The organism is Micromonospora sp. NPDC000442 (genome assembly GCF_042898635.1).
Taxonomy (GTDB): domain Bacteria; phylum Actinomycetota; class Actinomycetes; order Mycobacteriales; family Micromonosporaceae; genus Micromonospora.
Genome location: NZ_JBIAYZ010000018.1, coordinates 1 through 105,692, shown reverse-complemented (window position 1 = coordinate 105,692; position 105,692 = coordinate 1). Strand labels below are relative to the sequence as shown.

Annotated in this window: 83 protein-coding genes, 1 tRNA gene, 1 rRNA gene and 1 pseudogene; 37 read left to right on the top strand and 49 right to left on the bottom strand. The window is 71.3% G+C overall.

Going from position 1 to position 105,692, the window contains the following annotated elements:
• The 3 genes and pseudogenes from ACFY2A_RS24520 to ACFY2A_RS24510 all read right to left on the bottom strand — a co-directional run.
• A pseudogene (locus ACFY2A_RS24520) lies at positions 1 to 3,088 on the bottom strand (hypothetical protein); the annotation flags it as partial.
• Positions 3,089 to 3,333: 245 nt separating this feature from the next.
• A complete protein-coding gene (locus ACFY2A_RS24515; protein ID WP_387174875.1) occupies positions 3,334 to 6,933 on the bottom strand; it encodes a LamG-like jellyroll fold domain-containing protein in 3,600 nt (1,199 codons plus the stop codon).
• A 1,117-nt stretch (positions 6,934 to 8,050) separates the two neighbouring features.
• On the bottom strand, positions 8,051 to 8,650 hold the full coding sequence (locus ACFY2A_RS24510; protein WP_387174873.1) for a TetR/AcrR family transcriptional regulator: 600 nt from the start codon (positions 8,648 to 8,650) through the stop codon (positions 8,051 to 8,053).
• Positions 8,651 to 8,755: 105 nt separating this feature from the next.
• On the opposite strand from ACFY2A_RS24510, the gene ACFY2A_RS24505 reads away from it, so the two are divergent.
• Positions 8,756 to 8,920, top strand: coding sequence for a hypothetical protein (locus ACFY2A_RS24505; RefSeq protein WP_387174871.1), 165 nt, complete (start codon positions 8,756 to 8,758; stop codon positions 8,918 to 8,920).
• Between the two features lie 38 nt (positions 8,921 to 8,958).
• Positions 8,959 to 9,489 (top strand): DUF2269 domain-containing protein, encoded by a 531-nt coding sequence (locus tag ACFY2A_RS24500; RefSeq protein ID WP_387174869.1) that lies wholly within the window; start codon positions 8,959 to 8,961, stop codon positions 9,487 to 9,489.
• A gap of 21 nt (positions 9,490 to 9,510) precedes the next feature.
• On the opposite strand, the gene ACFY2A_RS24495 is transcribed toward ACFY2A_RS24500, so the two are convergent.
• The 4 genes from ACFY2A_RS24495 to ACFY2A_RS24480 all read right to left on the bottom strand — a co-directional run bounded on the left by ACFY2A_RS24495 (position 9,511) and on the right by ACFY2A_RS24480 (position 13,639).
• Positions 9,511 to 9,912 carry a four-helix bundle copper-binding protein gene (locus ACFY2A_RS24495; RefSeq protein ID WP_387174867.1) on the bottom strand — a complete coding sequence of 134 codons (402 nt, stop codon included), beginning with the start codon at positions 9,910 to 9,912 and terminating at the stop codon, positions 9,511 to 9,513.
• 229 nt (positions 9,913 to 10,141) lie between these two features.
• Complete coding sequence (locus ACFY2A_RS24490; protein ID WP_387174865.1) at positions 10,142 to 12,397, bottom strand: heavy metal translocating P-type ATPase; 2,256 nt, start codon at positions 12,395 to 12,397, stop codon at positions 10,142 to 10,144.
• 12 nt (positions 12,398 to 12,409) lie between these two features.
• The gene (locus ACFY2A_RS24485; RefSeq protein ID WP_387174863.1) at positions 12,410 to 13,390 is read right to left on the bottom strand and encodes a hypothetical protein; all 981 of its coding nucleotides are present in this window, start codon (positions 13,388 to 13,390) and stop codon (positions 12,410 to 12,412) included.
• 39 nt (positions 13,391 to 13,429) lie between these two features.
• On the bottom strand, positions 13,430 to 13,639 hold the full coding sequence (locus ACFY2A_RS24480; RefSeq protein ID WP_387174861.1) for a heavy-metal-associated domain-containing protein: 210 nt from the start codon (positions 13,637 to 13,639) through the stop codon (positions 13,430 to 13,432).
• A gap of 115 nt (positions 13,640 to 13,754) precedes the next feature.
• Here ACFY2A_RS24480 and ACFY2A_RS24475 point away from each other — a divergent pair, with 115 nt between their 5' ends.
• Complete coding sequence (locus ACFY2A_RS24475) at positions 13,755 to 14,051, top strand: metal-sensitive transcriptional regulator (protein ID WP_139583992.1); 297 nt, start codon at positions 13,755 to 13,757, stop codon at positions 14,049 to 14,051.
• Between the two features lie 98 nt (positions 14,052 to 14,149).
• Here ACFY2A_RS24475 and ACFY2A_RS24470 read toward each other — a convergent pair whose 3' ends face one another.
• The 3 genes from ACFY2A_RS24470 to ACFY2A_RS24460 all read right to left on the bottom strand — a co-directional run bounded on the left by ACFY2A_RS24470 (position 14,150) and on the right by ACFY2A_RS24460 (position 19,215).
• A complete protein-coding gene (locus ACFY2A_RS24470; RefSeq protein WP_387174894.1) occupies positions 14,150 to 16,291 on the bottom strand; it encodes a heavy metal translocating P-type ATPase in 2,142 nt (713 codons plus the stop codon).
• Positions 16,292 to 16,660: 369 nt separating this feature from the next.
• On the bottom strand, positions 16,661 to 17,251 hold the full coding sequence (locus ACFY2A_RS24465; protein WP_387174859.1) for a DUF305 domain-containing protein: 591 nt from the start codon (positions 17,249 to 17,251) through the stop codon (positions 16,661 to 16,663).
• 437 nt (positions 17,252 to 17,688) lie between these two features.
• Positions 17,689 to 19,215 (bottom strand): multicopper oxidase family protein, encoded by a 1,527-nt coding sequence (locus tag ACFY2A_RS24460; RefSeq protein WP_387174857.1) that lies wholly within the window; start codon positions 19,213 to 19,215, stop codon positions 17,689 to 17,691.
• A gap of 211 nt (positions 19,216 to 19,426) precedes the next feature.
• On the opposite strand from ACFY2A_RS24460, the gene ACFY2A_RS24455 reads away from it, so the two are divergent.
• From ACFY2A_RS24455 to ACFY2A_RS24445, 3 genes are read left to right on the top strand one after another with little or no spacing between them, the layout of a single operon-like run.
• Positions 19,427 to 20,368, top strand: a complete 942-nt coding sequence (locus ACFY2A_RS24455) for a F510_1955 family glycosylhydrolase (RefSeq protein ID WP_387174855.1) — start codon at positions 19,427 to 19,429, stop codon at positions 20,366 to 20,368.
• Between the two features lie 26 nt (positions 20,369 to 20,394).
• Entirely contained in the window at positions 20,395 to 21,087 is a 693-nt protein-coding gene (locus tag ACFY2A_RS24450; protein WP_363925187.1) for a response regulator transcription factor, read from the top strand.
• Positions 21,084 to 22,193: a HAMP domain-containing sensor histidine kinase gene (locus ACFY2A_RS24445; RefSeq protein WP_363925186.1), complete on the top strand. Its 1,110-nt coding sequence runs from the start codon at positions 21,084 to 21,086 to the stop codon at positions 22,191 to 22,193. The genes ACFY2A_RS24450 and ACFY2A_RS24445 overlap by 4 nt, the downstream gene beginning before the upstream one ends.
• Before the next feature lie 9 nt (positions 22,194 to 22,202).
• Here ACFY2A_RS24445 and ACFY2A_RS24440 read toward each other — a convergent pair whose 3' ends face one another.
• On the bottom strand, positions 22,203 to 22,889 hold the full coding sequence (locus tag ACFY2A_RS24440; RefSeq protein ID WP_387174853.1) for a C39 family peptidase: 687 nt from the start codon (positions 22,887 to 22,889) through the stop codon (positions 22,203 to 22,205).
• Positions 22,890 to 23,295: 406 nt separating this feature from the next.
• Between ACFY2A_RS24440 and ACFY2A_RS24435 the strand changes: the two genes are divergently transcribed.
• Positions 23,296 to 23,517 carry an SHOCT domain-containing protein gene (locus tag ACFY2A_RS24435; RefSeq protein WP_387174851.1) on the top strand — a complete coding sequence of 74 codons (222 nt, stop codon included), beginning with the start codon at positions 23,296 to 23,298 and terminating at the stop codon, positions 23,515 to 23,517.
• 137 nt (positions 23,518 to 23,654) lie between these two features.
• On the opposite strand, the gene ACFY2A_RS24430 is transcribed toward ACFY2A_RS24435, so the two are convergent.
• From ACFY2A_RS24430 to ACFY2A_RS24420, 3 genes are read right to left on the bottom strand one after another with little or no spacing between them, the layout of a single operon-like run.
• Positions 23,655 to 23,864: a hypothetical protein gene (locus ACFY2A_RS24430; protein WP_387174849.1), complete on the bottom strand. Its 210-nt coding sequence runs from the start codon at positions 23,862 to 23,864 to the stop codon at positions 23,655 to 23,657.
• Positions 23,797 to 25,227, bottom strand: coding sequence for a hypothetical protein (locus tag ACFY2A_RS24425; protein ID WP_387174847.1), 1,431 nt, complete (start codon positions 25,225 to 25,227; stop codon positions 23,797 to 23,799). Before ACFY2A_RS24425 ends, ACFY2A_RS24430 begins: the two co-directional genes overlap by 68 nt.
• On the bottom strand, positions 25,217 to 25,453 hold the full coding sequence (locus tag ACFY2A_RS24420; protein WP_387174845.1) for a hypothetical protein: 237 nt from the start codon (positions 25,451 to 25,453) through the stop codon (positions 25,217 to 25,219). The genes ACFY2A_RS24425 and ACFY2A_RS24420 overlap by 11 nt, the downstream gene beginning before the upstream one ends.
• 125 nt (positions 25,454 to 25,578) lie before the next feature.
• On the opposite strand from ACFY2A_RS24420, the gene ACFY2A_RS24415 reads away from it, so the two are divergent.
• The 3 genes from ACFY2A_RS24415 (at position 25,579) to ACFY2A_RS24405 (ending at position 30,988) form a co-directional block, all read left to right on the top strand.
• Positions 25,579 to 27,651: a copper-translocating P-type ATPase gene (locus tag ACFY2A_RS24415; protein ID WP_387174843.1), complete on the top strand. Its 2,073-nt coding sequence runs from the start codon at positions 25,579 to 25,581 to the stop codon at positions 27,649 to 27,651.
• A 755-nt stretch (positions 27,652 to 28,406) separates the two neighbouring features.
• Positions 28,407 to 29,666, top strand: coding sequence for a PLP-dependent cysteine synthase family protein (locus ACFY2A_RS24410; protein ID WP_387174841.1), 1,260 nt, complete (start codon positions 28,407 to 28,409; stop codon positions 29,664 to 29,666).
• Complete coding sequence (locus ACFY2A_RS24405) at positions 29,663 to 30,988, top strand: MDR family MFS transporter (RefSeq protein ID WP_387174839.1); 1,326 nt, start codon at positions 29,663 to 29,665, stop codon at positions 30,986 to 30,988. The genes ACFY2A_RS24410 and ACFY2A_RS24405 overlap by 4 nt, the downstream gene beginning before the upstream one ends.
• Before the next feature lie 931 nt (positions 30,989 to 31,919).
• Here ACFY2A_RS24405 and ACFY2A_RS24400 read toward each other — a convergent pair.
• Positions 31,920 to 33,203, bottom strand: a complete 1,284-nt coding sequence (locus tag ACFY2A_RS24400; RefSeq protein ID WP_387174837.1) for a hypothetical protein — start codon at positions 33,201 to 33,203, stop codon at positions 31,920 to 31,922.
• A 216-nt stretch (positions 33,204 to 33,419) separates the two neighbouring features.
• Here ACFY2A_RS24400 and ACFY2A_RS24395 point away from each other — a divergent pair, with 216 nt between their 5' ends.
• From ACFY2A_RS24395 to ACFY2A_RS24370, 6 genes are all read left to right on the top strand, one after another.
• Positions 33,420 to 34,028, top strand: a complete 609-nt coding sequence (locus ACFY2A_RS24395) for a LuxR C-terminal-related transcriptional regulator (RefSeq protein ID WP_387174835.1) — start codon at positions 33,420 to 33,422, stop codon at positions 34,026 to 34,028.
• 198 nt (positions 34,029 to 34,226) lie between these two features.
• Positions 34,227 to 37,211 carry a hypothetical protein gene (locus ACFY2A_RS24390; RefSeq protein WP_387174833.1) on the top strand — a complete coding sequence of 995 codons (2,985 nt, stop codon included), beginning with the start codon at positions 34,227 to 34,229 and terminating at the stop codon, positions 37,209 to 37,211.
• A 19-nt stretch (positions 37,212 to 37,230) separates the two neighbouring features.
• On the top strand, positions 37,231 to 37,932 hold the full coding sequence (locus ACFY2A_RS24385) for a DUF4255 domain-containing protein (protein WP_387174831.1): 702 nt from the start codon (positions 37,231 to 37,233) through the stop codon (positions 37,930 to 37,932).
• Positions 37,929 to 40,070, top strand: coding sequence for an ATP-binding protein (locus tag ACFY2A_RS24380; RefSeq protein WP_387174829.1), 2,142 nt, complete (start codon positions 37,929 to 37,931; stop codon positions 40,068 to 40,070). Before ACFY2A_RS24385 ends, ACFY2A_RS24380 begins: the two co-directional genes overlap by 4 nt.
• Before the next feature lie 16 nt (positions 40,071 to 40,086).
• A complete protein-coding gene (locus ACFY2A_RS24375; protein WP_387174827.1) occupies positions 40,087 to 41,472 on the top strand; it encodes a hypothetical protein in 1,386 nt (461 codons plus the stop codon).
• 23 nt (positions 41,473 to 41,495) lie between these two features.
• Positions 41,496 to 43,370, top strand: a complete 1,875-nt coding sequence (locus ACFY2A_RS24370; protein ID WP_387174825.1) for a DUF4157 domain-containing protein — start codon at positions 41,496 to 41,498, stop codon at positions 43,368 to 43,370.
• 55 nt (positions 43,371 to 43,425) lie between these two features.
• Here the strand turns inward: ACFY2A_RS24370 and ACFY2A_RS24365 are convergent, their stop codons facing one another.
• Complete coding sequence (locus ACFY2A_RS24365; protein WP_387174823.1) at positions 43,426 to 44,394, bottom strand: alpha/beta hydrolase; 969 nt, start codon at positions 44,392 to 44,394, stop codon at positions 43,426 to 43,428.
• A gap of 244 nt (positions 44,395 to 44,638) precedes the next feature.
• Here ACFY2A_RS24365 and ACFY2A_RS24360 point away from each other — a divergent pair, with 244 nt between their 5' ends.
• The 13 genes from ACFY2A_RS24360 (at position 44,639) to ACFY2A_RS24300 (ending at position 57,545) form a co-directional block, all read left to right on the top strand.
• Positions 44,639 to 46,186, top strand: coding sequence for a phage tail sheath family protein (locus ACFY2A_RS24360; protein WP_387174821.1), 1,548 nt, complete (start codon positions 44,639 to 44,641; stop codon positions 46,184 to 46,186).
• A 62-nt stretch (positions 46,187 to 46,248) separates the two neighbouring features.
• Positions 46,249 to 46,692, top strand: a complete 444-nt coding sequence (locus ACFY2A_RS24355; protein WP_155218860.1) for a phage tail protein — start codon at positions 46,249 to 46,251, stop codon at positions 46,690 to 46,692.
• 48 nt (positions 46,693 to 46,740) lie between these two features.
• The gene (locus tag ACFY2A_RS24350) at positions 46,741 to 47,220 is read left to right on the top strand and encodes a hypothetical protein (protein WP_387174818.1); all 480 of its coding nucleotides are present in this window, start codon (positions 46,741 to 46,743) and stop codon (positions 47,218 to 47,220) included.
• Positions 47,217 to 47,375 (top strand): DUF6760 family protein, encoded by a 159-nt coding sequence (locus ACFY2A_RS24345; RefSeq protein ID WP_230462654.1) that lies wholly within the window; start codon positions 47,217 to 47,219, stop codon positions 47,373 to 47,375. Before ACFY2A_RS24350 ends, ACFY2A_RS24345 begins: the two co-directional genes overlap by 4 nt.
• A 129-nt stretch (positions 47,376 to 47,504) precedes the next feature.
• Positions 47,505 to 50,093 carry a hypothetical protein gene (locus ACFY2A_RS24340; RefSeq protein WP_387174816.1) on the top strand — a complete coding sequence of 863 codons (2,589 nt, stop codon included), beginning with the start codon at positions 47,505 to 47,507 and terminating at the stop codon, positions 50,091 to 50,093.
• Positions 50,072 to 50,518 (top strand): phage tail protein, encoded by a 447-nt coding sequence (locus ACFY2A_RS24335; protein ID WP_230462653.1) that lies wholly within the window; start codon positions 50,072 to 50,074, stop codon positions 50,516 to 50,518. The genes ACFY2A_RS24340 and ACFY2A_RS24335 overlap by 22 nt, the downstream gene beginning before the upstream one ends.
• Positions 50,519 to 51,283 carry a peptidase M23 gene (locus ACFY2A_RS24330; RefSeq protein WP_387174813.1) on the top strand — a complete coding sequence of 255 codons (765 nt, stop codon included), beginning with the start codon at positions 50,519 to 50,521 and terminating at the stop codon, positions 51,281 to 51,283.
• A 5-nt stretch (positions 51,284 to 51,288) separates the two neighbouring features.
• On the top strand, positions 51,289 to 53,103 hold the full coding sequence (locus ACFY2A_RS24325) for a VgrG-related protein (protein WP_387174811.1): 1,815 nt from the start codon (positions 51,289 to 51,291) through the stop codon (positions 53,101 to 53,103).
• Positions 53,104 to 53,121: 18 nt separating this feature from the next.
• Positions 53,122 to 53,466, top strand: coding sequence for a PAAR domain-containing protein (locus tag ACFY2A_RS24320; RefSeq protein ID WP_387174809.1), 345 nt, complete (start codon positions 53,122 to 53,124; stop codon positions 53,464 to 53,466).
• 5 nt (positions 53,467 to 53,471) lie between these two features.
• Positions 53,472 to 53,891 carry a GPW/gp25 family protein gene (locus ACFY2A_RS24315; protein WP_387174807.1) on the top strand — a complete coding sequence of 140 codons (420 nt, stop codon included), beginning with the start codon at positions 53,472 to 53,474 and terminating at the stop codon, positions 53,889 to 53,891.
• Complete coding sequence (locus tag ACFY2A_RS24310) at positions 53,891 to 55,840, top strand: putative baseplate assembly protein (RefSeq protein ID WP_387174805.1); 1,950 nt, start codon at positions 53,891 to 53,893, stop codon at positions 55,838 to 55,840. The genes ACFY2A_RS24315 and ACFY2A_RS24310 overlap by 1 nt, the downstream gene beginning before the upstream one ends.
• Before the next feature lie 30 nt (positions 55,841 to 55,870).
• Positions 55,871 to 56,449, top strand: a complete 579-nt coding sequence (locus ACFY2A_RS24305) for a phage tail protein (RefSeq protein WP_387174803.1) — start codon at positions 55,871 to 55,873, stop codon at positions 56,447 to 56,449.
• A 151-nt stretch (positions 56,450 to 56,600) separates the two neighbouring features.
• On the top strand, positions 56,601 to 57,545 hold the full coding sequence (locus tag ACFY2A_RS24300; RefSeq protein ID WP_387174802.1) for an NADase-type glycan-binding domain-containing protein: 945 nt from the start codon (positions 56,601 to 56,603) through the stop codon (positions 57,543 to 57,545).
• Between the two features lie 6 nt (positions 57,546 to 57,551).
• Here ACFY2A_RS24300 and ACFY2A_RS24295 read toward each other — a convergent pair whose 3' ends face one another.
• The 3 genes from ACFY2A_RS24295 to ACFY2A_RS24285 form a co-directional block, all read right to left on the bottom strand.
• Positions 57,552 to 58,370, bottom strand: a complete 819-nt coding sequence (locus ACFY2A_RS24295; protein ID WP_387174892.1) for a BTAD domain-containing putative transcriptional regulator — start codon at positions 58,368 to 58,370, stop codon at positions 57,552 to 57,554.
• Between the two features lie 303 nt (positions 58,371 to 58,673).
• On the bottom strand, positions 58,674 to 61,589 hold the full coding sequence (locus ACFY2A_RS24290) for an ATP-binding protein (protein ID WP_387174800.1): 2,916 nt from the start codon (positions 61,587 to 61,589) through the stop codon (positions 58,674 to 58,676).
• Positions 61,590 to 62,060: 471 nt separating this feature from the next.
• Entirely contained in the window at positions 62,061 to 62,441 is a 381-nt protein-coding gene (locus ACFY2A_RS24285) for a hypothetical protein (protein ID WP_387174890.1), read from the bottom strand.
• A 1,234-nt stretch (positions 62,442 to 63,675) separates the two neighbouring features.
• Between ACFY2A_RS24285 and ACFY2A_RS24280 the strand changes: the two genes are divergently transcribed.
• Positions 63,676 to 65,472: a carbohydrate binding domain-containing protein gene (locus ACFY2A_RS24280; RefSeq protein WP_387174798.1), complete on the top strand. Its 1,797-nt coding sequence runs from the start codon at positions 63,676 to 63,678 to the stop codon at positions 65,470 to 65,472.
• A 63-nt stretch (positions 65,473 to 65,535) separates the two neighbouring features.
• Here ACFY2A_RS24280 and ACFY2A_RS24275 read toward each other — a convergent pair whose 3' ends face one another.
• Positions 65,536 to 66,165 (bottom strand): helix-turn-helix domain-containing protein, encoded by a 630-nt coding sequence (locus ACFY2A_RS24275; RefSeq protein WP_387174796.1) that lies wholly within the window; start codon positions 66,163 to 66,165, stop codon positions 65,536 to 65,538.
• Between the two features lie 245 nt (positions 66,166 to 66,410).
• Between ACFY2A_RS24275 and ACFY2A_RS24270 the strand changes: the two genes are divergently transcribed.
• Positions 66,411 to 67,415 (top strand): helix-turn-helix domain-containing protein, encoded by a 1,005-nt coding sequence (locus tag ACFY2A_RS24270; RefSeq protein ID WP_387174794.1) that lies wholly within the window; start codon positions 66,411 to 66,413, stop codon positions 67,413 to 67,415.
• A 29-nt stretch (positions 67,416 to 67,444) separates the two neighbouring features.
• On the opposite strand, the gene ACFY2A_RS24265 is transcribed toward ACFY2A_RS24270, so the two are convergent.
• The gene (locus tag ACFY2A_RS24265; RefSeq protein WP_387174792.1) at positions 67,445 to 67,588 is read right to left on the bottom strand and encodes a hypothetical protein; all 144 of its coding nucleotides are present in this window, start codon (positions 67,586 to 67,588) and stop codon (positions 67,445 to 67,447) included.
• Between the two features lie 700 nt (positions 67,589 to 68,288).
• Here ACFY2A_RS24265 and ACFY2A_RS24260 point away from each other — a divergent pair.
• Positions 68,289 to 68,573, top strand: a complete 285-nt coding sequence (locus tag ACFY2A_RS24260; protein ID WP_387174790.1) for an integrase core domain-containing protein — start codon at positions 68,289 to 68,291, stop codon at positions 68,571 to 68,573.
• 321 nt (positions 68,574 to 68,894) lie between these two features.
• Positions 68,895 to 70,124: an NB-ARC domain-containing protein gene (locus ACFY2A_RS24255; protein ID WP_387174888.1), complete on the top strand. Its 1,230-nt coding sequence runs from the start codon at positions 68,895 to 68,897 to the stop codon at positions 70,122 to 70,124.
• A gap of 52 nt (positions 70,125 to 70,176) precedes the next feature.
• Here the strand turns inward: ACFY2A_RS24255 and ACFY2A_RS24250 are convergent, their stop codons facing one another.
• From ACFY2A_RS24250 to ald, 11 genes are all read right to left on the bottom strand, one after another.
• A complete protein-coding gene (locus tag ACFY2A_RS24250) occupies positions 70,177 to 70,377 on the bottom strand; it encodes a hypothetical protein (protein WP_387174788.1) in 201 nt (66 codons plus the stop codon).
• Positions 70,301 to 71,143, bottom strand: coding sequence for a tyrosine-type recombinase/integrase (locus ACFY2A_RS24245; protein WP_387174786.1), 843 nt, complete (start codon positions 71,141 to 71,143; stop codon positions 70,301 to 70,303). The genes ACFY2A_RS24250 and ACFY2A_RS24245 overlap by 77 nt, the downstream gene beginning before the upstream one ends.
• A 113-nt stretch (positions 71,144 to 71,256) precedes the next feature.
• A tRNA-Pro gene (locus ACFY2A_RS24240) sits at positions 71,257 to 71,330 on the bottom strand.
• A gap of 201 nt (positions 71,331 to 71,531) precedes the next feature.
• On the bottom strand, positions 71,532 to 72,932 hold the full coding sequence (der, locus tag ACFY2A_RS24235; RefSeq protein WP_387174784.1) for a ribosome biogenesis GTPase Der: 1,401 nt from the start codon (positions 72,930 to 72,932) through the stop codon (positions 71,532 to 71,534).
• On the bottom strand, positions 72,929 to 73,609 hold the full coding sequence (gene cmk, locus ACFY2A_RS24230; protein WP_363925174.1) for a (d)CMP kinase: 681 nt from the start codon (positions 73,607 to 73,609) through the stop codon (positions 72,929 to 72,931). The genes der and cmk overlap by 4 nt, the downstream gene beginning before the upstream one ends.
• Positions 73,610 to 73,756: 147 nt before the next feature.
• A complete protein-coding gene (locus ACFY2A_RS24225; protein ID WP_387174782.1) occupies positions 73,757 to 74,527 on the bottom strand; it encodes a pseudouridine synthase in 771 nt (256 codons plus the stop codon).
• Positions 74,514 to 75,551 carry an SMC-Scp complex subunit ScpB gene (gene scpB / locus ACFY2A_RS24220; protein ID WP_387174780.1) on the bottom strand — a complete coding sequence of 346 codons (1,038 nt, stop codon included), beginning with the start codon at positions 75,549 to 75,551 and terminating at the stop codon, positions 74,514 to 74,516. Before scpB ends, ACFY2A_RS24225 begins: the two co-directional genes overlap by 14 nt.
• On the bottom strand, positions 75,548 to 76,600 hold the full coding sequence (locus ACFY2A_RS24215) for a segregation and condensation protein A (RefSeq protein WP_387174886.1): 1,053 nt from the start codon (positions 76,598 to 76,600) through the stop codon (positions 75,548 to 75,550). Before ACFY2A_RS24215 ends, scpB begins: the two co-directional genes overlap by 4 nt.
• 139 nt (positions 76,601 to 76,739) lie before the next feature.
• Entirely contained in the window at positions 76,740 to 77,663 is a 924-nt protein-coding gene (locus ACFY2A_RS24210) for a ParA family protein (protein WP_164450082.1), read from the bottom strand.
• Positions 77,664 to 77,938: 275 nt separating this feature from the next.
• A complete protein-coding gene (locus tag ACFY2A_RS24205; RefSeq protein ID WP_387174884.1) occupies positions 77,939 to 78,940 on the bottom strand; it encodes a site-specific tyrosine recombinase XerD in 1,002 nt (333 codons plus the stop codon).
• On the bottom strand, positions 78,937 to 80,052 hold the full coding sequence (ald, locus tag ACFY2A_RS24200) for an alanine dehydrogenase (protein WP_363925172.1): 1,116 nt from the start codon (positions 80,050 to 80,052) through the stop codon (positions 78,937 to 78,939). Before ald ends, ACFY2A_RS24205 begins: the two co-directional genes overlap by 4 nt.
• A gap of 228 nt (positions 80,053 to 80,280) precedes the next feature.
• Here ald and ACFY2A_RS24195 point away from each other — a divergent pair, with 228 nt between their 5' ends.
• Positions 80,281 to 80,601: a TM2 domain-containing protein gene (locus ACFY2A_RS24195; protein WP_387174882.1), complete on the top strand. Its 321-nt coding sequence runs from the start codon at positions 80,281 to 80,283 to the stop codon at positions 80,599 to 80,601.
• A gap of 104 nt (positions 80,602 to 80,705) precedes the next feature.
• Here the strand turns inward: ACFY2A_RS24195 and ACFY2A_RS24190 are convergent, their stop codons facing one another.
• The 9 genes from ACFY2A_RS24190 to recN form a co-directional block, all read right to left on the bottom strand.
• Entirely contained in the window at positions 80,706 to 81,335 is a 630-nt protein-coding gene (locus ACFY2A_RS24190; RefSeq protein WP_387174879.1) for an NUDIX domain-containing protein, read from the bottom strand.
• A gap of 20 nt (positions 81,336 to 81,355) precedes the next feature.
• On the bottom strand, positions 81,356 to 83,095 hold the full coding sequence (locus ACFY2A_RS24185) for a CTP synthase (protein WP_387174777.1): 1,740 nt from the start codon (positions 83,093 to 83,095) through the stop codon (positions 81,356 to 81,358).
• 135 nt (positions 83,096 to 83,230) lie between these two features.
• Positions 83,231 to 85,486, bottom strand: coding sequence for a hypothetical protein (locus ACFY2A_RS24180; protein WP_387174775.1), 2,256 nt, complete (start codon positions 85,484 to 85,486; stop codon positions 83,231 to 83,233).
• A complete protein-coding gene (locus tag ACFY2A_RS24175) occupies positions 85,486 to 86,661 on the bottom strand; it encodes a glycosyltransferase family 4 protein (RefSeq protein WP_387174773.1) in 1,176 nt (391 codons plus the stop codon). The genes ACFY2A_RS24180 and ACFY2A_RS24175 overlap by 1 nt, the downstream gene beginning before the upstream one ends.
• Before the next feature lie 108 nt (positions 86,662 to 86,769).
• Entirely contained in the window at positions 86,770 to 88,404 is a 1,635-nt protein-coding gene (gene murJ / locus ACFY2A_RS24170; protein WP_387174771.1) for a murein biosynthesis integral membrane protein MurJ, read from the bottom strand.
• 1 nt (position 88,405) lies between these two features.
• Positions 88,406 to 89,272, bottom strand: a complete 867-nt coding sequence (locus ACFY2A_RS24165) for a hypothetical protein (protein WP_387174877.1) — start codon at positions 89,270 to 89,272, stop codon at positions 88,406 to 88,408.
• Positions 89,273 to 89,446: 174 nt separating this feature from the next.
• Entirely contained in the window at positions 89,447 to 90,388 is a 942-nt protein-coding gene (locus ACFY2A_RS24160) for a copper transporter (protein ID WP_387174769.1), read from the bottom strand.
• 27 nt (positions 90,389 to 90,415) lie between these two features.
• Positions 90,416 to 91,594 carry a putative cytokinetic ring protein SteA gene (gene steA / locus ACFY2A_RS24155; RefSeq protein WP_363925164.1) on the bottom strand — a complete coding sequence of 393 codons (1,179 nt, stop codon included), beginning with the start codon at positions 91,592 to 91,594 and terminating at the stop codon, positions 90,416 to 90,418.
• Positions 91,595 to 91,712: 118 nt separating this feature from the next.
• Positions 91,713 to 93,470: a DNA repair protein RecN gene (recN, locus tag ACFY2A_RS24150; RefSeq protein ID WP_387174767.1), complete on the bottom strand. Its 1,758-nt coding sequence runs from the start codon at positions 93,468 to 93,470 to the stop codon at positions 91,713 to 91,715.
• A 91-nt stretch (positions 93,471 to 93,561) separates the two neighbouring features.
• On the opposite strand from recN, the gene ACFY2A_RS24145 reads away from it, so the two are divergent.
• Positions 93,562 to 94,554, top strand: coding sequence for a helix-turn-helix domain-containing protein (locus tag ACFY2A_RS24145; RefSeq protein WP_387174765.1), 993 nt, complete (start codon positions 93,562 to 93,564; stop codon positions 94,552 to 94,554).
• 50 nt (positions 94,555 to 94,604) lie between these two features.
• On the opposite strand, the gene ACFY2A_RS24140 is transcribed toward ACFY2A_RS24145, so the two are convergent.
• From ACFY2A_RS24140 to ACFY2A_RS24120, 5 genes are all read right to left on the bottom strand, one after another.
• A complete protein-coding gene (locus tag ACFY2A_RS24140; RefSeq protein WP_387174763.1) occupies positions 94,605 to 98,330 on the bottom strand; it encodes a S8 family serine peptidase in 3,726 nt (1,241 codons plus the stop codon).
• A 192-nt stretch (positions 98,331 to 98,522) separates the two neighbouring features.
• Positions 98,523 to 99,407: an NAD kinase gene (locus tag ACFY2A_RS24135; protein WP_363925160.1), complete on the bottom strand. Its 885-nt coding sequence runs from the start codon at positions 99,405 to 99,407 to the stop codon at positions 98,523 to 98,525.
• A gap of 91 nt (positions 99,408 to 99,498) precedes the next feature.
• A complete protein-coding gene (locus tag ACFY2A_RS24130) occupies positions 99,499 to 100,359 on the bottom strand; it encodes a TlyA family RNA methyltransferase (RefSeq protein ID WP_387174761.1) in 861 nt (286 codons plus the stop codon).
• A 16-nt stretch (positions 100,360 to 100,375) separates the two neighbouring features.
• Positions 100,376 to 100,597, bottom strand: coding sequence for a hypothetical protein (locus tag ACFY2A_RS24125; protein ID WP_387174759.1), 222 nt, complete (start codon positions 100,595 to 100,597; stop codon positions 100,376 to 100,378).
• 79 nt (positions 100,598 to 100,676) lie between these two features.
• The gene (locus tag ACFY2A_RS24120) at positions 100,677 to 101,333 is read right to left on the bottom strand and encodes a phasin family protein (protein WP_387174757.1); all 657 of its coding nucleotides are present in this window, start codon (positions 101,331 to 101,333) and stop codon (positions 100,677 to 100,679) included.
• 111 nt (positions 101,334 to 101,444) lie between these two features.
• Between ACFY2A_RS24120 and ACFY2A_RS24115 the strand changes: the two genes are divergently transcribed.
• Positions 101,445 to 101,783, top strand: a complete 339-nt coding sequence (locus ACFY2A_RS24115) for an SCP2 sterol-binding domain-containing protein (RefSeq protein WP_093409767.1) — start codon at positions 101,445 to 101,447, stop codon at positions 101,781 to 101,783.
• Positions 101,784 to 101,788: 5 nt separating this feature from the next.
• On the opposite strand, the gene ACFY2A_RS24110 is transcribed toward ACFY2A_RS24115, so the two are convergent.
• A complete protein-coding gene (locus ACFY2A_RS24110) occupies positions 101,789 to 102,802 on the bottom strand; it encodes an HAD-IIA family hydrolase (protein WP_387174755.1) in 1,014 nt (337 codons plus the stop codon).
• Positions 102,799 to 103,836, bottom strand: coding sequence for a tetratricopeptide repeat protein (locus ACFY2A_RS24105; protein ID WP_387174753.1), 1,038 nt, complete (start codon positions 103,834 to 103,836; stop codon positions 102,799 to 102,801). The genes ACFY2A_RS24110 and ACFY2A_RS24105 overlap by 4 nt, the downstream gene beginning before the upstream one ends.
• Here ACFY2A_RS24105 and ACFY2A_RS24100 point away from each other — a divergent pair.
• A complete protein-coding gene (locus ACFY2A_RS24100; RefSeq protein WP_387174751.1) occupies positions 103,786 to 105,504 on the top strand; it encodes a hypothetical protein in 1,719 nt (572 codons plus the stop codon). The genes ACFY2A_RS24105 and ACFY2A_RS24100 overlap by 51 nt on opposite strands.
• A gap of 94 nt (positions 105,505 to 105,598) precedes the next feature.
• Here the strand turns inward: ACFY2A_RS24100 and rrf are convergent.
• Positions 105,599 to 105,692: ribosomal RNA gene (rrf, locus tag ACFY2A_RS24095) — 5S ribosomal RNA — on the bottom strand; the annotation flags it as partial.

Here is a 105,692-nt window from a genome sequence, read left to right as displayed (position 1 = left end):
CAGTCGTGGTGACATTGCCCTTGATGTCGGTCGCACTCACCGGCCGGCCCGCGGAGTCATAGCCGCCCTGCGACACGACCTGCCACACAGTGCCGGTGCCGGTCGACCAGTCCTTGATCTGCTCGGTCTTCGTCACCGATCCGTACTTCGGGGCGGTGTCGACGCTGCTGGCTTCGTCGTAGTAGGTCCGCGCGTCGGAGATCACGTCATCGACGGTGGACGGGGTCGTGCCGCAGGCCAGCGCGGTGGTGGTCGTCTGCTTGACCGTGGTGGTGAGGTTCTTGCCGGTGTTGCGGTTGTAGCGGTAGGTGATGCATTTCTCGTCGCCGGTGACGGCGATGTCGCCGTCGTCCTGTGACCAGTTGACCGTGCCGTACGTGTGATCCAGGTTCTTGGTGCCCCGGGAGGTGCGCCAGCCCTGGCTCCCGTCGACGCCCAGGGCGGTGGCCGTGTAGGTGGTCTGTGTGTCGACGAACCGGGCCTCGACGGTGTCGCCGTTGATCGTCCGGCTCGCGGTCGGGTTGGACCGCCACGGCACGTTCACCGTCTTCGACACCGGCTTGGTCTCGACGCCGTTGTAGACGACCTGCTCGCGCACCTGGCCGGCGAACTGGTCCTCGTCGTAGACGGTTTCGGTGCCCAGTGAGGCCGGGACCGTCACGTTGCGGGTGCCGCCGCTCGGGCTGGCCTTGTCGCCGTGCATACCCCGCATGAAGGTTGTCACGGCGAGTGTCTGGGTCGCCGAGTCGTCACCGACGCGGGTCTTGACCTGCGCGTAGCCACGCCACTGCGACCATGTCTTACGTTCCGGTCTGGTCAGACCGTCGTCGTCGGCGTAGTGCCAGGCCGGCGATCCCACGTACTGATACCAGGTGTGCTTCGACGGCGCCTGGTGCCCGTCGGCGAGTTGGATGTCGTCTTCGGCGACGTGCTCGACCCGATGTTTGTGCCACCATTCGGTGATGAGCCGCTCACCGGTGGGGTCGGCCGGGTCCGGCACCCGCACGGGGTAGCACCGTTTGGTGTTCGTGTGCGGGTTCAACGTCTCGACGATCGCCTCGGTGCACTCCGGCTGCGCGTAGTCGACCTTGATCCGGGATCCGGTCTCCGTCACGATGCTGGAGATCCGTAGCCAGTTGTCGGTCGTACCGTGCTCGGTCAGTACCCGGTTCGGCAACGACTCCGGCTCGAAGGTGACCGGCGGCAGGCTGACGGTGCCGCCTACGTGCCCCGCGTGGTCGATGCGGTTCAGCCACAGTCCGGTGTGTGTGGAGTCCGCCGTCGCGGCGAAGGTGTGCGACAGGGTCCATGACTCGACGTCCTGCCAGGCCGGGGTGGTCTTGGTGGTGTCCCACACCCTCGTGGTGATTTTCTTCAGCCGCTTCGTCGTCCAGAACGTCGGTGAGTACTGCTGCGCGCACGACGTCGCCGACGCCTTGCACTCCTGATCCCAGGGGGTGTCCTTCCACGACGCCTTCACCGGGCTCGACTCGGTGCCGCAGTTGTCGAAACACCGCATGTCCGTCTCGAACACCACCCGCGCGTACGGACTGGTGCTGCGTTCCGTCACCCCGTGGATGTCCGCGGTTCGGTCGTAGGTGCCGTAGTCGATTCGCTCCAGATACCCTGCCCGGTCGTAGGACACGTCGTCGGAGTCGGTGTCGTTGCGGGCGTACTTGTTGGTCTCCTTGCCGTACCACAACGACATCGTGTTGCCGCGCACATCGACGACGTAGTCCACATTCCACCGCCAGGCCTGCTGGCAGTCGGAGCTGGCGAAGGCCGCGGCGTGGCACGGCTCCCCCGTGTGGTTGCCGAACACCGGCACTGCTAGGGCCGAGTTGGTCTTCGCCGTGTGGCCCGGCAGCGCGTGCAGGCCGAAGAAATACTGGGTGCCGTCGGTGGTGGTGACCTTCCAGTGCTCGCCGTTGTTGTCGCCGTTGCCCGATGCGCCGGTCAACTTCTCGATCTTCGATCCGTCTTCCGAGCGGGTATGCCAACCCTTGCCGGTCTCGAACACGAGCTCGGTGCTGCGGCCGTTCAGGTTCATCGTCGCGTTGTCCGAGCGCCAGCACAGGTCACCGGTGTCGGTGGTGTTGTTCGCGCCGCTTGTCTTCCGGTCCTCCGCGCAGGGCACGTACCGCCGCTCGATGAACCCGGGCGAATAGTCGAAACCCTCACCGATCCACGACGGCTGGTTGTTCGTCACCTCGGAGCGGCCATCCACCGAGGCCGACGAGTAGGCCAGGGCGACCGACGGCTCCGGGCCGGTCGCCGGCGGCGTACGCAGCGGATAGTTCCACGAGAAGTCACCGGACGAGCCGCCCGCCGACCAGGTCGACGAGGGCGCGAGGCCGGTGGCGGTGAAGTCGCCGTCCGCGCCCGACCCGGCCGCCGCCAAGACGATGAACGAGCCAGCCGCCGGGGTCGTCTCCCCCGACAGCCGGCTCAGCTCCCTCGGCATGGTCGAGGTGGGGGCGGTCACCTCCGCGGTCGCCACTCCCGTACCGAGGTCGTTCCTCGTGGGCAGCGGCACGGACCGGCAACCCGGCGCGTCCGGTGTCGACAGGGCACAGGTCGGGACCTGCCACAGCCGCAGCCGCGACGCCCAAGACCCGCCCACCGCGTGCCGGAACGAGTTGTAGTCCACCGACACCTTTGCCGTTCCGGCCGCAGCCCCGGCCGGCGCCGTCACCTTGAGCACCAGGCCGTCACGCCAGCTGCCCGGTAGTGACTCCCGATCCACCACCTGCACGTCGACGCTGGTGACCCGCGCACCGGCCGGACCGCTGCCGCGAGCGACCCACACCGGAAGGGCACCCGCTCTGACGCCCCGACCTGACGTGCTCGGCGAATCGAGCGTGATCCGGGCGGTGCTGGCTGTCGGCCACACCGGCTTTGGGAGCGGCGTGTCCTGCATCAGCTTCTGCGTCCACGCCCGCCCCGACACAGAAGCGCCGTGCGTGTCGAGCTTTTCTGCCGGTGGCCGCGTCGGCTCGGCCTTCGGGGCGACCGCCTCGGCCGGCACACCGACCAGCAGCGACGCCGCCACGGGAACGGCCGTCAGGCCGGCGATCCACCGGCGCAGGCGGCCGGCTGCACGCAAGCTCCGTCGTGGCTGCCGCGAATCGTGGGCAGGTAGTGCAGAGAACATGCTTTCTCCCCGGTCAGGAAAGCCGCTTGGAGCAGGGGTGCAGATGGGTCATATCGGCAATTGCGCGAGCTGGACGTCGGACGTGTTCGGTCCGGCCCGCGGGTCAGCAGGTGAGCGGCCTACGTTGGTCGGCGGCGCCCCGAGCACCGGAGCGTGCTGCCACCCGGCCTGGCCGCGGGCTACGAGTCGTACAGCATGTACACCGCCGTGTCCGTCAGTGCGCCCTGGAACACGGCGACGTTGTCGATGCCGCCGATCCACGGGTCCTTCAACTGGCCCTGCCACTGGACCCGGCCCACCAACAGCGGTCCGGTCGACACCATCGGAGTGAAGGAGATGTTCTGCGTGACCCCTTCGAGCTCACCGTTGACGTAGAGGCGGATCTGCTTCCGCCCAGCGTCGTACACGCCGACAAGGTGCGTCCACACGCCCTCCTCGGCGGTTGACGTCGACGTGATGCTGGCCGTCGGTGTGGTGCTGGTGTCCTCGTCGCTGATGGCGAACTGCCACTTGCTCAGAGTGGAGTTGAACTTGAGCCAGCCGCCGCTGGCATGCTGCCCACGTTGGGACACCGCCGTCCGCATGCCGTCGAGCCGGTCGAGCATCACCCAGGCCGACATCGTGAACGACTGATCGGTACGCAGGACCGGCTTGTCCTGCCACTGGGTGAACTCCAGACCGTCGGCGTCCGGCGGCGTGGTCCCCGCCTTCACCGCGCTTCGCCCGTACTCCGCGGTGCTCTCGGTGTACCCCTCCTCCGGGAAGTACTCGTCGTCGAGCCACAGCCCCGAGCCGTCGGTGGCATAGCCGGCTCCCACGGCGGAACCGCGCGTCAGTGCCAGCCACCGATCCCAGCTCGTCACTATGTCGCGCACCTGGCAGGTGTCCCGCAGATCGGCCAGGTAGCAAGGCGTCGCGAACTCGAAGTCCCAGTCGCCCACCCGCACCGGAGTCAGCATCCCCGGCTCGTGGAACCCGCCGGAGGCCGGATCCTGTGCCAGCTGGCCAACGAAATCATGCGGCACCAGCACCCGGTCGTACGCCTGAACGTCGGCGACGGTGCCGTGGAACCAGTTGCTCGCTACGCCGGAGCTCCACCCCCGACCCACCGCGAACGTGCCGGTGGCGTTCCACGGCGTGCCGCTGCGGTCGACCTCGGAGACAAGCTCGCCGTCGACATAGAGCCGGACCTTGCCAGCGGCCTTGTCATACACGCCCGCGATGTGCGTCCAACGCCCGACATCGGCAGAGGTCAAGGCCGTGGCGCTGTACGCCGCACGGGTGGTACTTGACTGGTCGTCGCTGTCCTTCATCAGGAACGACCACCGTGGCGTCAACGGAGACCCGACCAACCGTGTGCCCAGATGAAACCCGGCGGCGCTCGCCCCCGCCTGGGATGCGATGACGACATCGCCGGTCGTCGGCAGCGAGGTGAGCCGGACCCATGTGGCGATGCTGAAGGAGTTGGCCGTGTTGACGACACTGCCCGGCGTGGTCAACACCGACGAGCTGCCGTTGAGGCCAGCGGTCTTGCCACCGTTCAGGCGAACATCGTCGACCCAGCTGACGTTGGACGCGCTCAGGTCGGTTAGACCGCCCAGCGTGGGCTGCTGATCGGCGAGCGCGGACGTCTGGTCGACGCCGGGGTACTGCTCCAGACCCCACTGGGCGATAGCCGGTGAGGGTCGGGGTGCGGTGAAGGTGGCGGAACCGATGTTGCCGAGATTGCCGGTGGCGTCAATGCCACGAACCCAGAGGGTGTTCTGCCCGAAGCTGGGCACGGTGACGGTGACCGTGGCCGTCTTCGGGTTGGTGCCGCTGGCGGCGACCTCGGTCGTGGGCGGGTTGGACCAGCCGAAGCGGAACTTGGTCACGTCCGTGGTAGTGGTGCTGATCGAGAAGGTCATCGTCTTGCCCGGGCCACCGGCGGTGCCCGGGGTGATCGTGGGCACCGGCGGCACCGTGGTATCCGGGGTGAACTGGCACCACGACGACCACGAGCCGGTGATCGAGTACGGGGCCTTGTCGGTGCCCCTGGCGCGGAACGCGTAGGTAGGTCCCTTGGCGACCGTCACCGCGGAACTCGTCGCCCGACTGTTCGGGGTGATTCCCGTCCTCGCCGGCGGCGGACTCTTACGGGCCGGGAAGGTGGACGTCACGGTGCTTATGCCGCCCGCCGGCACCTCGATCCATTCGAAGGTGCCGGTCAGTGAGTCGCTGCTGTCTGCGTCGGGGAAGACCGCCGAGAACGTCGGGGCCAATGTGCCGATCGTCAGCACACCGGAGCCGCAGGTCACGCCAGCGGCCTGGAGGGTGTGCGGGGCACCGGGCTTGGTGTCGTAGTCGACGATCAGCTTCGCATCATTGGGAAAGAACTTCTTCCAACGATCCTCCGTCGACTCCCCCGACCCATCCGCCGCGCGGGCGGTGAACGCCACGGTGATCGAACTCCAGTTCCCGGTCGCCGCGGCCTGCACCTGGTTGGTGGTGTTCGAGCCCTTGAAGTTCATGATCATGTCGGGTTGGATCGACGAACAACCGCCGGCCTCATTCGCGTTCCCCTTCGCCGAGTTCAGGAACGCTCTCATCTTCATCGTCGACCACGTCGCCTTCGGCGTCGCGTTGATCGCCGAGGTCAGATACATCGCCGACACCGTCGGCTCGCACGACCACGAGTGGTCCAGCTTCATCTGCACGTACGCCGACTCGATGTGCTTGCCCTTGAGCGACACTCCGTTGGCCGTCGTCGAGAACGCGAAGTACGACCGGTAAAGGGCGCCGGTATCCGGGTTCAGCCCCACTCGCGCGCGACTCGTGTCCGAGTTCGACGACCCGTTGTTCGTCCCGTACGCCCACTTGCTCTTGAACACCGACCACGCCGGGTCCACGAACAGCGGGAACACCACATCCGGATGGTCCAGCAACGTCTCATCCGGACGCAGCACCAGGTGGTCGCCAGACACCTCGACATCAACCTTGCCGGTCCGTGCCGCATCCCCCGCCACCGTCGCGGTCGACGGCGAACTCTCGGTCGACGACCCCCGCGCCGAGACGCCGTCCACCGCCCCCACCCGGGAATCCCACATCACCGCCGGCTCTGCCGAAGCGACCACAGCACCACCTGCCATCGCCCGCAGGCCGCCATCCGGGCCCGCCACGACCTCGACGTCCCCACCAATGCGGAACCGCGGCTCACGGACGTCAGGATGCGTCGCCGCCGCCCGCGTCTTGACCACCAGCACGTGCGTGAAGCCCGTCCGCGTCGCCCGCACCACCAGATCCACATCGGCAAGCACGTCCGCGTAGGTCAACGCATCCCCCGACACCGTCGGCGCCGGCAACGTCCCCGGCCACGAGAGGGTGACCGTCCGCCCGCCACGCGTCAGCGTTACCATCGCCCCGTCCCCACCACCCGAGAACGCCACGTCCGCGACCGAGACCCCGGGGCGCCACAACCCGTCTCCACCCCGGGCCAGGTTGAGATCGATATCCCGCCAACTGCCGGCCTTACGGGTGCGCTGCGGCACCACCGCGGACGCGAACTGCAGCCGCCCGTCCGGCAACGCGGTCACCTCGGCGAACTCCGTCCGCGACCCGTCCACCACCACCGGCTGCCCGCAGGAGGCAGCCAGCGCCCTTGCCTCAACCTCGGAGCCGGCCACGTCCACGCACTGTCGTCCCGCCGCAACGACCCGCTCCGGCGCCGGAACACCGATCACCCCGACAGCCACCACCGCCGCCACCGCCGCGGACAACCCACGCCGCCACCGAACGCCCAACACACACCCCCGCTGAGAGCAAGCAGTGGCAGCGACAGTAGGGCCTCAACCTCCCCCCGACCGCCCCGCTACGCCATGAAAAAACCGTCACCCACCACGCAATATCGATCACAAGCAATGCATCGATGGGCGCAACATCGCTTGATCACTTAGGGCGACGGGAAACCGTTCGATGAAAATCAATATGTGATCAGGAGCACACCTTGTGCGCCGCCCTGCCGACCACTAACCTGCCCTGCCGCCGAGGCACTGGCGCACTGCGGCGGAGATCGCGACCCGCCGCCACCAGCACGCTCGACGCCGATCGTGGCCGCCTCCACCCCACCGCCCACCGACGTGAAAACGCAGCCGGATGATGCAGGGCCCTCCAGTGCCGGCGTAGATCGACGAGGGCACCTCAGGCGAGGCGTAACTGGACGAAGGCGGCCCACACCAACCACGTCCACCAGTCGACGTCGGATAGGTCGACCGCGCCCGTTTTACCCAAGAATCGTCCACTGCCAAGCGGTCCAACAACCCCTCAGCGAGGCTGACTCTGCACGCCCACCAGGCGATTCTCAGCCACGACGGCGAAGATCGACTCGCAAGACCACCCGAGTCAGGGGTTCCAGCAACGGCTTACCCGCCGCCACGTCGATCTTGGATAATGAAGTGAGGGTCCCCGCAGGTCTTTGACCTGCGAAAACCCTCGTAATGTCGGGACGGCCGGATTCGAACCGACGACCCCTTGACCCCCAGTGAACCAGCCGACCTACTGAGGTCCGCCAGGCAGTGCCGAATCGTGCCGGACGTGCGGGTCAGCGGCAAGGTCAGAGTGTGGGTCGCACCGACATTCACCGAGGCTTGCCAGACCGTCCGTGAGACGGTTGTGAGATGTCCGGCCCGACAGGGGCGCTGGAGATCAACGACCGGCGCCCCTCACTCCTTCGAGATACAGAACAAGGCTTCTCCCGATCGAACATCTGCCCGCGAAGCCGCCTCTCGGCCTCCACGCCATAGCAACATCGAGCGGCGAACCGCTTGTCTTACTGTCACCAGCGACCTCTGCAGCCCGAGATCCCGAAGATCTTCCGTATGCCACGTTGGCCAAGGCTGTCAGGCCCTCGACTGACCGGCGTCAGCGTGGGGCTTGCTGGGAGGTTGGGCGGTCGGCAGCGGGGTGGATCGCGGTGAGGGTGAGCCTGACGAGGCGGTGGAGCCCGTCATCGGATGTCACGGTTGCCGAGGCGGTCAGCGCGTGCTGGCAGAAGGCAGCAAGCTCATCGGCGGGGATGTCGTCGCGGGCCTGTCCGGCCTCGGCGGCGTCCGTGATCAGTTCCCGGAGCAGGGCATGCAAGCGTGCGTGTGCCTCGGTGGCGTGGTCGCCTCGATGCAGGGCGGCGGCGAGGTCACCGCCATGGCGGTGCCGCGACAGCCGCGCGTAGGCCGCCAGGACGGCGTGCAGCCGCTCCGATGGGCCGTCGGCGTTGTCCCGGATGGCACGGAGGTGATCGAGGTGGTGAGTGACCTGCCGTTCGTGCCATGCGAGCAGGATCGCTTCGACGTCGGGGAAGTACTTGTAGAGGGTGGCGCGGCCGATGCCGGTGAGTTCGGCGATGCCCGACATGGTCACGCCGGTCAGGCCGTGGTCGGCGACCAGGGTTGCGGCGGCGTCGAGGACCGCGTGGCGCACCGCCGTCCGGTGCGCCTCGATCGTGTCGTTCCACAACCTCGGCACCCTTGCACGATACACCCCGCCGCCTGTGTAGACACCACGACCGCAGTAAGACACACTGTTTCGATAAAGCTGGAGTCAGGTGGCGCGACATCGGTAGGGAGTGTCATGGCGGATCAGGCAGAGGGGCAGGGGTCGTCGACGGGTACGCCGCGGTGGGTCAAGGTCGTGGGCTTGGTGGTGGCGCTGCTGCTGGTGACGTTCGTCGTCTTCCAGGTGACCGGTCTGGCCGGTGAGCATGGTCCGGGCCGGCATCTGCCGGGCGGGCGGTAGCACGCGTGCGGTGGCACCTCCGCAAGGCGGCGTTGTTCGTGCACGCGGTGACGTCGCTCGGGTGGCTCGGCGCGGTCGTCGTGTTCCTCGTCCTGGCCCTGGCAGCGCTACGCGGCGACGACCCGCTCGTGATGCGCGCTGCCTGCCTGGCGATGGATCTGGCCGTACGGTTCGCGATCGTTCCCCTCGCGGTCGCCTCGCTGCTCAGCGGTGTGGTGTCGTCGCTCGTCTCACCGTGGGGCCTGGTGCGTCACTGGTGGGTGCTGATCAAGCTGGCCATCGTCGTGGTGGCCACGGCAGTCCTGATCATGCAAGTGGAACCGGTTGCCGCGCTCGCCGACGCGACGGTGGCGTCACCGCCCACGGCGGATGGGATGCAGTGGCGTGAGGCGGTGGTGTCGCTGGTCGTCCATGCCGTCGGCGGCCTGGTGATCCTTCTGACGGCCACGGTACTGGCCATCTACAAACCGAGGGGGGCGACCGGGTTCGCCGCCCGCGGCTCGGCCCGGCGGCATCGCACGGGTGGGGCGGCCGCAACGAATGGGCGCAAGGGGCTCAAGATTCGGTGACGGCCGCCCGTTCGGCTGCTGTCAGCTGATCGTGGCGAGCAGGTCCCGGCACGCTTGCTCGCAGGCACGGCACGCCTCTGCGCAGACGCGGCAGTGTTCGTGCATGTCGGCGTGCGCGGCGCACTCGTCGCCGCATGCCTTGCAGGCGGTGGCGCACGCTTCGAGCATGGTGCGGGTGATGTTGGCGTCGTAGCCGGTGTGCCGTGACAGGACACGCGCGGTGGTGGTGCAGATGTCAGCGCAGTCCAGGTTCGAGCGGATGCACTTGGTCAGTTCGGCAACCATGTTGTCGCTGAGGCAGGCGTCCGCACACGCGGTGCACGCCTGGCTACACGCGTGGAGAGTGTCGATCACCGCCGCCAACTTCGTGCGATCCAGGTTCATGGACTGCGGGTACGTGTCAAGCATCGCCATGGTTGTCATCGTCGGCTCCTTTGTCGTGGGTCATCTGTTCAGCTACCCGTCAGCTCGTCCGTCATGCCCTCCGCGCCCATGGGTCTGCCTCTCGAATGAGGCCAGAGGTCGACGAGCGTCCTGACGACAGGCCTTCAGCGGGCGCGAGCGAGCGCTGGCTGGTCGACGCCCAGCAGACTTCGAAGGCGATGCGAGGCGCCCATCCGGACGAGGAATGGGCGCCTGAACGTGCGGGGCCTTATCCGATGGGGTAGAAACGGCGCAGGCGGAGGCTGTTGGCGACCACGAAGACCGAGGAGAAGGCCATCGCGGCACCGGCGATCATCGGGTTGAGCAGCCCTGCCGCCGCCAGGGGCAGGGCGGCGACGTTGTAGGCGAACGCCCAGAACAGGTTGCTCTTGATGATCCGCAGGGTACGCCGGGCCAGCCGGATGGCATCCACGGCGGCGGTCAGGTCGCCCCGGACCAGCGTCAGGTCGGATGCCTCGATCGCCACGTCGGTGCCGGTGCCCATGGCCAGACCCAGATCGGCCTGGGTGAGCGCGGCAGCGTCGTTGACGCCGTCGCCGACCATGGCCACCACCTTCCCGTCGGCTTGGAGACGCTTGACCACGTCGACCTTGTCGGCGGGCAGCACCTCGGCGATCACCTCGTCGATACCGACCTCGGCGGCCACCGCGTTCGCGACAGTGGTGTTGTCGCCGGTGAGCAGGATCGGTTTCAGGCCGAGCGCCCGCAGCTGGCCGACCGCCGCCCGGCTGGTCGGCTTGACCACGTCGGCGACGGCGAGGACACCGCGGGCGCGTCCCTCCCAGCCGGCCAGCACGGCGGTACGCCCGGCGGATTCCGCCTGGCCGGCGGCCCGTTCCACCTCGGCGGAAATGTGCAGGCCGCGCTCACGCAGCAGCCGGGCACGGCCCACCACCAGCTCACAGCCCTCGATGACGCCGGTCACGCCGAGGCCTTCGACGTTGGCGAACCCGGTCACGGGCGGCAGCGGCCCCGCATCGGCGGCGCCGGCGGCGATCGCCTGAGCGATCGGGTGTTCGCTGGCCGTCTCGATCGCCCCGGCGCGCCGGAGCAGCTCGTCGGCGTCCTGGCCCTCGATCGGGCGCACGTCCACCAAGGTCATCTTTCCGGTGGTCACGGTGCCGGTCTTGTCGAGCACCACCGTGTCGATCCGCCGGGTCGATTCCAGCACCTCCGGCCCCTTGATCAAAATGCCGAGCTGGGCGCCACGACCGGTGCCGACCAGTAGCGCGGTCGGGGTGGCCAGCCCGAGCGCGCACGGGCAGGCGATGATCAGTACGGCCACGGTGGCGGTGAACGCTGCTGCCAGACCAGCGCCGTTGCCGATCCAGAATCCGAGGGTGCCCGCCGCGAGGGCGATCACGATGGGAACGAACACCCCCGAGATCCGGTCGGCCAGTCGCTGCACCGCGGCCTTGCCGGTTTGCGCCTGCTCGACGAGCTTCGCCATCTGGGCGAGCTGGGTGTCCGCGCCGACGCGAGTGGCGGTGACGACGAGCCGGCCGCCGGCGTTGACGGTGGCACCGACCACGGTGTCGCCGGGACCGACTTCGATCGGAACGGATTCGCCGGTCAGCATGCTGGCGTCGACCGCCGAGGTCCCCTCGTGCACCGTCCCGTCGGTGGCGATCTTCTCGCCCGGGCGCACCACGAACCGGTCCCCCACCACGAGTTGATCGACAGGGATGCGGATCTCGGCGCCGTCGCGGAGCACGGCGACGTCCTTCGCACCGAGTTCCAGCAGGGCGCGCAGTGCCGCCCCGGCGGTCCGCTTCGATCGGGCCTCGAAGTAGCGGCCCGCGAGGATGAACGTCGTGACGCCGGCCGCTGCTTCCAGGTAGATGTGCCCGGCACCACCGTCTCGGCTGACGTCGAAGCTGAAGGGGTGGGTCAGCCCGGGCGTCCCCGCGTCGCCGAGGAACAGCGCCCAGACCGACCAGCCCAAGGCGGCGAGGGTGCCCATCGAGACCAGCGTGTCCATGGTGGCGGCGCCGTGGCGCAGGTTGACCAGCGCCGCGCGGTGGAACGGCAGGCCGCCCCAGACGACCACCGGGGCGGCCAGGGTCAGCGACAGCCACTGCCAGTAGGTGAACTGCCAGGCCGGCACCATGGCCAGGGCGATCACCGGGACGCTCAGCGCCACGGAGACCCACAGGCGGGTCCGTACGCTGCCCAGTTCGTCGACCGGTTCGGCCGGCTGGGAGGTGCTGGCGGGACCTGGCGGGGGTGGCAGGGCGGCGCGGTAGCCGGTCTTCTCCACGGTGGCGATCAAGTCGTCCGGGGTGATGGCGCCGGTGTACTGGACGGTCGCCTTCTCCGTGGCGTAGTTGACCGTGGCCGACACACCGTCCAGCCGGTTCAGCTTCTTCTCGATCCGCGCCGCGCAGGAGGCGCAGGTCATCCCGCCGATGGCCAGCTCGATCTGATTCGCGGCGAGCTGCAAGGGCTTCGCACTGGATGTCATCGCCAGCTCCGATCAGTCGTGGCCGTGGCCGGGGTCGCCGTGCCCGTCAGTGGTGGTCGCGGCCGGGCTGGAGGGCCCGTGCGGCGTTGCCGGGCTGCCCGGTGCGCGGTCCCCGATACCGACGGCGGTCAGGGTGAACTCGGCTGTCCGCACCGTGCCGGCGTGCTGGAAGTCCAGGTACAGGCGGTAGGTGCCGGCCGAGGGAACTTCGGTGTGGAAGGTGACCTGTGGGCCTGATACGGTGCGCCCGTCACCTGGTTCCCCGTCGGGGTGCACGTGCAGGTAGGCCAGGTCACCCGAGCGCAGGGCCACCAGGTGGCCGTAGGCGCCGAGGTAGGGCTGCAGGTCGGTGACCGGCACCCCGTCCCGGCTGATGGTCAGGGTCAGTTTGGCGGTCGCCCCCGGCCGTAGGTCACCGTCGAGGGCAACCGTGTAGCCGTCCACGCTGGCGGTGCGTGCTGGCGCAGGCACCTGTCGCGGAGTGAAGGCGCCCGGCAGGTCGACATCCACGCCGAGCGTGAGTGCCTCACCGCCGGTGGGAATGAAGTCGGCGAAGGCGCGCCAGGTTCCCGGATCCCCGAACGGTGCGGCCACCCGCCAGGTGCCATCGGCGGCCATCTCGGGGTGTACATGCCGGAAGCCGGACAGGTCCCTGCGGGTGACGATCAGGTGCATCCGCTTGTCGTGGGCCTCGTCGAAGGCGGTGACGGTCTGCCCGTCCGGACCGGTGATCCGGAAGGCGAACTCGCCGGGTGGGGCGGAAACCGGGGCCAGGGTGTAGCCGCGGTCGGAAACCAGCAGCCCGCCGGGAATCTGGGAGGCCGCTTCGCTTCCGGTTCCGTCATGGGGGGCGCTGCCGTGAGCGGCGGTCGTGTCGTGGCGGGTCCCGGTGGCTGGCGCGACGGGGTCGGCCAGCTGGCCGACCCCGTACGCCGCACCGAACACCGCCGCGAGGCCGAGCGCGAAACCGCTCAGCTTCGTCGCCGTGTTCATGACTGGATACCTCAGTTCTTGTCAGCTTCGAAAGAACGGTCAGGCGTTGACGAGCTCATAGCCGGCCTCGTCGACCGCGGCCCGAACCGCTGCGGGATCCAGCGGCGCCTCGCTGTTGATGGTGACCTGCCCGGAGGCGAGGTCGACCTGGACATCGCGTACGCCGGCGATCCCGCTGATCTCGGTGCTCACCGAACTCACGCAGTGCCCGCAGGTCATACCCTTCACCTGATAGGTGGCGGTGGTCATCAGGTCGCTCCTCCCAAACAATCGCCACGGGCGGCTCGCCGCCCGAAGATACCCCCCAGAGGTATCTCTCATCGCACGTTAGCATACCCCCCCGGGGTAGGCTATTCTGGGTTTCATGACCACACCCACGCCGATCCGCGGATACACCGCCAGCAAGGATCAACTGCTCGCCCGGCTCCGCCGCGTCGAGGGCCAGGTCCGCGGCATCGAGAAGATGGTCGACGACGACCGCTACTGCATCGACGTGCTCACCCAGATCTCCGCCATCCAGGCCGCCCTGGACAAGGTCGCCCTCGGCCTGCTCGACGGACACGCCCGACACTGCATGCACGAAGGTGCCGCCGAGGGCCGCGCCGACGAAATGGCCACCGAGATGATGGCCGCCGTCGGCCGCCTCATGAAGCGCGGCTGATCTCCCCGCGCCGGGGCCGGCAGCGATTCAGACGGCGCGTGCCCAGGCGTGCCGCGGCCCGGCCGGATCGCCCCGACCGGGCCGTTGTACGCACCGTGTCAGTGTCGTCCGGGAGTGAGCTTGACCCGGCGCAGGAGCTGGGCGTTCAGGGCAACCACGATGGTGGAGGCGGACATCAGCACCGCACCGACAGCCGGGCTGAGCGTGACCCCGGCCCAGGCCAGCACGCCGGCAGCGAGTGGGATCGCCACCACGTTGTACCCGGCGGCCCAGGCCAGATTCTGGACCATCTTCCGGTACGACGTCCGGGACAGCCGGATGACGCCAGTGACGCCGCGCGGGTCCGACGAGGCCAGGATGACCCCGGCCGACTCGATCGCCACGTCGGTACCCGCACCGATGGCCAGGCCGACGTCGGCGCGGGCCAGGGCGGGCGCGTCGTTGACGCCGTCGCCGACCATCGCCACGGTCAACCCCCGGGCCTGCAGGTCGGCCACTGCCCGGTCCTTGTCCGCCGGCAGCACCTCGGCGAACACCTCGTCGACCCCGGGCCGGAACCCCAGGTCCGCGGCGACCGCCTCGGCGACCGGGCGTGCGTCACCTGTGATCATCACGATTTTCCCGATGCCCTGCTCGCGCAGCTCCGCGATCGCTTCACGGGCCTCGGCGCGGACCTCGTCCTCGAGTGCGAACGCGCCGACCGCGACCGATTGGCCCGTCTGCGACAGCCGGATCAGGTGCAGTACCGCCGCGCCGCGGGCCGACCACATCTGCGTGGTGGTAGCCAGGTCCTCGGGAACCCGTGCACCAACTTCCCGCAGCAGGGCGGGCCCGCCCACCGCCCAGGTGGTGCCGTCGACGGTCGCCTGGACCCCGCGACCGGTCAGCGATCGGAAATTCGCGGCGACCGCCCGCAGTCCTCGGTCCTGTGCCACCTTGACCAGGGCTTTGGCGAGCGGATGCTCGCTGTCGGCCTCGACCGCGCCGGCGATACGCAGTACCTCGTCCTCGCTGACGCCGCTGGCGGCGGCCGTGGCGGTGACCGTGTGCGCGCCCTTGGTCAAGGTGCCGGTCTTGTCGAACAGCACGGCGTCGACGGTGCGCATCCGCTCCAGGGCGAGGCGGTCCTTGACCAGGATGCCGGCCTTCGCCGACACCGCCGTGGACAGCGCGATCACCAGCGGGATGGCCAGCCCGAGCGCGTGCGGGCAGGCGATCACCAGGACCGTCACCGTTCGGACGACGGACTGGTCGAGGTCGCCCAGTGCCCACCAGGCGGCGAAGGTGACAAGCGCGGCGGCGGTGGCGACGTAGAACAGCATCGCCGCGAACCGGTCAGCCAACACCTGAGCCCGGCCGCTGGATGCCTGCGCCTGCGCCACGAGCCGGCCGATGCCCGCCAACGCGGTGTCCTCCCCGACCGCGTCAACCCGGATCCGCAGCGCGGAGTCGGTCGCCACCGTGCCGGCCACGACCCGGTCCCCGACGCCGCGGGAAACCGGCCGGGACTCCCCCGTGATCATCGACTCGTCCAGTTCGGCCGACCCGTCGATGATCCGGCCGTCGGCAGGCACCCGGCCACCCGAGCGGACCAGAACCACGTCCGCCACCCGCAGGTCGGCCACCGGCACGCGGCGCACCGCGCCGTCGGCGTCGATCTGTTCGGCGTCGTCGGGCAGGAGCGCCGCCAGCGCGGCGAGCGCACCCTGCGCCTGACCGATCGCCTTCATCTCCTGCCAGTGACCCAGCAGCATGATCGAGACGAGCGCGGCCAACTCCCACCAGAAGTCCAGGTCGAACGCGCCGAGACTGGTCGCCATCGAGGCGACGTAGGCCACCGTGATCGCCATCGAGATCAGCAGCATCATCCCGGGCGCCCGGTCGCGGACCTCGCGGACACCGCCGATCAGGAACGGCCAGCCGCCGTAGAAGAAGACCACCGAGCCGAGAACCGGACCCACCCAGCTCATGCCCGGGAAGTCGATCGTGTAGCCGAACCAGCCCATCACCATGTGGCTGGTCACCACGATCGGAATCGTCAGCGCCAGGCTAAGCCAGAACTTGCGCCGGAACTGCTCCGGATCGTGGCCCGCGTGCTTGTCATGGGAACCGTGCCCGCCGGCGGATCCGTGCCCAGCGTGGTGGTGGCCACCGCTCGGCCCGGCACCGCCGTGATGCCCGCCGTCAGCGTGCTCACCCACCTGATGCCGGTGATGCTCGTCGTCGTTGGTGACCACCATGGCATCGGCGTGCGTCGCGTGTTGGTCTCTCATGCCCTCCACCTCCACACGGCACGCTATACCCCGTAGGGGTATATGGCAACCAGTCTACGTGGCCGACCACTGGCCCCCCTGGCATGAATATCTGCCACAACCTCGCGTCATGCCAGATACCTGTACCCCCCTCCGGTAACTGGCACCACAGGCGAGCTGCGACTTCCTGAGGCGGGATCGGTGGCAAATCCGTCCGAGATCACAGGCTGTCTGCCGCGCACCGACTCCTGCTGCGCCCCCTTCCCGAGGAACCACCCACCGGGCCGCGGCATCACTGGAGCCCTTCAGCCATCCTCAAACCGCTGATGGGGTGTCGTGCCGAGCACTCGTTCATGCTCAACCGGCGGGGCATCGGCGGCTGGCGGACTCGTCGTACTCGGGGACGGGCCGGGCCTGCGCCTCCTCGGGGGTCTCGGCCACGCCATTGCGCCGGATGTCCTCGATGAGCCACTCCATCTCGGAGATCTCTCGCCGCTGCGCCTCGCTGATCTCCACAGCGAGCCGGCAGACCCGTACGTCGTTGAGGTTGGCGCGCTCGGACCGGGTGATGGCCATCGAATGGTGCGGGATCATCGAGTTCATCCAGCCGCTGTCGTCCACCGTGGCCTGGCTGCGGTCGAGGACCACACCCGTGCCGAGCAGAAGGACGCTCGCCGCGACGATGCCCAGGTTCGCCTTGGTGTTGCGGTACATGTTCCGCATCCAGCCGAGCATGACCATGCCCATCGTGCCACCCATGGCGAACGCCATGAACATGCGGCTCTCGCTGAAGCGGATGTCGCTCCACCGCCAGGTACTCAGATACATCACGCCGTACATGACGACCATGGCGGTCAGGATCATCGCCGCGAAACGCAGGTACATCTTCATCTCGTGCGACAGTCCCTTGCCGCGAACAACTCCGCCTGATTTCCGCTCGTCCATCATCCTTGGGCCTCCACTTCTTCGTCGTGACCTCTCGCCACTTCCGACTGCGGTGCGGCCCGCGATCTCCCCACGGTGCCGCCGCTACTCGATCGCCCGTACCCACGCGCTGACCGGACGAACCGAGCATCCTGGCTCACCGGCGCGCACTTCAGGGAATCTTCATACTCGCGAGCTGGCACCGCGCCGTGGGCGTAGGAGGTGAGGTAGAGCCGACCGGCGTCGAGTACGAGACCTGATCTACGACCCGCGGCTGCTGCGGCCCGACACCATGTTTTCGTGGCCGCCGACGGCCAGCGGTAGATGACCGCCAACCAACTGCACCGCCAGGCGACGTACCCGCGCGGCCAGTATCGGTTCCGCACCCGCATCGACCCGGGTCGGTCCCGCTGCGCTGAGCCGATGTTCGCTCTGACCGGCCGGTCACGTGTACGGGCGGCTCACGGCTGGTACGCGAGGTTGATCATCATGCCGGTCTCGGCATGGTAGATGTTGTGGCAGTGGATCATCCACTGTCCAGGGTTGCCGGCGTCGAGCTCGACGGTGACGTTCTGGTGCGGGGTGACGATGACGGTGTCCTTGCGTAGGCCGCCGTCGCGGAGGGCGAAGGTGTGTCCGTGCACGTGCATCGGGTGGAACATCATCGTCTGGTTGACCATCCGCAGCCGTACCCGTTCGCCCTCCCGCACCAGGAGCGGCTCGGCGTTGGTGAAGGTCTTGCCGTTGATGGTCCAGCGGTAGGGCATCATGCTGCCGCCGAGGACCAGCTCGTGGGTCCGGCCCGGTGCGCGATGTGGCAGCCGTACGCTGTCGGCGGCCCGCAGCTGGTTGGTGAGGATGACGCGGCGGTCGAGTTCGGCCGGACGTACCTGGGCTGACGGTGGCTGTCCGCCTCCGGTCCGCACCACCGCGAGTGCCTGCCCCGTCTTGCCCTCGGCGACCGAGACCAGGGGGAACACCCCGTCTGCGACGACGACCTCGACGTCGACCCGTTCCCCCATGCCGACGACCACTGCGTCGGTGACGTCCGGGACGACCGGAAACCCGTCGGTGTGGGTCACGGTGAGCCGGTGTCCGCCCAGCGCCACCCGGAAAGCGGTGTCGGAGGCGGCGTTGACCAGTCGAATCCGTACCCGCTGCCGGGGCCGGGCGGTGAGCGTGACGGGGGCGGCCGGCACCCGACCGTTGATCAGGTAGTGCGGGTAGTCGACGTCGCCCGCGCCGCCGAGCAGCGGCGACATCATGGTCTCCATTCCACCGTCTCCCATCGGCATCCCACCTCCGTGGTTCATGCCGGGCATGCCGTGCCCGCCGTGCATGCCGCCCATATCCCCGCCGAGGGCGGCCAGGACGTCGTCCGGGGTGCGCCCGGTGCCGTCGACCCAGTCGTCCAGGACGACGATCCACTCCTGGTCGTAGCGGCCCGCGTCGTTCGGGTCGTCCACGATCAGGACGCCGTAGAGCGCCCGGTCGAGCTGCACCCCCGAGTGCGGGTGGTAAAAGTAGGTTCCCGGGTCGGGCACGGTGAACTCGTAGGTGAAACGCCCGCCCGCGCCGATCGGATCCTGGGTGACCCCGGGAACGCCGTCCATGTCGTTGCGCAGCGCGATGCCGTGCCAGTGCACGCTGGTGTCCGCAGGCAGGTCGTTGACCACGTCGACGTGGAGCAGGTCACCGGCCGTCGCCCTGATCAGCGGGCCGGGCGCGGCCTCGGCGTACCCCCAGGTGTCGACCGTCACTCCGCCCAGGTCCAGGGTCACCGGGCGGGGGTTGAGGGTGGCGCGGACGGTGGCGGCACCGGGGCGGTGCCGGGCCAGTTCGGCGCGGCGGACGGCCTCGGCGTGAGGGTCGACCAGTTTCGGGGTGTTGCGGTCGGCTACGGCGGCGACGACCCCGGCGGTGCCGGCGAGACCGGCGGCCCCGGCGATCCCGGCGATCAGGTGCCGGCGGGTGAGCGGCGGTGACATGGCGACTCCTTCGGTCTGCGTCTCCAGCGTGATCAACCGCCGGCCCGGCGAGTAGGGGCCGGGCCTCTTCTTCAGAGAATCTTCATGGCCCTCGAAGGGGCGTTCCGGCGGCTTCGAGTCATGGTTGGTAGGGACGAGAGGTCACCCTGAACCCGCACCGGGGACTCCTCACCGGGCAGGTCGATCGACGACGAGGAAGTGGACGTAGCCGATGAGCAGGACGTCGCAGCCGACGCGACCGCGCAGCAGGTCCGGATCGGGGCGCAAGACGCAGGGCCGCGGTGCGCCGGCCCCACCGACGCGGAAGGGCGTCATCGCGGCGCTGGCCGCGCTGGCCCTCATCGCCGCCGTGGTGGTGGTGTTCGCCCTGCGCGCTCAGGGATCTTCGGACGACCACACCACGGCTGGTGCCGGGCACGCGGGATTCGGGCACGTCCACGGGATCGCGGTCGACCCCGGCAGCGGCGCCCTGCACGTCGCCACGCACGTCGGGCTGTTCCGCATCGACGACCCGCACACCGCCGTACGCGTCTCGACGGACGACCTGGACCTGATGGGCTTCACCGTGGTCGGCCCCGGGCACTTCCTGGCCTCCGGCCACTCCGCGCACGGCCCGGCCAACGTGGGCCTGATCGAGTCGACCGACGGTGGGGCGACCTGGCGGGAGAAGTCGCTCTCCGGTGCGGCGGACTTCCACGGACTCCAGGTCGCCCACGGCTCGGTCTACGGCCACAATTCGACCGACGGCGCGTTCATGGTCAGCTCCGACCAGCGGACCTGGGAGCAACGTTCCCGGACTGCGATCGGCGGGTTCGCGGTCAGCCCGACCGACGGCGAGACCGTTCTCGCCGTCGGACGCGACGGCCTGCAGCGCTCCACCGACGGCGGCCGCAGCTGGCAGCCGGTGCCCGGCGCCCCCGCCGTCGGCCTGCTGACCTGGGACCGCACCGGCGTGTGGGCGGTCGCCCCGGACGGCGCGGTCTGGTCGTCGACTGACGGCGGGCAACAGTGGCAGCGGCGCGCAGCGGTACCGGGTGAGCCGCAGAGCATCGCCGTGCAGGACGGCACCCTCTTCGCCGCGCTCGCCGGTGACCGGGTCGTCGCCAGCACCGACGGCGGTGCCACCTGGACCGACCGGTATGCGCCGGAGTGAGGAGCACGTCCGGTAGGAATCAGGACATGAGTGCACGGGTGCTGGTCGTCGATGACGAACGGAGCCTCGCCAAGGTCGTGGCGAGCTACCTCGAGCGCGACGGCTACCAGGTGCGCTGCGTCTTCGACGGCCCGACGGCGCTGGACGCCGCTCGGGAGGACGAGCCCGACGTCGTCGTACTGGACCTGATGCTGCCCGGCCTCGACGGCGTGGAGGTGTGCCGGCGGCTGCGGACGTTCAGCGACTGCTACGTCATCATGTTGACCGCCCGGACCGAGGAGGCTGACAAGCTGACCGGACTCGGAGTCGGGGCGGACGACTACCTCACGAAGCCGTTCAGCCCCCGCGAACTCGTCGCCCGCGTCGCAGCGATGCAGCGTCGCCCGCGGGAGCGGCACACCCGGCCGGAGACCCCGCCGCGCCGGTTCGGTCCGCTGGAAGTCGACGTACCCGCCCGGGAGGCTCGCCTGGACGGTGCGGCGGTGCCACTCACCCGCACCGAGTTCGACCTGCTGGCGGTCCTGTCCGCCCGACCGAACGTCGCGCTGAGCCGCGCCCAGCTGATCACCGCGGTGTGGGGTGACGGGTGGGTGGGCGACGAGCACCTGGTCGACGTGCACATCGGGCATCTGCGCCGCAAACTCGACGACGACCCCGCTCACCCCCGGTTCATCCGCACGGTGAGGGGCATCGGCTACCGAATGGGACCGCAGTCGTGAACCTCCGGCGCGTCAACCTCGCGGTGCGGCTCTTCATCGCGCAGGTGCTCGTGCTCGCCGTGGGCGGGCTGACCCTGGCGCTGGTCGCCGGCGCGGTGGGCCCGCGGATCTTCCACGAGCACCTCGGGCGGGTCGGCGGGGAGGTCAGCGCCGAGGCCCGCTGGCACGTCGAGCAGGCGTACGCCTCGGCGAACGCGCTCGCGCTCGGTGTCGGCCTGCTCGCCGCGCTGGTCGCGGCGCTGGCGGCCAGCGTGTACGCGACGCGCCGGATCGCCAGCCCGGTCACTCACTTCGCGCACGCGTCGGCCAGCCTCGCCGACGGGCACTACGACGTCCGCATGGCCGACCCCGGCCTCGGCAACGAGCTCAAGACCCTCACCGACTCCTTCAACACCCTGGCCGGACGCCTGGAGACCGTCGAGGCGACCCGGCGACGGCTGCTCGCCGACCTCGGCCACGAACTGCGGACGCCGCTCGCCACCATCGAGGCTTACCTGGAGGCCGCTGAGGACGGCGTCGCCGTCGATGACGAGGACCTCCAGTCGGTGCTGCGGACGCAGACCGCGCGGCTGCACCGCCTCGCCGACGACATCGCCGCGGTCTCCCGCGCCGAGACGCACCAGTTCGACCTGCACCCGGTACGGACCGCCCCGACGGACCTGGTCCGGGACGCCCTGGCTGCGGCACGGCCCCGCTACGCCGGCAAGGGTGTGCTGCTGCGCAGCGACGTCCGCCCGGCGGCACACGTCGACGTCGACCCGCAGCGGATGGGGCAGGTGCTCGGCAACCTGCTGGACAACGCGCTACGGCACACGCCCACGGGCGGGACCGTCACGGTACGCGTTACGGGCGGTGCCAATAACGTGGAGCTGGCGGTGGTCGACACCGGTCCCGGCATCCCGGCGGAGCATCTCCCGCACGTCTTCGAACGTTTCTACCGGGTTGACACCGCCCGGGACCGGGACAACGGCGGGTCCGGAATCGGGCTCGCCATTGTGCGCGCCGTGGTCAGCGCCCATGGCGGACGAGTACGGGCGGAGAACGTCCCGGGCGGTGGTGCGATGTTCAGGGTGATGCTGCCACCGGTGGGACAGGCGCAGGTCTGACCAGTCGGGTCAGGCGGAGTAACCGCGCGAAGCGGCCCAGTTCGCCAACGCCTCGACGTCCATCCAGTAGGTACCGTCACCCACCGGCTGCCACGGGTCAGCGATCTTCACCTTCTCACCGTCACCCTCGTAGGCGACCACGGTTAGGTAGTGACCCGGGAACGACCGCTCGACACCGTCGAGGTCCGTGCCGGCGCCGATGACGTTGACCACCGCGACCCGCCCGTTGTCGACGGCGGCCTTCAGGTCGGCCTTCATCCGCTGCACCTGATCCGGCGTGACCGAATCGGCCGACAGCTCACCGGCCTGGTAGACCTCGGACCCGAGCTCCTCGTTCAGCACACGGGTGATGTCGAAGACCGACGACGTACCGGCCTCGGTGGTGCCCAGCTTCTCGGCCAGCTCGTCCTGGCTCCGGACGTCACCCTGCACACTCAGCGCGATCCGCGTCGACGCCGGCCCGCAGTAGTAGAAGTTCGGCTGAGCTTCGAACGCGTAGTCGCCCACGCGCTTGTCCGCGCCGTCCCTGGCCCTGTCGGCCTGGGCAGCACTCGCCTGCGGCGCCGCCGCTTCTGCCGCGACGGCCGGACCGGCGGCGAGACCACCGGCGAACGCCAGACCGGCGACGCCGAGAGCACTCTTGCGAACAATCCCGGCGGTCAGATTCTCAGGAAGCCAACGATTGAACGTAGTCATGGGAATTCGCCTCTCGTCCGGGGGTGAGCGGCACGCGACATACAAGAGGGCGCACCACTGATGCGATTTCACCCGGGGATAGCTTCTGCCAGGAAAACGCCGGAGTCGCACTCACCTGAGGTACTGGAGATGTAACGACGTCCGTACGACCGCATTCCGCCGGCCGCCTGTCCATTGGGCGAACACGGGAGCCCTGCCAGGTCCCTGTTTCAACCTCCCCGGTCAACAGGGCATTCCGGCCGGGTGTTCGACGTGTCGGATGATTCCCTACAAAAGCACCACCGGGGAGGGTCTCGCCCAATCCACCTGCCCTCACCGCGCCTTTCGTAACGGTCGGGTGGCAGGCGCGAAATTCTCGTAACGTCGCGAGTGTGACGGACAAGCCGCGAGGTCATGGAGGCGTCCGATGATGTGGGACGGCACGATGGCTGGCTGGATGATCATCTGGCCAATTCTGATCCTGGCCGGTTTGGTGGCGCTCATCGTGCTCGCCGTACGAACGTTCTCGCGCGGGCCGGGAGGAGACACCGGTGGACCCGCCTCCGCCCGCCGGATCCTCGATGAGCGCTACGCACGTGGCGACATCAACGACGAGGAATACCGCCAACGCCGACAGTCGCTGGAGTAGGCGCACCCGTCGGCAGATAACCGAGGACGGCATGCCCTGGAACGACGATTACATGGGCGGCTGGGGATACGCCACATGATTGTCGGCATGCGGCTGGCCGGCATCGGGCGTGGTACCGCGAGATGAGCTGAGCACCATCAGGCCCGCGGATCTCGGCTGTGCGGTGCCGGCTTCAAGGAGACCGTGATCGTCTGCCCACTGCTGACGGTGGTCGGGGGACGATCCGCGACGCGTACGACGATCGGCTGGACGTTGCAGGGTGATGCGGCCAGCGTGAGGTCATGCTGGGTGACGGTGAGATGCAGCTGGTGGCCGCGGTAGGTGAGCAGCGTGTGGAGGCTGACCATCTCCTGCGGCAGCCGCGGGCAGCCACACGGTCATCACGTTGGTGTAGGCGTTGTTGGCGAGCCCCGGCGTGTCGGTGTCCGGGTAAGCGTCGTGGAACTCGTCCGGGCCCATCACCCCGGTGATCTCGTACCGTCCGGTGGCGGGGTTCTCCTGGGCCAGGTCGGCGAAGAAGCGGGCGATCTCCATCATCAGTTCCGCGCCGTAGGAACGCAGGAAGTCCAGATCACCGGTGGCCTGGTAGTACTGCCACACGGAGTAGGCGATCGCCAGGCCGATGTGCCGCTGAAGCGCCGAATGGTCCGGCATCCACTGGTTGTTGCGCGTGTTGAACAGCTCAGTCGGGGTTTCGTGCGCGTCGGGCACCAGCACCCGGGTACGCGCCGCCACCGCGACGTCGATCCCGGACTGGCTGGTCCGCACGCGCAACCACAACCCGACCGGGTCGTCGTGTCCCTGCCCCTCGGGGTGCAGGTGCCGGCCGGCCAGGGGCGCGTACTCGGCGACCTGACGGTTGGCGACCTGACCGTCGATGGCCGAACACACGTGCAGCGTGCCGGACCAGTTTTCCGGGACGAAGGTCGCGTGCACGGCGGCGAGGTGCGGCGCGGCCATCGACACCAGGATCGTCGACACGACGGTCGTTGCCCGGCCGTCGCCGTCGACGTACCGGTAGCGGCGGTGGAGTACGCCGGCGCGCAGGTCCAGGGTCTGCCGGTATTCGCTGACCCCGGCCTCGTCGGGGTCCACCCACCGGCCCTGATCGGTGCCCCATCGCAGCACCAGCCAGTTGGGCAGGTTGACCAGGCTCTCATCGTCGTGAAGGTGGCCGTGGACGCGGGTGCGCAGCCGGTTGAACACGCCGGCGGCGTAGGTGCCCGGGTAGTGCACCGGCCCGGCGTCGACCTCCGGGGCGGCTCCCCGGGCAGCCAGGTAACCGTTACCGACCGTGCACAGGGCCTCCCGGATCCCCTCGCCGTACGGATCCACCCCGGCGTAGTCGAGCAACCATCCAGCGTGCCCCACACTCGCCTCGGTTGTCTGACGGGTCTGCCACCACCGGTGCTGCGCCGCGTCCTCGTCGATGCCAACGGCCCTCAAGCTCGTGAAAACCAGGTCGGCGCCGTGCCGACCCAGCTCGGTCGTGACCCCACCGTCCCGGTCAAGGCCGATGACCAGCCCGAACCCGGCCGCACGGGCGGCCAGCACACCCGCCGCCGTGGCATCGACGACCGCGGCCCGCGCAGGATGCACCCCCAGCGTCCCGGCTGCGAGCAGAAGCCTGGCCGCCTCCGGGCAGGCCCCCTCCGTCTGTTCCGTGGCATCGGCGTCAACGACGGCGGTGAACAATTCCTCAAACTCCACCGGCCCTCAGTGCCTCCCGGCAGCATCGGTGAGCGACCACCACGGCCGTGGACAACCCGAGCTCACACAGGCGTTCGACCAACTCGACCGTGCCCGGGAAGGCGGTCACATCCGGAGCCACGTCCCGCAGCACCACGTCAAGCTCGAACAGCACCGCGTCGAGCCGTTCGAGCGGCAGACGGACCGCAGTCGGCAGGGCCTGCCGGGGCTCTCTGCCGCTGCTCACCTCACTGCCCGCGAAGCGCAACCGAACACCCGGTGCGGATACCCCGAAACCGGGCAACGATGCCCCTGCTGCCAATGGCCTTCGCGCCGCCGTCAGTTCGGTGACACTGAGCCGGGGGAGGTGCCATGAGCCACGACAACGAACACCGGCCGCCGCCGGAGCAGCCCGGCGACGGTCACGCTGGACCGCACCGGGGTCACGACAAGCACGCCGGGCATGACCCGGAGGCGTTCCGCCGAAAGTTCTGGCTCTCCCTGGCGCTGACCATCCCGGTCATCCTCACCAGCCACCTGGTGATGCAGTGGCTGAACTACTCGCTGGACTTCCCCGGGATCAGCCTGATCGGCCCCGTGCTCGGCTCGATCGTGTTCTTCTACGGCGGGTGGCCGTTCCTGGTCGGCGCCGTGCGGGAGGTCCGCGACCGGGCACCCGGGATGATGCTGCTGATCGGTCTGGCGATCACCGTTGGCTACCTTGCCTCGCTCGCCACCAGTCTGGGCACCTTCAACCTGGATTTCTGGTGGGAGATGTCCGCGCTTGTGACCATCATGCTGCTCGGGCACTGGCAGGAGATGAAGGCCATCGGCCAGGCCCGGGGCGCGTTGGCCGCGTTGGCCGAGCTGCTGCCCGACGACGCCGAGCGGGTCGACCCCGACGGCAGCGTGCAACGGGTGAAGGTACGCGACCTGCGGGTCAAGGACCTGGTGCTGGTTCGCCCGGGTGCCCGAGTGCCCGCCGACGGGCATGTCATCGACGGCAGCGCCGACATCGACGAGTCGATGATCACCGGCGAGTCGCGGCCGGTGCCGCGCGGCGTCGGCGCCCGCGTGGTGGCCGGCTCGGTGGCCACCGACTCCGCGATCCGCGTGCAGATCGACGCGGTCGGCAAGGACACCGCTCTGGCCGGCATCCAGCGCCTGGTCGCGGAGGCACAGGCGGCCGGCGGGCGTGCTCAGGACCTCGCCGACCGGTTCGCCGCGGTGTTGTTCTACGTCGCCACGGCCGTGGCCGTGCTCAGTCTTGTCGTGTGGACGATCATCGGAAACCTCGGTGAGGCGGTCGTCCGCACCATCACCGTCCTGGTGATCTCCTGCCCCCACGCCCTCGGTCTGGCGATCCCCCTCGTCATCGCGCTGTCCACCGGCCTGGCCGCCAGCAACGGCATCCTGGTCAAGCACCGGCTCGCCCTGGAGCGAATGCGCCAGGTCGACGTCGTCCTGTTCGACAAGACCGGCACGCTCACCAAGGGCGAGCACACCGTCACCGCGGTCGCCGCCGCCGACGGGACCAGCGAGGACGATGTGCTGCGCCTGGCCGCCGCCGTCGAAGCCGAGAGCGAGCACCCGCTCGCCCGCGCCATCGTCAAAGCGGCAAAGGGAAACGGACAGCCGGCGACCGCCACCCAGTTCCAGGCGCTGCCCGGCCGCGGCGTGCAGGCCAGCATCGACGGCTCCCGGTACGCGGTGGGTGGGCCCGCCCTGCTTCGCGAACAACAGATCCAGGTGCCCGACAGTCTCGCCCGGACGGCCGAAGATTGGTCCGGGCGGGGCGCCCCGGTGCTGCACCTGGTCACGCTGGACGGGACACCGCGAGCGCTCGGGGCGATCGCCCTGGAGGACGAGGCACGCCCCGAGGCCCGGGATGCCATCGAACAGCTACGCCGGCTCGGCGTACCGAAGATCGCCATGATCACCGGCGACGCCCGGCCGGTCGCCGAGGCAGTCGCCGCCGACCTGGGATTCCGGCACGGCGTCGACGAGGTCTTCGCCGAGGTCTTACCGGCTGACAAGGACGACAAGGTCAGTGAACTACAGGCTCGGGGCCTCACCGTGGCGATGGTCGGCGACGGCGTCAACGACGCCCCCGCACTGGCCCGCGCCGACGTCGGCATCGCCATCGGCGCCGGCACCGACGTGGCGATCGAAACCGCCAGCGTCATCCTTGCCTCCTCCGACCCACGCGGCGTCGCCAGCAGCGTCCGACTGTCCAAAGCGTCGTACCGCAAAATGATCCAGAATTTGGCCTGGGCCGCCGGCTACAACGTCATCGCCATCCCAGCCGCCGCCGGAGTATTCGCCGGGGCCGGCCTCGTCCTCAGCCCCGCCGCCGCCGCCGTACTCATGTCCGCCTCCACCATCGTGGTCGCCCTCAACGCCCAGACACTGCGCCGGGTACAACTGGCCCCCGAACCGCAGTGACGCGAGGACGACCTTGCAGGTGAGGTTCCCGGTAGCTCGGAGGCGTACTCGACACCGGAGGCGCGGTACCAGCTACCCCAAAGCCCGCATCCCATGGTGAAGCATCCGACAACGAACTATGTAAACAAATAGCGTTTCCCGTAACAAATCTTCCCACTGCAGTAGCGCACCGATACAGTCAGCTCGGTCTGTCCGGCTAGGTACTGCTGACCGAAAGGTCCATGGTGCACCGACCCGTCATGCGAGCCCTCATGCTGCTGGCTTTGCTGATCTGCGTCGCCACGGTGCACCATGACGGCACCCATGATCATGCAGGCCACGCCGCTGCGACGACGACATCGACCAGCACTGACGAGCCGTCGCCTGGCGAGGTGCCTGACGGCAGCCTGACGGCCTCTGTAGACGGCCACGCCGGGGGTGTTGGTCACAGTGCTCACGGAAGCTCCTGTGACACTGCGTTCTCCGTCGGTTGGCGCACCGGCACGCCCGCCTCGCCGGGCGTTGTCTCCATGCCACCAGCCACTGACGCTGAAAGCGACCTCGCCGGCACAGCCGTACATCCGATGGCCCGTCCCGGACGGATCCTTCTGCTGCACGTGTGCGTCAGTCGAACGTGACATCACCGGCAACCTGACATCAGCGCAGAGCTCGCGCCTTGGTTCTGAAACCCGTCTGCCCTTCAGGCGTACCCGAGCCGCGGTAACGCTGTCCGCCCCCGCACACCGTCGGACGCGCCATCCGACATGCCGCGCCTCATGCTGCCCGCTCCACATCAATGCCGCTACGTCACGCCGCTGAAAGGACCCATCGTGGTCAACCTTGCTTCTATCTGTCCTGCTGACCTGCCGACACTGAGTCAGCTGATCGCCAGTTCGCCATGCCACCTGCTCGACCAACTCGTCGGTAACACCCCGGTGCTGTGGACCCCCGACATTGGCGGCTCGACGCGCGGGTTCTGGGCCAAACTCGAAGGGCACAATCCCGGCGGCCTCAAGGACCGACCCGGGCTGCACTTGGTCAAGCGCGCTCGTGAACGCGGCGACCTGCCTCCAGGCGCCCCGGTCGTCGAGTCCACGTCGGGTACGTTGGGGCTGGGGCTCGCGCTGGCAGGGATGGTGTACGGACATCCCGTCACCCTGGTCACGGACCCAGGCATGGAACCGCCGATGCGTAACCTGCTGTCCGCCTACGGCGCCCGCGTCGATGTTGTGGACGAGCCGCACCCGACGGGCGGCTGGCAGCAGGCCCGCCGCGACCGTGTTGCGGAGCTCATCAACGAACACCCGGGTGCGTGGTGCCCGGACCAGTACAACAACCCCGACAACGTCGACGCTTACCAGGGCCTCGCCCTGGAGCTCGCCGCCCAGCTCGGACGCATCGACGTCCTCGTGTGCAGCGTCGGTACCGGCGGGCACAGCGCCGGCGTCACCCGGGTGCTGCGCCAGTTCTTCCCGGGCCTGCGTCTGGTCGGCGTCGACACGACCGGTTCCACCATCTTTGGTCAGCCGGCCCGCCCCCGGCGGATGCGTGGACTGGGCAGTAGTATCTACCCGCGCAACGTCGACTACGGCGCCTTCAACGAGGTCCACTGGGTCACCGCCCATGAAGCGGTCTGGGCCTGCCGGCGGATGGCCGCCGGCAGGTACGTCACCGGAGGCTGGAGTGTCGGCGCGGTGGCCCTGGTGGCCTCGTGGCTGTCGCGCACACTGGCGGACGAGATCCGCATCGCCGCGATCTTCCCGGACGGGCCGCAACGCTACGCCGAAACGATCTACAACGACGCCTACTGCCGGCAGCACAACCTGTTGGACCGGCCCCCGGCATCAGCACCGGAGTACCTCAGCCACCCCCGCGACCGCGAGGTCATCCGGTGGACCCGGTGCAGCGCCGTGCTGGACCCCATCGCGATGGACAATGACACGGACAAGGGCGCAGCCCAGGCGGCGGTGCCACCGCCCGGGTCCGGCCGGCGGACCTCTACCACACTGGTGGATCCCGTCGGGGAGCCGGCGTGAGGGCCGCTCTGTCGCAGGTCGGCTCGTTCAACCGGCCCATCCAACTGCTTCTGATCAACCAGCTGACCATCAACGTCGGCTTCTACATGCTCATGCCGTACCTGGCCGGTTACCTGTCCAACAACCTGGCCATGGCCACCTGGATGGTGGGCCTCATCCTCGGCATGCGCAACCTCAGCCAGCAAGGCATGTTCCTCATCGGCGGCAGTCTCGCCGACCGCATCGGGTACAAGCCGATGATCCTGGCCGGGCTCGGACTACGGGTCGCGGGCTTCGCCATGCTCGGTTTCACCCAGTCGGTGCCGACCCTGCTAGTGGCCTCCGCGTTGACCGGCCTGGCCGGCGCCCTGTTCAACCCCGCCGTACGCGCATACCTGGCTGCCGAAGCCGGCGAGCGGAAGGTGGAGGCGTTCGCCCTGTTCAACGTCTTCTACCAGGCGGGCATCCTCGTCGGCCCCCTCATCGGGCTGGCGCTGCTCGGGGTCGCGTTCCGGTGGGTGTGCGTCGTGGCTGCCGCCCTGTTTCTCGTCCTGCTCGTCTTGCAGGCCCGCGCCTTGCCCTCTCGCCGTGGAACCGGCGACAAACCGCAGCAGAGCATGCTGGCGGACTGGCGGCAGGTCGTGCGGCACCGGCCCTTCCTGCTGTTCTCCCTAGCCATGATCGGCTCGTACGTGCTCAACTTTCAGGTCTACCTGGGCCTGCCGATCGAGGTCCGGCGAGTCACCGGCGGTGAGGCCGGCGTGGCGGCGCTGTTCGCCATCTCCGGGATACTCACCGTTGTCGGGCAGGTCCGACTCACCAATAAAATAAAGGCACGGTGGACACCTGCCCACGCCATCACCCGAGGGCTGCTGCTCATGGGGGCATCGTTCGTGCCGTTGGCGCTGGCTGCCGGGCTACCATCGGCCAGCACGAGCCGACCGCTCGGCTGGTTCGACTATCTGCTTGCATTGGCTCCGGTCCTGATCAGCACAGTTCTTCTGACGTTCGCCACCATGATCGTGTACCCGTTCGAGATGGCCACCATCGTCAACCTCGCCGGCGAACGAACCGTCGCCACCTACTACGGCTTCTACAACACCCTGTCCGGTATCGGCATCGCCGCCGGTAACCTGCTCACCGGATTGGCCCTGGACGCCGGCCGCAGCAGCGGCTTCCCCGCTCTGCCGTGGATAGCACTCACCGCGACCGGGATCGTCTGCGCGACCGCGATCACGGCACTTGGCAAGCGCGGCAACTTCAACTCGCAGGCAACGATTGCACCTACGGAAGCAACATCGGCCGCCGCACCGACCCGTCCCGTTACGGCAAACAGCCGCTGACCGCTGCCCAGCACTTACGGATGGGGTCGGCCTCCGCTACCGGTCGGCCCCATCCATGGCATCGCCGATGCCACACTCGCGACAGTGGTGCTTCGCGTCCGAATCGAGCGCATGGCAGCCACTCTGCCCAGCACGGTGATAGCCGGGAAGCCCGACATCTCCATCATCGAGCGACGGTTGTACCTCAGCATGGGCGAGCCCGGCTTGTCACCGGAGGACCAGACACGGCGGATGCGGGTGATCGCCGGTGCGCTCGAGGCGTACGTCGCCATCTGCGAGATCCTGCCCGGCCGAAATCCGGATCCGGCGCCTCCTCTCTGGAGGACGTGGCCTCGTGAACCGTCGCTGTTGACGCGCTTGAGGAGGACCTTTACGGACTTGGGTGGCTTGTCGCGGACTCGGCTGGCCGGGTCTTCGACGACGCGTTGCCGGCGGACGGTGAGGGTGGCCAGGTCCGGTTCCAGGTCGCGCCACTGCAGGCCGCACAGTTCGCCGCGTCGTAGGCCGGTGACCAGCAGCAGCCGCCACAGCGGGTAGAGCCGGTCATGGTGGACGTGGTCGAGGAAGCGGCGCGCTTCGGTGAGGGTCCAGACAGGCCGCAGGGCGTCGCTTTCGCGTGGACGTACTTCTTGACGATCTTGGCTACTCGTTCCCCGGAGGGGGTGGTGTCGACGTAGGCACGGTCGCCAGTCTCCTCACCGTTTTCGGTGTGGTACCCGCCGGCGGGTTCGGCGTTGTCGATGGGGTTGTTGCCGCATCCGGTGGATCCACGTAACGAGTGTCGGACGCTGCGGCCCGCGCCGGATCGGCCGGTCAATCGGTCGGTCGTGCTCGGGATAGCGCGACCGGTGCACACGGGCACTCACGTCGCCGGCGATCGCACGGAATCACACGACATCGATCACCGCGAGCCGACCACCGCCGGGGGTGATCAACCGGTGACCCGCGTCAGGGTGCCGTTGATGTAGAGCCCTTCCTGGCAGGTGCGCGGCGCGGACGCGCCGACCGGGTTGCCCGGTTGCCGGCAGGAAACGCTCAGAGTCACCCGGGCACCCGCCGGCACCCGGATCGGGGTGACCGAATGGTAGTCCTGGTGACGGAAGTTCTCCAGCGCGTAGGTGACCACCCGCACGTCGTCGGCGGTGACGGTCAGGATTCCGGTGTCCCCCTGCGGGTTGTCGACGAGGAAGTCCGTGATCAGGAGCACCCGGTTACGGGGCACGGTGTAGCTGCTCGACGCCGTGCTCCCGGGGTTGGTCCGCACCGACAGCGCGGTGGCGAACTGCCCGCCCCGGCCGCTGCCCGCGCTACCGCCGGTGGCCGTCGGTGACGGCGACGGGGGTGGAAGGGCTGCGGCGCGTTCCTGTTCGACGGCGTCCCGGGCCGCCTCATCGGCGGCCACGCCCGCGACCTCCCTCGCCTCCGTCGCCACCTGCTCGGCCCGCTCGTCGGCCGCCTCCCGGGCCGCCGACTGCACCGCGGGACGCAGCAGACCGAACCAGACGGCGAGCAGGAGCAGCAGCAACGCCAGCAGCAACGCCAACAACCTGAGCAGCCGGGCGGAGAACACCGGCTGCTGCACCAGCGTTCCGTCCAGGGTGACGGCGCCACCCGCGGATTCGGTCAGCAGGGCCCGGAACGGCAGGTGACGCGGGGCGCCGTGCCAGAGCAGCCGCCGGGCCCGGACGCCGAGGACGGCCGGGTACGGCTCGCCGGCGGCCAGGGTCACCGTGCGCGGCCGGGGTGTGAAGCGCAACTGTTCGTTCTCGTCGGCCGCGGTGATCGTCAGCGTCTCTGCGACGTTGCCGCCGTTGATCCCGGTGAGACGGTACCGCGCACCGAGCCATGCTCGGCGCACCAGCGGACGCAGCTCGGCGGTGACCTCGTGAAAGGGTGCGATGGTCAGCACGCCCTCCTCGACCGTGGCGGCCTCCGGTGCCTCGGACGGGACCACCCGGACGCCGTACGGCAGTTCCCCGGCCCGGACCTCGCCGGACCGGGGCGGCCGGACGGTCAGCGTGACGGTCTGGCTGGCGCCGGGATACAGGGAGACCCTCGGCGGGTCGAACGTCGCCCACGTGCCGGGTATGCCGATGATCTCGAAGGCGTACGCCTCGACGACGTCGCCCGTGTTCCGGACCGTCACCGGCATGTCGACGCTCTCCCCTGGCACGACCACCGGCGCAGTGTCCACCAGACCCAACGTGATGCTCATGTCCGTCGACGGTAGGCGCGGCGGTACCGCCTGCGAACCGTCCGCCAGGGAACCGGCACGGGCAGAATCCTTGCCCGTTAGGTCCACGTTAGGTGCGTGCGAAGTGCCCTCCGGCACCCTCTGCCGTAGCGCCCCGAGCGCTGGAGGTGCGACACGTCCGTACCGGAGGCAGCCGGGCGCCGACCTGTGGGGAGGCTGGAGATGCATCGTGTCACGGTGAGCGTCCATGCGGACGACCCGATCTCGCGGCTGGGAGTGGAGAGTCAACTCCGCTCCCGGCCGGACCTGTGGGTGGTCGAACCAGACCGGGAGACACCCAGTGCCGTCGCGCTGGTGGTCGTCGACGCGCTCGACGAGTCGGCGGCCGGGCTTCTGCGTCGACTGCACCGGGCCGGAGCGGTCAAACTGGTGCTGGTACCGACCAGGATCGACGATGCCGGGCTGTCCTTGGCCGTCGAGCATGGGGTGGTGGGTGTGGTCCGCCGCGCCGAGGCGAGCGCGGAACGGCTCAGTCACATCGTGCTGGCCGTCGCCCGCGGCGAGGGCGCACTCCCCGCCGACCTGCTGGGTCGGCTGATGGCCCAGATCGGTCGGCTCCAGCGGCAGGTACTCGAACCGCGCGGGCTGTCTCTGCTCGGGTTGACCGCCCGGGAGGCGGACGTGCTTCGGCTGGTCGCCGACGGCCTCGACACCCGGGAGATCGCCAGCAAGCTCTCCTATTCGGAGCGGACCGTGAAGAACATTCTGCACGACATCACCAGTCGGCTCCAGCTGCGCAACCGGGCGCACGCCGTGGCGTACGCCCTCCGCAACGGGCTGATCTGAACGACCGGGGTGGCGGCACGGGTTGCCCCGACGGGCCAGCAGCGCTGCCCCTGCTGGTGCCCGCCGGTCCGTCGCGGATGGCCGACAACCGCCACAGGATTGTCCTGGCCACCGAAGCTCGTTCACCGCACGCCTGCCGAGGTCCACTTGCGACGCATGATCGGATTGCCCGCCATACTGGCCGTGCTCCTCCTTGCCATGCCAGCGCCCACCGCCGGGTTCGTCGGCCCGACCCGGGCCGCCGCCCCCGCGCCGGGTGGGGCGGCGGCGCCCGCAGCGGCACCGAACCCCGACGTGAGCCAGCGGATCGCGTACGCCGGCACCGGGCACCGCAGCCTCGGCCGGATCCGGGGTGACGGGTCGGCCGCGACCGCGGCGCCGTGGCTCGACACCGGACCCGACCACTTCGACGACGAAGTGTCGGCCCGTGGGTCGGCCGTGACCTGGGTGAGCCGACGCGACGAGCGCACCACCGAGGTGTACCTGCGCCGAGGCACCGGGCCGGTGCTGCGGGCCACCCGGAACTCGACCGACGAGTCCCGGCCGGTGCTCTCCCCCGACGGCACCCGGATCGCGTACAGCTCCGCCGCCGGCCGCGACGACGGCGGGCACGACATCTTCGTCGTCGACCTCGACGGGAACACCCGGCGGGTGACCGACGGCACCGGTCACCACACCTGGCCGACCTGGTCGCCGGACGGCACCACGCTGGCCTTCGCCGGTCGACGTGGCGACGACACCGTCCCGCAGATCTATCGGCTGCCCGTCACCGGCGGCCCGGTCACCCGGATCACCGACGAACCCGGCGGGGCCGGCGAGCCGGCCTGGGACCCGAACCCGGCGCACCGGCGCATCGCCTACACGATCGATCCGGCCGGTCCGCAACCCGAGGTGTGGCTGACCGCTCCGGACGGCACCGGTCGGGCCCGGATGCTGCCGCCCGGCTGGCAGGCTCGGCAGGCAGCCTGGACGGCCGACGGGACGACCGTGGCGTTCGTCAGCCGCACCCTGCCCGGCGGCGGCACGACCGGGAGCGTCGACCGGGTCTACTCCGTGGTGGTCCGCGACAACGTGTGCGAGTGCGTGATGGTGCAACGGCTCGCCGAGGACCGTGACGTCAGCCACCCCACCTGGTATGCCGCCCCGGACGCCGACGCCGAAACCCTGCTGGTCGCCCGGACCAGTGCCCCCGATCGGACCACCGCCACGATGCAGGACATCCGGCCGGACGGGGTGGACCCCCGCGACCTGCGCGTGCCGGTGCTGCGGGAGGACCCCGGGGCGACCGCCGACTCACGGCTGCTCTGGGAGCCGGTCGACGGTGATCCGTGGTTCGAACGGCAGTCGTACTCCCCCGACGGGCAGCGGATCGCGGTCAGCCGGTTCGAGACGGTCGACGGCGTCCGGACCGAACGAATCTGGATCACGGACGCCGACGGTGGCCGGCCCCGCCTGCTGCCGATCACCGGGCGGGGTCGCGGCGACCGGGAGACCGACCCGGCCTGGTCGCCCGACGGCACCCGGCTCGCCCTGGTCCGCAACTCGCCTGACGACGGGTCGGGGGCACCGCGCTCCCCTTCCCGGATCGAGGTGGTCGACGCCGACACCGGGCGGCTCCTGCTGGAACTGCCGGTCCCGGACGCCCTGGCAGCGCTCGACGACACCCAGCCGGCCTGGTCGCCCGACGGCACCCGGCTCGCCTTCACCCGGGGCACCTACCGAGGCGACGCGACGACGCACATCTGGACCGCCAACGCCAGCGACGGGCTGGACCAGATCGACCTGACCGAGACGATCTGCGGCAGCGGATGCCCGGTCGTCGACGACAGCGCCGCGTTCTCGCCGGACGGCACCCGGCTCGTCGTCAACCGGGAAGCCGACGGTTTGCTCCTGATCGACCTGGACAGCGGCGGCTGTCGGCTGCTGCTACCCCCCGGTGGGGGGTCCTGCGCCGGACCGGTGCCGGACCGCGACGACGGCCCACACCAGCCGAGGGACGTGGCCTGGTCACCGGACGGCGGGCGGCTGGCCTTCTCGGCCCGGCGGGCGGCGGACAACAACTCCCCCGAGGCGCTGTGGACCTACCACCTCGCCGACGACACGGTTCGGCCGCTCACCGCCCACCTGCCGGGACGGCAGAAGGAGCCGACCTGGCAACGTCGCTTCGACGTCGCCGCCACCGTGTCCGTACCCGCGCCGGACACCACGGTGGGCGGACGGACCTCGCTGCGGCTCGCCGTCACCGACCAGGGGCCGACCGCCGCCGACGACGTCCTGGGCATCCTCCGCGTCCCGGCCGGACTGTCGGTGACCGGCTTCGACACACCGGTCGGCGACTGCTCCCTCGACACCCTGCGCTGCGCGTTGGGGCGGCTTGAGGTGGGACGTACCGTCGAGATCGCGGTCGAGCTGGTGGGCACCGCGCCCGGCAGCTTCGAGCTGGACTGGTCGGTGGAGGCCAGCCCCGTGGACACCGATCCGTCGGACAACCGTGCGACCACCACGGTACGCATCGTTGCCGCACCGCCGGGCAGCCCGCCTGATCCGGCCCTGACCGTCACGGTCAACCCCCGTCCGGGATACGTCGGCGGCACCGTCACCGTGACCTACACGGTCCGCAACGCGGGCGCAACGACCGCGACCGGCCTGCGGCTGCGGCCCGGCCTCCCCGGGGACGTACCGGTCGGCGGGCCGCTCGCCACCTGCCCGACCGACGGCTGTCCGGTGCCGGACCTGGCACCGGGTGCCGCCGCCACCGTCACCGGTGCCCTCTTGCCAACCGCAGCGCTCAACACGACCATCGTGGGCACCATCGAAACCACCGGCGGCAACGCCGATCCGGACAACGACACGACGAGCACGCCGCTGCGGGTGCTCGCCCCACGGATCGTGGCGATGCCGCCGATCGGGCCGCCCGGCTTCGTCGCCGCGATCCGAGGGGTGGACTTCCCACCCGACCGACCGGTGCGGCTCGCCTGGGACGTCGGCATCACCGCCACCGCCGCGCCGGTGCGCCCGGCGGCTGACGGCACCTTCACCGCCCAGCTGCTGGTGCTGCCCAAGGACCGGTTGGGCGCCCGGATGGCGGTGGCCACCGGCACCGGGTTCAGCCCGGTGAGCACACCGTTCCTGGTGGTGCTGCCGGCCCAGCAACCACCCGGACTGCTGCACCGCCGCTGGTGACGACGATGGGGGCGCACACGTGATACACGAGGTTGACGAGGGCCTGCGGGGGTTGGTCACCGAGGAGGCGCTGGCAGGCACCGGAGTGGACGTGTCCTTCGAGGCGCCCACCCGGGACTGGGCGGCGCGACGTAACGCGCCGACGGTGAACCTGTTCCTCTACGACATCCGTGAGGACCGGTCCCGGCACTTCCAGGGCCGGGTCGCCGAACGCGACGCGACCGGACGCACGGTCGCCTGGCACGACGCGCCGCACTTCTTCGCGTTGTCCTATCTGGTCACGGCGTGGACCAAGCGCCCCACGGACGAGCACCGGCTGCTCGCCGCGCTACTCGCCGGGCTGGTCCGGCACGACGAGCTGCCAGCCGACCGGCTGACGGGCTCGCTCGCCGCGCTGCGCCTGGCAGTACCGATGGCCGTGGCCGCGCCACCCGGCGAGGGACGTGCCCTGGCCGACGTGTGGACCGCGCTCGGTGGAGAACTGAAACCCTCGCTGGACCTGGTGGTGATCGCGCCGGTGTCGACCCGACGGACGGAGGCCGCGCCGCCGGTGCTGGAACGGACGGTCCGGGTCACCGACGCCTCCGGGGCGTCGGCGGGCCGCCGTACCAGCACCACCGTGACCCGCCGCCGCGACGACGGCGCCGATCGGGCCGGGTCCACATCACGCCCCGGGCCGGACCGCCGGCGACGGTCGGCCGGGCCGGACGCAGACCGATGACCAGCCCGGCGGGGATCTCCCACCTGCTGGGCCGGCTGGAGCTGGTCGCGGCGCGGGTACACCGACTGGTCGCCGAACGTCGCCGGGACGACCCCGACCCCGACGACCCCTTCCGCGGGCTGTACGTGTCGCCCGCCGACGCCGACCGGCTGGCGGCCGTACCGGCTCCCGCGACCGCGCCGGGCGAACCGGACGTGGCCCGGGCCCAGGCGCTGGCAGCGCTGGAGGCGGCGGCGGACCGGGACGCCACGGACGGAGCCGATCTGAGGCTGAGCCGGCTGGCGCACGAGTTCCGGCTCACCGCGATCGACGTGGAGTTCCTGCTCGTCGCGTTGCTGCCCGACGTCGAGGCCCGGTACGAGCGGCTCTACGGCTACCTCAACGACGATGTCAGCCGGCGTCGGGCGACCATCGGGCTGGCTCTGGAGCTGTGCGGGATCCCCGCGTCGGCGATCGCCGCACGGGCCCGGTTCACCGGCACCACACCCCTGGTCGGCGGCGGTCTGCTGCTGGTGGAGCAGCCGGACCTGCCGTACCTGTCCCGGTCGTTGCGGGTGCCGGACCGGGTGGCCGCGTACCTGCTCGGCGACGACGTCGCCGACGCCCGGCTGGCCGGGGTGGCCTGGCCGGTCGACAACGCCGACGGGGGTGACCTCGCGTCCCGGCAGGACGATCTGACGGGCCGGCTCGGCATGGCGCTACGCGCCGGGGTACGCCTGGGCTACCTGCGGGAACGTCCCGGTGCCGACGCCGAGGACCTGGCCGCAGGTGCGCTGGTCCGGGCCGGGTGGTCGGTGCTCCGGCTCGACCTGGAGGCGCTGGCCACCGACCCGGCCCCCGCCGACCTGCTCGCCGCGACGGTGCGGGAGGCCCGGCTGCGCGGTGCCGGTCTGGTCGCCGGCCCGGTCCAGGCACTCGACCCGGTCGGCAGGCCGGAGCACGCCCGGCTGCTGCGCCGGGTCGCCGACCAGCCGGTGCCGGTCATGCTCACCGGCACCGTCGAGTGGGATCCGCACTGGAGCAGGCAGGCACCGCTTCTGGTCACCGCCACGCCGATGGACGAGCAGGGCCGGGCCCGGCTGTGGCGGACGGCCAGCGGGATGCGCCACGGGGCCCGGCCGTCCGGTTGGCTCGACGGGGTGGACCCGGTGCGCGAGCTGGCGCCGTACCTGCTCGGCCCGGACCAGGTGCGGCGGGCTGCGCAGGCCGCCGAGCAATTGGCGGTCTTCGTCGGCGCGGAGCGGGTCGACGCCGGTCACCTGCGGGCCGGGGTACGCGGGCAGAACGCCGGTGGCCTGGCCCGGCTGGCCCGGCGGATCGAGCCCGGTGTCGACTGGTCCGACCTGGTGCTCCCCGATTCGGTCCACGACCAGCTTCGGGAGCTGGCCCTGCGGGTGCGGTACCGGGACCGGGTGCTGGGCCGGTGGCGGATGCGTCCCGGCGGTGGCCGGGGTCGGGGCGTGCTGGCGTTGTTCGCCGGCGACTCGGGCACCGGCAAGACGATGTCGGCGGAGGTGGTCGCCGCCGACCTCGGCCTGGACCTGTACGTCGTGGACCTCTCCACGGTGGTTGACAAGTACGTCGGCCAGACCGAGAAGAACCTAGAACGGATCTTCACCGAGGCGGCCGGCGTCAACGGCCTGCTGCTCTTCGACGAGGCGGACGCGATCTTCGGCAAACGGTCGGAGGTGAAGGACGCCCACGACCGGTACGCCAACATGGAGAGCGCCTACCTGCTGCAACGAATGGAGTCCTTCGACGGCGTCGCGGTGCTGACCACGAACCTGCGGGCCAACCTGGACGAGGCGTTCACCCGGCGGCTCGACCTGATCGTCGACTTCGCGATGCCGGACGTCGCGCAGCGGCGGGCGCTGTGGGACCGCTGCCTCGGCACCGAACTGCCCCGCGCCGACGACCTCGACCTGGACTTCTGCGCCCGCAACTTCGAGCTGGCCGGCGGCAGCATCCGGGCCTGCGTGGTCACCGCCGCGTACCTGGCGGCGCAGGCCGACCGGCCGGTGGGCATGTCCGACCTGATCGGCGCGGTGCAGCGGGAGTACCGCAAGCTCGGCCGGCTGCTGCTGGACAGCGAGTTCGGCGCGCACCACCCGCGCGGGGAGCCCGCGCGGGTCCACTGACGGCAGGAGGACCGCCATGCGAGCGCTCGATCCGTCCGATCGAGACGTCCCGGCCCATCCAGCCCGGCCGAGCCAGTCCGGGACCGACCCCGCCGCGCAGACCGGGGCGGTGGCCGCGTTGCTGGCTCTGCACGGCCGAGCCGGCAACGCCGCGGTGACCCGGCAGATCCAGCGGCAGCGCTCCGGCCGCGACACCTGCGAGGGGCACGCCCGCCACGAACACGGCGGTGGGCATCGACCCGGGTCGGTTTCGGGCCTCCCGACGGTCCAGCGGGTGACCGACGACGAGCTGCACCGGGAACCGCCCGGCCCGTCGGTGCAGGTCCGTGGCCCACGCCGGTCGTTCTCCAGCCGGCGCGCCAGCGCTCAGGTGGACCGGCAGACCTGGGAGCAGATGAGCAACGCCTACCAAGCGGTCACCGGGCAGACGCCGGTCAAGGAGCGGATCAGCCTCGACACCGACCTGACCTCCCTGAGCGAGATGAGCCCGCCCGTGGCCGGCCACCAGCTCGGCACCGCGTTGACCAACGTGGCGCAACACGTGGGTATCTCGCTGGTGGGCGGTGTCACCGGTGCCCGCAGCAACGCCGAGATGATGGAGGAACTGGGTCGCCGGGATCCGGTGTCCCGCCCGTACTGGGAGGCCCAGGACGCCCGGGACCAGCGGCTGGCCGGCGACGCGGTGACCCGGGCCGCGCGGTACCAGCAGGGGTCCGGCGCCGAGAACGCGCAGGCCCGCCGGGACGCGACGGCCGGGATGCTGCGGGGTATCCCGATGCCCGCGGCCGACGCAACGGACATGCTCCTGCTGGCCAATGACGGTCTGGTCATCGGCGGGCCGCACTACGCGGAACCGTTCTTCGCCTGGGTCAACGACCACATGGCGCGGCTGCGCCAGAACGGTGTTCGGACCCTCTACCTCGAGGCGATCCGGGACGACGTACACCAGCACCTGGTCGACTCGTACCTGAGCACCGGGGTGATGAGCCCGGAACTGGTCAACTTCTGCAACACCTACCAGCGCGGGCACGCCGTCGACCTCGCCGCGTTCCTGGAGACGGCCCACGAGACGGGCATGCGGGTCAAGGGCACCGGTGGCCGGCCCGCTCGTCGCTTCGGCACGAACATCCACCGCCGCGCGGTCATGCAGAACACCTACGGCGAGCAGGTGGTCCGGCGGGATCGCGCACAGTCGGTCGCCCAGGGCGAGGACCCCGGCAAGTACCTGCTGCAGGCAGGCGAGGCGCACGCCCGTACGCACGACAACACCCAGCCGACCCCGACCGTCGTGGGCGGGGCGGCCCTGCCCGACCAGTTCCCCGGCATCAACGAGTTGCTCGACGTCCCCGCCGTACGCCTCGAGGACAACCTCGACGGCAGCAAGCGCCTTCGCCCCGTCTGACCCTTGGCCACAGGAGGACCGCCGTGCGCGCACACGATCCGCCGGAGCGTGACGCTCCGAACCGGCACACCCAGCCGACCCGACCGGGGACCGGCACCGCACCGCTGACCAGCTCGATGGCCGCGATACTGACCCTGCAACGCCGGGCCGGCAACGCCGCGGTGACCCGGGCGGTACAGCGGCAGCGCTCCGATCACGGGCACTCCGACCACGAACACCACGACGAACGCCGACCCGAGGCACAGCCGGTGCAACGCTCGATCGTGCACGACGTGCTGCGCTCGGGCGGCACCCCGCTCGCCGAGCCGGTACGCCGGGACATGGAGGCCCGCCTGGGTGCCGACTTCTCCGACGTACGCCTGCACACCGACGCACTCGCCCAACGCTCGGCGGCCGAGATCGGCGCGCGGGCGTACACCTCGGGCAGCCATGTAGTGATCGGCCAGGGTGGCGGCGACCGGCACACCCTGGCCCACGAGCTCACCCACGTCATCCAGCAACGTTCCGGCCCGGTCGCCGGCACCGACGTGGGCCACGGCCTGCGGGTCTCCGACCCGGGCGACGCGTACGAGCGGGCGGCGGAGGCGAACGCCACCCGAGCGCTGGCGGCGCCGCACCCGCAATCCGGGACCGAGGCCGTGGGTGGCGACGGGAGAACCGTGCAGTGTGCGCCGGAGGCACGGAGTCCGGCCGGCCCGGGTGGTGGATCCCCCGTGCCGGTGCAACGCTGGGCGTGGGTGGACGGCACGCGGGTCGATCCGGACGAAGCCGGCCTCAACCCACAGATGCGGGCGCTGGCCAGCGACGAGCTGGTGCACCGCTACGAGGACCTCGACGAGTTCAGGGACCACGCCGCCGGCCGCAGCGACTACATCGGCAACCTCCCCGCCGACTCGACGAGCCCCAACACCTGGGTGCGCTTCCGACCTCCCGGCACCACCAACCTCATCGGCGAGGACCACACCAAGGTCACGCTTGACGAGATCCTGCGGGCCGTCGGGGCGCTCGGGTCGAAAAGCTTCAAGTACGAGCCGTTCGCGGTCGACAAACTGCGATCGGGCTCGGCGATGAAGGCGGCGTACAAGAAGGAGAACACGCTCCGCTTCGCCCAGTTCGGCATCGAAGGGGAGTCCGACAAGCGCAGATTCGGCGCGGAGTCCCTGTATCCGAAGATGGGCGACGCGCTGACCGGATTGCTGCCCTACCTCAACGGCGTCGGGCGTATCGACGAACTCAAGAGCGACTCCGGTGAGTACGCTGGACAGCCGTACCAGCGCTACCTCAAGATCGCCTGGGGGTACGGCCTCGACGTCGTCAACGAGCCGACGCTCATCGGCCTGGCCAAGAGCAAAGAGTCGCGGGACGCGACGAAGGCGCTGAAGGCGGCGATCGAGCCGAACCGCGACAAGCTCGACCAGTTCATCAACCAGCTAACCGTGGACGGCTATCTGGGCGACGCTCTCAGCTCCCCGGCCGGTCAGGATGTCCTGCCCGCGCTCCGCCAGTTCTGCGCGGAACTCGTCAAGGTGCTCCTCCTCAGGGTCAACACCGACGAGAAGCTGGAGAAGGACGAGAAGGAAGACCTGGCGGGCATGTCCACGGCCAGCACGGCGGAGCAAGGGAAGCTGTTCGCGGAGTGGCGCGACCTGCACTTCCTGCACGCCGTGCAGGAGGCGGTCCGCTCCGGTGTCCGCTACGTCGGGATGGGTCGTGATCACCTCGACTACATGATCCCGGCACGTCGTCCCGACGGCACGTCCGCCTACGACATGATCACCAAGGATCTCGCCCGCTTCGAGGAGGCCACCCGGACGTGTGAGGAGCTGGCGCGGGGTACCGCGGCAGCGCCGGTGACCCGTGGCACGGGCCCTCGGGATCCGTACGCCCTCGACTTCTAGTGCGGTGTCCGGGAACGTTGGCGGTGTCGCGGCGAGGTCCAGACGACGACCGGGGTCAAGCCACCCGCAGCGCCCGTTTCAGGAAAGTGATCGCCTGGTTGATGGCCGCCTCGGCCGCCTCGGTGCCGCGCAACGCGTCGAGCATCACGAAGTCGTGGATGATCCCCTGGTACCGGGCGGCCGAGACCGGAACGCCGGCCGCCCGCAGCCGGTGGGCGTACGCCTCGCCCTCGTCGCGCACCACGTCGGCCTCGGCGGTGATGACCAGTGCCGGCGGCAGCCCGGAGAGCTGCCCGAGATCCGCCCGCAGCGGCGAGGCGGTGATCTCGGACCGGGCCGCCTGCTGCGGCGCGTACTGGTCCCAGTACCAGCGCATCGTGTCCCGGCGCAGGTGGAACCCCTCGGCGAACAGCTGGTAGGAGGCGGTGTCGAACCGGGCGTCGGCGACCGGATAGAAGAGCACCTGCGCGGCCGGACGCGTGGCGGCGTGCCGTTTCGCAAGCAGCGTCACCGCCGCGACCAGGTTGGCCCCCGTCGAGTCACCGGCCATCGCGATCCGCCCACCGTCCAGGTCGGCCGCGCCGTGCCCGGCGAGCCAGCACAGCACCGCGTAGCACTCCTCGATCGCCACCGGATAACGCGCCTCGGGTGAGCGGCTGTAGTGCGGGAAGACCACGGCGGCACCGGTGCCCACGGCCAGCTCCCGGACCAGCCGGTCGTGGGTGTGGCCGCTGCCGAAGACCCAGCCGGCACCGTGCAGGTAGAGGACCACCGGCAGGCGACCGATGGCACCCGCCGGCCGGACGATCCGCAGTCGCACCTCGCGGCCCGACGCGACGAGCACGGTCCGGTCCTGGACATCGGCATCCGGCCGGGCGGCGTTGCCGGACTGGAGCGTGTCGAGGACGAGCCGACCCCGCTGCGGTCCCAACTGGTGCAGATACGGAGGGTCCACGGTCGCCTCGGCGAACCGTCGGGCGGCCGGTTCCAACACGATCTCGGCGCCACTCTGCTGCCTGGGCATGGTTATCCGACCACTCCGGGATCCGGGCCGCGAGCGCGGCGGAGACGGTTGAGGTGTCCCTCGGGTACGCGGAGCCTGCCGCCCGGCGGCCGGCCAGACATCCGCCATTTGACGCACCCGCGCACGACTGCCTTTTCGGGTAGGCGCGGCTTCCCGGGTGCCCGCCCGTCGGGTCATGGTCGCCGTTCTGCCGCCGACCCAGACTTCTCTCTACGGATCACCGTCCTGCTCGAGGGAGTCTGTCATGCCGTCGTACCTGTCACCCGGGGTGTACGTGGAGGAGGTGCCGAGCGGCTCACGCCCGATCGAGGGGGTGGGTACCGCGGTGGCCGCCTTCGTGGGCTTCGCCGCCCGGGGGCCGTTGCACACCCCGACCCTGGTGACCAACTGGAGCCAGTTCGTCCAGACGTTCGGGGAGATGGTCGAGGGCGCCTACCTGGCCCAGGCGGTGTACGGCTACTTCGCCAACGGCGGCGGCGTCTGCTACGTCGTCCGGGTGGGTACCGCGGAGACCCCGGCCGGCGGGGGCACGGCGGGCCGGGCGGTGGCCGGACCGCCGGTGTCACTCGGCACCTTCACCGTCACGGCACTGCCCGCCGCCGGCAACGCCGGTGAGATCACGGTCGAGGTGACCGACGTCGAGGGCGAGGGCGTGCCGGAGGACCGGTTCCGGCTGGTGGTCCGGCACAACGGCGCGGAGCGGGAGACGTTCGACGTCTCCGCGAAGAAGAACACCAAGGCGTACGTGGTCAACCAGGTGCGGGAGCGGTCCAAGCTGATCGCGATCGAGGAGGCGGCGCCGGCGAACGCGCTGGCCCGACCGGCGAAGCAGTCGGTGAGCGTACCGCTGGCACCGACCGACGACGTCGGCCTGCCCGCCCGGGTCTCCGCCGACGACTACGTCGGCGACGCCGACGCCCGTACCGGCTTCGGCGGCCTGGAGGCGATCGACGAGATCACCATGGTCGCGGTGCCCGACCTGATGAGCGCATACCAGCAGGGGCGGATCGGTCTCGACGACGTCAAGGCGGTCCAGTTGGCGGTCATCTCGCACTGCGAACAGATGGGCGACCGGATGGCGCTGCTCGACCCGCCGCCGGAGCTGACCGCCCGGCAGGTGCTCTCCTGGCGGCAGGACGAGGCGGGTTACGACTCCCGGTTCGCCGCCCTCTACTACCCCTGGATCAAGGTGTTCGACCCGGCGACCGGGCTGCACCGGTTCATGCCGCCGAGCGGGCACGTCGCGGGGCTGTGGTCGCGCACCGACGCCGAACGCGGGGTCCACAAGGCACCGGCGAACGACGTGCTCCGCGGCGTCATCGAGGTGCAGAACACCGTGACGAAGGGCGAACAGGACCTGCTCAACCCGGTGGGGGTGAACTGCATCCGCGCCTTCCCCGGTCGGGGCATCCGGGTCTGGGGCGCCCGGACCCTCTCCTCGGACCCCGCCTGGCGCTACGTCAACGTCCGTCGGCTGTTCAACTACCTGGAGGAGTCGATCCTGCTCGGCACCCAGTGGGCGGTCTTCGAGCCGAACGACGAACGGTTGTGGGGCACCATCCGGCGCAACATCGCCGCGTTCCTCACCGAGCAGTGGCGCGGCGGGGCGCTGTTCGGCAGCACCGCCGCCGCGGCCTTCTACGTCAAGTGCGACCGGGAGACCAATCCGCCGGAGTCGATCGACCAGGGCCGGGTGGTCTGCGAGATCGGGGTCTGCCCGGTGAAGCCGGCCGAGTTCGTCGTCTTCCGGCTGTCCCAGTACTCCGACAGCACCAGCCTCGTCTCGGAATGACCCGCCGACGATCCGCAGTGGACGTCGAGGTGGCGACGACAACGAAAGGACGGTAGCCAGCGATGGCGGACACCGGCGACACCTTCGTGACCCACCGATTCCAGGTGGAACTGGGCAAGACCCGCGTCGAGTCGGTGCAGGAGGTCAGCGGCCTCACCGTGGAACTCGACGCGATCGAGGTCACCCAGGTCACCCCGACCGGGGAGTACATCCTGCGCAAGATCCCCGGGGCACGCAAAGGCGGCGAGGTGACCATCACCCGCGGCCTGGACAAGAGCAGCGCGTTCACCGAGTGGATCAAGGACACCTACGAGAAGGGTGCGATCAACGCGGCCCGGCAGAACATCAGCGTCATCGTCGTGAACTCGGAGAACACCGAACAACGCCGGTGGGATCTCAGCAACGCCTGGGTGAGCAGGTGGGAAGGCCCGAGCCTGAAGGCCGGTGACACCTCCCCGGCCACCGAGAAGATCACGATCGTCTTCGAGGAGATCAAGAGTTCCTGACGTCCGCAGCGGCTGGTGACGCCGCTGCTCCACCACACCGCGAGACCGATGAGGCGACGTACGGTTTCGCACACCGCCCTGGACGAGCTGCCGGAGAGCCCGGAGCCGGCCGTCGGGGACGCACCGGCCGGACGGGGCGTCCCGTCCGGGCCGCCAAGGCTGCAGACCGAGTTCTCCTTCGAACTTCCCCGGGGGTACGTCGACGAGGCGGGCGCCCTCCACCGGGACGGCAGCATGCGGCTGGCCACCGCCCGCGACGAACTCGCTCCGCTCATCGACCTGCGGGTCAAGGACAACCCCGCCTACCTGTCGGTGGTGCTGCTCAGCATGGTCATCACCCGGCTCGGCACGATCACCGACGTACGGGTCGAGCAGGTGGAACGGCTCTTCGCCTCGGACCTGGCGTTCCTCCAGGACTTCTACCGGCGGATCAACGCGGAGGGACACAGCCGCGCGGCGGTCACCTGCCCGCACTGCGACTCGGCCTTCGAGGTGGACCTCGCCGGTGGTCGCCTGGGGGAATCGTGACGTACGCGGCCGACCGACTCTACGAGGAGGTCGCGTACGTCGCCTATCACTTCCACTGGTCCCAGGACGAGATCCTCGACCTGCGCCACGACGAACGGCGGCGCTACGTCGCGGAGATCGCCGCCATCAACACCCGCGTCAACGAAGGCCGGTGATCGGCGATGGGCGTACGCGACCTGCTCCGACGATGGCGCGGAGCAGACAGGTCGGCCGGTGCGGCTCCGGGTCCGGTCGACGAGCCGCGTCGAACGAACGCCGAGCCGGGCTGGCGGCGGGTGCCTCCGATGACGCCGCTGCTCGCCGGAGCCGACGTGTCGATCAGCGACCCGCTGGGGTTCCCGAACCGGCTGGCCACCCGGCAGGATCCCGCCCTCCGGCGACCGTTGGGGCATCTGGTCAGCCCCGACGCGCCCGGCGGAACAGCGCACGACCTGCTCCGTCCGGTCTCCGCGCCGCAGGCGGCACCAACACGGCACGACCTGCCGGTGCAACGCCGAGCCGCCCCGTCGACCGACCCCGACTCGGCGGTCCTCCCGGCTCCGCGTGAACCGTCCGGCGCCGACGCCGCGACGCCAACCGGAGCCGTACCGGCAACCGCAAGCGGACCGCCGACCGGGGGCGAACCGGCGAGCCGGGGCGGACCAGCGAAAAGCGGAAGGTCGGCAACCGGGGGTGGGCCGTCCGTCGCCAGCCGCGCCACGCCGACGGCGGCTGGCGTCGCGCCCCGAGCGGTACGTCCCTCCCCCGCCCGTCGAGCCGGCACCCCGCTGACCCTCGCCCGGGTCGCCGTACCGCCGCGCCGACTGCCCGCCCGGCTACCCGCGCCCAGCGGTCCCACCGCCACCCGGATGCCGGTCCCCACCGTCCAGACCAGCTCGGCGGCCACCGGTGCCCGCAGTGCCCAGAAGGCCCCCACCTCCCCCGCCGTCGCGCCGACGGCCGAACCCGCCACGGTCGTCCCCTCCCTGGTCACCCCGCCCCCGGCCGGGCCGACCCAGCACGGCCCAACGCCCAGCGCCGGAACAGCACCCCCGGTCAGACCAGCGCCACCGGCGCGGCGACGCACCGCCGCCCCGCCACGACTCGGTCTCGGCAAGCCCATCGTGATGCCCGCCCCCGAACCGGACGCCCCGGCGGCGGTCCCGTCCGTACCCCGGCCGACCCCCAAACCTCCACCGCCCCGGACCGCCCCTGCGGGGCCCGCCGCCGGGACGCCCGGCGCGAGCGGCGAGACCCGGGCGGTGGTGCAACGCTCCGCGTCGGCCCAGCACCCGGACTCGTCGCCCACGGGCACCCCGGCACCGCACGCATCGGCACCCGGTGACACCCCACCCGCACGTACGCTGGCCCACCCACGAACGCCGGACGCCGTACCGGTGGACAGGGCCCCTCCCGGTGCACCGGAGACCGCCCCGGTGAAATCGGATGGCCCGTCGTCGCACCGACCCACCGCGCGGCCCGGCCTCGGGGCACCACTCGATCCGGACGTCCAGCCGCGCACGGTGGCCCGGCCCCGGTCGACTGCCACCCCTGACCCGGCCCCGACGGTCCAACCGCGCCCGGCCACCGATCCGTCGCCCCGCTTCGGCGGCGTCGCCGACCGGCCCGGCCCACCGGCGGATGCGCCCGGCGGCACGGCCACGACTCGCCCGGACGGCACCACCACCCACACCGGCGGTACGGCCACCGACTCCACCCGGTCCAGCGCCGCGGACCCGGCAACCCGTCCGGTGCAACGCGCCGTCGCACCGCACACCCACACCGAGCGACCGGAGATGCCGGTCACTCGACCGCAGCCTCCCGTGCCGCCGTCGGCGGCGGTGCCACCACGGCCGACGGCTGCCGATCCGGACCCGACACGAACGGACCGGGCCGCCCGACCAGCGGACGCCACCGCGACCGAACCAGCCGGGCGAGCGGGCCGGGTGCCGCTGCTCGGCGAGCGACCCGTGACGCCGATCCTGCGACGGGCCAGCACCGCGACGACGGCACCGCAGCACGCCACCCCCGGGGCGACAGGACCGCAGTACGCCGTCCCCGGGGCGACAGGACCGCAGTACGCCGTCCCCGGGGCGACAGGACCGCAGTACGCCGCCCCCGGGGCGACGGCTGCCGACGGTCGCGCGGCGACGGTGCCGATCCACTGGATCCGGCCGTCCGACAGCGGATCCTTGCCGCCGACCACCACGACGAACCCGACCCTGGCCAATGCCAACGAGGTGTCCAGTATGACCAGACCCCCAACAGCTTCCCCCGGTCCGCTGGATCGGCCGACCCCCCACCGCCGGGCCCAGCCACGCCCCCGGCAGGTCTCCGGAGCGATCCAGCTGGCACCGGCCGCCACCGGGCCGGTGCCCACCGCCACCAGGCCGGTGTCGGCGCCTCCGCCGCCCCCAGCAGCGCGACTACCGCAACCGGCGGCACGGGTGCGCCCGCCGCTGACCAGCGCCACCCAGACCGCCGCCACGAACCACGTCCGGAACGCCACCCCCGAGCGGCCGGAGCGGCCCGGACTGCCGGTCCAGCGCGCCTCGACCGGCCACCCCGGCAACACCACCACGGTGCCACCGACGAACTCGGTGCCAGCCCGCCAGGTGCAGCGGTCGACGCCGGCCGGCGCGGCGACCACCACCCGAACAGCCCACCGCAGCGCCGGCTCAGCCTCGACCTCCGGCGGCGCGGACCGCCACACCGGCCCGGAGCACCGGTCGGGACGCGAGGACCGGGCGAGTGCGGAACAGTTCCACCACCTCGACCGCCGGGCCCTCGACGAACTCGCGCACCGCCTGATCGAACCGATCTCCCGGCTGCTGCGGGCCGAACTGCGGACCGGGCGCGAACGCAGCGACCGATGGCTGGACGGTCGGCGATGACCGGCCCCGACCCCGGCACCAGCGTCCACTTCCGGCTCCAGGTCGACGGAATCAACCTCGGTGACTGGAACTCGTGTGACGGACTCGGCTGCGAGGTCGAGGTGGAGCAACACCAGGAGGGCGGCAGCAACGGGTTCGTCTGGCAGCTGCCGTCCCGAGTGCGCTACACCAACGTCACGCTGACCCGGCCGCTGATCCCGGACACGGCAAAGGTGGCCCGGCTGCTCACCGCACTCCCGCAGGGCATCAAGCGGGGCACCGCCCAGATCGCGGCGCTACGGCCCGACCGGGCCGTCCTCGTGCAGTGGGGCCTCGCCGACGTCGTACTCGTCCGCTGGACCGGCCCGTCCTTCGACCCCACCCAATCGCAGGTGGCGACGGAGAGCATCGAACTGGCGTACCACGGTTTCCTGGAGGTGGGTTGAGTGCCCAGGCCGACCGGCAAGGTCTCCGCGTTCCTCCAGCGCTACCACCCGCCGCCGAACGGCGGAAACCGCCCCGGCGGTCCACTCGGCGGCCCGATCGACTTCATGTTCAACCCGAGCCAGCTCACGCTGACCAAGTCGGCCTCCTGGATCCCCCACGTGGTGCGCGGCGCGGAACAGGTCGGGATCGCGGAGTTCAGCGGCTCGGAGCCGCGCAGCCTCACGCTGACCGTGTTCCTCGACGTGACCGACACGCACAGCCGCACCGTGCAGCAGCGGGTCGAGACGTTGTTGACCTGCTGCACACCCACGACGACGAGCATCGCGGCCGACGCGCCGTCACCACCGTGGGTGAAGTTCACCTGGGGCCAGTTCCAGACCGTCTCGTTCTACTCCTACGTCAGCCAGGTCACCGCCACGTACACGCTGTTCGACAGCTCCGGCACCCCGTTACGGGCGACCTGCGACCTGAACCTGACCGAGGTCGGCGGCACCAAACCCCGGCAGAACCCCACCTCCGGCGGGCACCGCACACGACGGGTCCACCGGGTGGTCGACGGCGACTCGCTGCCGCTGCTGGCCCACCGGGAGTACGGCGACCCGACCGTGTGGCGGGCCATCGCCGAGGTCAACGACATCGACGACCCGACCCGGCTGTCCCCCGGCACCGAGCTGCTGCTGCCCGCCGCCGACGAGTTTCCGGCCGAGGCGTACCCAGGCGCCGCAACGCCCGACCGGGTCGGCTCCACAGGCGACGGGAGGTAGGCCGGATGTCCACGGGAAACCTCACCAATCTACTCAAGGTCGGCGTGCCGGCGACACTCCCCGACCCGTGGCCGGACGAGCTGGTGTACGGCTGCGTGGAGGACGGCACCGAACACCCGGCGGTGGCCACCCTGCGCTACCGCGACCCTGGCGCGCTGATGCTGGAGAAGACCGGGATCACGATCGGCCGGACGCTGACCGTGGCGGTACGCGCCGGTGACCGCAACGGTGAGACGAGGCTGTTCACCGGAGAGGTGGTCACCGTCGAGTCGGAGTTCGACGGCACCGGCACCTACACCATCATCCGGGCCTCGGACCTGTCGCACCGGCTGCGGCGCGGACGGCGGGTCGTCAGCTACCGCAACCAGACCGCCTCCGACATCGCGCGCAGACTCGCCACCAAGGCGGGCCTGCCGCTGGGCCGGTTGGACCCCACCACCGTGGTCTACGAGATGGTGTCGCAACCCAACGTCAGCGACTGGGAGTTCCTCCGGATGCTCGCCGCCGACAACGACGCCGAGGTGGCGATGGTCGACGGCAAATTCGAGTTCCGCCGCCCCGTCCACGCCGCCGCCGCGCCGGGCCCGCAGGCGACCGCCGAGCGCAACGACTTCGTGGCCGAGGTGGACGGGAACGTCCTCTCCATGCGCGCCACCGTCACCTCGGTCGGCCAGTTCACCGACGTGGAGGTACGGGGATGGGACCGCCGCACCTGTCAACCACTGGTGGGCCGCGCCCCGGTACGTGACAGCGCCGAGGTGCAGCTTCCGGGGGTGACCGCCGGCAAGCTGGCCGCCGGGTTCGGCAGGTCCACGATGCTGGTCGCCGACGTGCCGTACGAGACCCAGGCCGAGGTCGACACGGTGTCCCGGGCCCTCGCCGCCCAGGTGGCGGTCGGCTTCGCCGAACTCGAGGTGGCGGTCCGGGGCAACCCACGGCTGCGGGCCGGTGTGCCGTTCGCGCTCACCGGGGTGGGGCGACCGTTCGCCGGCAAGTACACCGTGACCGCCAGCCGCCACGTGTTCGGCCCGGCCCGCTTCTACGAGACCTGGCTGACCGTCAGCGGCGGTCAGGACCGCTCGCTGACCGGGCTGGCCGCCGGCGTCCTGGCCCCGGCCCGGTCGGCGCGGATGCCGGGTCTGGCCATCGGCGTGGTCACCAACGTCAAGGCCGGGCTGGACGGCAAGCACCCGGAACGTCTGGACCGGGCCTGGGTCAAACTCCAGTTCCCGTGGCTGGACCTCGACTACGAGACCGACTGGGTCCGCACGGTGCAGGTGGGCAGCGGCCAGGGCGGCGGCGTCGTCTGCCCGGAGGCCGGCGACGAGGTGCTGGTCGGGTTCGAGCAGGGCCTGCTGGACCGGCCGTACGTGATCGGCGGCCTGTACAACGGCGTCGCCAAGCCGTCGGAGCACGACGGTCCGCTGGTCGACCCGACGAGCGGCTCGGTGAACCGGCTGTCGTTCGCCTCCCGACAACGCCGGACCGGTCGCGGCAGCACCGGCAACTGGGTCGAGTTGCTCGACGGTCCCACCACCAGCGCCACCCAGGGGGTACGGCTGCGTACCGAGAAGGGTGCCGAGAAGTTGCTGCTGCACCTTGACCGGGCCGGCACCTCGGTGCTGGTCCGCAGCGACGGAAGCGTGGTGATCGAGGCGAAGACCGAGGTCACCGTCCAGGGGGCCGACGGTGTCTCGGTCGAGTCACGCGGACCCGTCTCGGTCACGGGCAGGGGCGTGTCCGTGGACGCCGGACTCGGCGAGCTGAAACTCACCGGCGCCAACGTGGCGATCTCCGGCAAGGTCGTACGGATCAACTGAGCAGGAAGGACAGAGGCAATGCCACCAGCAGCCCGGATCGGGGACAGGGTCGGTCACGGCGCGCCCACCGGCACCGTCGGCCCGCCGGGCGTCGCCCCGGCGACACCCGGCGGTGGTCCGACACTCGGCGTCGGCAGCGTCCTGATCGGTGGTCGGCCGGCCGCCGTCGTCGGCACCGTCTGCACCTGCCCGGTCCCACCGGCACACCTGGGGCTCGGGCCGGGGAACGTCGTGCTGCCCGGCCCGCCACCGCCGTCGGGGCAGGTGCTGATCGGTGGTTTCCCGGCCGCCCGGGTGGGTGACCGGACGACCTGCTCGGCGACGATCCTGACCGGCGCCGCCAACGTCTTCGTCGGGGGCTGACCCCCATGGCGGAGCAGTTCATCGGCGCCGGTTGGGCGTTCCCGCTGCGGGTCGACGCCCGCGGCGGCATCGCCCTGGTCAGCCGGGAGCGGGAGATCGTCGAGGCGATCCGGCTGATCCTCGGTACCGCACCAGGCGAACGGCCGATGCGTCCCGAGTTCGGCTGTGCGGTGCATGACTACGTCTTTGCGCCAGCCGACGAGAACACCGCTGGGCAGATCGCCTTCGAGGTGCGGGCCGCGCTGGACCGCTGGGAGCCTCGCATCGAGGTCACCGACGTGCTCGTGGGCTTCGACGAGGAGGCCGAGGGCACCCTCTACATCGATATCCGCTACCTCGTCCGGGGCACCAACGATCCCCGCAACCTGGTGTTCCCGTTCTACGTGATCCCGTCGTACGACAGCCCCGAGGCGGAGATCTACTGATGGCCCTACCCGCGCCCAACCTCGACGACCGCCGCTTCCAGCAGCTCGTCGACGACGCCAAACGCTTCATCCAGCAACGCTGCCCGGAGTGGACCGACCACAACGTCTCCGACCCGGGGGTCACCCTGATCGAGGCGTTCGCCCAGATGACGGACGAGCTGTTGTACCGGCTGAACCGGGTGCCGGAGAAGAACTACCTCGCGTTCCTCGACCTGATCGGCGTCCGCCTCTACCCGCCGACCGCCGCCCGGGTCGACCTCACCTTCTGGCTCGCCGCTCCGCAGCCCGAGACGGTGCTGCTGCGCGCCGGCACCGAAGCCGGCACGGTCCGTACCGAAACCGAGGAGGCCATCGTCTTCGGCACCGTCAGCGACCTGGCGATCGTGCCGTGCGAACTGACCCACCTCCGGGTCCACCCCGCCGACGGCCCGGGAGCCGACCGCACCGACCAGGTGCTCGGCGGCCGGGACGTGCCCTGTTTCACCACACCGCCCACGGTCGGCGACGCCCTGCTGCTCGGCCTGGACACGGCGGTCCCGTCCTGTGCGGTGGTGCTGCGGCTGGAGAGCCGGGTGGAGGGCATCGGCGTCGACCCCCGGCAGCCGCCGCTGCGCTGGGAGGCATGGGACGGCGCCGGCTGGGTCGCGTGCGAGGTCGACAGCGACTCCACCGGCGGACTCAACCGACCCGGCGACGTCGTGCTGCACGTACCGGCCGGACACACCGCCTCCGTCGTCGGCGGTCAGCGGGCGGGCTGGCTGCGGTGCCGGCTGGTGGCCGCGGAAGCGGGCCAACCGTTCTACTCCGCGTCACCGACGATCCGGGCCGCGTCCGCCTTCACCCTCGGCGGCACGGTCACCGCGGTGCACGCCGAGACGGTGACCGAGGAGTTCCTCGGCGAGTCCGAGGGGGTGTCCGGCCAACGCTTCCGGGTGGCCCGGCCACCGGTGATCCCCGACGACGAACCGTTCGTGGTCGAGGTCTCCGACGGCACCGGCTGGCAGGAGTGGGCCGAAGTGGACGCGTTCGGTGCCACCGGCCCGGACGACCGGTGCGTGACGGTGGACCGGAGCACCGGCGAGGTGGCGTTCGGGCCCGCGGTCCGCGAGCCTGACGGTTCGCTGCGCCGGTACGGCGCGGTGCCGCCGAACGGCACCCGGTTGCGGGTGCGCCGGTACCGCACCGGAGGCGGGCGACGCGGCAACGTGGCCCGGGGAGCGATCTCCACCCTGCGCAGCTCGGTGCCGTACGTCAGCCGGGTGGAGAACCGGGAGGCCGCCGCCGGCGGGGTGGACGGCGAGTCGGTGCAGAGCGCCCGGCAGCGAGGTCCGGTGCAGTTGCGGGCCCAGGACCGGGCGGTGACCGCCCGCGACTACGAACTCATCGCCGGGCAGGCGGTGCCGGCGGCGGCCCGGATCCGGTGCCTGTCCGCCGGAGACGGCGCCGATGCCGGCGGCGTACGCGTCCTCGTCGTGCCCGAGGCGGTCGCGGACAGCGGCGAACGGCTCCGCTTCGAGCAGTTGATCCCACCCGACGACATGCTCGCCACCGTCGCCGAGCACCTGGACGCCCGCCGACCCATCGGGGTACGGCTGGTCGTGGAACCGCCCTTCTACCAGGGAGTCACGGTGGCCGCCCGGCTGACCGCCCGGCCCGGCGCATCCGCCGAGCGGCTGCGTGCCGCCGCCCTCGACGCGCTGTACGGCTACCTCAACCCGCTGCGCGGCGGGCCGGACGGGTCGGGCTGGCCGTTCGGTCGGCCGGTGCAGTCCGGTGAACTCTTCGGGGTGCTCCAGCGGTTGACCGGTGTCGCGCTGGTGGAAGAGGTGCTGCTGTTTCCCGCCGACCCGATCACCGGGCAGCGCGGCGCGGCGACACCACGGGTCGAACTGGACCGGCATGCGCTGGTCTTCTCCTACGAGCACCAGGTCCGGGTCGAGGAACGCTGAAGTCGACGCGGACGGAGAAGGGAGCGTCTGATGCGGGGCGCGTTGGCGGGCCTCGGCACGCCACAGCCGTTCGGTCGGCGGCTACCGGCGATCTACGGCACGGACGAGTTGACCGGCCGGCTGCTCGCCGCGTTCGACGAGGTGTTGGCTCCGGTGCACTCGACGCTGGACAACCTCGCCGCCTACCTGGATCCGCGGCTGGCCCCGCACGACTTCGTCGACTGGCTCGCCAGTTGGGTGGCGGCCGAGACCGCGCCGGGATGGACGCTGGAGCAGCGTCGCACGGCGGTCGCCAACGCGGTGGCGCTGCACCGGATGCGCGGCACCGCACGGGGCCTGGCGGAGCAGGTACGGACGGTTTTCGGGGTGTGGCCGGAGATCAACGAGAGCGGCGGTGCGGCCTGGTCGTCGACCCCGGGGGGACCGCTTCCTGGCTCCGCGGTGCCCGCCCTGACGGTGACGGTGCGAGTGTCCGATCCCGGGCTGGTTCCGTCGGCGCGGCTACGAGCTTTGGTGGAGGCGAACCGGCCGGCGCACGTGCCCTGCGTGCTCCGGGTGGTCGTCGAGGGTGACGAGAAGCCGGAGGGCGGCGACAATGCAGCGCTGTGAGCGGTGTGCACCGGCCGAGCCGGGCGGTGCCTTCTGCGCGGTCTGCGGGTCTTTCCTCGGCTGGGAGCAGGCCGAGGATGGTGCCGCTGCGCCCACAGCGGCGGCCCCGATCCACTCCGTCCCGTCCCCGGGCGCGGAGACGGATCCTGCGATGGGCACGCGGGCGACCGGGCTGGCCCGTGCGGCGCCGCCGGCAGCCGACAGCGCCGGCGACCACGCGCTGGCCGACAGCGCCGACGACCAGGCACACCCGGTAACCGCCGATCCGCCGGACGGGGCGATCAGCGCGGTCCAGCCGGCTCGCCCGCGGGCCCGCCGACCCGTGGTACGGCAGCATCCGCCCGGAACGGAGGACGGCTCCGGCGATGTCGTCTGTCCGGCCTGCGCGACCGGCAACCCAACGGAGCGGAGGTTCTGCCGGCGGTGCGGCACAGCCCTCGGCACCGCGCCCGGACCCGCCGTCCGGGTCTCCTGGTGGCGCCGGCTCGGCCGGGCCCTGCTGCGTGCGGCACGCTGGCTGGTCCGGCCCCGGTCGGGCGGATGGGGCCTGGTGCGCCGGGTCGGCGCCGTGCTGCTCGCCGCCGCCCTGCTCGCCGGTCTCGGCTACGGCGCGGTGCGGCTCGGCAGCCGGGCCAGCGACGCGATTCGGGACCGGCTCGCCGATCCGCAGCCGGCGAGTCCGGTGTCGGTGAGCGCGTCCAGTCATGCGGCCGACCACCCACCCGAGCTCGTCGCGGACGGGATCAGCAACAGTCACTGGGCTCCTGCCACGGGCGGCGCGGGACGCGACGAGTACGTGGAACTCACCTTCGCCGACCCGTTCCGGCTACTCGACCTGATCATCCATCCGGGGGTGTCGGCGCAACGCGACGAGTTCCTTCGGCAGGCCCGGCCGGCGGAACTGGAACTGACCGCCTGGACCAGCCGGAGTTCGGAGAGCACGACGCTGCGGCTCACCGATCAGGCCGGTCCGCAGACCTTCCACTGGGTCGTCAACGACGTGGTGCGGCTACGGCTGACCGTCCGCGACAGCTACGGCAGCGCGCCCGGCCGCCGTACGGCGATCGGCGAGGTGGAGGTCTTCCGGCGTCCCTGACCGCGCTCACGCCGCCCGCACCGGCCCGGGCACCCCGAGCGTCCGCAACACCTGGTCGTACGCGCTACAGGCCCGCGCTGCCGCCGCCATGTCACCGGAGCGCTGATGCGCCTCGGCCAGCACCCGCCAGGCGTCGTCCCGGAATCCGTCGATCTCCAGTCCGCGCCGAGCGGCCGCGACTGCCGCGGCGGGTCGCTCCGCTTCCAGTTCGAGCGCGGCCAACGTCGCCGCCGACTCGGCGGCCAGCGTGCGGTAGCGGTCGCGCTCGGCGACGATCCACTCGGCCGGCCCCTCCTCCGGCAACAGGTCACCTGTGTACTGGGCGAGGGCTTCCCGCAGTGCGGCAGCCGCAGCGCCGCGCTGTCCCGTACCGGCGGTGCGACGCCAGGCCGTGATCGCCTCGTCGAACGAACGCACGTCGCAGTGCGCGGTGGGCGGCAGCGCCAGCAGGTACGACTCGCCGTCGCGCCGCACTAACCGGGACGCACCGCGCCGTACACCCGGTTCCAGGAAGGCCCGCAGCGTCGAGACGCCGACGTGCAGGTTACGGATGCCGGAGCGGACCGGCAGTTCGGGCCAGAGCGCCGCCAGGATCACTTCCCGGTGCACCGGCCGACCACCGTGGACGGCCAGGAAGCGCAGCAGGGCGCGGACCCGTGGCCGCACGTTCGTCCAGTCCAACCGTCGCCCCGGGATGTGCAGCTGGAATCCGCCGAAGCAGCGCACCGTGAACGGCTGTCCGGCGTACGCCGGCGACCGGTGGTCCTCCGGTCCCGTCGGCCCGGACGCCCGTACCCGGATCGGCTCGTGGTTGGCATGGTCCATCACCGGAACTCCTCCGTCCCCCCATCGACGACATCCTCCGGACACATGCTGGACCCGCCGGTCCTGACGGACATCGGTCAGTTGACGCGGAAGATCCGATCCCGGGCTCCGGACCTCCTACCGATGGTCGCCACCATCGCCCCGGGCAGCGCGGCTCGCATCGGAAACCGGCAGGTTCCCGGCCGCTACCCCTGCGCCTGCCCGGCCGGACGCGTGGTCCCGGCGCCGTCACCGACTCCGCTACGTCACCTGGCTGATGTCCGCTGGGCCGAGGGGACTCACCGTCCCGCCCGGCGGCGAGGGTCAGGATCCCGCGCCGGACACCGCCTCGCGGCGCAACGCCTCACGGGCGATCTCCACCCGGCTCCGTACGCCGAGCTTGCCGAGGACGTGCGAGATGTGGGTCTGCACGGTACGGCGGGAGAGATACATCTCCCGGGCGATGTCCGGTGTGGAGCGCCCCTGCGCCACCAGGGCGGCCACCCGGGTCTCCGTCGGGGTGAGGGCCTCCCACCCGACCTGCGCCCGGGCGGGCCGGGGACCACGGACGCCCCTACGGACGCCGTGCCGCCGCAGCCGTCCCTCGGCCCGGCGGATGTCCCACACCGCGCCGAGGGCGTCGTACCGATCGACCGCCTCGCCGAGCACCTTCCTCGCCTCGGTCTGCTGGCCCCGCAGGGCGAGCACCGCCGCCAGGTCTTCGAGCGTGCCGGTCAACTCGACCGGCGCGCCGACCGACCGGTAATACCCGACCGCCTCGTGCAGCGGCGCCGGATCGCCGTCGAGCAGGCCCTGGCACCGGCGGGCCGCCGCGGCGGCCCGACCCTCCCGGGACTCCGCCGCCGCCTCGGCCCGGCAGGCGCGCTGGGCCGCTCGCGCCGCCGATCGGTCCTCCACCGCCAGCGCGAGTCGTACCAGTTCCGGCGCCCACTGGTGGAGCAGCGTCATCTCGCCGGGTTGGGGGTCGAGGACCTCCGACAGCAGTGCCAGCGCCCGCGCCGGCTCCCCCTCCTGCTCGGCCGCCAGCGCCCGGGCGGCAAGCAGAAAGTCGCGGTTCTCCCGGTCGGCGACGGTCCGGACCGGAAGCGCGAGGCCGGCCCGGAGGTGGTCGTCCATGGTGCCGCTGTCACAGCGGCGCGCGGCGATCAGAGCGCCGACACCGTGCCAGAGCAGCGCCGGTCCCCGTTCCCGAAGACCGGAGTACGTCAGGCCGTTGGTGTCCCGGTCGACGGCCTCGAGTTCGGCCAGGGCGTCGTCCCAGCGGCCGAGCCAGTACAGCAGCACGGCGGCGGTGAGCGCCGAAGTGCCCTGGCCGGCCCCACCGACCCGTTGGCCCAGCTCACGCGCCCGGCGCAGGGTCGCCTCCGCCTCCGGCCACCGGTCCAGGTTCTGCAGGGTGAAGATCCGGCCGTCGAAGGCGAAGGTACGCAGGTCGCTGTGCTCCGGCGCGTCGCCCAGCACGGTCAGTGCCCGATCGACGTACGCGAGGGCGGCGTCGTGGTCGCGTCGCACCGAGTGGGTCAACCACAGGTCCGTCAACGCGTAGGCGGTGGCAAAAGCATCCCCGGCCTCCTCCCCGACCCGCAGCGCCTGACGCGCGGTGCTGTCGGCGGTTTCCAGGTCGCCGGTGCTGGCCCGCTCGAACATCGACAGCGAGGCCAGCAGACAGGCCCGCCACACCGCTGGCACGTCGGGGCTGCCGAGGGCACCGCGTAAGACGTCGACGGCTTCCTCGTTTCGACCCTGGCTGAACAACGCGCGAGCCCGTATCGAGGACATCTCGGCCCGGTGTTCGGGCCGGGTCGCCACGGCGAGCGCCTGCCGGGCCCGGTCGGCGGCCTCCGGGTGCCGCCCCGCGCCGAGCAGCACCCGGGCCAGTTCGACGGTCAGGGCGGCCCGGTCGGCCCGGTCGGGGTGGCTCGCCTCCAGTTCGCGTTGCAGAAGCTCGGTCGCGATGTCCGGGGCTCGGGTGGTCAGCGCCGGTGCCGCTTCGACCACCCAGGTGCGGGTCCAGTCGTCACCGGGGCGGCCGGCCGCCAACAGTTGCTGGGCCACCCGCAGCGGTTCGGCACCGGCGGCAGCCAGGGTCTTTGCCGCCTCGCAGTGCAGCGCCGCGCGCAGCGCCGCCGGCACGCTGTCGTAGAGAGCCTGGCGGATCAACGGGTGCCGGAAGGCGAGCTGGTCGCCGACGCCGACGACGAGGCCCGCCGCCACTGCGTCCTGAAGACCCTCGGCCAGGTCCGACGCAGTCTGGCGCAGCAGCGCGGCGAGGTCGGCCACGGCGAACTCACCGCCGAGCAGGGATGCGGTCCGCAGCATCTGGGCGGTGGGGGCCGACACCACGCTCAGTCGGTCGCTCAGGGCAGCCGCGAAGGAGGCGGGAACCCGTTCGAAGGCGTCGTCGGAGATTTCCCCGCCGGTCAGCGCGACGCCGGCCGCCTGCTCCCGGGTCACGGCGTCGAGCAGTTCGCGCAGGTACAGCGGGTTGCCCATGGCGCGCCCGAGCAGGCGGATGAGGGTGGGACCCGGCGACACCCCGAGCGTTCCGGTCACCACCGTACGGACGTCGTCCGCGCTGAGCGCGCCGAGCGGGACCAGAATGCCGCCGCGACGCAGAGTGGCCGCCCGCAACGTCTGTACGTCCTGGCGAGCGGGTACCGGACGGGTGGCGCTGACCAGCAGCAGCGGAAGTTCGTCGACGGCCAGGGCGAGCCGGTGCCACAGCATCAGCGAGGCCTCGTCGGCCCATTGCAGGTCATCGAGGACCAGCACCGTGGGGGCCTCGGTGCATAATTCGTCGACCAGCGACACGAGCATCTCGGTGGCGGTGTAGGTGATGTCGTCCGCGGCGAACAGCCCCGGTCGCCGGTCCCGCAGGAATTCGGCGACCCGCGCCCGGCGAGGGTCAGGCGAACGCGCCCGCACCTGGAGACAGTCCAGCATCACCCGCAGCGGAAAACGGTGGGACAACTGGTCCGCGGTGCCCCACAACACCGTGTGCGGCCCGTCCCTGCCGTCGTCGAGTGCGGCGGCGACGAGCGACGACTTGCCGATGCCGGCCTCGCCCTCCACCCAGACCACCGCACCGCGGCCCTGGCCGATGGCCTCGGCGGCCGTACGCAGCACAGACAGTTCCTTCTCCCGCCCGGCCAAGACAGGTGGCAGCTCAACCGGAAACATGATGACGGCACGAGGGCGGAATGGCAGGACGAGTGACATTCACCGGTGCATATTAGCCGACGGATCGCGGCTCCCCCGGAGACCCCTGCATCACCGAATGCAAGATCCGCGAGCGGCCAGGATTTCCTCCTCTTTGCGGAGTCCTTCTGAGCAAATCCCAACCAGTGATAGACGTCGACGCAGGAGGCTGTCGAGACCGATATTGTGGTAGCGACCATATGTGACCGGCGCACCCGCACCCGGACCGGCCCACACGCCAATCGCGACGGTCGTCGCTGGCTTGCCCCCGCCGTCTGGATACGGGTATTCACGTCCTGGCTTCCCCAACTACGGCAGCCGCCGTTCGGGATCATGGCTGGAGTTCGAGGTCGAGTAGGCGTGTGTAGTGGGCTTGTCGGGCTCGGGCTTGATGCCGACGGCGCCAGACTGACCCAAAGATCAAGCTAGCCGCCTACCGTGTGCGTCGATGCGACGGGACCGCGGCGGTGGGGCGGTCGTTAGGGGGTCTGGTCAGAGCGGTCGCCAGGGATGGCGATGCTTCCAGGTTTCGTCTCCCGCTCGGAACTCCTGCAGACTGCCTCGCGGTCGCTGGTCTGGTAGCGGAAGTGCCGGTTGGTGGAGTCTCCCTGATACTCCAGGGGTACGCTCCGGCAGACGCTCCCCCCAGTAGTCCACCCAGCAACCAGCCGTGTCGGACTTGCATCCGGCAGCGGCTTGACATAGGAGCAAGGCTTGGGCGAACGCAGGTCGGTCATGCTTGGACGGCCATAGCTTGAAACGCTCGGGCTTGCCCTTGAAGGCCGACGAGCGGTTGAGAATGAGCTCTTCGAGGTCTTCAGCGAGGAGGTCGTGCCCACGCTGGGCGACTGCCGCCTGGACGGCATCGATCATCAGTTGGATTGTGGTCATGCGCTGCTGCCCGTCGATCACCATGTGTCGAGTGACATCCCCGACGACCGGGGGCTTTGACTCGTAGACAAGCGCACCTAATTAGACTTGCCCCAGATCCTGACATCGACCCTTTCCTGATCGGCGTCCACCGCGATGTCCTCCAACCACACCCACGCTCACAACGGCAGCCGCATGCGACCACAGCCGTATGACACTCTCGACCGACCAGCGAAAAGCCGCACCCGAGCCCCGATAAAACCGCAGGTCGCGAAGTGTCCTCCCCACGGGTTTTTCCCCTCTGCGACTTCAATCGTGTCTCCGCGGTACTTCCTCCCAACGGAGATGGTTGTTGCTCCGGCTGGGTGGGTGTGCGCCCGATCTGAGCCCAGAGGATCCGGTATTCGGCACCTCCAAGCACCATGGAGGAGGATCCGCAAGGGCGTCTAGCTGGACAGATAGACACCCCTGCGGACCGCCAAGCATCCGGGATCACAAGCCGGATTCAACTTCTAATCCCAAGGTCGTAGGCTCTGTGAACCGCCCCGGATCTTGCAGGAACCCGGGGCCGTTCACTGCAGGGCTGACGGACGCCGATGCATACATCCGATTACGCGAGTGGGTGTGGCTCGCTGGTCAACGCCGCCAATGCCCGTGCGACCTCCTGCAACGTGGCACGGACATACGTGGCGGTGCACATACACCCACGGCAGATGCTCACCGATACGCACCCACAGTTGGTCATAGCGCCGTCGGGCGATCGGCCGCCCGTCGCGGTACCGCAGCAACTGCCCGGTTTGGCTTTCGGTGGCGACGTCGTGGGTGTCCGGGGGCTCCGCACGCGTTCACGTAGCCCCGGACGACGCGATCCTCGTGGCCGACGGCGGGTTCCTGCAGCAGCCGGCCCTGTCCCGACACACGGATCTGCTGATCTACCTCCACATCGAGCTGACGGATGTGCTGCACCGCAGATGATCCTGCGCCGCGCGGGCGTCGATCGGACTCCAGCACGAGGCCACGCCGACAAACGCACTTCGGCGGGTCACGGCCGCATGGTCGCTGACGTGATTCAACGTCGGGCGGAATCGACGTGCCGGGTATTGGCGGGCGCCGAGGTGTGTTCGGCACTGGTCCGAAGCCTGTTCGGTGGCAGCGAACAGGGCGGTGGTTCCTACGGTGAGCCGAACTCTACGGCGGCGACCTGATCGTCGTCGATACCGATCCGGAAAGGCTCTCCATGACCCGATCGATCGGCCCGCGCCACCCCACCGCCGGGTGGCAACTGCGTCGTCTGCTCAGCGTGGTGCTCGCGGTCGTGCTCGCCAGCACCCTCCCGGCCCTCATCCGTTCCGCGCCGGCTGCCGCGGCAGCCGGCAACCTCGTCCTCAACGGCACGTTCGACAACGGCAGGACCGAACCCTGGTGGACCCGGCTCGCCGCGACCAGTACGACGGTCAGCGTCGGGCAACTGCTCGTCCGCACCGCCGACACGGTCGGCAAGCCGGTCTGGGAGGACCTGGTTGGGCACTTCGAGTTCGGGGTGACAGCGGCCCAGCCGTACCGGTTGCAGTTCGACGCTTCCGCCGACGTCAGCCGCAACGTGCGCGTCTCGGTCTCCCGCGTCGACACGCCGTTCACCTCGGCGGTCGACCAGAACGTCGCACTCACCGCCACGATGCGCCGCTTCACCTTCGACTTCGTCTCCCCGTTCGGTGACCCGAAGGCGGTGCTCCTCTTCCACTTCGGTGGGCAGGCGGCCTCAACGGTCCGGCTGGACAACATCTCGCTCACCCCGCTGGCCGTCGACGCGGTCAACGACCCGATCCTGTACTGGAACGATGTTCTGCTGGCCAGCTACCGGAGCCTGGCCCCGGCACCCACCGCCGCTGCTCGGGACGCGGCGATCCTGCACGCGGCGATGCACGACGCCGCCGTCTCGGTCACCGGCATGGGCAACCCCTACCGGGTGCGGGTGCCGGTCAGCTATCCGGGCACCATGGAGGACGTGGTGGCCCCGTCCCTGCATGCGGCCATCGACCAGGCGGCGTTCGACGTCCTGGTTGCTCGGTACCCGCAGCGAAGGGCGAGCCTTGAGGCCGCTCTCGGCACGGCCGCCGCTCGCCGGCCGTCCGGGGTGAACTCCGCCGAAGCCACGCGGGGTACGGCAGTCGGTGCCGCGGCGGCGGCCGCTAACCTTCAGGCTCGCGCGAACGACGGCTCCGGCGGGGGCGGGCAGTACCAGCCTGACGGGATCGACGGGTCGTGGCGACCGACCGACCATACTCCGGCGGTCACCCCGAACTGGGGTCTGGTCACCCCGTTCGCGTTGACCTCCGGCCGGCAGTTCCGGCCTGGCCTGCCGGCCGGGGCGGTCGACTATCGGGATCTGCTCGGCAAGCAGGAGTACCGCAACCAGGTGCAGGAGGTGCGGGATTACGGCAGCCGGACGTCGTCGCTGCGTACCGCCGACCAGACGCAGCTCGCGCACTTCTGGGCCAATGATGTGGATGGCACCTACAAACCGCCGGGTCAGCTCTTCGCACACACCCAGATCGTGGCGAAGCAACGCAAGCTCGGCATTCTGGCCAACGCCCGGCTCTTCGGCCTGGTCGGCCTGGCCCTGGCCGATGCGGCCATCGCCGCCTGGGACGCCAAATACCTGACCTCAATCGATCTGTGGCGACCGGAGACTGCGATCGGCAACGGTTGGCAGCCGTTGTCGCAGCGTGAGGACGGTACCTCCTTCTCACCGGCCTTCCCGGCTTACATCTCCGGACACGCCACCTTCGCCGGGGCATGGGCAGCGGTGATGAAGGGCTTCTTCGGCACCAACGACATCGCCTTCGATGCCACCACCGACGATCCCTTCGCCAAGGGGGTCATCCGGCACATGACGGGCTTCGACCAGGCTGCCCGGGAGAACGCGTTGAGTCGGATCTACCTGGGCGTGCACTACCGCTTCGACGCGGACGCCGGTCTTGCCACCGGCGGGTCCGTGGGTGCTTACGTCTACGCCAACCGGCTGCGACCGTGAGTCGGCCGCCGGTGTGAGGGGCTCCCCGCCTGGTCCATGCGACCGGGCGGGGAGCGGTGTGTCTCAGGGCGGTGTAGGCACCGCCAGCGACCGAAGGCGCTGATACGGGACCAGGCGATGCTCCAGGTCGGCCGGACCACTCGTTGAGCACCCACGCCGGTCGGAGGAACGTCCGAGCCGTCGGCGTGCCCGCAGCACCCCGTACGCGCCGACGGCGAGGGCGCCCGCCAGCGTGATCGCCGCCAGCCGCAACTGCCGACCGTCTGGGCGGGTCGCGCGGTACGTCGTGGTCACCGGCCGCCGCGGCGGTACCTGGTTGACGGCCGGGAGCCTCACGCCGAACAGCGCCGGGTCGGGGGACGCCGGCTCTGGGAGCATCGGTGCGCTGTCCCATCGCGTCTGCTGGCCGAGGCGTACGTCGATGTCACGGCGCAGCCCGAGCCACTGATCGATGGCCGCTGCCGGCGTACCGCAGGCGGCCAGCAGCGCCACCACGGTCCGTTCGCGGGGCAGGGTGGTCCGCCCCAGCATCGTGGCGAGGGTGCTCGGCGGCAGCCAGTGCCCGGCAGCCGAGGCGCGCCGGGAGATTTCCCGATAGGTCAGGCCGGATCGCCGCCGCAGGTCCCGGAGCAACCCGACGTACTCGACCGCCGTGGCGGCCTGCGGCACCGAATTCCGGGCAGCGTCAAGCATTGCCTCTCCCCGTGTCTTGATGTGGTCGGGCCTGGACCGGTACCGGTCGCTCGGCCCTGCGCCGGTCAGCGGCGGCCGCTGATGAAGACGCTAGGGAACCAGGCTGCCCAGGGCAATGGCATGCGCGGTGCGGTGCGGTGTCCGCGCAGCTCAGGGCGGCTTGTCCGGGTCTTGTCCGACCACGTCGGACAGTCGCTTGGCGGCGTCTTGCCTCGCCGTTGGCGGACTCAGGAGAATATCGGGCGATGAACATGGGGGAGCTACGACCGGACGAGGCGGCCGACCCAGCCGGGTTCGTCGACCTGCTGCGCCGGCTCAAGGACCGGTCCGGTCTCACGTACCGACAACTGGAGCAGCGTGCCGCCACGGCCGGCGACGTGCTAGCCCGCAGCACCGCTGCGGACGTCCTGCGCCGGTCCACCCTTCCGCGACCGGAGGTGTTGGCCGCGTTCGTCCGCGCCTGCGGGGCGGAGGATCAGCTGGAGGCATGGTTGCGGGCACGGGACCGGCTCGCGTCCGGTGCGTACGCCACGCTCGAAGCGACGTCGGCTACGCCCCCGCCGTCGACCGGGGTCGCTTCCGACGAGGTCGACCCTCCGGCGCGACCATCCGGCGCGGCGCGTCGGGGCCGGTTCGCAGGAGCTACGCCCACGCTGCTGGTCGTGAGCATCCTGCTGGCCGCGCTCGGCGTCGGCGCCTGGTTCTGGTGGCCCGAGGACGAGCAACGGGCGGCGGCAGAGGGGGTCGGCGCGGCCACCTCGCCGGGCGGAAGTTCGTCGGCCCTGCCGAGCGGAGGGCGAAGTCAGATCCGGCCCGCCCGCGCCCCGCAGCTCTGCATCACCGAGGGACGCGACCGCACCGGCCGATACCCCAACGAGGTGGCGGTCCAGCGTCCCTGCGCCGAGGCGACCCCACCGGACACGTACCTGCAGCCGGTGACGGACGGCCTGTACTTCATCAAATGGGATCACCCGGTGCACGGGCCGGGTTGTCTCACCGTCCGCCGGGAGGATCCCGGCCGGTATCTGGTTGAGCCCTGGCAGCACTGCCGCACCGACTTCTGGCCGCAACTGTTCCGTTTCGAGCCGACCGACTCAGTGCCGGCCGCGTACCGTATCCGACCGGCCGACAGCGACCTGTGCCTGGGCATCCGGGATACCGACACGGAGGTGCCAGCCGAGGCGGCGGCGGAGCCGTGCACCGGTGGCGCGGACCAGGTTTTCCTGGTCGATTCACTGCCGGGAGGGTGATGACGGGACAGGCCAGAAGGCGGGTACGGTCAACGGGTGCCTCGCGACAGGGCGTTGGCGCGTTCGTGCTGGGCCTCGGCGACGTCCTGGTAGAAGTCGGGCAGCCGATCGAGGACGCCGGTCACGAGCGCTGGGTACTCAGGGTCGAGGTTGATCAGGACGTCGGCGACCATGCCTGCCCGGTCGTCCCGGTCCGTGCCACCGATTCGGATGGCCCGTCGACGGCCACTCGGACGATCGTCGTCAAGCGCTGGGTGGGCATGGACGCCAGCAGCAGTTCGCGGACGCCAGACAGGAAATGAAACCGCTTGTGGGAGTACGCCCCACCCGCGGGCCGCCATGTTCGGCGTTCGGTCCGGTGGCTACTGGAAGGCGAGCTGTTGCGCTGGCCAACCCGCACACCACAACGGGCTGCGCTGATTGGCTGTTACGTCGCCAACGTCCACGCTGATCTCCGCGGCGGCCCGTCGCAAAGCGGCGGCAGGCTGCCGGTACGAGCGACCTCCGGGTAAGCCACGCCAGCTCGGGAACTCTGGCTCCATCGGGCGCCTGTCCGTGTCACTGGGGATCAGCGGGCGGCGGTATCGGTCAACCGAGCAAGTTCGGTATCGCCGATTCGGCGCACGGTCGGGTCGGCGTCGCTGACGTACTGGCGGAGGATGTCTGTCCTCCGTCGGCTGATGTGCGACACGCGCAAGGCCGGGCCTCCCGGTATTGCGTGATCGCCAAGGTGGTCGAGCGGGCGACCGGCCGGGCGGTGTGTCTGGCCCTAGCGGAGGCCCTGGCCCGCTTCGGCGTCCCGGAGGAGATCATCACCGACAACGGCAAGCAGATCACCGACCGGTTCGGTAAGTACGGCCCCGCACCGGTGAGGTGCTGTTCGACAAGATCTGCCGTCACAACGGCATCACGCACCGGCTTACCACGCCTGCCTCACCGAACCAGAACGGCAAGGTGGAACGGTTCCACGGCACCGTGCGTCCCGACTTCCTCGACACCGCCGAGGCGTTCACCAGCCTGCACGAAGCCCATGCCGCGGTGGACGCCTACGTGCTGCACTACAACGCCGACCGACCCCACCAGGGGCTCGATGCGAAGACGCCGATCACCCCGGCTGACCGGTTCCAGCCGGTCCCGGCTCAGCAGCGGGCACACTGACCGCCGCCGACACCACCGGCACATACTCCGCGTACGTCGGCGCCAGCGGACGCCTCGTCGGTACCTCGACAAGGTCCGCCGCCGAGATGCCCATCCGCGCCAACAACAACCGCGCCGCGCCCACCTCCGCCGGGCTCGCACCACTCACGACACACCACCACCCAGCACCGTGGCATGGGCCTGGCCGACGAACGCGTCCAACGCCCCCACCGGACACACCAGCAGCAGCCCGACCGCCGGATCCGTCCGCAACCTAGGCTCAAGAAGCTCGTACAGGTGGGATGGTTGCCGCCAGCGGCGTCCTAGCGGCAAGACCGACGCCTGTACGTCGACCTGCGGACGGCGGCGAAGTCGGACACTACCGAGGTCGGGGCGCGGGTTCTAGCGGGAATGGGCGGGGTGGGCAAAACCCAGCTGGCTGCCCAGCTCGTGCCCCATCTGGTTGAGCGCCGGCGGTTGCATTTCCTGGTGTGGGTGACGGCGACGAGCCAGGACGCGATCGTGACCCGATACGCCGAGGCCGCGAGCGTTCTTGGCCTTGCTGAAGCCGGGGTATCTCCTAACGATGCGGCCATCCGCTTGTTGGCATGGTTGGCGCACACCGACCGACGGTGGCTGATCGTGTTGGACAACCTCGACAACCCGGCCGACGCCACCGGTTGGTGGCCGCCGGCGTCCGCCACCGGCTACACCGTGGTTACCAGCCGGGTCCACGAGGATGTTTGGGGCAGTGACATCCGAGCGGTGACCCCGGTCGGTCTCTTCCATCCGGACGAGGCGATCGCATACCTGCGCAGCGCGGTCGTCGATCCCGGGAGCCGCGAAGGTGCAGCAGAGCTGGCGACTGACCTCGGCTACCTACCGATCGCCCTGGCGCAGGCTGCCGCCTACATCCGAGAACGAGGGCTTAGCTGTGAAAGCTACCGGCAAGAACTCGCCGACAGACGCATCCGCCTACGGGAGCTGCTGCCCGACTCTACGGCGCTACCGGACGAGCATGCCGCCCGCCTCGACGCAACGTGGTCGCTGTCCAACGAAGCCGTCGACCGTCTAGAGCCGGCCGGGCTTGCCACACCGATAGTACTCGACGACCGGATGAGAATTCTCGGAGCGGACCACCCGCACACCCTCACCAACCGGCTCCACCTCGCCAACTGCCGAGGTGCGACCGGGGATCCTGCTGGCACCTCCGCCGATCTCGCCGAGCTGCTGCGCGATCACCTACGGGTCGTTGGACCCGATCATCCGGACACCCTGGTCACTCGCCGTGAAATGGCCTGTTGGCAAGAACGCGCCGGAGAGACGCGCGAAGCGGTCCGCGATCTTCAAGAGGTGGTCCAGGACATGCTGCGCGTTCTCGGGCCCTGCCACATCGAGACAACGTCCACGCGCCACGAGCTCACCAGGGTCCAGGCCAGAGTGGAGGATCGAGCTTCTGACGCGCCCCGTAGCCGGTTTCCCAGGTCGCCATCAACTCGCTACGGCTCTCGTCGATCGCGTACCGCGTCATCGCCGCCCCCTCTGCGAAAGCTCGCCGCAGCCTACCGGTGACGGCGCGGTCACCCACGGCCCCGTGTGGGTGACCGCGTCTGCCGACCCCCGCCTATACGCGCTCGCCGATACCCAGTCGCGCCCGCGCCTGGGTCTCCTGCGCCCGCTCGGCTGCGGCGCTGGCGCCGTAGTGGCGGGGCATGTCCTCGGAGGTCCATCCGAGTAGGAGCATCAGGTCACCGGTGTCGCCGCCGGGGCGTTTCCACTCGTGGGCGAAGCTGTGCCGCCACCGGTGGGCGTGCACGTCCGCCACCCCGGCCGCGGCGCCCAGCCGTTTGAGCAGGATCTTGATGCCGTTCGGAGTCAACGCTGCGGTGCCTCGCTCGGCCAGCCACAGGTGCGGCAGGGCAGCAACCCTTGTGCTTGTCCCGAGCCCGCAGATACCGCGACAGCGCCCGGGCGGTCTTGGGCCCGAACCGCACCCGCCGGTCCTTGGCGCCCTTGCCGTGGAAACGCACCGACTCCGTGTTCAGGTCCACGTCCGCGGCCAGGAGATTGCCGACCTCCGACAGGCGGGCGCCGGTGTTGCAGTACACCCGGATCAACGCCTCGTCGCGCAGGTTCGCGAAGCCTTTGCCCTTGCAGGCGTCGAGAAGCTTGCTGGTGTCCTCGTCGCGCATGACCGGGATCAGCTTGCGGGGCGTCTTCGGCTGACGCACCCGCTGCATCGGCGACCGGTCGATGGCCTCCTCGTCGAGGAGCAGCCACTTGAAGAACTGCTGCAGTCCCTTGTGCTTGTTCACCGCCGTCGACGCGGACCTGGTCTCGATCATCCAACCCTGGAACGCCTCCACATGCGCCCGCGTCACCGCACACGGATCCTCGGCCGCATCGGCGGCGTCCGGATCCGGCGAGTGGTCACCCAGGTAGCGGCCTAGCTGCGCGGCGGCGAGGAGGTAGTTGTAGCGGGTGGTCTCCGGATAGTTCCCGGCCCGCAGCGAGCGGTCCCAGTCGCGGAGGAATCCGGCCCAGGCCCGGGACAGCCCGACGGTGAGTTTCTGAAGATCCAGTAGTGGCATGACAACCTGCCCGAGTCAAGGAGTCCAACAGCGGCGTGCTAGACCAGGCATCCATGCCGAGCAATGAAAAGAGGGCTCCCGCAAGTCTCTGACCTGCGGAAACCCTCTCGCTGTCGGGACGGCCGGATTCGAACCGACGACCCCTTGACCCCCAGTCAAGTGCGCTACCAAGCTGCGCCACGTCCCGATTGCCTCCACAGGGAACTCCCCGCGACAGCCGGTACAGCTTAGCGCAGGCCCTGCTCCGCTCGCACCGGCCCCTCCTGCCGCCCCCGGTACCACCGGTGTCGCGTCCGCGCTGGCTCCTCGTGTGGGATGCCGCACTACCCCTAGAGCATCCTAGGAAACTGGATGGCCGTGCCGGCCTGGCGCAGCGGTGATCCGAGGGTCAGCCGTGTGCCTTGCCGCGGCCGCCGGGGCCGAGCTTCTTGCGGGGGCGTACCGAAATCTCGATCGGGCTGCCCTCGAAGCCGAACTCCTCGCGCAGCTTGCGCTCGACGAAGCGCTGGTAGCCGGCGTCCAGCGGACCTGTGGTGAAGAGCACGAAGCGTGGCGGTGCCACCCCCGCCTGGGTGGCGAAGAGGATCCGGGGTGCCCGACCGCCCCGCACCGGGTGTGGGGTCGCCTGGACCAGGGCGGTCAGCCAGGCGTTGAGCTGTGCGGTGGGGATCCGGGTCTCCCAGCTGTCCAGCGCCCGGTGCAGGGCGGCGGCGAGCTTGTCGACCGCCCGGCCGGTTTTCGCCGACAGGTTCAGCCGGATCGCCCACGGGATGCGGCGCAGTTCCCGTTCGATCTCCTTGTCCAGGTAGTACCGGCGGTCGCCATCGACCAGGTCCCACTTGTTGAAGGCGATCACCAGCGCCCGGCCGGACTCGGTGACCATGGACAGGATCCGCTGGTCCTGCTCGCTGATCGGCTCGCTGGAATCGAGCAGCACCACCGCCACCTCGGCCGCCTCGATCGCCGAGGCGGTACGCAGACTGGCGTAGTACTCGGTGCCGCTGGCCCTGCCGACCCGCTTGCGCAGCCCGGCCGTGTCCACCAGGTGCCAGGTGTCACCGCCGATGGTGACCAGGCTGTCCACCGGGTCGACGGTGGTGCCGGCGACCGCGTCGACCACCGCCCTTTCCTCGCCGGAGAAGCGGTTCAGCAGGCTGGACTTGCCGACGTTCGGCCGTCCCACAAGCGCCACCCGGCGTGGACCCCGAGGGCGGTACTCCGCCACCTTCGGTGCCTCCGGCAGCGCCGCCAGGATGGCGTCGAGCAGGTCACCGGAACCCCGCCCGTGCAGTGCCGACACCGGGTGCGGTTCGCCGAGGCCGAGTGACCACAGCGAGGTGGCCTCCAGCTCGATGTTGGCGTTGTCGGCCTTGTTGGCCACCAGGATCACCGGCTTGGCGCTGCGGCGCAGCATCTTCACCGCCGCCTCGTCGACGTCGGTGGAGCCCACCGTCGCGTCGACCACGAAGACCACCACGTCGGCGGTCAGCACGGCGGTCTCGGCCTGCGCGGCGATCGCTGCGGCGCGATCCTTCGCGTCCGGTTCCCAACCGCCGGTGTCCACCACGGTGAACGCCCGCCCGGACCACTGCGCGTCGTAGGGCACCCGGTCGCGGGTGACCCCCGGCACGTCCTCGACGACCGCCTGGCGGCGGCCGATGATGCGGTTCACCAGCGTGGACTTGCCCACGTTGGGGCGGCCGACCACGGCCACCACCGGCTGTGGACCGGTCTGCTCCTCGGTGTCCAGGTCCGGCTCACGCAGCTCGACCCAGCCGTCGTCACTCACGCCACTGACCGTTCGGCCAGCAGTGCCCGCAGCCGCGCCACGACCTCGTCGATGCCCAGCTCGGTGGTGTCGAGCACCACCGCGTCCGGTGCCTGGGCCAGTGGGTCGGCCTTGCGGGTCGAGTCCAGCTGGTCACGCCGGGCCAGGTCGGCGGCGGTGGCCGCGACGTCGGAGGCGTCCTCGGCGCTACGCCGCGCGGCACGCGCCGCCGCCGACGCGGTCAGGTACACCTTCAGGTCGGCGTCGGGCGCCACCACGGAGCCGATGTCCCGTCCCTCGACCACGATCCGTCCCGCCTTGCTGATCATGTCCCGCTGACGGGCCACCAGTAGCGCCCGGACCGCCGGCACGGCAGCCACCGCCGAGACGGCGGCCGTCACCTCGGGGCCGCGGATGTCGGTCTCGACGTTCACCCCGTCGACCGTCACGCCGTACCCCGCGGGGTCGGTGCCGATGCGCAGGTCCGCCTCGCCGGCGACCTTCGCCACCGCCTGCGCGTCGGTCAGGTCGACGCCGGAGCGCAGCACCGCCCAGGTGATCGCCCGGTACATCGCACCCGTGTCGAGGTAACGCCCGCCGAGGCTCGTGGCGAGCCGCCGGGAGACGGTGGACTTACCCGAACCGGACGGCCCGTCCACAGCGACCACGCAGCGCCCGGCCGGCACGTTTTCCTCCACCGTCGTCCTCCTCAGCCCGTACCTCACGATCCGTCAGCGACGACCGCGAGCGGTTGACCACACAATTCCAATGATGCCCGGCGCCGCGGAGCGCCACCGGCCGGGCCGTCAGGCAGCCTACCCGCAGCCGTACCCGCGACTGCCGCCTCAGTCACCCACGGCCTTGAACAGGGCGGCGACCTCCGCGTTGGTCAGCCTCCGGGTACGCCCGGCACGCAGGTCGCCGAGCCGGATCGGCCCGATGGAGGTACGCACCAGTCGGCTCACCGGGTGGCCGACCTCCGCGAGCAGCCGTCGTACGATGTGTTTGCGGCCTTCGTGCAGGGTCAGCTCGACCTGAGCGGTACGCCCCAGACTGTCCACCACCCGGAAGGCATCGACGGTCACCGGGCCGTCCTCCAGCTCCACCCCGGCCGCCAACCGCTTGCCGAGGTTGCGCCGGATCGGGCCGGAAACCTCACACAGGTAGGTCTTCGGCACCCCGTAGGAGGGGTGCATCAGCCGGTGCGCCAGGTTGCCGTCGTTGGTGAGCAGCAGCAGGCCCTCGCTGTCCGCGTCGAGCCGCCCGACGTGGTAAACGCGCTGCTCGACCCGGTTGCCGAGAAAATCGGCAAGCGCGGTACGCCCCTTCTCGTCCGCCATGGTGGAGACCACCCCGCGCGGCTTGTTCATGGCCAGGTACACCAGCCGGGTGTCGGCCGCCAGCCGCTCACCGTCGACGTGGATGACCGCCGTGGTCGGGTCGACCTTGTCGCCGAGCTGCGCCACCCGCCCGTCGACCGTCACCCGCCGACGGAAGATCAGATCCTCGCAGGCACGCCGGGAGCCGACACCGGCGGCGGCGAGCACCTTCTGCAGGCGTTCCGGGCCGGTGTAGACAGGGGCGTCGGGGCGGGGGGTGCGGTCATCGCGCGGCATCGGCAAGCTCTTCTACGTCGTCGGGGAGGAAGGGGGCCAGGGGCGGCAGGTCGTCGAGGCTGTTCAGGCCGAGCTTCTCCAGGAACAGGGTGCTCGTCCGGTACAGGTAGGCCCCGCTGTCGGACTCGGTGCCGCACTCCTCGACCAGGCCGCGAGAGACCAGGGTACGGATCACCCCGTCACAGTTGACACCGCGGATGGCGGAAATGCGCGACCGGGTCACCGGCTGCTTGTACGCCACCACGGCCAAGGTCTCCAGCGCGGCCTGGGTCAGCCGAACCGACTGCCCGTCGAGGATGAACCGCTCGACATGAGTGGCGTATTCCGCTCGGGTGTACAGCCGCCACCCGCCCGCCGCCCGGCGCAGCTCGAATCCGTGGCCAGCCGCGGTGAAGCCGGCCGCGATCTCGTCCAGCATCGGGCCGATCCGCTCGGCGGGCTGCTCCAACACCTGGGCGAGGACCAGCTCACTCACCGGTTCATCCACCACCAGCAGAATCGCCTCCAGCGCGCCGCGCAACTCGGCGTCGTCGAGCTCCGGCGCCGGTTCCGGTGCCGGCCGTACCCGCGCCACCGACCGCTTCCGCGCCGAACCCGGTGCGCCCTCCCCCGAGTCGCTGCGCCCCGGGTCCCCTCCCGAGGCACTCACTCCCCCAACGCTCTCCCCCGCATCGCCCTCCCCTCCCCCGGCACCTTTCTCGACCCGCGTGATCTTGGACGGAAACGGCCCCTGGAGGGGCACTTGCGCACCAAGATCCGCAGCGCCTACCGCAGCGGAGAGCGGGGCGTCGATAGATGGGGACGCATCCGTCGGCCCAGACACCTCCGTGGGGCCAGGCAAGTCCGTGGGCCTGGACACATCCACGGGTCCGGACACGTCCACGGGCGGGGAGGCATCCGTCGGTGCGGACGTATCGGCGGGTGGGGCGGCGTCCTCCGGTGGGGCTGAGGCGGGGCGCTGCCAGGGCGGTACCCAGGCCGCGGCCTGCTCGGCCAGGGAATCCGGCCGCTCTTCGTTGCTCATCCAGCTCGCTCCTCGGTCGTTCCCTTCGGATCAGCCTCGCCGACCTCGACACCCCCGGCACCATCGGCAGCATCAGCCCCGCCGACCTCGACACCGCCGGCACCAGCCCGGTCAGCGTCGGCACCAGCCCCGCCGGGGTCGGCCCTGTGCGCGTCGGTACCGCCCCCGGACGGAACGGACAGGCCGCCGGGAGGCTCGGTGGCAGGCTCGGGTGGTGTGCCAGCGTACTCGTCGATGGTCAGCGCCGTGCCGCCGTCGGCGGGACCTGTCCAGCGCACGGTCAACTCCTCCAGCGCCTGCTCCTGGACGAAGGCCACCACACCCTGCCGGTACAACTCGAGCAGGGCGAGGAACCGGGCAACCACCTCCAGGGTGGCCTCGCAGTCGGCGCAGAGCAGCGAGAAGCTGGCGGTGCCGGCCCGACGCAGCCGTTCGGCGATGATGCCGGCGTGTTCCCGGACGCTGACCCGGACCATGTGCACGTGGGCGACGGACACCTCGGGTACCGGTTTCGGGGTCATCGCCCGCACCGCCAGCTTGAGCAGCCGTTGCGGGCCGATCCCCAGCACCAGGTCGGGCAGCGCCTCGGCGTACCGGGCTTCGAGGGTGACGGCCCGCGGGTAGCGCCGACCGCCGACCTCCTCCAGTGCGGCGATGTGCGCCGCCGCCTCCTTGTAGGCCTTGTACTGCAACAGCCGGGCGAAGAGGAGGTCCCGCGCCTCCAGCAGGGCCAGGTCCTCCGGGTCCTCGACCTCGGCGGCGGGCAGCAGCCGGGCGGCCTTCAGATCGAGCAGGGTCGCGGCGACCAGGAGGAACTCGCTCGCCTCGTCCAGATCCCAGTCGTCACCCATGGCCCGGATGTAGGCGATGAACTCGTCGGTCACCTGGTGCAGGGCGACCTCGGTGACGTCGAGCTTGTGCTTGCCGATCAGTTGCAGCAACAGGTCGAACGGGCCGGTGAAGTTGGCCAGCCGCACGGTGAACCCGGCGCCCTCTGCCGGCTCAGCGCCCTCCGGGAGCCCAGCAGCCTCCGCCGGCTCAGCAACGATCCTCGGCTCCCCGGTGGTGTCCGGGGCCGGTGCGTCAGCCGCCACGGGCAGCGGTTCCGCTGCGGCGGTCGGGTCGAGGGACGGGGCGCTCACGTCGACGACGGTAGTCCACGGTCGGGACACCTCGGTTCAGCGCCTCCTACCGCTCGGCCTGCGCGGCGATCACCTCGCGGGCCAGCTGACGGTAGTTGCGGGCACCCGAGGAGGCCGGGTCGAGCGTGGTGATGGGTGAGCCGGCGACGGTGGACTCGGGGAACTTGACGGTCTTGGTGATCACCGTCTGGTAGACCTTGTCGCCGAACGCCTCCACCACCCGTTGGAGCACCTGCCGACAGTGCGTGGTACGGCTGTCGTACATGGTGGCGAGGATGCCCTCGAGCTCCAGGTCGAAGTTCAGCCGCTCGCGCACCTTGTCGATGGTGTCCAGCAGCAGCGCCACGCCGCGCAGGCTGAAGAATTCGCACTCCAGCGGGATGAGCACGCCGTGTGCGACGGTCAGCGCGTTGATCGCCAGCAGACCGAGTGACGGCTGGCAGTCGATCAGGATGTAGTCGTACTCCTTGCGGATGCTCTTGAGCACCCGGGCCAGAGCCATCTCGCGGGCGACCTCGTTGACCAGCTGGATCTCGGCGGCGGAGAGGTCGATGTTCGCGGGCAGCAGGTGCAGCCCGGCCACGTCCGTCTTGATGAGCACGTCATCGGCGGTGACGTCGTCCTGCATGAGCAGGTTGTAGACCGACAGATCCAGGTTGTGCGGGTTGACGCCCAGCCCGACCGAGAGGGCGCCCTGCGGGTCGAAGTCGACCAACAGCACCTTACGGCCGTACTCGGCGAGTGCGGCTCCGAGGTTGATGGTCGTGGTGGTCTTGCCGACCCCGCCCTTCTGGTTGGCCATCGCGATGATGCGGGCCGGCCCGTGCCGGTCGGTGGGCATGGGCTCCGGGATCGGCTTGCGCATGGTGTAGGCGGCCGGGTCCGCCGGGCCCAGATCCGAGCCGAGGGCGTTTTGCTGCTCGCGGAGCTCCGACGTCCAGGTCTCGGCACGGTCACCGTTGCCAGCCATGCTCGTTGCCCCCTCCCGACGACCGTGCGGCGTCGGAGCCGCCCGACGTCCTTCGCGGCGCCGCTGCGCACCCCGGTCCACTCGCCGCGAGGGCCGCGCCATGCCGACTGTACGCCACCGGCCAGCAGGGCGTTCGGCACCCGCTCGGCGTGTCGGCCGGCGGCACCGGCCACCAGCAGGTCACGCCGTCATCACGCCGCCGACACCGGCCGGATCGGGCGGCGACCGTACCGTCGGTCACCGGCCGATCCGGCACGACAGACCACCGTCGACGGTCAGTTCAGGGCTCGGGGATGTGCGGTGGCGTAGACCTCACGCAACCGCTCGACGGTGACCAGGGTGTAGACCTGGGTGGTGGTGACCGAGGCGTGGCCGAGCAGTTCCTGCACCACCCGCACGTCGGCACCACCGTCGAGCAGGTGGGTGGCGTACGAATGGCGCAACGTGTGCGGCGACACGGCGCGGGGGCCGTCGACGGTCAGCCCGGCCCGTTCGGCTGCGCGGCGCAGGATGGTCCAGGCGCCCTGCCGGGTCAGCGGGCCACCCCGGGCGTTGAGGAAGATCGCCGGGGTGCCCCGGCCGGCCGCGGCCAGCCCTGGTCGGGCGCGCACCAGGTACGCACCGAGCGCCCGCAGCGCGTACCCGCCGATCGGCACCAGGCGGGTCCGTCCGCCCTTGCCACGCAGCACTGTCACCCCGTCGTCGAGGTCCACATCGTCCACGGCGGCGCCGACGGCCTCGGAGATCCGCGCCCCGGTGCCGTACAGGAACTCCAGCAGCGCCCGGTCGCGCAGCGCCAACGGCGCGGTGTCCCCGGCCGCGTCGACCGGTCCGGCGGTCTCCAGCAGGGCGACCACGGCGTCGACCGGCAGCGCCCGGGGCAGTCGTCGCGGTGAAGCGGGAGGCCGCACGTCGCGGCTCGGGTCGGCGCCGGCCAGGCCCTCACGCAGCGCGAACCGGTGCAGTCCGCGTACCGCGCTGGCGGCCCGGGCCGCCGAGGAGACCGCGAGCGGCGGGTGCCCGTCGGCGCCGGAGCGCAGCCGGGCCAGATGACGTTCGATCTCCCCTGCGGAGACGGCCGACAGGTCGGTCACCCCGGCGGTGGTCAGCGACCCGAGGTAACGGTCCAGGTCCCGGCGGTACGAGGCGAGCGTGTTCGCGGCCAGTCCACGTTCGACGGTGAGGTGGTCCAGGTAGCCGCGGACGGCACGGCGCAGGGCCGGCGCGGGTTGCTGGCCCTCGCCGGCCTCGTCCGGGGTGAACGGCTCGTCGGTCAGGCCAGCACCTCGGTCAACGGCAGGGTGGGCAGGCCGTGCGACTCGGCGACCGGACCGTAGACGACCTGTCCGTCGTGGGTGTTCAGGCCCAGCGCCAGCGCCGGGTCGCGACGTGCGGCCTCGCGCCAGCCGTGGTTGGCCAGTTCGAGGGCGTACGGGAGGGTGACGTTGGTCAGCGCGTAGGTGCTGGTGTTCGGCACCGCGCCGGGCATGTTCGCCACGCAGTAGAAGATCGAGTCGTGTACCCGGTAGACCGGGTCGGCATGGGTGGTGGGCCGCGAGTCCTCGAAGCAGCCGCCTTGGTCGATGGCGATGTCGACGAGCACGCTGCCCGGCTTCATCCGGGAGACCAGCTCGTTGGGGATCAGCTTCGGCGCCTTCGCGCCGGGCACCAGCACCGCGCCGATGACCAGGTCCGCGTCCAGCACCGCCCGCTCGATCTCGTACGCGTTGGAGGCCACGGTCTGCAGGTGCCCCCGGTAGATGGCGTCGGCCTGGCGCAACCGGCCGACGTTCTTGTCGAGCAGCAGCACCTCCGACTGTAGGCCCAGGGCGATCGCGGCGGCGTTCATGCCCGACACACCGGCACCGATTACCACGGTCTTGGCCGCGTACACGCCCGACACGCCGCCGGGCAGCACCCCCCGGCCACCACCGGTACGCATCAGGTAGAAGGCGCCGACCTGCGGGGCGAGCCGTCCGGCCACCTCGGACATCGGGGCGAGCAGCGGCAGCGACCGGTCCGGCAGCTCGACGGTCTCGTACGCGATGCCGGTCACCTTGCGGTCGATCAGCGCGTCGGTGCACTCCCGGGAGGCGGCCAGGTGCAGGTAGGTGAAGAGCACCTGCCCCTCGCGCATCCGGTGGTATTCCTCGGCCACCGGCTCCTTGACCTTCAGCACCAGGTCGGCGGCGTCCCAGACCTCGTCGGCGCTCTCCAGGATCTTGGCACCGGCGGCGGCGAACTCCTCGTCCGTGATGCTCGACCCGAGACCGGCGCCGGCTTCGACGAAGACCTGGTGACCGCCGCGAGTGAACTCGTTGACGCCTGCGGGCGTGATCGCCACCCGGTACTCGTGGTTCTTGACCTCGCGTGGGATGCCGACCTTCACGATGCTGACACCTCTCCTCGGGGCACGTTCACCCCGCTGCGCGGCGCCGCAGCGGCCCCATTGCCGCCCCGGTCAACCGGTCCCGCCGGCGGCAGTCTAGGCGTGACCGCAGGTCAGCGGAGCCTGCACTGTGACACCTGCTCGCCGTGGCCGTTGACGATGTGTCAGGTGTGAGTACCCAGGCCGTCGGTGGACGTCACATCAGCCGTCAGGACAGTCTTCGGCACCATCGTCCCATCTGGTGCACACCGGTGCGGACAGCACATGAGTGGATCACTATTGTGTCGCCCCATGACCACTCCTCCAATGCAGCCCGGGTACCCCCAGGGCGTTTCTGACAAGAGCAAGGTCGTCGCGGGCGTCCTGCAGATCGTGCTGGGCGGCTTCGGCGTCGGCCGGTTCTACATGGGCGACACCAAGACGGGCGTCATTCAGCTGATCGTCACCCTCGTGACCTGCGGTATCGGCAGCATCTGGGGCCTCGTCGACGGCATCCTGATCCTGGTGAACGGCGGCGTCGACGCACAGGGCCGGCCGCTGCGCGACTGACCCACGGAACCACGCAGGGGCCGGGCGGTGTACCGCCCGGCCCCTGCGCCGCGTTCTCCACAAGACCGCACCCCAGCGCGAGCCTCTTGACGTCGCGTACCCGCTCAGCGGGGCAGCGGGGCGTCCGCCCGGCGCAACCCCGACCAGCCCGCCTCGCGGGCGCGGGCGGCGGCGAGCAGCCCGGCCACGCACGGTCCGTTACTGATCTCCCCCGCCAGCACCATGCCGACAGCCTCGTCCAGGTCGATCCGGACGACCTGCAGGTCGGCCTCCTCGTCGTGGCGGTGGTGTCGCTGCTCCACCGGCACCTCGCCGAGATCCCGGGCCAGGAAGACCCGGACCAACTCGTCGGTGAACCCGGGCGAGCTGTGCACGTCGACAAGCACGTCGAGCCGGCCGGCGGTGAGATCGACCTCCTCGGCCAGCTCACGCGTTGCCGTCACCGCCGGGTCCTCCCCGGAGACGTCGGTCAACCCGGCCGGCAACTCCCACAACCGCCGGCCCACCGGCTGACGGTACTGCCGGATCAACACCACCTGACCGGCGTCGTCCAGCGCCACCACCGCCACCGCGCCGACGTGCCGGACAAGGTCACGCGCGGCGGTGCCACCGCCGGGCATGGTGACCTCCTCGGTGACCACCTCGAAGATTCGGCCGCGGTAGCGCAGTTCCCGCGAGCGCACCTCGTAGCGGTGCTCAACGGCGGCGCGAGACGCCGCGCTACCGCACCCCATGGCCCGCTCACTCCGGTCACTCACGAGGCCGAGGCCGCCTTCGTCGCGGCGCCGTTGCGGGTGGCCCGCTCGGCAGCGGCGGTGTCCAGGTCGACCGGAAGCTGATCGGCCTGCGAGTACGTCACCGCGGCGTGGACGAAGGCGGCGAACAGCGGGTGCGGCCGGGTGGGGCGGCTCTTGAGTTCCGGATGCGCCTGGGTGGCTACGAAGAACGGGTGCAGATCCCGGTCCAGCTCGACGAACTCGACCAGCCGACCATCCGGCGAGGTGCCCGAGATGTGCAGCCCAGCCTTGACGAGCTGATCGCGGTAGGCGTTGTTCACCTCGTACCGGTGCCGGTGCCGCTCGCTGACCTGGGTGCTGCCGTACGCCTCGGCGACGATCGACCCCTCGGTGAGCGTCGCCGGGTAACCGCCCAGCCGCATCGTGCCGCCCAGGTCGCCCTTGCCGGCGACGATGTCCTGCTGGTCGGCCATGGTGGCGATGACCGGGTGCACCGCCTCGGCGTCGAACTCCACGGAGTTGGCGCCGTCCAAGCCGGCCAGGTGCCGGGCCACCTCAATGGTCATGCACTGCAGGCCCAGGCAGAGCCCGAGCAGCGGAATGCCGTTCTCCCGGGCGTACCGGGCGGTGCCGATCTTGCCTTCGATGCCCCGGACGCCGAAGCCGCCGGGGATGACGATGCCGTCGACCCCGGCCAGGGCCGCCGCCGCACCGGTCGGGGTGACGCAGTCGTCGCTGGGCACCCACCGCAGCTGTACCCGGGCGCGGTGGCCGAAGCCGGCCGCCCGGATCGCCTCGCTGACCGACAGGTACGCGTCGGGCAGGTCCACGTACTTGCCGACCAGGGCGACGGTGATGGTGTGCCGCGGCTGGTGCACCCGCTCCAGCAGGTCGTCCCAGCCTTCCCAGTCCACGTCCCGGAAGGAGAGGTTCAGCCGGCGCACCACGTACGCGTCGAGCCCCTCCCGGTGCAGCACCTTCGGGATGTCGTAGATGCTTGGCGCGTCCGGCGCGGCGATCACCGCCTCGGCGTCGACGTCGCAGTAGAGGGAGAGCTTGTGCTGGAGCTTCTCCGGGATGTCCCGGTCCGAACGGCAGACGATGGCGTCGGGCTGGATACCGATGCTGCGTAGCTGGGCCACCGAGTGCTGGGTGGGCTTCGTCTTGAGCTCCCCGGAGGGGGCGAGGTAGGGCACCAGCGAGACGTGCAGATAGAAGCAGTTGTCCCGGCCCAGGTCGTGGCGCACCTGGCGGATCGCCTCCAGGAACGGCAGCGACTCGATGTCACCGACCGTGCCGCCGACCTCGGTGATCACCAGGTCCGGGGTGCGGCCGTCGTCGTCCGGGTCGGCCATGGCCAGGATCCGGGACTTTATCTCGTTGGTGATGTGTGGGATCACCTGGACGGTGTCTCCGAGGTACTCACCGCGCCGCTCCTTGGCGATCACTTCGGAGTAGATCTGGCCGGTGGTGACGTTGGCCTTGCCGGACAGCGCCCGGTCCAGGAAACGCTCGTAGTGACCGACGTCGAGATCCGTCTCGGCACCGTCCTCGGTCACGAAGACCTCACCGTGCTGGAACGGGTTCATCGTGCCCGGGTCGACGTTGAGGTACGGGTCGAGCTTCTGCATCACCACGCGAAGCCCCCGCGCGGTCAGCAGGTTGCCGAGACTGGAGGCAGTGAGCCCCTTACCCAGCGAGGAGGCGACGCCTCCGGTGACGAATATGTGCCTGGTCGTCCGTGCTGAAGGGGCCAAGGCCTGCTCCCGTGTCGTCCGTCGCGGTCGTGCAGACCGCCGAGCCGATCAGCGAAGTGATCACGCGATCCACGGGATTCCACGGTAACACCTCCCCAGCGGCCGGCCGGTGCCGCACCCGGTACCGCCGCCGAGTCACCCGGTCGCGACCTCGGCCGACGACCGTGCGTCCGGCCCACCGTCACCCGACCCGCCGCCAGCCGGCCCACCGTCTCCCGGCCCACCGCCGGCCGGACCGCCATCAGCCGACCCGCCATCGCCCGGCCCGCCGCCGGCCGGGCGGTCCGCCCCCGGCCGGGTCCGGTCCGCCGAGTGGTCGAGCACCCGCAGCGCCGACAGCGCCGCCAACGGCACCACCACGGCTGCCGCAGCCCCGGCCACGTCCAGCGCCGCGGCGCTCAGCAGGCCACCGATCACCGCCGCCACCGCGGTGCCGGCCATCGCCGCGCGGATCGCCGGGTAGATGCCGAACAGCCGCATGAGCCCGCCCCAGGGTTGCAGCAGCGCGAACCAGACCAGCAACGCACCGACCAGCGCCAGCACCGTCAGCGGACTGTTGACAAGCGTGTCGAAGCTGGCGGCACTGGATCGCTGCACGGTCAGCCCGCCGGTGCCGTCGCCGAGCGCGGCCAGGAACCGGCCGAGACTGCCCCGTTCCGCCGGGGCCCGACCCAGATCCACCACCGCGAACCCGACCGTCACGGCCAACCCGGCCATGGCCGCCCAGGCGAGCCGGGTCAGCGTCAGCCAGCCACCCGCGCTGATCGCCGCCGCCACGCTCACCCCGGCGGTCAGGGCGATCGCACCGATCGAGTCGGCACCCAGATACGCGCTACCGACGATCACGACGGCGGCCCCGCCCACGATCACCATGACCGTCGGCCGCCAACCACGGCGTACCCGTTGGGCGAGCCAGCCGGCGCTGAGCAGGGCGGCGGCGACGAACACCCCGAGACCGACGGTACCGAGGCCGGCATAGCGGCCACCCTCCAGCGCGGAGTAGCCCACCACCCCGTTGAGCTGCAACCGGGCACCGGTGATGACGTCCAGGCCGACAGCCAACGTGGTCAGCCCGGCCACCGCGCCGAGCGGGCCGAGGGTGGTGCGGTAGCCGGGGGCGAGCCGTACCAGCAGCGTCGCCGCAGCCAGCAACACGGCGGTCAGCCCGGCGAACGAGGCCGCCGGATGAGCGAAACGCCACCACGGCGCGGCCTCGGCGACCAGCGCCGCCGGTATCGCGAGCGCGGCGGCGACCAGCAGCAGCTCCACCGTCGCCACCACCGGACGCGGCACCGGTTTCGGTCCGTACGGCCCGGCGTGCCGGCGGGCCCGGCGCAGCAGCGGTAGCACCGCCACCGCGAGCGCCACCTGCACGACGGCCAACAGGGTGAAGAACCCGCCGGCCACCTCCCGCTGGGCGGCGGCCTCCCGGTCCGCGTCCGCCGGCTCGGCGATCGCGGCGGACAGATCGGCCGGCCGACCGTCGACCGACTCGGCCGGGCGGCCGAGGAACGGCCGGTCCGGCATCGGGCGCCCCAGGGCGGCCAGCGCGGTCGGGGCCAGGTCGATCAGTTGCAGGTAGCCGCGGCGGTCCGTGCTGGGCGAGGTCAGCCAGCCCTCCTCCCAACCCGGTCCGTGGGCGACGGCCACGTGCAGCCGGGACGGCAACTGAGTGTCGGAGACCCCGGCGACGATCACCAGCGATCGTGGCGGCCGGCCGTCGAGCACCCGGGCCAGTTGCGCGTCGGCGGCACGAGCCGCCGACGCCCGTACCGCCGGGTCGTCGCCCTCAACCGTGCCGAGGTCGACGATGCTGAGCACGCAGGAGCCGAGCAGCCCGGCCGGTTCCTCGGGCAGCGTCGGCGCGTACCGGTCGACCCGGCCGAACGGGCGGGCCGCAGCCACCGCCGCGCCCGGTCCGACCGCCACCGAACACCGCACCGACTCCGACAACGCACCGGGTACCGTGCCCCACGGCAGCCGCTCCTGGTTGTGCAGGGCGACGCTCTCCTGATCCGGCAGGTTCGCACCGATGCCGTCCGGCTGCTCCACCGTCACGTCGACGGGCGGACACTGCCCGTCCCCGCCGCGGCTGCCGGGCCAGGCGGCGAAGCTGCCCGCGCCGAGAGTCAGCCAGCCGTCCACGGGGCAGGTGGGTCGGCGTGCGGAACGCACCGACAGCGACCCGATGGAGCCTTCGCGGGCCAGCCACCACAGCGTCGGCGTACGCTCCGCGTCCACGTCGTCCCAGCGCAGCCCGGCCACGCCGACGAGGACCACGTAGTCGGCGCTCTGGCGGGCCGGCGGACTCTGCGGGCGGGCGGCCAGCGCGGTGACCCCGAGCGTCACCACCACCAGGGTGAGCAGGATCGGAGCGATACGGCGCAGCATCACCGGCGTCCCGTCGACGGTGCGCCGGCGTCCGGTGTTGCCGGCCCGGCCGGCCCGGGCGTCAGCTCGGCGTAGAGCGCCAGCAGTTGGGCGCGGGTCTGCGCCTCGGTCGGCCAGGTCAACGCCCGCGCCACACCGCGCCGCGCCAGTTCGGCGCGGCCGGCCTCGTCGTCGAGCAGGCCACGCACCGCCGCGTCGACCGCGTCCACATCGCCGGGCGACACCAGCACCGCCGCGTCACCGACCAGCTCCGGCAGCCCACCCACCGCGGTCGCCACCAGCGGTACGCCGGCCCGCAACGCCTCCTGCGCGAACAGCTGGCGGGCCTCCCAGTCGCTGGTCACCACCGCGAGATCGGCGCCGGTGAGCAGGTCGGCCACGTCGGTGCGGTGCCCCAGCAGGGTGACCGGTGCGCGGGCGGCGCTGACCCGGGCGGCCAGCGGCAGGTAGGCCGGTCCGCTGCCGGCGATCACGACAACCGGCGGCGGGGTGCGCTCCCGCCACCGGGCGGCGGCGTCCACCAGCACGTCGTACCGCTTCTGCGGATGCAGCCGGCCCACCGACAGGATCAACGGCTGGTCGGCGGCGACCGCGAACTCGGCCCGCACCGCAGCCCGGCGACGGCGCGGCGCGGGCAGTTCCGGAGCGGCCACCGGGGCGAGCCGGGCATCCGCCGCGCCCAACGCGACGGCCCGCGCCACCAGGTCGGCGGAGGCACCGAGGGTCACCCGGGCACCCCGCGCCACGATCCGCTCCACCAGCCGGGACAGGGCACCGCGTACCCCGCCGGCCAGCACCGCGTTGTGCCAGGTGACCACGACCGGGGCCGCCGGCCGGGCCAGCACCGCCACCAGCCCGGCGCGCAGCCCGTGCGCGTGCACCACGTTGACCTGCTCGGCGGCGAGCAGCCGGCGCAGTACGCCGACCGCGCGGGCGTCGGCCGGAGTGGGACCCGCCGGGATCTCCACCGGCCGGAACCGGGCACCGGCGGCCACGAAGTCGAACTGGTCCTGGGTCGCCGCCGGCCCGCAGACCAACACCGGCTGCCCCGCCGCGGCCAACCCCCGCGCCACCGACCGGACATGCTGGCCGACACCGCCGGTGCTGGAGGCCAACAGCAGCACCACCGTCCCCGGCCGGTCCGGAACAGCCGCCGACCCATTCGTCGCGCTCACCGGACCAACACTCCGTTCGCGACTGCGGGGCTCGCAAGCTCACTCCTCGCGCTCACCGGACCGACTCTCCGTTCGCGACTGCGGGGCTCGCAAGCTCACTCCTCGCGCTCACCGGGACCCCTCCTCCTTCCGGTCGCCTGGCCGGGCCCGGCGCAGGCGTCGACCCAGGCCGGTCAGCAGTGGCCGCAGATCCTGCCGGTCGACCAGCCACACCACGGCGAGGAACACGACAGCGACCAGGACTCCGGACAGCATGCCCTGCATCAGTGCCGTCCACCGCGCCGGGGGGTCGCCCTCGGCGCCCAGCAGCCGCAGCATCGCCACCGCGACGACGGCGGCCGTACCGCCGGCCAGCAGACCGGCACCGCCGGCCCGCCCGGCACCGGCCAACGCTTCCCGGCCGGCCGACCGGGCGACCGCGACCAGCAGCAGCACGCCGAGCAGCAGCATTCCCGCCGAGTTGGCCAACGCCACCGCCAGCACCCGATCGGCCACCGGGAGCAGCGCCGACAGCGGCAGCAACACCAGCGGCACCGCCAGCCAACCGGCGGTGATGGTGGCGGTCGCCGCCCGCGTCGCGCCCCGGGCGTACAACGCACGCGACAGCACCGCGAACAGCCCGTAACCGATCAGCCCGGGGGCGTAGCCGGCGATCGCGTCGGCGGTCGCGTCGCTGTCGAGCGGGAAGAACCGGCCGATCGGGCCGGCCGCACCGACAAGCACCGCGGCGCCGAGGAAGCTGCACAACAGCACCCCGCGCAGGGTCGCCGACAGCACCTTCCGGTAGGTCCGCTCGTCCGTGCCCGCCGCCGTGGCCAGGGTCGGGTACGCGGCGGTGGCCAGCGGCACCGCCAGCACCGCCCAGGGCAGCAGGTAGAACGTCTGTGCCAGGTTGAACACCTGGAACGCCTCGGTCCGGCCGCTGGCGAGCCGGTAGAGGATCACCGCCAGCGCGACCTGCTGGGCGGTGACCGTCACCACACCGGCCACCGCCAGCCCGCGCACCCGGACCCGCGCGTCGGCTGGGAACGCGTACCCGGGACGCAGCGTCAGCCGCAGCCGACGCAGCGGGATCAGCAGCGACAGCGACAACACGACCACGCCGAGGGTGGTGCCGACCGACAGGATCAACTCACCGCCGTGGCCGGCCTGCGCGACGCTGGCTCCCGTGCCGGCGACCCCGGCGAAGACCAGGTAGACGACGACCACCGTGAGGCTGGACAGCAGCGGGGCGATCACCGGCCAGGCGAACCGCCGGTGCGCCTGGAGCACGCCGGTGAGCACGATGCCGATGCCGTACAGCGGCAGTTGCGGCGCGAAGACCCGCAGCATCCGGGCGCCGGCCGCCAGTTCCTCCGGTGACCGGCCGTCGCCGAGCGCGGTGATGATCGGCCCAGCGCCCAGGGCCACCAGCACCGCCAGCGGCACGAGCAGCGTCACCGTCCAGGTGAGCAGGGCGCCGGTGGTGGCCGCGACCGCCCGCCGGTCCCCCGCCGCGACCGCTCCGGCGAGCAGCGGTACGACCAGGCTGGCCAACGCCCCACCCGCGACGATCTCGAAGATGATGTTCGGGATGGTGTTCGCGAGGACGTACATCGCGCCCAGGTCGCTGTCCTGCACCACCCAGGTGAACACGGCGGTACGCCCAAACCCGGCCAGCCTGCTGACCACGGTGAGTACGGCGATGAGGGCCGCCGCTCCGGCCAACCGGCCGGCGCCGGCGAGGGGGGCCGGTCTGGTCACGTCAGTCGGCGCGTCGGCCCAGCGCGTCGAGTTCACGCAGCCCCGGCGTGCTCGCGATGACCTTCGTGAAGCTCACCTTCTCGCTGGCGGCGGTGAGCCCGGCGAGGACGGCGAGCAGCCCGGCCCGGCCGACCGGGCCGGTGCGGGCGGCCAGCGCCACGCCGAGCACCGCGCCGAGGGCGTTCGCGCCGCTGTCGCCGAGCATCACGTCCTCGGCGAGGTCGGCGGGGAGCAGCCCGGCGGCGGCTCCGGCCGCACCCGCGGCGATCCCGCCGTGCCGGCCACCGCTCAACGGCGCACCGAGCAGCAGGCCCGACTTCAGGGCCCGTCCGGGGCGCAGGTCGAGCAGGTTGACCAGGTTCGCCGTGCCGGCCACCACCCCCGCGCCGAGCAGCACGTCGACGCCCCGCGTCAACGTGCCCTGCCCGCGTCGGCGAGGATGCCCGGCCACGCCACGGTCGGCGGTGAGCAGGACGGCCGCCCCCAGTCCGGCCGCACCCACCCCGACGATCTTGACTAGGCCGGCGGTGACCCGGCCCTGCCGCAACGCGGCCAGATGTCCGGCGAAACCCTTGGCCGCCTTCTGCTCCGGGCGGGCACCGACGACGTCGTCGTAGAGGCCCACGGCACCGGCACCGAGCCCGGCCACCAGGGTCGCCGCCCCGGCCGGCACACTCGCCGCCCCGCAGGCCGCGGCACCCGAGGCCCCCAGCGCGAGGGCCGGGCCGGCGGCCAGGGTCACGCTGCGTCCCCGGAAGTTCGTCCGTTCCAGGGCCGACGCGGGCGCTGAGGTACGGATCTCGCGCAGCGCGTACCGGGCGGCGACCGCACCGATCCCGGCCACCAGGAGTCGACCGAAGACCGTCACGTCACCGTCCCGCTCACTCACGCCATCCCCTCCCGCCGGCCGGCGGAGATCGTCGGAATCGGGCACCCGGTGCCCCGTCGGGTCACTGAACCTTGTCAACCTGTACCGCGCGGCGCGTGCGCACCTCCTCCGACCCGGCGACGGGTCGGACCGTGCGGGGAGGGTGAAACGGGTTCACTGGGGCAGTCTAGGCACCAGCGAGGCGGCGCTGTCACCGACGCCGAAGTGGCCGGCCTTGCGCTCGGCGAGCTGCTGCACCAGCGCCAGGGTGGTGACCAGTTGGCCCTGGACCGTGTTGGCGTTGTCGATGGTCGAGACGGTTTGGGCGAGCACCGCGTCGCCCCGGACGAAGGCCACCAGATTGCCGCCGGCCGAGCCGTTGCCGGCCACCACAATTCCCCCGGTCCGGTCGAACTGCTCGGCGATCTTGACCACGGACTCGTCCTTCTTGGCGGAGTCCTTGTCCACGTACGGCTGCCCACTGATCACCACGACGGCCTCGGCCGGCGCGGTGATCCGGTCCGAGGTGGTCAGGTAGTTGGCGTTGCCGTACGCGGCCAGCACCGCCCGCCGGTCGGCCTCGGTGACCGGCTCGGCGCCGGCGGGCTGGTCCAGCAGCACGGTGGCCAACAGGGCGCTGGAGGTCTCGACGCCGTGGCCGTTGCCGGGCAGCCCCGCGGTCGGCGCGTCGGTCGGTCGGGCCGCGGTGACCGCCAGTTCGAGCAGGTCGTTGTTGTTCTCCGGGTTGATGAACTTGTCCTGCAGGTCGATCCGCCCGGTGACGTCGGCGCCGGCCAGCTGGAGCATGTTGAGCACACCCTCGGTGTGATCGCGACCGGTGGGCAGGCTGAGCACCAGCACCCGCTTGCCGCTGAGCGTGCCCGGCAGCATCACCTGGGCTATCTCGGCAGCGAACTCCTCCTCCAGCTCCAGTTCCCGCTGCATGTTCTGGACCGCCTGGCGCTGGTGCTGGTTGTCCTTGCGCAGCTCGTTGACGGTCTCCCGGAGCGAGTCCGCGACCGGACCGTTGAGCGCGGCGGTCCCGACCACCAGGCCGATCGCCAGGGCGAGGAAGACCGCGGTCAGGGATACCACGTGGTACCGGAAGTTGATCACGCTTGAAGCCTCTTGATCGGTCGGGAGCTAGAAGAGCTGGCCGAGCTGGAACACGAAATTGTCCCACCACTCGGAGACCACGCCCAGGTACGCCTTACCGACGGTGGAGACGGCCACCGCCGAGGCCATGGCGGCGAGTGCCGAGAGGACGAGCAGCAACAGGGACGACCCCGAGATGCTCTGCCGGTACAACCGGCTGACCCCCTTGGCGTCGACCAGCTTGCCACCGACCTTGAGCCGGGTGAGGAACGTCGACGCCATGCCACCGCGCCCCTTGTCGAGGAACTCGACGAGCGTGGCGTGGGTACCCACCGCGACGATAAGCGAGGCGCCCTTCTCGTCGGCCAGCAGCATGGCGAGGTCCTCGCTGGTGGCGGCGGCGGGGAAGGTCACCGCCGGTACCCCCAGGCCGTTGACGCGCGGCAGCCCCGGCGCCCGCCCGTCCGGGTACGCGTGCACGATCACCTCGGCGCCGCAGCGCAGCACGTCGTCGGTGACCGAATCCATATCACCGATGATCATATCTGGGGTGTAGCCCGCCTCGACCAGAGCGTCGGCGCCCCCGTCGACGCCGATCAGCACCGGCTTGAACTCCCGGATGTACGGGCGCAGCACGTCCAGGTCGGCCTTGTAGTCGTAGCCCCGGACCACGATCAGACAGTGCCGGCCCTGCACCTCGGTGGCGATCTCGGGCACGCCGACACCGTCGAGCAGCAGGTCCCGCTCCTGCTTGAGGTAGTCCATGGTGTTGGCGGCGAACGCCTCCAACTGCACCGACAGGCCCTCCCGGGCGTCGGTCATCGCCTTGGCCACGCTCTCGGGATCCTGGAGGCTGCCGTGCGCCACCGGATCGTCGTCCAGGTAGACGGTGTTGCCCTCGATGCGCACCGTGTCGCCCTCACGGATCCGCTCGAAGATGCCCTCGCCGAGGTCGTCGAGCAGCGGGATGCCCGCCGAGATCAACACCTCCGGCCCGAGGTTGGGGTAACGGCCGGAAACCGACGGTTTGGCGTTGAGCACCGCGCCGACACCGACCGCGACCAGCGAGTCGGCAGCGACCCGGTCCAGGTCGACGTGGTCGATGACCGCGATGTCGCCGGGGCGGAGCCGGCCGACCAGCCGCTTCGTACGGCGGTCGAGGCGCGCGGTGCCGAGGATCTGTCCCGGTTCCGCGTTCCGGGCCCGGCGCAACGTGGGTAGACGCATCGTGACCATCCTGGCATGTGAGGCAGGCGAATCTGTCGCGACATGCCTGAGCAGGGCCGCCTACCCAGGGAAGCACACATGGGCGAAGGCCGGTGTGCCTCCGCTCACAATCGCGGTCTCAGGACCGCCGTTCCCTGGCCGCCACGGCCAGGAGTTCCTCGGCGTGAGCGATACCCAGATCCGAATCCGGCAAACCCGCAAGCATCCGGGCGAGCTCCCGGGCCCGCTCGGTGTCCTCCACCACCCGCACCCCGCTGGTGGTGACCGCGCCGCCGGTGTCCTTGGCGACCACCAGGTGCCGGTCGGCGAAGGCGGCGACCTGGGGCAGGTGGGTCACCACCAGGACCTGGTGGCTACGGGCCAGCCGGGCCAGCCGCCGGCCGATCTCCACCGCCGCCTGACCACCCACACCCGCGTCGACCTCGTCGAAGACCAGCGTCGGCGGGCCGCCGGAACCGGCGAAGACCACCTCGATGGCGAGCATCACCCGGGACAGCTCACCGCCGGAGGCACCCCGTTGCAGCGGCAGCGACGGCGCACCGGGGTGCGCCAGCAGCCGCAACTCGACCTCGTCGCCGCCGTCCGGCCCGACACCGACGTCGACGCCGTTGACCGGCAACGTCGGTTCGGCCCGCCCGGCGGGTCGGGGCAGCACCGCCACCTCGATCCGGGCGTGTGGCATCGCCAGCCCGGCCAGCTCGACGGTGACCTGCTCGGCGAACCGCGCCGCCGCCTCCTGCCGGGACACCGACAGTCGGCCGGCCAGCTCGGCCACCTCGCCAGCCAGCCGGGACGCCTCCCGATCCAGCTCGTCGAGCAGCTCGTCGGAGTTGTCCAGCTCGGACAGTCGGGTCCGGGCCCGCTCCGCCCAGGCGATCACACCGTCGACGTCGTCGGCGTACTTGCGGGTCAACGCGCGCAACGCGGCCCGCCGCTCGTAGAGCGCCTGCAACCGGGCCGGATCGGCGTCCAGGCTGGTGAGGTATGTGGACAGCTCCACCGACACGTCGGCGACAAGCGTGGCCGCCTCCTCCAGGCGGGCGGCCAGTTCGCCGAGCGCCGGATCGGTGCCGGCCTGCGCCTCCAGCGTGCGCCGGGCGGTGCCCAACAGCGTCGAGGCATCGGAGGTGTCGTCGGTGGCCTCCAAGCCGCCGGCCACGCACTGATGGGCCAACTGGGCCGCGGTACGCAGACCCTCCGCGTGCTCCAGTCGCTGCGTCTCCGCCTTCAACTCGTCGTCCTCACCCGGCTGCGGATCCACCCGGGTGATCTCGTCGAGGCCCAACCGGAGCAGGTCGGTCTCCTGATGGCGTTCCCGCGCGTTGCGCCGCCGGTCGGCCAGGTCGTCGACCACCCGACGCCACCGGGTGAACGCGTCCCGCGTCGCGTCGAGCAACTTCTCGTGCTCGGGGCCGGCGAACCGGTCCAGCGCGGCGCGCTGTTCGGCCGGGCGCAGCAGCCGCAGCTGGTCGGACTGACCGTGTACGGCGACCACCTGCTCGCCGACCTCGCCGAGCATCGACACCGGCATGCCGCGACCACCCAGGTGGGCCCGGGACCGACCCTCCACGGTGACGGTACGGCTCAGCAGCACGCAGCCGTCCTCGTCGGGATCACCTCCGGCGTCGCTGATCCGGGCGTGCACCGTCTCCGCCACCCGGCCACCGAGGCGCAGCCGGCCCTCGACGACGGCACGGCCAGGTTCGGCGCGTACCCGACCGGCGTCGGCCCGGCCACCGAAGAGCAGGCCGAGCCCGGTCACCACCATCGTCTTGCCGGCACCGGTCTCGCCGGTGATGACGTTCATGCCGCCAGTGAGCGGCAGCGTCGTGTCCTCGATGACGCCCAGTCCGGTGATGCGTAGCTCCTCCAGCACAGCAACCGACAGTAGACGCGGTCCCCGACACTTGACCAGCCGGCACGGGCCCCGGCGTGCCCCGACCGGCGTCGTCGTACAGTTCTGCCTCATGTTGCGGGTGATCGGCCTGACCTCGGCGGAGGAGGAGCTCTACCGCTGTCTGGTGCAGCTCACCAGGGCGCGGGTCGAGGAGTTGGCCGAGCGGCTGCGCCGCCCCCGCACGGACATCCTCACCCACCTCGACGCCCTGCGCGCCAAGGGGCTGGTGCAGCCGGTCGGCCCGGAACCGGACGCTCCGCTGCGCCCACTCGCGCCGGACGTGCCGCTCGGCGGGGTGCTGCTGCGCCAGCAGGAGGCGCTCGAGACGGCCCGCGCCTCGGTCACCCAACTCGCCGAGGAATACCGGGCCGCGATGCGGCGGCACGACGCCGAGCACCTGGTGGAAGTGATCACCGGAGCGCGGATGCTCCGCGAACGCCTGCGCGACCTGCAGAACGCCGCCCGGGACGAGGTGCTCTGGTTCTGCCGGGCCAACCCGCTGGCGATGCCCGGCCAGGACAACGTCGAGGAGTTCCACGCCCTCGCCCGGGGGGTGCGCTACCGGGCCATCTACGAACGCGAGATGCTCCTCGAACCGGACGCGTTGCAGGACGTCGAGCAGGGCGTACGCGCCGGCGAGCAGGCCCGGGTCCTCGACCGGCTGCCGGTACGCCTGGCCATCGTGGACGCCCGGACGGCGGTCTGCCCGCTGGTACCGGATCGCAGCAGCGGCGAACCGAGCGCCGCGGTGATCGGCCGCAGTCAGCTGCTCGACGCGCTGCTGGCCCTCTTCGAGAGCCACTGGCGGATCGCCACGCCGCTGCGCGTCACCGCACCACCAGAGGACCCGGAAGACCCAACCGCCGAGGGCTACCGGCCGGACGCCGACGAGGTGCGGCTGCTGTCACTGTTCGTGGCCGGCGTACCGGACAAGTCCATCGCCTCGCAGCTCGGCGTCAGCCGGCGGACCGTGCAGCGCCGGCTCGCCGACCTGATGGCCGTCGCCGGCGTGGACACCCGACCGGGACTGGCGTTCCAGGTCGCCCGCCGAGGCTGGATCTGAACCGGACGGGCGGAGCGGGGCAGCCGCCCGGCCACCCCCGCCCGGCCGCGTCAGCGCAGCCCGTACGCGTCGATCACGGTCTGCTCGACGGTGTTTCCGGCCCGGTCGCTGGCGTGCACCCGCAGCGACACGGCGCCCTGGCCGGCCGGCACCGTGGCGGTGTGGCGAGTGCCGTGCGCCCGCACCGAGGCCTTGCGCCAGGTCCGCCCGCCGTCGAAGGACACCTCGACCCGCAGGCTGGTGCCGGTCGGCGCGGCCACCCCGGCCGGCTGGCGCAGGGTCAGCCCGAGCTTGTGCGACCGCTTACCGGGCACCGCACCGTGCAGGTCGGCGGGAACCTGGTAGTCGATCTGGAGCAGGGGCAGCGGGATCGGCTCGCTCCCGGCCGGGCGCGCCGAGGTGAACTGCCAGGCCGTCTCGGTGCGGGTGGCGTAGCGCCACGTGGCGGAGGAGCGTCGGGTGGACACGTCCAGCCGGTAGCGGGCCGGGCCGGCGGTGGTGGGCACCGGCACCCAGCCGGCGGAGAGGTCCGCGATCTGCCGCCCGTCTCGGCTGAGGCGGGCCTCGACCGTCGCCGGCTCCTCGCCGGAGCCAGCCCCGCCGACGTGGCCGTCGGCGTCGACGAACTCGGCCACCCGCAGGTTCAGGGTGTCACCGGTCCGTCGGGGTACCGGGCCAGCGGTGCCGGCCGGCACCGCTGGGCGGATCACCGGGGCGTGCCAGCTCTCGGTCACCCGGTCGGTGGCGGCGTACCGCCGGGGCTCCTGGGTCAGGCCGTCCTCCAGCGGCCCCCAGGCGAACATCATCTTGTGCAGCACACGATGCTGCCACCAGTTGTCCCCGGCGCTGACGAACTCCTTGCGGGTGGTGCCGTTGCGCACCATGCGCTGGTCGTCGTTCCAGGAGTACTCCTGCCACGGACGCCAGCCGAACCGCTGCTCGGTGGCCCAGTCCGCGCCGGTGCCGCCGTAGCTCGCGGTCACCTCGGCGGTGTTCTTCGCCGTCACGGTGTGCACGACCCGCTCCGGCACCCGCTCCTTCGCCACCTGCCACACGTCGTAGAGATAGGGGCTGTTGACGGACAACGTGAGGTCCAGCGTCGCCCGGCCCTTGCGCGCCGCCGCGATCAGCCGCTGCCCGTCGTCATGGGCCACCACCAGCGACGGAATCGGCAACCGGTCTCCGTCCGGGCGCCACACCGTCCAGGCGCTGAAGTCCGCCGGCCGGACGATCAGCACCGCGGCGGCGCCGGCGGCAGCGGCAGCGGCGACCTGTTCCTCCTCCGGGCGGTCCGGATCGGCGCCGAGCAGCACGGCGGCGTCCCGCGCCCCGGTCAACTCGCCGGGCTTGCCGGTGCCGGCCCAGACCAGCGGCAGTTTCCGCCGGCCGGTCGGGGCCGGCGACGTACCCAGCAGGTTGATGTCCGCCGGGCCGGACACACCGCTGATCTTCGCGTCCACCATCGGCGCGACGAGCTGCCAGCGGGAGGCGAACTCGAACTCTCCCATCCGCACCGGCCGGGTCGGCGTGACGTTGACCTGCTGCACGGTGCTGAACGCCAGCACACCGTGGGCGACCTGCCGGCCGTTGCCCAACACCCGGTGTACGTAGTAACTGAGCGACGCCCGCTGTTCGGCCGGTTTCGGCGTCTCGATCCGCACCGGGGTGCTTCTGCGCGCGTCCAGCACCACGGTCAGATCCCGGTCGACGGTCAGCTCCGGCTCGATGAGGGAGGTCAGCTGCTCGTCCAGGGGCGCGCCGTGCTCGACCAACGCGGTCAGCAGGTACGTGCCCTCCTCGACCTGGAGGGTGCCCTCGCCCGGCCACCACCCCCAGAAGTCCGACTCGGGTTGCTCGCCGAAGAACGTCAGTCCCGGTGAGAGGGTCGGCTCACCCTGCCGGTCCAGCACCTTGATCGTGACGTTGCGCATCGGGCGGCTGAGGGTGAACGCCACCGGCGTTCGCGCCACGACGCCGTCCGCGCCGGTCGCCACCAGCCAGCCACCGTGTGGTCCGTGGGCCAGCTTCGCCGGGTCGGCCCGCAGCGACACCGGCACACTGCCGCCCGCCGGCACGGTGACCTGCCCGGCTCCGACCGCGACACCGTCGGTCTCGGGCACGCCGGTGTCCGTGTTGCGCAGGTCCAGGGCGAGCCGCAGGGTCTGCGGGGTCGTCGTGGCGTTTGTGTACGTGACGTGCCGCTCGACCGCGCCGCCATCGTCGACCACCCGACCGAAGTCGGCGGTGGCCGAGGCGTACACCCGCTGGCCGAGCGCCCGGGCCACGTCGACCCGGCCACCGCCCTGCTCGAAGACGGTCAGCTGCGGATTCGCCTTCGTGGTGCTGACCAGTGCGTCCTTGAGCTTCCCGGCGGTCCAGTCGGGGTGCTCCTGAGCGAGGATCGCCGCCGCGCCCGCCACGTGCGGAGTGGCCATCGAGGTGCCGGAGGCGGTCGTGTACGCCTCGCCCACCGGCGTCCCCATGCTGGTGCCGGTGGACCGGGCGGCGACGATACCGACGCCCGGCGCGGTGATCTCCGGCTTCAGACCGTTGTCACCGAGGCGCGGCCCTCGGCTGGAGAACGCCGCCAGATTGTCGTCCCGGTCCACCGCCCCGACGGTCAGGGCCGAGGTGGCCGCGCCGGGCGAGCCGACGGTACGCGGAGCGCCGGAGTTGCCGGCGGCGACCACGAAGAGCGCCCCGGTCTGTGCGGTCAGATCGTTGAGCGCCTGACTCATCGGATCGGTGCCGTCGGTCGGGCCGCCACCGAGGCTCATGTTTACCACTCTCGCGCCGGCATGGGCGGCCCACTCCATCGCCGCGATGATGTCCGACTCGAAGCCGGCACCGCTGTCGCTGAGAACCTTGCCGACCAACAGCCGCGCGCCGGGGGCGACACCCTTGCGCAGGCCACCCGAGGCGGCTCCGCTGCCGGCGACGGTCGCGGCGACGTGCGTGCCGTGGCCGTGCCCGTCACGCGCGCTGCCGCTGCCGGAGAAGTCCCGCGCCTCGGCGATCCGACCGACCAGGTCCGGGTGGGTGGCGTCGACGCCGGTGTCGAGCACCGCCACCGTGACACCGCTGCCGTCGCGGCCGGCCGCCCAGGCGGCGGGCGCGCCGATCTGCGGCACGCTGTGTTCCAGGGTCGGACGGACCCGTCCGTCCAGCCAGATGCTGGCGATGCCGGCACCCAGCCGCGGGGTGGTGACGGCGGTGGACTGACGGCGTGCCGGCGCGCCGGCCAACTGTGTCCACAGGTCACCGACCTCGCCCTTGCCGACCCGTACGGCGGCGCCGTTGATGCTCGCCAGGGGGCGGGCCTCGGCGGCGGCGGCCAGCGGGCGAACGCGGCCGGACGCCGGCTCCTGGTAGCGCACGATAAGCGGCAGGACGCCCTGCGCGGCGTCGCCGTAGCCGTCCTCGGCCAGTTCCTGCACGTCGAACAGGTTGGCGTCGAGCACGCCACTGGAGACGTACGGCAGGACGTCGCTGGGCAGCACCCGCAGTCCGCCGTCGACCTCCATGGTCTGGAAGATGACCCGTTCCCGGCCGGGGCCGGGGCGGACGGTGGCGGCGACCCGGCCGGGCGCCGCCGGAGCGAGGTCGACCTGGTCACCGGTGATCAAGGTGATCCGGACGGGTCCGGTACCGGGTGCGGTCGGCCCTGGTACCGGGCCGGTGGGCTGAGCGGGCGGGTCGGCGGACACGGGGGTGGCGAGTCCGATGGCCAACGCGCCGGCCGCGCCGGCGATCAGCCAGCGTGGGGGCCTGTGCATGCGATGCGCTCCTCTGCTCCGGGGCCGATCCATCAAAGATCGACCGCTCGGAGTCTGCGACGCGGTTCACCGCACGGTCACTAGTCCGGGTCCGCCGCACCGGCGACATGTCGCCAGGTGGACACCGCACGGACAGCTGACCGGCGGGTAGGTGTCCGTGCGGTTACCGCCGACGCGTCACGAGGCGGTTGGTCAACGGCGGTTGCCCCGCCAGCCGTGCACCGGAAGGTCGAACTTGGCCACCAGGCGCGCGGTGAACGACCGGTCCCGCAGCCGGACGATCCGCACCGGCAGGGTGCCCCGCCGCACGGTGACCCGGGCGCCCGGCGGCAGGTCGTAGACCCGCCGCCCGTCGCAGCAGAGCACGGCCAGGGTGGTGAACGGGTCGACGGTGATCGTCATGGTGGAGGTGGGGGCGGTCACCAGCGGCCGACTGAACAACGCGTGCGCGCTGATCGGCACCAGCAGCAACGCCTCCACCTCGGGCCAGACCACCGGCCCGCCGCCGGAGAAGGCGTACGCCGTGGAACCGGTGGGCGTGGCACAGACCACGCCGTCGCAGCCGTACCGGGACAGCGGCCGCCCGTCGACGTCGACGAGCAGTTCCAGCATCTGGGCCCGCTCGCCCTTCTCGACGCTGATCTCGTTGAGGGCCCACGACTCGATGGTCGGCCCACCGTCGAACTCCGCCGTCACGTCGAGGGTGAGCCGCTCGTCGACGCTGTAGTTGCGGCTGACCACGTCACGGACCGCCACGTCGAGGTCGTCGATCTCCGCCTCGGCGAGAAAGCCGACCTTGCCGAGGTTGATGCCGAGCAGCGGCACCTTCGCCGGCCGGGCCAGCTCCGCGGCGCGCAGGAACGTGCCGTCCCCACCGAGCGCGAAGACGATCTCGGCGCCTTCGGCCGTCTCCGGCCCGGTCACCGGCACCACACCCGGCAGGTCGAGGTCCTCGGCCTCCTCCGCCACCACCCGCACCTCGAACCCGGCGGCGATCAGGTCCGCAGCGACCGTACGGGCATGCTCGGTGCTGCGCCGACGGCCGGTGTGCGTCACCAACAGGGCCGTGCGGGTCACCGCGACGACCGCCCGTGCACACCGCGCTGATGGTTCGCTCGCCGAGACCAGCTCACGCCGCTGTGCCAAACGGTTCGCTCGCTCCGCTCGCTCACGTGGCCACCTCCTCCGTCGGCTCGTCCGGCCTGTCGCCGGACGTCACCGGGCCGCCTGGCCCGGCCGCCACCACGGCCCGCACCCGGTGCGGGTCGGCCGGTGGCGCGTCCCGGCGTAACCATACGAAGAACTCGACGTTGCCGCTCGGCCCGGGCAGCGGGCTGGCCGCGAGATCCGCCAGTCCCAGCCGCAGCGTCGCGGCCGCCGTGGCGACGTCCAGCACCGCCTGCGCCCGAAGTTCCGGATCGCGCACCACCCCACCGGAGCCGACCCGCTCCCGGCCCACCTCGAACTGCGGTTTGACCATCAGCGCCAGGTCACCGTCGGCCCGGGTGCAGGCCGCCAGGGCCGGCAGCACCAGCCGCAGCGAGATGAACGACAGGTCGGCGACGGTCAGGTCGACCGGGCCGCCGATCGTCTCCGGGGTCAGCGTCCGAACGTTCGTGCGTTCCAGGACCCGTACCCGGGGGTCGTTTCTCAACGACCAGGCCAGCTGGCCGTAGCCGACGTCCACCGCGACCACCTCGGCGGCGTCGGCGCGCAGCAGCACGTCGGTGAAACCACCGGTGGACGCGCCCGCGTCGAGGCAGCGTCGACCACGCACCACCAGCCCGGCGGGGGTGAACGCGGCGAGTGCGCCAGCCAGCTTGTGCCCGCCCCGGGAGACGTACTCCGAGGTGGGGTCGGCACCGCTGACCAGCAACGGATCGGCGGGATCGACCATCGCGGCGGCCTTGCGGGCCGGCACCCCACGCAGCTGCACGCGGCCGGCCTCCACCAACGCGACCGCCTGCTCGCGGGAGCGGGCCAGACCGCGACGGACGAGTTCGGCGTCCAACCGGTTACGCCGTGCCATGGATGGACGCGCCTCCTCAGGCCTGGTCGATGGTGGCCAGCGTCTCCCGCAGCGTCTGGTACGCGGCTTCGTACTGGGCGATCTGGTCGGCGGGGCCGAGCGCCGCGGCGTTGGCGATCGCCTGCACCGCGGCGTCCACCGCCGGATGACCGTCGTCCTGCCCGCCCGCACCGGTCCAGCGCTGCGGCGGTGGACCGGGACGCGGGCCCGGCGGCGGACCGGGCCGCGGCGCGGTCATGCCGTCACCTCCCGCACCGCCGGACCGGCGCCGTGGCCGGCCGTCGTGCCGCCCCGTGCGGTGGCGGCGCGCCGCCGGGTCACGCGACACCGTCCGGGCGCGGCCGGCGCGCCGGTGCGGCCTTCGTCGGTCGCGGCGTCGGTTCACCATCGGCGGTACGCACAACCGTCCCCCCTGCCTTCTCGGCGACCGTCTTCTTCGCCACGGCCTTCTTCGCAACCGCCTTCTTCGCTACCGCCTTCTTCGCAACCGCCTTCTTCGCTACCGCCTTCTTGGCCACCGTTTTCTTGGCCACCGCCTTCTTCGCGACCGCCTTCGTGGGTGGGGCTGCGGCGGCGGTCGACGGCATGCCGACGGACGGGGTGTCGACGGACGGGGTGTCGACGGACCCGGGGGCCGTCACGGGGGCCGGCGCGGTGCCGCTGGCGGGCGTACCGGAGGCGGCCCGGAGTTGGCGTTCCAACTCGCGCACCCGGCGGTCCAGTTCGGCGACCTCCTCGGCGGTGGCCAGGCCCACCGCGCCGAGCGCCCGCTCGACCTCGAACCGCACGAGCTTGGTCAGGGCCTCGCGGTTGGCCGCGCCGGTCGACCGCAACTCCTCGGCGAGGGTCTGCAACTGGGCGGCGGTCGCTCCGGTCGATCCCATCGCCCGGCGCACCGCGTCCTGTGCCTTCTTCCGGGGCGCCTCCGTCAGGCCCATGGCCAGTTCGAGGTAGGCGCGCCACGCGTCCTGCATGCCTGAGTCCTTTCGCCCGACGGCTGTGCAGGTGTCACGCTACCGGGCCGCCGGAACCGTCCTGTGCGGTACGGTGCCGGGAGACGACGTGGTGTGGCGAGGAGGCGATTGGTGGCCACGGTGGACGAGTGTCGGCAGGCGTTGCAGGATCTGGCCGCCCGGCTCGAACGCAACGCGGAGACCGTCCGCGATCGCGTGGACCTGGATCGCACCCTGGCCTGCCGGATCACTGATCTGGAGACCGCCTTCCACGGCCGGCTCACCGGCGGAAGGCTGGTGGAGCTCGCCGACGGTGACGATCCGAAAGCGAAGATCGCCATGAGCACCACCAGCGACGACCTGCTGGCCCTGGTGCGCGGCGATCTCGACGTCACCCGCGCAGTCGCCAACCGCCGCGTGTCGATCAAGGCGAACCCGTTCGACCTGATGAAGCTCCGCAAGCTGCTCTGACCCGGTCAGGGGGCCAGGCCGAGCCGCTCCAGCACCTGCACCGCCTGCGAGGACGCCGGCCGGACCGGGCCGGCGGGGTGGCTGCGCCAGGCCACCGCGCAGAGCGCGGCGAGCGCGTCCAGCGCACGTCCAGAGCCGGACAGCTGCCAGCCGTCGGCCCCGGTGGTCACCTGCCAGCCGCCGTGGTCGGCGTCCGACGCCGGCACCCGCACCACACCGTCGGGTTCGAAGAGCCCGGTCAGGTCCCACGAGACGTACGTCGGCCGTCGCTCGGCGGGCGCGGCGAGCAGCTCGGCGGCGTCGCTGACACCAGTGAGGACCAGCAGGCTGTCCAGGCCGGCCCGGTTGGCACCCTCGATGTCGGTGTCCAGCCGGTCACCGACGACCACCGTACGGCCGTTGTCCGCCCGCCGGGCGGCGGTGGCGAACAGCTCCGGTGCCGGCTTGCCGACGATCTCGTCCGGGTCCCGGCCGAGCGCGGTGGCCAGCGCGGCCACCAGTGCGCCGTTGCCCGGCAACGGGCCACGCCCGCTGGGCAGGGTCCGGTCGGTGTTCGTGGCCACCCAGGTCGCGCCGGCCCGTACCGCCACCGCCGCCTCGGCCAGATCGGTCCAGCCCACCTGGGGGCCGTACCCCTGGATCACCGCGACCGGTGCCTCGTCGGCCGTGGCGACCGGCTTGAGCCCGGCCTCGCTGATCTCGGTCCGGAGCGCCTCGGCTCCCACCACGAGCACCGGCGCGCCGGCCGGCAGCCGCTCGCCCAGCAGTTGAGCGGCCGCGGCGGCGCTGGTGAGCACCTCCTCCGGTCGCGCCGGCACACCCATCCCGGTGAGCAGGTCGGCAACGTCGGCGGCGCGGCGCGAGGCGTTGTTCGTCGCGTACGCGACGGCTCGGCCCTCACCGTGCAGTCGGGCGACCGTCTCGACCGCGCCGGGGATCGGCTGGTCGATCAGGTAGATCACCCCGTCCAGGTCGAAGACGACCAGGGCGTAGCCGTCCACCAGCCGGTCCCCGCTCATCGCTGCCGTGCCTCCGGTTCCTCGGTCCCGTCCGCCTCGCGACGGTCCGCACCGAGCTCGGTGCTCTCCGGGGTGGCCCCGGAGGCCGTCTCGGTGTCCGATGCCCCGTCGCCGTCCGCGTCCCGCTCAACGTCGGCGCCCGGCGGGTCGGCCGCCAGGTTCTGGGCCGTGGGGTCCGCGACGACCGGGTGATCGTCGGCGGGCTGATCGTCGATCGGGTGGACGGCTGCCTGCTCCTCGATCGTCAGGTCGCCGTCGTTCGGCTCTCCGAGGACCGTCGCATCGGAGCCCTGCTCCGTGACGGCCGTCGCCTCGGCCGCAGGCTCGTCGGACGTGAGGTCATCCCCGGCCGGGTCGTCCTGGTCGCGGTCCCCGGCGATGGTCGACGGGCCGGCGTCCGGATGGGCCGGCACGGCACCAGGGGCACCCGGACCAGCGGCCAGTTCGTCGGTCACCTCGTCCTCGTCGTCACCCTCGATGACCACACCGTCGAGTTCGAGCAGCCGCTCGGCGGCGTCGGTCTCAGCCTCGGTGTCCAGCTCCGCCGCGCGGGAGAACCACTCCCGTGCCTCGGCCCGCCGTCCCACGGCCAGCAACGCGTCGGCGTACGCGTACCGCAGCCGTGCCGTCCACGGCTGCACGGCATCGGTGGTCAGCTCGGGGACCTGGAGCATCGCCACGGCCGCGTCCCGCTGGCCGAGGTCGCCACGAGCGCCGGCGGCCACGATTAGCAGTTCGATGGCGACGGCCCGGTCCAGCTTCTCCTGGTCGGCGCCGCGGAAGAGGTCGATGGCGCGCTCGGGCCGGCCCAGTGCCCGCTCGCTGTCCGCGATCACCGCGAGGTGGCTCTGCGCACCACTCATCCGGTGGTACGTCCGCAGCTCGGCGATGGCCGACTGCCACTCCCCGGCGTGGTAGGCGGCCAGGCCCACAGCTTCTCGAACCGAGGAGATCCGCGACGCGAGCCGACGAGCGGCCAGTGCGTGCGCGAGCGCCTCCGCCGGGTCCTCGTCGATCAGTTGACCGGTCGCCACGAGATGCCGGGCAACGGTCTCCGCGACCGGCTTCGCCAACGACAGCAGTTCTGCGCGGACCTCCTTGTCCAGGTCGGTCGCGACGATCTCGTCAGGAAGTGCCGGCGCCTGCGTACGCCCGTCCTCGGTCGAACCGGGTCCGACCCGATCGTCACGTCGTCCGAAGCGACGCTCACCATCCCGGTCGTCCCGATCCCGGAAGCCACCGCCACGGCGCTCGCCGCCACGCTCATCCGCCCCACGGCGGAAGCCACCGTCCCGGCGATCGCCGAAGCCGCCGGCTCCACGAGCGCCGTCCCGATCCCGGAAGCCACCCTCGCGACGGTCGCCACCCCGGAACCCACCGTCCCGGCGCTCACCGTCCCGGCGGTCGCTCCCACCGAAGCCGCCCTCACGGCGGTCGCTCCCGCGGAAGCCACCCTCGCGGCGCTCACCGCTCCGGAAGCCACCGTCCCGGCGCTCACCCCCGCGGAAACCGCCCTCGCGGCGCTCACCGCCGGAGCTGTCGCCATCGCGGCGGTCCCGGAACCCGCCTTCGCGGCGCTCACCACGGAAGCCGCCGTCCCGACGGTCACCGTCCCTGCGGTCGCCCCCACGGAACCCGCCCTCGCGGCGCTCACCGCCACGGAACCCGCCCTCGCGACGCTCACCGCCACGGAAGCCGCCCTCACGGCGGTCACCTCCACGGAACCCGCCGCCCTCGCGGTCTCCCCCACGGAACCCGCCCTCACGACGCTCACCCCCGCGGAAGCCACCATCCCGGCGCTCACCATCGCGGGAACCACCCTCACGGCGGTCACCACCACGGAAACCACCTTCACGGCGGTCACCACCACGGAAACCACCTTCACGACGGTCACCCTCGCGGAAGCCGCCCTCGCGACGCTCACCGCCACGGAAGCCACCTTCACGGCGCTCACCGCCACGGAACCCGCCCTCACGACGCTCACCCTCACGGAAGCCGCCCTCGCGACGCTCACCGCCACGGAAGCCGCCCTCGCGACGCTCACCGCCACGGAACCCGCCCTCGCGACGCTCACCATCACGGAAGCCGCCCTCGCGACGCTCACCGCCACGGAACCCGCCCTCACGGCGGTCACCACCACGGAAGCCACCCTCGCGACGCTCGCCACCGTCACGGCGATCATTGCCACGGAACCCGCCCTCACGGCGGTCACCCTCGCGGAAGCCGCCCTCGCGACGCTCACCACCACGGAAGCCACCCTCACGGCGGTCGCCACGGAACCCGCCGGTTGCCCGGTCGCCGCCACGGAATCCGCCGGAACGCTCGCCATTGTCGCGCCGGAAGCCGCCCTCACGGCGGTCGCCATCGCGGCGGTCGGCACCGCGGAAGCCGTCAGTGCCGCGGTCCCGGTCGCTGGAGCCCTCACGGCCACCGAACCCACGGTCGCTACGCTCGCCCCTGAACCCACCGCCCGAGCGGCCGCTGTCGCGGAAGCCGCCTTCACGACGGTCACCTTCCCGGCGGAAGCCGCCGGACCGGGGACGGTCGCTGCCGTACCCGCCAGCGTCGCGTGCGCCGTCGCGGGAGCCCCGCTCCTCTCCCCGGTCATGGCGCGACGGGCGGTCACCGCGGCGGGGTCCGCCGTCACGATCCGCCGGCCGACCCTCGTAACCCCGGGGGCGGTCCCCGCCCTGAGGTGCTGAACTCACAGGTACATCCTTCCTGAGTACGCCGTATCAACGACGCAACGCAGTCGAGGGCCGACCCGATTCCGGGTGGCCCTCGACTGTGACGTGTGTCCGGCGGTGTCCTACTCTCCCACACCCTCCCGGGTGCAGTACCATCGGCGCTGGAGGGCTTAGCTTCCGGGTTCGGAATGAGACCGGGCGTT

Bases quoted from the DNA above. Each gene is read 5' to 3' on its own strand.
- ACFY2A_RS24120 (WP_387174757.1), bottom strand. From the start codon at position 101,333: ATGCAGGACGCGTGGCGCGCCTACCTCGAACTGGCCATGGGCCTGACG.
- ACFY2A_RS24410 (WP_387174841.1), top strand. From the start codon at position 28,407: ATGCTGCCCGCTCCACATCAATGCCGCTACGTCACGCCGCTGAAAGGA.
- ACFY2A_RS24130 (WP_387174761.1), bottom strand. From the start codon at position 100,359: ATGGCACGGCGTAACCGGTTGGACGCCGAACTCGTCCGTCGCGGTCTG.
- ACFY2A_RS24125 (WP_387174759.1), bottom strand. From the start codon at position 100,597: ATGACCGCGCCGCGGCCCGGTCCGCCGCCGGGCCCGCGTCCCGGTCCA.
- ACFY2A_RS24310 (WP_387174805.1), top strand. From the start codon at position 53,891: ATGGCCCTACCCGCGCCCAACCTCGACGACCGCCGCTTCCAGCAGCTC.
- ACFY2A_RS24140 (WP_387174763.1), bottom strand. From the start codon at position 98,330: ATGCACAGGCCCCCACGCTGGCTGATCGCCGGCGCGGCCGGCGCGTTG.
- ACFY2A_RS24355 (WP_155218860.1), top strand. From the start codon at position 46,249: ATGGCGGACACCGGCGACACCTTCGTGACCCACCGATTCCAGGTGGAA.
- ACFY2A_RS24270 (WP_387174794.1), top strand. From the start codon at position 66,411: ATGAACATGGGGGAGCTACGACCGGACGAGGCGGCCGACCCAGCCGGG.
- ACFY2A_RS24315 (WP_387174807.1), top strand. From the start codon at position 53,472: ATGGCGGAGCAGTTCATCGGCGCCGGTTGGGCGTTCCCGCTGCGGGTC.
- ACFY2A_RS24380 (WP_387174829.1), top strand. From the start codon at position 37,929: ATGACCAGCCCGGCGGGGATCTCCCACCTGCTGGGCCGGCTGGAGCTG.
- ACFY2A_RS24490 (WP_387174865.1), bottom strand. From the start codon at position 12,397: ATGACATCCAGTGCGAAGCCCTTGCAGCTCGCCGCGAATCAGATCGAG.
- ACFY2A_RS24275 (WP_387174796.1), bottom strand. From the start codon at position 66,165: ATGCTTGACGCTGCCCGGAATTCGGTGCCGCAGGCCGCCACGGCGGTC.
- ACFY2A_RS24470 (WP_387174894.1), bottom strand. From the start codon at position 16,291: ATGGTGGTCACCAACGACGACGAGCATCACCGGCATCAGGTGGGTGAG.
- scpB (WP_387174780.1), bottom strand. From the start codon at position 75,551: ATGAGCAACGAAGAGCGGCCGGATTCCCTGGCCGAGCAGGCCGCGGCC.
- ACFY2A_RS24430 (WP_387174849.1), bottom strand. From the start codon at position 23,864: ATGGTCAGCCTCCACACGCTGCTCACCTACCGCGGCCACCAGCTGCAT.
- ACFY2A_RS24320 (WP_387174809.1), top strand. From the start codon at position 53,122: ATGCCACCAGCAGCCCGGATCGGGGACAGGGTCGGTCACGGCGCGCCC.
- ACFY2A_RS24400 (WP_387174837.1), bottom strand. From the start codon at position 33,203: ATGAGCATCACGTTGGGTCTGGTGGACACTGCGCCGGTGGTCGTGCCA.
- ACFY2A_RS24180 (WP_387174775.1), bottom strand. From the start codon at position 85,486: ATGCTGCGCCGTATCGCTCCGATCCTGCTCACCCTGGTGGTGGTGACG.
- ACFY2A_RS24305 (WP_387174803.1), top strand. From the start codon at position 55,871: ATGCGGGGCGCGTTGGCGGGCCTCGGCACGCCACAGCCGTTCGGTCGG.
- ACFY2A_RS24245 (WP_387174786.1), bottom strand. From the start codon at position 71,143: ATGCCACTACTGGATCTTCAGAAACTCACCGTCGGGCTGTCCCGGGCC.
- ACFY2A_RS24280 (WP_387174798.1), top strand. From the start codon at position 63,676: ATGACCCGATCGATCGGCCCGCGCCACCCCACCGCCGGGTGGCAACTG.
- ACFY2A_RS24450 (WP_363925187.1), top strand. From the start codon at position 20,395: ATGAGTGCACGGGTGCTGGTCGTCGATGACGAACGGAGCCTCGCCAAG.
- ACFY2A_RS24300 (WP_387174802.1), top strand. From the start codon at position 56,601: ATGGGCACGCGGGCGACCGGGCTGGCCCGTGCGGCGCCGCCGGCAGCC.
- ACFY2A_RS24145 (WP_387174765.1), top strand. From the start codon at position 93,562: ATGTTGCGGGTGATCGGCCTGACCTCGGCGGAGGAGGAGCTCTACCGC.
- ACFY2A_RS24415 (WP_387174843.1), top strand. From the start codon at position 25,579: ATGAGCCACGACAACGAACACCGGCCGCCGCCGGAGCAGCCCGGCGAC.
- ACFY2A_RS24460 (WP_387174857.1), bottom strand. From the start codon at position 19,215: ATGTCACCGCCGCTCACCCGCCGGCACCTGATCGCCGGGATCGCCGGG.
- ACFY2A_RS24390 (WP_387174833.1), top strand. From the start codon at position 34,227: ATGCCAGCGCCCACCGCCGGGTTCGTCGGCCCGACCCGGGCCGCCGCC.
- ACFY2A_RS24285 (WP_387174890.1), bottom strand. From the start codon at position 62,441: ATGATCGATGCCGTCCAGGCGGCAGTCGCCCAGCGTGGGCACGACCTC.
- ACFY2A_RS24475 (WP_139583992.1), top strand. From the start codon at position 13,755: ATGACCACACCCACGCCGATCCGCGGATACACCGCCAGCAAGGATCAA.
- ACFY2A_RS24455 (WP_387174855.1), top strand. From the start codon at position 19,427: ATGAGCAGGACGTCGCAGCCGACGCGACCGCGCAGCAGGTCCGGATCG.
- ACFY2A_RS24335 (WP_230462653.1), top strand. From the start codon at position 50,072: ATGGCTGGACGGTCGGCGATGACCGGCCCCGACCCCGGCACCAGCGTC.
- ACFY2A_RS24225 (WP_387174782.1), bottom strand. From the start codon at position 74,527: ATGCCGCGCGATGACCGCACCCCCCGCCCCGACGCCCCTGTCTACACC.
- ACFY2A_RS24360 (WP_387174821.1), top strand. From the start codon at position 44,639: ATGCCGTCGTACCTGTCACCCGGGGTGTACGTGGAGGAGGTGCCGAGC.
- ACFY2A_RS24465 (WP_387174859.1), bottom strand. From the start codon at position 17,251: ATGATGGACGAGCGGAAATCAGGCGGAGTTGTTCGCGGCAAGGGACTG.
- ACFY2A_RS24350 (WP_387174818.1), top strand. From the start codon at position 46,741: ATGAGGCGACGTACGGTTTCGCACACCGCCCTGGACGAGCTGCCGGAG.
- ACFY2A_RS24340 (WP_387174816.1), top strand. From the start codon at position 47,505: ATGACGCCGCTGCTCGCCGGAGCCGACGTGTCGATCAGCGACCCGCTG.
- ACFY2A_RS24440 (WP_387174853.1), bottom strand. From the start codon at position 22,889: ATGACTACGTTCAATCGTTGGCTTCCTGAGAATCTGACCGCCGGGATT.
- ACFY2A_RS24505 (WP_387174871.1), top strand. From the start codon at position 8,756: ATGGCGGATCAGGCAGAGGGGCAGGGGTCGTCGACGGGTACGCCGCGG.
- ACFY2A_RS24190 (WP_387174879.1), bottom strand. From the start codon at position 81,335: ATGGGGTGCGGTAGCGCGGCGTCTCGCGCCGCCGTTGAGCACCGCTAC.
- ACFY2A_RS24265 (WP_387174792.1), bottom strand. From the start codon at position 67,588: ATGGTCGCCGACGTCCTGATCAACCTCGACCCTGAGTACCCAGCGCTC.
- ACFY2A_RS24290 (WP_387174800.1), bottom strand. From the start codon at position 61,589: ATGTCACTCGTCCTGCCATTCCGCCCTCGTGCCGTCATCATGTTTCCG.
- ACFY2A_RS24485 (WP_387174863.1), bottom strand. From the start codon at position 13,390: ATGAACACGGCGACGAAGCTGAGCGGTTTCGCGCTCGGCCTCGCGGCG.
- ACFY2A_RS24210 (WP_164450082.1), bottom strand. From the start codon at position 77,663: ATGGCTGGCAACGGTGACCGTGCCGAGACCTGGACGTCGGAGCTCCGC.
- ACFY2A_RS24480 (WP_387174861.1), bottom strand. From the start codon at position 13,639: ATGACCACCGCCACCTATCAGGTGAAGGGTATGACCTGCGGGCACTGC.
- ACFY2A_RS24365 (WP_387174823.1), bottom strand. From the start codon at position 44,394: ATGCCCAGGCAGCAGAGTGGCGCCGAGATCGTGTTGGAACCGGCCGCC.
- ACFY2A_RS24110 (WP_387174755.1), bottom strand. From the start codon at position 102,802: ATGAGCGGGGACCGGCTGGTGGACGGCTACGCCCTGGTCGTCTTCGAC.
- ACFY2A_RS24435 (WP_387174851.1), top strand. From the start codon at position 23,296: ATGATGTGGGACGGCACGATGGCTGGCTGGATGATCATCTGGCCAATT.
- ACFY2A_RS24295 (WP_387174892.1), bottom strand. From the start codon at position 58,370: ATGGACCATGCCAACCACGAGCCGATCCGGGTACGGGCGTCCGGGCCG.
- ACFY2A_RS24375 (WP_387174827.1), top strand. From the start codon at position 40,087: ATGCGAGCGCTCGATCCGTCCGATCGAGACGTCCCGGCCCATCCAGCC.
- ACFY2A_RS24495 (WP_387174867.1), bottom strand. From the start codon at position 9,912: ATGACAACCATGGCGATGCTTGACACGTACCCGCAGTCCATGAACCTG.
- steA (WP_363925164.1), bottom strand. From the start codon at position 91,594: ATGCGTCTACCCACGTTGCGCCGGGCCCGGAACGCGGAACCGGGACAG.
- ACFY2A_RS24325 (WP_387174811.1), top strand. From the start codon at position 51,289: ATGTCCACGGGAAACCTCACCAATCTACTCAAGGTCGGCGTGCCGGCG.